The 112,865-nt window shown below is 61.0% G+C and carries 101 protein-coding genes, 4 tRNA genes, 8 pseudogenes and 1 riboswitch (2 of these 114 running past the window's edge); of the genes and pseudogenes, 46 read left to right on the forward strand and 67 right to left on the reverse strand.

Features of this window, described 5'->3' with window-relative positions:
* The 13 genes from nuoG to GGI60_RS08740 form a co-directional block, all read right to left on the reverse strand.
* Nucleotides 1-2,077 carry the 5' portion of an NADH-quinone oxidoreductase subunit NuoG gene (gene nuoG, locus GGI60_RS08680; RefSeq protein WP_183914836.1) on the reverse strand. The gene continues 5 nt to the left of window position 1, outside the view, so the window shows 2,077 of its 2,082 coding nt (coding positions 1-2,077); its start codon is at nt 2,075-2,077; the stop codon falls past the left edge of the window.
* A complete protein-coding gene (locus tag GGI60_RS08685) occupies nt 2,058-2,306 on the reverse strand; it encodes a hypothetical protein (RefSeq protein WP_183914838.1) in 249 nt (82 codons plus the stop codon). The genes nuoG and GGI60_RS08685 overlap by 20 nt, the downstream gene beginning before the upstream one ends.
* Entirely contained in the window at nt 2,303-3,004 is a 702-nt protein-coding gene (locus GGI60_RS08690; RefSeq protein WP_183914840.1) for a 5' DNA nuclease, read from the reverse strand. Before GGI60_RS08690 ends, GGI60_RS08685 begins: the two co-directional genes overlap by 4 nt.
* Before the next feature lie 2 nt (nt 3,005-3,006).
* Nucleotides 3,007-4,311 (reverse strand): NADH-quinone oxidoreductase subunit NuoF, encoded by a 1,305-nt coding sequence (gene nuoF / locus GGI60_RS08695; protein WP_183914842.1) that lies wholly within the window; start codon nt 4,309-4,311, stop codon nt 3,007-3,009.
* Between the two features lie 10 nt (nt 4,312-4,321).
* A complete protein-coding gene (locus GGI60_RS08700; RefSeq protein WP_183914844.1) occupies nt 4,322-5,479 on the reverse strand; it encodes an NADH-quinone oxidoreductase subunit E in 1,158 nt (385 codons plus the stop codon).
* A 16-nt stretch (nt 5,480-5,495) separates the two neighbouring features.
* Entirely contained in the window at nt 5,496-5,768 is a 273-nt protein-coding gene (locus GGI60_RS08705) for a hypothetical protein (RefSeq protein ID WP_183914846.1), read from the reverse strand.
* Nucleotides 5,768-6,958: an NADH-quinone oxidoreductase subunit D gene (locus tag GGI60_RS08710; RefSeq protein ID WP_183914848.1), complete on the reverse strand. Its 1,191-nt coding sequence runs from the start codon at nt 6,956-6,958 to the stop codon at nt 5,768-5,770. Before GGI60_RS08710 ends, GGI60_RS08705 begins: the two co-directional genes overlap by 1 nt.
* A gap of 59 nt (nt 6,959-7,017) precedes the next feature.
* Nucleotides 7,018-7,404, reverse strand: coding sequence for a four helix bundle protein (locus GGI60_RS08715; protein WP_183914850.1), 387 nt, complete (start codon nt 7,402-7,404; stop codon nt 7,018-7,020).
* Between the two features lie 46 nt (nt 7,405-7,450).
* The gene (locus tag GGI60_RS08720; RefSeq protein WP_183914853.1) at nt 7,451-8,053 is read right to left on the reverse strand and encodes an NADH-quinone oxidoreductase subunit C; all 603 of its coding nucleotides are present in this window, start codon (nt 8,051-8,053) and stop codon (nt 7,451-7,453) included.
* An 18-nt stretch (nt 8,054-8,071) separates the two neighbouring features.
* Entirely contained in the window at nt 8,072-8,656 is a 585-nt protein-coding gene (locus GGI60_RS08725) for a NuoB/complex I 20 kDa subunit family protein (RefSeq protein ID WP_183914855.1), read from the reverse strand.
* The gene (locus GGI60_RS08730; RefSeq protein WP_010055493.1) at nt 8,647-9,012 is read right to left on the reverse strand and encodes an NADH-quinone oxidoreductase subunit A; all 366 of its coding nucleotides are present in this window, start codon (nt 9,010-9,012) and stop codon (nt 8,647-8,649) included. Before GGI60_RS08730 ends, GGI60_RS08725 begins: the two co-directional genes overlap by 10 nt.
* A gap of 247 nt (nt 9,013-9,259) precedes the next feature.
* A tRNA-Asp gene (locus GGI60_RS08735) sits at nt 9,260-9,336 on the reverse strand.
* 51 nt (nt 9,337-9,387) lie between these two features.
* A tRNA-Asp gene (locus GGI60_RS08740) sits at nt 9,388-9,464 on the reverse strand.
* A gap of 413 nt (nt 9,465-9,877) precedes the next feature.
* On the opposite strand from GGI60_RS08740, the gene GGI60_RS08745 reads away from it, so the two are divergent.
* A tRNA-Val gene (locus GGI60_RS08745) sits at nt 9,878-9,953 on the forward strand.
* Between the two features lie 551 nt (nt 9,954-10,504).
* On the opposite strand, the gene GGI60_RS08750 is transcribed toward GGI60_RS08745, so the two are convergent.
* Both GGI60_RS08750 and GGI60_RS08755 read right to left on the reverse strand, forming a co-directional pair.
* Nucleotides 10,505-11,053: a glutathione peroxidase gene (locus GGI60_RS08750; protein WP_183914856.1), complete on the reverse strand. Its 549-nt coding sequence runs from the start codon at nt 11,051-11,053 to the stop codon at nt 10,505-10,507.
* Nucleotides 11,054-11,187: 134 nt separating this feature from the next.
* A complete protein-coding gene (locus GGI60_RS08755; RefSeq protein ID WP_183914858.1) occupies nt 11,188-11,547 on the reverse strand; it encodes a hypothetical protein in 360 nt (119 codons plus the stop codon).
* A 164-nt stretch (nt 11,548-11,711) separates the two neighbouring features.
* On the opposite strand from GGI60_RS08755, the gene GGI60_RS08760 reads away from it, so the two are divergent.
* Nucleotides 11,712-12,317: a class I SAM-dependent methyltransferase gene (locus GGI60_RS08760; RefSeq protein ID WP_183914860.1), complete on the forward strand. Its 606-nt coding sequence runs from the start codon at nt 11,712-11,714 to the stop codon at nt 12,315-12,317.
* Here the strand turns inward: GGI60_RS08760 and GGI60_RS08765 are convergent.
* On the reverse strand, nt 12,314-12,724 hold the full coding sequence (locus GGI60_RS08765; protein ID WP_183914862.1) for a cupin domain-containing protein: 411 nt from the start codon (nt 12,722-12,724) through the stop codon (nt 12,314-12,316). The genes GGI60_RS08760 and GGI60_RS08765 overlap by 4 nt on opposite strands.
* A gap of 250 nt (nt 12,725-12,974) precedes the next feature.
* On the opposite strand from GGI60_RS08765, the pseudogene GGI60_RS08770 reads away from it, so the two are divergent.
* Nucleotides 12,975-13,962 (forward strand): annotated as a pseudogene (locus tag GGI60_RS08770) (aldo/keto reductase).
* Nucleotides 13,963-14,550: 588 nt separating this feature from the next.
* On the opposite strand, the gene GGI60_RS08775 reads toward GGI60_RS08770, so the two are convergent.
* The 6 genes from GGI60_RS08775 to clpP all read right to left on the reverse strand — a co-directional run bounded on the left by GGI60_RS08775 (nt 14,551) and on the right by clpP (nt 23,605).
* Entirely contained in the window at nt 14,551-16,749 is a 2,199-nt protein-coding gene (locus tag GGI60_RS08775) for an esterase-like activity of phytase family protein (RefSeq protein WP_246720347.1), read from the reverse strand.
* An 81-nt stretch (nt 16,750-16,830) separates the two neighbouring features.
* The gene (locus GGI60_RS08780; protein ID WP_183914864.1) at nt 16,831-17,736 is read right to left on the reverse strand and encodes a DMT family transporter; all 906 of its coding nucleotides are present in this window, start codon (nt 17,734-17,736) and stop codon (nt 16,831-16,833) included.
* 91 nt (nt 17,737-17,827) lie between these two features.
* Nucleotides 17,828-17,979, reverse strand: a riboswitch (FMN riboswitch).
* Nucleotides 17,980-18,100: 121 nt separating this feature from the next.
* Nucleotides 18,101-18,376 carry a DNA-binding protein HupB gene (gene hupB, locus GGI60_RS08785; protein WP_003547346.1) on the reverse strand — a complete coding sequence of 92 codons (276 nt, stop codon included), beginning with the start codon at nt 18,374-18,376 and terminating at the stop codon, nt 18,101-18,103.
* A 206-nt stretch (nt 18,377-18,582) separates the two neighbouring features.
* Nucleotides 18,583-21,000, reverse strand: coding sequence for an endopeptidase La (gene lon / locus GGI60_RS08790; protein WP_183914866.1), 2,418 nt, complete (start codon nt 20,998-21,000; stop codon nt 18,583-18,585).
* Nucleotides 21,001-21,395: 395 nt separating this feature from the next.
* Complete coding sequence (clpX, locus tag GGI60_RS08795; RefSeq protein WP_004680013.1) at nt 21,396-22,673, reverse strand: ATP-dependent Clp protease ATP-binding subunit ClpX; 1,278 nt, start codon at nt 22,671-22,673, stop codon at nt 21,396-21,398.
* A 302-nt stretch (nt 22,674-22,975) separates the two neighbouring features.
* Nucleotides 22,976-23,605, reverse strand: coding sequence for an ATP-dependent Clp endopeptidase proteolytic subunit ClpP (clpP, locus tag GGI60_RS08800; RefSeq protein ID WP_003573944.1), 630 nt, complete (start codon nt 23,603-23,605; stop codon nt 22,976-22,978).
* A gap of 462 nt (nt 23,606-24,067) precedes the next feature.
* Here clpP and GGI60_RS08805 point away from each other — a divergent pair, with 462 nt between their 5' ends.
* Together GGI60_RS08805 and GGI60_RS08810 are read left to right on the forward strand one after the other, a co-directional pair.
* Complete coding sequence (locus tag GGI60_RS08805; RefSeq protein WP_183914868.1) at nt 24,068-25,321, forward strand: sensor domain-containing diguanylate cyclase; 1,254 nt, start codon at nt 24,068-24,070, stop codon at nt 25,319-25,321.
* Between the two features lie 119 nt (nt 25,322-25,440).
* Nucleotides 25,441-26,685 carry a cytochrome P450 gene (locus GGI60_RS08810; protein WP_183914870.1) on the forward strand — a complete coding sequence of 415 codons (1,245 nt, stop codon included), beginning with the start codon at nt 25,441-25,443 and terminating at the stop codon, nt 26,683-26,685.
* Between the two features lie 103 nt (nt 26,686-26,788).
* Here GGI60_RS08810 and GGI60_RS08815 read toward each other — a convergent pair whose 3' ends face one another.
* Complete coding sequence (locus GGI60_RS08815; RefSeq protein ID WP_183914872.1) at nt 26,789-28,948, reverse strand: bifunctional diguanylate cyclase/phosphodiesterase; 2,160 nt, start codon at nt 28,946-28,948, stop codon at nt 26,789-26,791.
* 232 nt (nt 28,949-29,180) lie between these two features.
* Nucleotides 29,181-29,531 (reverse strand): cupin domain-containing protein, encoded by a 351-nt coding sequence (locus tag GGI60_RS08820; RefSeq protein ID WP_183914873.1) that lies wholly within the window; start codon nt 29,529-29,531, stop codon nt 29,181-29,183.
* Nucleotides 29,532-29,707: 176 nt separating this feature from the next.
* On the opposite strand from GGI60_RS08820, the gene GGI60_RS08825 reads away from it, so the two are divergent.
* Both GGI60_RS08825 and GGI60_RS08830 read left to right on the forward strand, forming a co-directional pair.
* Entirely contained in the window at nt 29,708-30,319 is a 612-nt protein-coding gene (locus GGI60_RS08825) for a L,D-transpeptidase (protein ID WP_183914875.1), read from the forward strand.
* Between the two features lie 237 nt (nt 30,320-30,556).
* Nucleotides 30,557-30,967 (forward strand): annotated as a pseudogene (locus GGI60_RS08830) (LysR substrate-binding domain-containing protein); the annotation flags it as partial.
* An 83-nt stretch (nt 30,968-31,050) separates the two neighbouring features.
* On the opposite strand, the gene GGI60_RS08835 reads toward GGI60_RS08830, so the two are convergent.
* Nucleotides 31,051-31,245, reverse strand: a complete 195-nt coding sequence (locus GGI60_RS08835) for a hypothetical protein (protein WP_003577126.1) — start codon at nt 31,243-31,245, stop codon at nt 31,051-31,053.
* Between the two features lie 1,110 nt (nt 31,246-32,355).
* Between GGI60_RS08835 and GGI60_RS08840 the strand changes: the two genes are divergently transcribed.
* Both GGI60_RS08840 and GGI60_RS32755 read left to right on the forward strand, forming a co-directional pair.
* Complete coding sequence (locus GGI60_RS08840; RefSeq protein ID WP_183914879.1) at nt 32,356-32,799, forward strand: cupin domain-containing protein; 444 nt, start codon at nt 32,356-32,358, stop codon at nt 32,797-32,799.
* Nucleotides 32,800-33,334: 535 nt separating this feature from the next.
* Nucleotides 33,335-33,601 carry a DUF982 domain-containing protein gene (locus tag GGI60_RS32755; protein ID WP_409527253.1) on the forward strand — a complete coding sequence of 89 codons (267 nt, stop codon included), beginning with the start codon at nt 33,335-33,337 and terminating at the stop codon, nt 33,599-33,601.
* A 372-nt stretch (nt 33,602-33,973) separates the two neighbouring features.
* On the opposite strand, the pseudogene GGI60_RS08850 reads toward GGI60_RS32755, so the two are convergent.
* The 3 genes and pseudogenes from GGI60_RS08850 to GGI60_RS08860 form a co-directional block, all read right to left on the reverse strand.
* A pseudogene (locus GGI60_RS08850) lies at nt 33,974-34,221 on the reverse strand (hypothetical protein); the annotation flags it as partial.
* Nucleotides 34,222-34,253: 32 nt separating this feature from the next.
* Nucleotides 34,254-35,537: an O-acetylhomoserine aminocarboxypropyltransferase gene (locus GGI60_RS08855; protein ID WP_183914883.1), complete on the reverse strand. Its 1,284-nt coding sequence runs from the start codon at nt 35,535-35,537 to the stop codon at nt 34,254-34,256.
* A 143-nt stretch (nt 35,538-35,680) separates the two neighbouring features.
* Complete coding sequence (locus GGI60_RS08860) at nt 35,681-36,109, reverse strand: CoA-binding protein (RefSeq protein ID WP_183914885.1); 429 nt, start codon at nt 36,107-36,109, stop codon at nt 35,681-35,683.
* Nucleotides 36,110-36,227: 118 nt separating this feature from the next.
* On the opposite strand from GGI60_RS08860, the gene GGI60_RS08865 reads away from it, so the two are divergent.
* Complete coding sequence (locus tag GGI60_RS08865) at nt 36,228-36,551, forward strand: hypothetical protein (RefSeq protein WP_183914887.1); 324 nt, start codon at nt 36,228-36,230, stop codon at nt 36,549-36,551.
* 459 nt (nt 36,552-37,010) lie between these two features.
* Complete coding sequence (locus GGI60_RS08870) at nt 37,011-37,847, forward strand: EamA family transporter (protein ID WP_183914889.1); 837 nt, start codon at nt 37,011-37,013, stop codon at nt 37,845-37,847.
* Here the strand turns inward: GGI60_RS08870 and GGI60_RS08875 are convergent, their stop codons facing one another.
* A complete protein-coding gene (locus GGI60_RS08875) occupies nt 37,848-38,675 on the reverse strand; it encodes an enoyl-CoA hydratase (protein ID WP_183914891.1) in 828 nt (275 codons plus the stop codon).
* A 93-nt stretch (nt 38,676-38,768) separates the two neighbouring features.
* On the reverse strand, nt 38,769-38,999 hold the full coding sequence (locus GGI60_RS08880) for a DUF1127 domain-containing protein (protein WP_183915464.1): 231 nt from the start codon (nt 38,997-38,999) through the stop codon (nt 38,769-38,771).
* Between the two features lie 91 nt (nt 39,000-39,090).
* Here GGI60_RS08880 and GGI60_RS08885 point away from each other — a divergent pair, with 91 nt between their 5' ends.
* From GGI60_RS08885 to rpsI, 3 genes are all read left to right on the forward strand, one after another.
* Nucleotides 39,091-39,969 (forward strand): LysR family transcriptional regulator, encoded by an 879-nt coding sequence (locus tag GGI60_RS08885; RefSeq protein WP_183914893.1) that lies wholly within the window; start codon nt 39,091-39,093, stop codon nt 39,967-39,969.
* A gap of 303 nt (nt 39,970-40,272) precedes the next feature.
* Nucleotides 40,273-40,737: a 50S ribosomal protein L13 gene (gene rplM, locus GGI60_RS08890; protein ID WP_008521951.1), complete on the forward strand. Its 465-nt coding sequence runs from the start codon at nt 40,273-40,275 to the stop codon at nt 40,735-40,737.
* 2 nt (nt 40,738-40,739) lie between these two features.
* Nucleotides 40,740-41,207 (forward strand): 30S ribosomal protein S9, encoded by a 468-nt coding sequence (gene rpsI / locus GGI60_RS08895; RefSeq protein WP_009995734.1) that lies wholly within the window; start codon nt 40,740-40,742, stop codon nt 41,205-41,207.
* A gap of 226 nt (nt 41,208-41,433) precedes the next feature.
* Here the strand turns inward: rpsI and GGI60_RS32620 are convergent, their stop codons facing one another.
* Nucleotides 41,434-43,401 carry an acyltransferase family protein gene (locus GGI60_RS32620; protein ID WP_183914895.1) on the reverse strand — a complete coding sequence of 656 codons (1,968 nt, stop codon included), beginning with the start codon at nt 43,399-43,401 and terminating at the stop codon, nt 41,434-41,436.
* 366 nt (nt 43,402-43,767) lie between these two features.
* Between GGI60_RS32620 and speB the strand changes: the two genes are divergently transcribed.
* From speB to GGI60_RS08915, 3 genes are read left to right on the forward strand one after another with little or no spacing between them, the layout of a single operon-like run.
* Nucleotides 43,768-44,730 carry an agmatinase gene (gene speB / locus GGI60_RS08905; protein WP_183914898.1) on the forward strand — a complete coding sequence of 321 codons (963 nt, stop codon included), beginning with the start codon at nt 43,768-43,770 and terminating at the stop codon, nt 44,728-44,730.
* A 58-nt stretch (nt 44,731-44,788) separates the two neighbouring features.
* Nucleotides 44,789-45,721, forward strand: a complete 933-nt coding sequence (gene argC, locus GGI60_RS08910; RefSeq protein ID WP_183914900.1) for an N-acetyl-gamma-glutamyl-phosphate reductase — start codon at nt 44,789-44,791, stop codon at nt 45,719-45,721.
* A 4-nt stretch (nt 45,722-45,725) separates the two neighbouring features.
* Nucleotides 45,726-46,517 (forward strand): sulfite exporter TauE/SafE family protein, encoded by a 792-nt coding sequence (locus GGI60_RS08915; protein WP_183914902.1) that lies wholly within the window; start codon nt 45,726-45,728, stop codon nt 46,515-46,517.
* An 82-nt stretch (nt 46,518-46,599) separates the two neighbouring features.
* On the opposite strand, the gene GGI60_RS08920 is transcribed toward GGI60_RS08915, so the two are convergent.
* Together GGI60_RS08920 and GGI60_RS08925 are read right to left on the reverse strand one after the other, a co-directional pair.
* A complete protein-coding gene (locus GGI60_RS08920) occupies nt 46,600-47,772 on the reverse strand; it encodes an endonuclease/exonuclease/phosphatase family protein (protein WP_183914904.1) in 1,173 nt (390 codons plus the stop codon).
* 139 nt (nt 47,773-47,911) lie between these two features.
* Complete coding sequence (locus GGI60_RS08925; protein WP_183914906.1) at nt 47,912-49,015, reverse strand: COX15/CtaA family protein; 1,104 nt, start codon at nt 49,013-49,015, stop codon at nt 47,912-47,914.
* Between the two features lie 114 nt (nt 49,016-49,129).
* Here GGI60_RS08925 and GGI60_RS08930 point away from each other — a divergent pair, with 114 nt between their 5' ends.
* Both GGI60_RS08930 and GGI60_RS08935 read left to right on the forward strand, forming a co-directional pair.
* On the forward strand, nt 49,130-49,339 hold the full coding sequence (locus tag GGI60_RS08930; protein WP_183914908.1) for a DUF2842 domain-containing protein: 210 nt from the start codon (nt 49,130-49,132) through the stop codon (nt 49,337-49,339).
* A 118-nt stretch (nt 49,340-49,457) separates the two neighbouring features.
* The gene (locus GGI60_RS08935; RefSeq protein WP_183914910.1) at nt 49,458-50,699 is read left to right on the forward strand and encodes a GNAT family N-acetyltransferase; all 1,242 of its coding nucleotides are present in this window, start codon (nt 49,458-49,460) and stop codon (nt 50,697-50,699) included.
* 49 nt (nt 50,700-50,748) lie between these two features.
* Here GGI60_RS08935 and GGI60_RS08940 read toward each other — a convergent pair whose 3' ends face one another.
* Nucleotides 50,749-52,920 carry a GumC family protein gene (locus GGI60_RS08940; RefSeq protein ID WP_183914911.1) on the reverse strand — a complete coding sequence of 724 codons (2,172 nt, stop codon included), beginning with the start codon at nt 52,918-52,920 and terminating at the stop codon, nt 50,749-50,751.
* 190 nt (nt 52,921-53,110) lie between these two features.
* Between GGI60_RS08940 and GGI60_RS08945 the strand changes: the two genes are divergently transcribed.
* Genes GGI60_RS08945 through GGI60_RS08960 form a run of 4 tightly spaced genes read left to right on the forward strand, consistent with a single transcriptional unit; the run spans nt 53,111 to nt 57,719 of the window.
* On the forward strand, nt 53,111-53,686 hold the full coding sequence (locus GGI60_RS08945) for a polysaccharide biosynthesis/export family protein (RefSeq protein ID WP_010060356.1): 576 nt from the start codon (nt 53,111-53,113) through the stop codon (nt 53,684-53,686).
* 3 nt (nt 53,687-53,689) lie between these two features.
* On the forward strand, nt 53,690-54,859 hold the full coding sequence (locus GGI60_RS08950; protein ID WP_183914913.1) for a glycosyltransferase family 4 protein: 1,170 nt from the start codon (nt 53,690-53,692) through the stop codon (nt 54,857-54,859).
* A gap of 56 nt (nt 54,860-54,915) precedes the next feature.
* Complete coding sequence (locus GGI60_RS08955; protein ID WP_183914915.1) at nt 54,916-56,478, forward strand: undecaprenyl-phosphate glucose phosphotransferase; 1,563 nt, start codon at nt 54,916-54,918, stop codon at nt 56,476-56,478.
* On the forward strand, nt 56,475-57,719 hold the full coding sequence (locus tag GGI60_RS08960) for an O-antigen ligase family protein (protein WP_183914917.1): 1,245 nt from the start codon (nt 56,475-56,477) through the stop codon (nt 57,717-57,719). Before GGI60_RS08955 ends, GGI60_RS08960 begins: the two co-directional genes overlap by 4 nt.
* A 16-nt stretch (nt 57,720-57,735) precedes the next feature.
* Here the strand turns inward: GGI60_RS08960 and GGI60_RS08965 are convergent, their stop codons facing one another.
* From GGI60_RS08965 to GGI60_RS08975, 3 genes are all read right to left on the reverse strand, one after another.
* Nucleotides 57,736-58,566, reverse strand: coding sequence for a carbohydrate ABC transporter permease (locus GGI60_RS08965; protein WP_183914919.1), 831 nt, complete (start codon nt 58,564-58,566; stop codon nt 57,736-57,738).
* On the reverse strand, nt 58,566-59,459 hold the full coding sequence (locus tag GGI60_RS08970) for a carbohydrate ABC transporter permease (RefSeq protein WP_183915466.1): 894 nt from the start codon (nt 59,457-59,459) through the stop codon (nt 58,566-58,568). The genes GGI60_RS08965 and GGI60_RS08970 overlap by 1 nt, the downstream gene beginning before the upstream one ends.
* A 123-nt stretch (nt 59,460-59,582) precedes the next feature.
* A complete protein-coding gene (locus tag GGI60_RS08975) occupies nt 59,583-60,917 on the reverse strand; it encodes an extracellular solute-binding protein (RefSeq protein ID WP_183914921.1) in 1,335 nt (444 codons plus the stop codon).
* Between the two features lie 177 nt (nt 60,918-61,094).
* On the opposite strand from GGI60_RS08975, the gene GGI60_RS08980 reads away from it, so the two are divergent.
* The gene (locus GGI60_RS08980) at nt 61,095-61,709 is read left to right on the forward strand and encodes a GNAT family N-acetyltransferase (RefSeq protein WP_183915468.1); all 615 of its coding nucleotides are present in this window, start codon (nt 61,095-61,097) and stop codon (nt 61,707-61,709) included.
* Nucleotides 61,710-61,729: 20 nt separating this feature from the next.
* On the opposite strand, the gene GGI60_RS08985 is transcribed toward GGI60_RS08980, so the two are convergent.
* A complete protein-coding gene (locus tag GGI60_RS08985) occupies nt 61,730-63,487 on the reverse strand; it encodes a glycogen debranching protein (RefSeq protein WP_183914922.1) in 1,758 nt (585 codons plus the stop codon).
* A gap of 357 nt (nt 63,488-63,844) precedes the next feature.
* Here GGI60_RS08985 and GGI60_RS08990 point away from each other — a divergent pair, with 357 nt between their 5' ends.
* Together GGI60_RS08990 and GGI60_RS08995 are read left to right on the forward strand one after the other, a co-directional pair.
* The gene (locus GGI60_RS08990; RefSeq protein ID WP_183914924.1) at nt 63,845-65,026 is read left to right on the forward strand and encodes an ROK family transcriptional regulator; all 1,182 of its coding nucleotides are present in this window, start codon (nt 63,845-63,847) and stop codon (nt 65,024-65,026) included.
* A 100-nt stretch (nt 65,027-65,126) separates the two neighbouring features.
* Nucleotides 65,127-65,420: a helix-turn-helix domain-containing protein gene (locus GGI60_RS08995; protein ID WP_183914925.1), complete on the forward strand. Its 294-nt coding sequence runs from the start codon at nt 65,127-65,129 to the stop codon at nt 65,418-65,420.
* A 147-nt stretch (nt 65,421-65,567) separates the two neighbouring features.
* On the opposite strand, the gene GGI60_RS09000 is transcribed toward GGI60_RS08995, so the two are convergent.
* Nucleotides 65,568-65,780: a hypothetical protein gene (locus GGI60_RS09000; protein ID WP_183914926.1), complete on the reverse strand. Its 213-nt coding sequence runs from the start codon at nt 65,778-65,780 to the stop codon at nt 65,568-65,570.
* Nucleotides 65,781-65,924: 144 nt separating this feature from the next.
* On the opposite strand from GGI60_RS09000, the pseudogene GGI60_RS31910 reads away from it, so the two are divergent.
* A pseudogene (locus tag GGI60_RS31910) lies at nt 65,925-66,199 on the forward strand (DUF982 domain-containing protein).
* A 40-nt stretch (nt 66,200-66,239) separates the two neighbouring features.
* Here GGI60_RS31910 and GGI60_RS09010 read toward each other — a convergent pair.
* Nucleotides 66,240-66,458, reverse strand: a complete 219-nt coding sequence (locus GGI60_RS09010; RefSeq protein ID WP_183914927.1) for a hypothetical protein — start codon at nt 66,456-66,458, stop codon at nt 66,240-66,242.
* A gap of 546 nt (nt 66,459-67,004) precedes the next feature.
* Between GGI60_RS09010 and GGI60_RS09015 the strand changes: the two genes are divergently transcribed.
* Entirely contained in the window at nt 67,005-67,637 is a 633-nt protein-coding gene (locus tag GGI60_RS09015) for a class I SAM-dependent methyltransferase (RefSeq protein WP_183914928.1), read from the forward strand.
* 82 nt (nt 67,638-67,719) lie between these two features.
* On the opposite strand, the gene GGI60_RS09020 is transcribed toward GGI60_RS09015, so the two are convergent.
* The 7 genes from GGI60_RS09020 to bcsN all read right to left on the reverse strand — a co-directional run bounded on the left by GGI60_RS09020 (nt 67,720) and on the right by bcsN (nt 77,744).
* Nucleotides 67,720-67,796, reverse strand: a tRNA-Pro gene (locus GGI60_RS09020).
* A 100-nt stretch (nt 67,797-67,896) separates the two neighbouring features.
* Nucleotides 67,897-68,565: an HAD family hydrolase gene (locus tag GGI60_RS09025; RefSeq protein ID WP_183914930.1), complete on the reverse strand. Its 669-nt coding sequence runs from the start codon at nt 68,563-68,565 to the stop codon at nt 67,897-67,899.
* Between the two features lie 66 nt (nt 68,566-68,631).
* Nucleotides 68,632-70,935, reverse strand: a complete 2,304-nt coding sequence (locus GGI60_RS09030; protein ID WP_183914932.1) for a cellulose synthase — start codon at nt 70,933-70,935, stop codon at nt 68,632-68,634.
* A complete protein-coding gene (locus GGI60_RS09035; protein ID WP_183914934.1) occupies nt 70,932-71,978 on the reverse strand; it encodes a glycosyl hydrolase family 8 in 1,047 nt (348 codons plus the stop codon). Before GGI60_RS09035 ends, GGI60_RS09030 begins: the two co-directional genes overlap by 4 nt.
* Nucleotides 71,975-74,413 carry a cellulose biosynthesis cyclic di-GMP-binding regulatory protein BcsB gene (locus GGI60_RS09040; RefSeq protein ID WP_183914936.1) on the reverse strand — a complete coding sequence of 813 codons (2,439 nt, stop codon included), beginning with the start codon at nt 74,411-74,413 and terminating at the stop codon, nt 71,975-71,977. The genes GGI60_RS09035 and GGI60_RS09040 overlap by 4 nt, the downstream gene beginning before the upstream one ends.
* A complete protein-coding gene (gene bcsA, locus GGI60_RS09045; RefSeq protein WP_183914938.1) occupies nt 74,410-76,602 on the reverse strand; it encodes a UDP-forming cellulose synthase catalytic subunit in 2,193 nt (730 codons plus the stop codon). The genes GGI60_RS09040 and bcsA overlap by 4 nt, the downstream gene beginning before the upstream one ends.
* 161 nt (nt 76,603-76,763) lie before the next feature.
* Nucleotides 76,764-77,744 (reverse strand): cellulose biosynthesis protein BcsN, encoded by a 981-nt coding sequence (gene bcsN, locus GGI60_RS09050; protein ID WP_183914940.1) that lies wholly within the window; start codon nt 77,742-77,744, stop codon nt 76,764-76,766.
* A gap of 316 nt (nt 77,745-78,060) precedes the next feature.
* Here bcsN and GGI60_RS09055 point away from each other — a divergent pair, with 316 nt between their 5' ends.
* On the forward strand, nt 78,061-78,375 hold the full coding sequence (locus tag GGI60_RS09055; protein WP_183914942.1) for a DUF1236 domain-containing protein: 315 nt from the start codon (nt 78,061-78,063) through the stop codon (nt 78,373-78,375).
* Between the two features lie 38 nt (nt 78,376-78,413).
* On the opposite strand, the gene GGI60_RS09060 is transcribed toward GGI60_RS09055, so the two are convergent.
* Entirely contained in the window at nt 78,414-80,060 is a 1,647-nt protein-coding gene (locus tag GGI60_RS09060; RefSeq protein ID WP_183914944.1) for an ATP-binding protein, read from the reverse strand.
* Nucleotides 80,061-80,435: 375 nt separating this feature from the next.
* Here GGI60_RS09060 and GGI60_RS09065 point away from each other — a divergent pair, with 375 nt between their 5' ends.
* The gene (locus tag GGI60_RS09065; protein ID WP_183914946.1) at nt 80,436-80,783 is read left to right on the forward strand and encodes a response regulator; all 348 of its coding nucleotides are present in this window, start codon (nt 80,436-80,438) and stop codon (nt 80,781-80,783) included.
* A gap of 11 nt (nt 80,784-80,794) precedes the next feature.
* Here the strand turns inward: GGI60_RS09065 and GGI60_RS09070 are convergent, their stop codons facing one another.
* The 6 genes from GGI60_RS09070 to GGI60_RS09095 form a co-directional block, all read right to left on the reverse strand.
* A complete protein-coding gene (locus tag GGI60_RS09070; protein ID WP_064682169.1) occupies nt 80,795-81,337 on the reverse strand; it encodes a MerR family transcriptional regulator in 543 nt (180 codons plus the stop codon).
* A 151-nt stretch (nt 81,338-81,488) separates the two neighbouring features.
* Nucleotides 81,489-81,827, reverse strand: coding sequence for an integration host factor subunit alpha (locus GGI60_RS09075; RefSeq protein ID WP_064682168.1), 339 nt, complete (start codon nt 81,825-81,827; stop codon nt 81,489-81,491).
* A gap of 104 nt (nt 81,828-81,931) precedes the next feature.
* Entirely contained in the window at nt 81,932-82,903 is a 972-nt protein-coding gene (locus GGI60_RS09080; RefSeq protein ID WP_183915470.1) for a beta-ketoacyl-ACP synthase III, read from the reverse strand.
* A 20-nt stretch (nt 82,904-82,923) separates the two neighbouring features.
* Complete coding sequence (plsX, locus tag GGI60_RS09085) at nt 82,924-83,970, reverse strand: phosphate acyltransferase PlsX (protein WP_183914948.1); 1,047 nt, start codon at nt 83,968-83,970, stop codon at nt 82,924-82,926.
* A 99-nt stretch (nt 83,971-84,069) separates the two neighbouring features.
* Complete coding sequence (locus GGI60_RS09090; protein WP_183914950.1) at nt 84,070-84,624, reverse strand: YceD family protein; 555 nt, start codon at nt 84,622-84,624, stop codon at nt 84,070-84,072.
* An 11-nt stretch (nt 84,625-84,635) separates the two neighbouring features.
* Complete coding sequence (locus GGI60_RS09095; RefSeq protein WP_183914952.1) at nt 84,636-85,241, reverse strand: ubiquinol-cytochrome C chaperone family protein; 606 nt, start codon at nt 85,239-85,241, stop codon at nt 84,636-84,638.
* A 185-nt stretch (nt 85,242-85,426) separates the two neighbouring features.
* On the opposite strand from GGI60_RS09095, the gene GGI60_RS09100 reads away from it, so the two are divergent.
* On the forward strand, nt 85,427-85,960 hold the full coding sequence (locus GGI60_RS09100; RefSeq protein ID WP_183914954.1) for an outer membrane protein assembly factor BamE: 534 nt from the start codon (nt 85,427-85,429) through the stop codon (nt 85,958-85,960).
* 299 nt (nt 85,961-86,259) lie between these two features.
* Here the strand turns inward: GGI60_RS09100 and GGI60_RS09105 are convergent, their stop codons facing one another.
* The 3 genes from GGI60_RS09105 to ribH all read right to left on the reverse strand — a co-directional run bounded on the left by GGI60_RS09105 (nt 86,260) and on the right by ribH (nt 89,538).
* Nucleotides 86,260-88,398 (reverse strand): sodium-translocating pyrophosphatase, encoded by a 2,139-nt coding sequence (locus GGI60_RS09105; RefSeq protein WP_183914956.1) that lies wholly within the window; start codon nt 88,396-88,398, stop codon nt 86,260-86,262.
* A 199-nt stretch (nt 88,399-88,597) separates the two neighbouring features.
* On the reverse strand, nt 88,598-89,080 hold the full coding sequence (nusB, locus tag GGI60_RS09110) for a transcription antitermination factor NusB (RefSeq protein WP_183914958.1): 483 nt from the start codon (nt 89,078-89,080) through the stop codon (nt 88,598-88,600).
* 2 nt (nt 89,081-89,082) lie between these two features.
* The gene (gene ribH, locus GGI60_RS09115) at nt 89,083-89,538 is read right to left on the reverse strand and encodes a 6,7-dimethyl-8-ribityllumazine synthase (protein ID WP_004674116.1); all 456 of its coding nucleotides are present in this window, start codon (nt 89,536-89,538) and stop codon (nt 89,083-89,085) included.
* Nucleotides 89,539-89,871: 333 nt separating this feature from the next.
* On the opposite strand from ribH, the gene GGI60_RS09120 reads away from it, so the two are divergent.
* From GGI60_RS09120 to rfbA, 6 genes and pseudogenes are all read left to right on the forward strand, one after another.
* Nucleotides 89,872-90,231, forward strand: a complete 360-nt coding sequence (locus GGI60_RS09120; protein ID WP_183914959.1) for a hypothetical protein — start codon at nt 89,872-89,874, stop codon at nt 90,229-90,231.
* Between the two features lie 176 nt (nt 90,232-90,407).
* Nucleotides 90,408-90,911: a cupin domain-containing protein gene (locus tag GGI60_RS09125; protein WP_183914960.1), complete on the forward strand. Its 504-nt coding sequence runs from the start codon at nt 90,408-90,410 to the stop codon at nt 90,909-90,911.
* Nucleotides 90,912-90,936: 25 nt separating this feature from the next.
* A complete protein-coding gene (locus tag GGI60_RS09130; protein WP_183914961.1) occupies nt 90,937-91,452 on the forward strand; it encodes a GNAT family N-acetyltransferase in 516 nt (171 codons plus the stop codon).
* Between the two features lie 99 nt (nt 91,453-91,551).
* Nucleotides 91,552-92,127: pseudogene (locus tag GGI60_RS09135) on the forward strand (glycosyltransferase family 1 protein); the annotation flags it as partial.
* A pseudogene (locus GGI60_RS09140) lies at nt 92,103-92,345 on the forward strand (sugar nucleotide-binding protein); the annotation flags it as partial. The pseudogenes GGI60_RS09135 and GGI60_RS09140, both read left to right, overlap by 25 nt.
* A 9-nt stretch (nt 92,346-92,354) precedes the next feature.
* Nucleotides 92,355-93,220 (forward strand): annotated as a pseudogene (rfbA, locus tag GGI60_RS09145) (glucose-1-phosphate thymidylyltransferase RfbA).
* Nucleotides 93,221-93,292: 72 nt separating this feature from the next.
* Here the strand turns inward: rfbA and GGI60_RS09150 are convergent.
* From GGI60_RS09150 to GGI60_RS09180, 7 genes are all read right to left on the reverse strand, one after another.
* A complete protein-coding gene (locus tag GGI60_RS09150) occupies nt 93,293-93,904 on the reverse strand; it encodes a riboflavin synthase (protein WP_183914962.1) in 612 nt (203 codons plus the stop codon).
* Complete coding sequence (gene ribD, locus GGI60_RS09155; protein WP_183914963.1) at nt 93,904-95,214, reverse strand: bifunctional diaminohydroxyphosphoribosylaminopyrimidine deaminase/5-amino-6-(5-phosphoribosylamino)uracil reductase RibD; 1,311 nt, start codon at nt 95,212-95,214, stop codon at nt 93,904-93,906. The genes GGI60_RS09150 and ribD overlap by 1 nt, the downstream gene beginning before the upstream one ends.
* A gap of 3 nt (nt 95,215-95,217) precedes the next feature.
* Nucleotides 95,218-95,694, reverse strand: coding sequence for a transcriptional regulator NrdR (gene nrdR / locus GGI60_RS09160; protein ID WP_003547190.1), 477 nt, complete (start codon nt 95,692-95,694; stop codon nt 95,218-95,220).
* Nucleotides 95,695-95,703: 9 nt separating this feature from the next.
* On the reverse strand, nt 95,704-97,002 hold the full coding sequence (gene glyA / locus GGI60_RS09165; RefSeq protein WP_183914964.1) for a serine hydroxymethyltransferase: 1,299 nt from the start codon (nt 97,000-97,002) through the stop codon (nt 95,704-95,706).
* Between the two features lie 215 nt (nt 97,003-97,217).
* Nucleotides 97,218-98,522: a murein L,D-transpeptidase gene (locus tag GGI60_RS09170; RefSeq protein ID WP_183914965.1), complete on the reverse strand. Its 1,305-nt coding sequence runs from the start codon at nt 98,520-98,522 to the stop codon at nt 97,218-97,220.
* 433 nt (nt 98,523-98,955) lie between these two features.
* A complete protein-coding gene (gene ldtR / locus GGI60_RS09175; RefSeq protein WP_004673822.1) occupies nt 98,956-99,471 on the reverse strand; it encodes a transcriptional regulator LdtR in 516 nt (171 codons plus the stop codon).
* A gap of 129 nt (nt 99,472-99,600) precedes the next feature.
* Nucleotides 99,601-100,038: a DUF6163 family protein gene (locus GGI60_RS09180; protein ID WP_183914966.1), complete on the reverse strand. Its 438-nt coding sequence runs from the start codon at nt 100,036-100,038 to the stop codon at nt 99,601-99,603.
* A 130-nt stretch (nt 100,039-100,168) separates the two neighbouring features.
* On the opposite strand from GGI60_RS09180, the gene hemB reads away from it, so the two are divergent.
* The 6 genes and pseudogenes from hemB to GGI60_RS31915 all read left to right on the forward strand — a co-directional run.
* Nucleotides 100,169-101,182: a porphobilinogen synthase gene (gene hemB / locus GGI60_RS09185; protein ID WP_183914968.1), complete on the forward strand. Its 1,014-nt coding sequence runs from the start codon at nt 100,169-100,171 to the stop codon at nt 101,180-101,182.
* A 72-nt stretch (nt 101,183-101,254) separates the two neighbouring features.
* A complete protein-coding gene (locus tag GGI60_RS09190) occupies nt 101,255-101,713 on the forward strand; it encodes an RDD family protein (protein WP_009994177.1) in 459 nt (152 codons plus the stop codon).
* A gap of 179 nt (nt 101,714-101,892) precedes the next feature.
* Nucleotides 101,893-102,666 carry an arginyltransferase gene (locus GGI60_RS09195; protein ID WP_183914970.1) on the forward strand — a complete coding sequence of 258 codons (774 nt, stop codon included), beginning with the start codon at nt 101,893-101,895 and terminating at the stop codon, nt 102,664-102,666.
* Nucleotides 102,667-103,551, forward strand: coding sequence for a DMT family transporter (locus GGI60_RS09200; RefSeq protein ID WP_183914972.1), 885 nt, complete (start codon nt 102,667-102,669; stop codon nt 103,549-103,551).
* Between the two features lie 10 nt (nt 103,552-103,561).
* The gene (locus GGI60_RS09205) at nt 103,562-103,771 is read left to right on the forward strand and encodes an AbrB/MazE/SpoVT family DNA-binding domain-containing protein (protein WP_183915474.1); all 210 of its coding nucleotides are present in this window, start codon (nt 103,562-103,564) and stop codon (nt 103,769-103,771) included.
* Nucleotides 103,772-103,818: 47 nt separating this feature from the next.
* Nucleotides 103,819-104,058, forward strand: a pseudogene (locus GGI60_RS31915) (type II toxin-antitoxin system death-on-curing family toxin); the annotation flags it as partial.
* 93 nt (nt 104,059-104,151) lie between these two features.
* Here the strand turns inward: GGI60_RS31915 and GGI60_RS31920 are convergent.
* A complete protein-coding gene (locus tag GGI60_RS31920) occupies nt 104,152-104,610 on the reverse strand; it encodes an SRPBCC domain-containing protein (protein ID WP_246720348.1) in 459 nt (152 codons plus the stop codon).
* Between the two features lie 240 nt (nt 104,611-104,850).
* Nucleotides 104,851-107,106 (reverse strand): DNA topoisomerase IV subunit A, encoded by a 2,256-nt coding sequence (parC, locus tag GGI60_RS09215; protein WP_183914976.1) that lies wholly within the window; start codon nt 107,104-107,106, stop codon nt 104,851-104,853.
* 235 nt (nt 107,107-107,341) lie between these two features.
* Here parC and GGI60_RS09220 point away from each other — a divergent pair, with 235 nt between their 5' ends.
* Complete coding sequence (locus GGI60_RS09220; protein ID WP_183914978.1) at nt 107,342-108,529, forward strand: hypothetical protein; 1,188 nt, start codon at nt 107,342-107,344, stop codon at nt 108,527-108,529.
* A gap of 283 nt (nt 108,530-108,812) precedes the next feature.
* Here GGI60_RS09220 and aspS read toward each other — a convergent pair whose 3' ends face one another.
* Nucleotides 108,813-110,603 (reverse strand): aspartate--tRNA ligase, encoded by a 1,791-nt coding sequence (gene aspS / locus GGI60_RS09225; protein WP_183914980.1) that lies wholly within the window; start codon nt 110,601-110,603, stop codon nt 108,813-108,815.
* A 253-nt stretch (nt 110,604-110,856) separates the two neighbouring features.
* Between aspS and GGI60_RS09230 the strand changes: the two genes are divergently transcribed.
* Nucleotides 110,857-112,248 carry a multicopper oxidase family protein gene (locus GGI60_RS09230; RefSeq protein ID WP_183914982.1) on the forward strand — a complete coding sequence of 464 codons (1,392 nt, stop codon included), beginning with the start codon at nt 110,857-110,859 and terminating at the stop codon, nt 112,246-112,248.
* Nucleotides 112,249-112,378: 130 nt separating this feature from the next.
* Nucleotides 112,379-112,865, forward strand: the start of a protein-coding gene (gene rnd, locus GGI60_RS09235; RefSeq protein ID WP_183914984.1) for a ribonuclease D. It continues 659 nt past the right edge of the window; the window shows 487 of its 1,146 coding nt (coding positions 1-487); it begins with the start codon at nt 112,379-112,381; its stop codon lies beyond the right edge, outside the window.

Raw genomic sequence — 112,865 nt, forward strand, 5'->3', positions numbered from 1 at the left:
CTGCCGCGACTTTGAAGTTGTTGCGGGCCAATGCCGAGCACTCGGCCATGACAGCCGAGGCACGCGCAATCGGGTTCGTCAAATAGAAGTCTTTGACCGGCGACGCAAACCCTGACTTGTTCATCTTGCCGGCTTTTTTCGCAACTGCGGCAATTTGGGCGCTATCGGTTTCGGCGATCTCGTCGATGGCGGCGAAATGCGGGAAAGCGGCATAGAGCCGGCCACGCAGTTCACTCAGCGAATCGAAGGGAAGCTTCTTGCCGAGCACGTCGGAAAGGGCACGGATAATTGCCCAGTCCTCGCGGGCATCGCCCGGTGCAAAGCCTGCGCGGCTGCCCATCTGTACCCGGCCTTCGGTGTTGACCCAGGTGCCGGATTTTTCAGTGTAGGCTGCGGCCGGCAGGATGACGTCGGCATGATGCGCGCCGTTATCGCCATGCGAGCCGATATAGACAGTCAGCCCCGCCTTCTTGGCGGTGAAGTCAAGTTCGTCGGCGCCGAGCAGGAAGAGCACGTCCATCGACGTCAGCATTTCGGCGGCATTGACGCCCTTGGCACCCGGCACGAAGCCGAGGTCGAGGCCGCCGACGCGCGAGGCGGCGGTATGAAGGACGGCAAAGCCGTTCCAGCCTTCGACAACCGCGCCGACCGAACCGGCGAGCTTGGCGGCACTGGCGAGAACGCCGGCGCCGTCGCTGCGCGACAGCGCGCCTTGGCCAATGATGATCATCGGCTTGGCAGCGTTCTTCAGGACGTCGGCAAAGGCATGGCCGCCATCGACCACATCCTTCAGCGTGTCGGGACCGGCGCCGAGATAGTCATAGCTGTAGCGCAGTTCGCCCGGCTCGCCGATGACGCCGATCGGGAACTTGCCGCGGCGCCAGCGCTTGCGGATGCGGGCGTTGAGGATCGCCGCCTCGAAGCGCGGATTGGCGCCGATGATCAGCAGCGCGTCGGCCTGGTCGATACCTGCGATGGTCGGGTTGAAGAGGTAGCTGGCGCGGCCGAGCGACGGATCGAGTGCCGCCCCATCCTGGCGACAGTCGAGATTGGCGGAGCCGAGCGACTTCACCAGTTCGGAAAGCGCATACATTTCCTCAACGGAAGCAAGATCGCCGGCGATCGCACCGATCTTGTCGCCCGAAGTGGCGCCAACGGCGGCCTTGATGGCGCCGAAGGCTTCGGCCCAGGTGGCCGGCTGCAGGCGGCCGTCGCGGCGGACATAGGGCCGGTCGAGGCGCTGGGTCTTCAGGCCGTCCCAGATGAAGCGGCTCTTGTCGGAGATCCACTCCTCATTGATCGCCTCGTTGACGCGCGGCAGGATGCGCATAACTTCGCGGCCGCGGGTATCGACGCGGATCGCCGAGCCGACAGCATCCATGACGTCGATCGATTCGGTCTTGTTCAGTTCCCAGGGGCGCGCGGTAAAGGCGAAGGGCTTGGAGGTGAGCGCGCCGACCGGGCAAAGGTCGACGACATTGCCCTGCAGTTCCGAGGTCATCGCCTGTTCGAGATAAGTGGTGATCTCGGCATCCTCGCCGCGGCCGATCAGGCCGAGTTCGGAAATGCCGGCAACCTCGGTGGTGAAGCGGACGCAACGCGTGCAGTGGATGCAGCGGTTCATCACCGTCTTGACCAGCGGGCCGATATATTTGTCTTCGACGGCGCGCTTGTCTTCCTGGTAGCGCGAGGTATCGATGCCAAAGGCCATCGCCTGGTCCTGCAGGTCGCATTCGCCGCCCTGGTCACAGATCGGGCAATCGAGCGGATGGTTGATCAGCAGGAATTCCATCACGCCTTCGCGGGCCTTTTTGACCATCGGCGTGTTGGTGAAGACCTCGGGCAGTTCGCCGTTCGGGCCGCCGCGGATGTCGCGAACGCTCATGGCGCAGGAAGCTTGCGGCTTCGGCGGGCCGCCCTTCACTTCGACAAGGCACATGCGGCAATTGCCGGCAACCGACAGGCGCTCGTGGAAGCAGAAGCGCGGAACTTCGGCCCCGGCATCCTCACACGCCTGCAATAGCGTGAAATGATCCGGAACTTCGATCTCGTTGCCGTCAATCTTCAGTTTTGCCATCGTCGCTCAGTCCTGTTTCCCGTTTGCCTGATGACGGCAAACAAACCCGTTTTTGCAACATTTTCATTGCCGAGCCGGATCTTTCGTCCTGCCGGCAGCCGATGTCGCCCAAATTTTCTGTCGCGCGTTCCAGACCCGGAACCCGCACCGGCATCTGCAGCGTGAGGCCCCCGCCCGTCCGCCGATCTGCCCATGTTTCCGGCCGGTTTTTGACGGCCGGACAGTTCATTTCCTTCTGCGGCTCCGCCCGGCGAGAACCTTCGCCTGACCGATCCAGTCGTCGCGGGCGATGCGGCCGTCGAAGCCAAGCTCAGCGTCGAGCCGGGCGATGTCCTCGTCGGTCCAGGCGGCAATCTCGGCAAAGCTGCGAATGCCCTTGGCATTCAGCACCTGCTCCAGCTTCGGGCCGATGCCGGCGATCAGCTTGAGATCGTTGGCTTTTGCAGCCCGCGCGACCGGTTTTGCCTTCACGACCGGCTTTGGCTGGCTTGGCGGCGCCGGCTCGCTTGCCTGGACCGGTGCGATTGCGGGCTTGACCACCGTCAGTCTCGGCCCGGCCTTTTTCTCGGCCGCAGGCTTCTCCGCAAAGGACTTGGTGAAAACCTTGACGGCCGGACGGATATTTTCCGGCCGGATGTCAACATCGGGCATCGGCTCGTCCGGCGGCGTGTCGTCGAGGGCGGCGGCAAGCTTGCCGGTCGTTTCCAGCGCGCTCTGGAAGGCCCCGAAAAAGGCGCTCGCCATTTGCGTCGAGAAACCGAAGCCGATCGCCGTTGCGGCGGCAAAGGCAGCGGCCGGATGCGCCATCAGTGGATGCACAGGCATCGCCTGTGCGTTTTCCAGCATCTCGGCGGCAAGACGGCCGAAGCCGGCCGCGATATCGGCAGTCTCTTCCTTCTTCCCACTTTTCGATGCCTTGTCCGTCATGATTATTCAGCCGCCTCCAGAACCGCGCCGTGGTCAAGCGCGCTTGCCGTATACTGGTCGATGCGCTTTTCAATCTCGGGGCGGAAGTTACGGATCAGACCCTGCACAGGCCATGCGGCGGCGTCGCCGAGCGCGCAAATGGTATGGCCTTCGATCTGCTTGGTCACCTGGAACAGCATGTCGATTTCGCGCTTCTGGGCATTGCCCTTGGCCATGCGTTCCATCACGCGCCACATCCAGCCCGTGCCTTCGCGGCAGGGCGTGCACTGGCCGCAGCTCTCGTGCTTGAAGAAGGCGGAGATGCGGGCGATCGCCTTGATGACGTCGGTGGACTTGTCCATGACGATCGCGGCGGCCGTGCCGAAGGAGGAACCGACGGCACGAAGGCCGTCGAAATCCATCGGGCAGTCGATGATGTCCTTGGCAGGCACGATCGGGCAGGATGCGCCGCCGGGAATGACGGCGAGCAGATTATCCCAGCCGCCGCGGATGCCGCCGGCGTGGCGGTCGACCAGTTCGCGGAAGGTGATGCCCATTTCCTCTTCGACCGTGCACGGCTTGTTGACGTGGCCGGAGAGCATGAACAGCTTGGTGCCGACATTGTTCGGACGGCCGATGGAAGAGAACCAACCGGCACCGCGGCGCAGGATCGTCGGAGCAACGGCGATCGATTCGACGTTATTAACCGTCGTCGGGCAACCATAGAGGCCCATATTGGCCGGGAATGGCGGCTTCAGGCGCGGCTGGCCCTTCTTGCCTTCGAGGCTTTCGAGCAGCGCGGTTTCCTCGCCGCAGATATAGGCGCCGGCCCCGTGGTGGACGAAGATGTCCATGTCCCAGCCGAGCTTGTTGGTCTTGCCGAGCAGGCCATAGTCATAGCATTCGTCGATTGCCGCCTGCAGCGCTTCGCGCTCGCGGATATATTCGCCGCGCACATAGATGTAGGCCGCATTGGCGCCCATGGCGAAGCTCGCGACGACGCAGCCTTCGATCAGCGTATGCGGATCGTGGCGCATGATATCGCGGTCCTTGCAGGTGCCAGGCTCGGATTCGTCGGCGTTGACGACGAGGTAATGCGGGCGGCCGTCGCTTTCCTTCGGCATGAAGGACCATTTCAAGCCTGTCGGGAAGCCGGCGCCGCCGCGGCCGCGAAGACCGGATGCCTTCATCTCGTTGATGATCCAGTCACGGCCCTTTTCGAGGATCTGCTTGGTGCCATCCCAGTGGCCGCGGCTCATCGCGCCCTTCAGGGACTTGTCCTTGAGGCCGTAGATGTTGGTAAAGATGCGGTCTTTATCTTGTAACATGCTTCACCTCTTACCGCGGCTTCTTGCCGAAGACCTTGATATATTCCGCTTCGCCGCCCTTGGCGAGCGCCTTGGCCTGCTTGACCCAGTCGTCGCGCTCGATGCGGCCGCGGAAGTTCAGGTAGCCGTCGACCCATTCGCGTTCGGCCTTCTTCCAGCTCGCGACCTGCGCGAAGGTGAAGATGCCGATTTCGTTCAGCGTCGCCTCGATCTTCGGACCGACGCCGGAGATCATCTTCAGATCATCCGGGGCGGCGGGCTTTTCGACGCCGGTCGGACGGTTCTTGTCGGTCAGGCTGGGCTTTGCCGCCGGGGCTTCGGCCTTGACGGCCGGGGCCGGCTCGGCAGCCGCCGTGCCGGAAACCGGCTGTTCTTCGGCTGCCTTGGCGTTCTTGGCCGCCGCCTTCGGCGCCGTTGCCGGCGTCTTCAGCGCCGCATTGGTCTCGGCATCGGTGCTCTTCGGGCGGGCGGCTTCCGACGGCGGGACCGGAGCGGCGTCGACCGGAGCCGATACGCTTTCGGCATCGGTCTTCTTGGCGCGTGTCCTTGCCTTCGGCTCTTCCGTCGTCAGCGAGGTCAGGCCGCCTTCTGGTGCGGAGAATATGCGGTCGATCTGGGTACCCGGCTTGATGCTCGCGCCATTGCCGGCGGCAAAGGTATCGATGATCTCTTCGAGCCGGGCGGGCGTCAGATCCTCATAGGTGTCCTTGCCGATCATCACCATCGGGGCGTTGACGCAGGCGCCAAGACATTCGACCTCTTCCCACGACAGCGTGCCTTCGGCATTGCGCTCGAAGGGATGGGCATGGATCTTGCTTTTGCAGACCGACATCAGCGCTTCCGAGCCGCGCAGCATGCAGGGCGTGGTGCCGCAGACCTGGACATGGGCGCGCGTGCCGACGGGATGCAGCTGGAACTGCGTATAGAAGGTCGCGACTTCGAGCACTCTGATATAGGCCATGTCGAGCATGTCGGCGATCTTTTCGATCGCCGCACGCGTTACCCAGCCGTCCTGCTCCTGCGCCCGCATCAACAGCGGAATGACCGCCGACTGCTGGCGGCCGGCGGGGTATTTCTGGATCGTCTTGTCCGCCCAGACCGCATTTTCATCGCTGAAAGCGAATGCGGCAGGCTGAAATTGATCTTCGGCTAATCGACGAACGGACATTCTTCCTCACGCCTTATCAGTTTAGGGTTCCACACCGCGAAGCGGTCAAAGACTGCATTTCGCAGGCATAGGCCGACTGGTCTTTCTGCATAAATACGACGAATTTGCTGCCATTCGGGATGGCAGCCTTGATCTGATAGCCCTTGGACAAAAGCTCGCCCATGGAGGCTTGCGCCGCCGGCGGTGTCACTTCCTTATGGCCCAACGGCGTCCCGAGGGTGTCGGCCTCCTGAGCCGAAGCCCCGGATGCCGCAAGAAGGAGAGCGACGGCAAGCGGCAGACGCTGCATCAGCGGTCCACCTCGCCGAAGACGATGTCGAGCGAACCGAGCACCGCTGCGATGTCGGCAAGCTGGTGGCCGCGGCACATGAAGTCCATCGCCTGCAGATGCGCATAGCCCGGCGCGCGGATTTTGCAGCGATAGGGTTTGTTGGAGCCGTCGGAGACGAGATAGACGCCGAACTCGCCCTTCGGCGCTTCGACGGCGGCATACACTTCTCCGGCCGGCACGTGATAGCCTTCGGTGTAAAGCTTGAAGTGGTGGATCAGCGCTTCCATCGAGCGCTTCATCTCGCCGCGCTTCGGCGGTACGACCTTGCCATCGATCGACGAGAAAGGACCGGTCTTGGCATCCGACAGCAGGCGGTTGACGCACTGCTTCATGATGCGGACAGATTCGCGCATCTCGATCATGCGGATCAGGTAACGGTCATAATTGTCGCCGTTCTTGCCGATCGGGATGTCGAATTCAAGATCGGAATAACATTCGTAAGGCTGGGCGCGACGCAGATCCCAGGCTGCACCCGAACCGCGCACCATGACGCCGGAGAAGCCCCAGGCCCAGCAATCTTCCAGCGAGACTACGCCGATATCGACGTTGCGCTGCTTGAAGATGCGGTTGCCGGTCAACAGGTTGTCGATGTCGTCGAGCGCCTTCAGGAAGGGATCGCACCAGTCGCCAATATCCTGCACCAGCTTTTCCGGTAGATCCTGATGGACGCCACCCGGACGGAAATAGGCGGCGTGCATGCGCGAACCCGAGGCGCGCTCGTAGAACACCATCAGCTTTTCACGCTCTTCGAAGCCCCAGAGCGGCGGCGTCAGCGCGCCGACGTCCATGGCCTGCGTCGTGACGTTCAGGAGATGCGACAGGATGCGGCCGATTTCCGAATAGAGCACGCGGATTAGCTGGCCGCGGATCGGGATCTCGATGCCAAGCAGCCTTTCGACGGCCAGCGCATAGGCATGCTCCTGGTTCATCGGCGCGACGTAATCGAGACGATCGAAATAGGGCACGGCCTGAAGATAGGTCTTGGTCTCGATCAGCTTCTCAGTGCCGCGGTGCAAGAGGCCGATATGTGGATCGACCCGCTCCACAATTTCGCCGTCAAGCTCCAGGACAAGACGAAGAACGCCATGCGCCGCCGGATGCTGCGGTCCGAAATTGATGTTGAAGTTGCGGACGTTATGTTCGGTCATTTGCAAGCGCTCCGCTATTGCAGGCATTAGCCAGTGGGCAATAGGCAATAGTGTCGTTTTCAGTTCTCACGTTCGTCCTGTCCATCTTGCAGGCGGCGAATGAGCGACCGCAGCATCTTTGCTACCTCGGTGATCAAGGAATGCGCCAACTGGGTCTGCGACACCGTGGTCATTCCTACTCGCGCCGAAAGTATCAGATGCGTTTCCAACTCCTTCAGGGACCCTTGGGCAATTTTCAAATGGTGCACATACGCACCCGTTGCCTCGCGTCCGTAACCTTCCGCTATGTTTGCCGCGATGGACGCCGCTGAACGTCTTACCTGGGAGGTGAGGCCATAAATTTCCTCTTTCGGAAATTCTTTGGTCAGGCCGTAACATTCAACCGCAAGATCCATTGAGCGCTGCCACACCGTAAGATCCTGATAGGAATTAATCGCCGTTGCCATTCTCCCTTATCACTACTGCCTGCTGGCTTCTGCCTAATGCCTAAGACTACTGCTTCGCCTTCTCATCCCCCGGCAGCACGTATTCGGTGCCTTCCCAGGGCGACATGAAGTCGAAGTTGCGGAATTCCTGCTTCAGTTCTACCGGCTCGTAGACGACGCGCTTTGCAGCGTCGTCATAGCGGACCTCGACGAATCCGGTGGTCGGGAAGTCCTTGCGTAGTGGGTGACCCTCGAAACCGTAGTCGGTCAGGATGCGGCGCAGGTCCGGATGACCGGTGAACAGGACACCGTACATGTCCCAGGTCTCGCGTTCGAACCAATCGGCGCCCGGATAGACGGCGCAGGCGGAGGGAACCGGCGTATCTTCATCGGTCGCGACCTTGATGCGGATGCGCACATTCTTCTTCGGCGACAGCAGGTGATAAACGACATCGAAGCGCAGCTCGCGCTGCGGCCAGTCGACACCGCAAATATCGATCAGGTTGACGAAACCGCATTTGGCGTCGTCACGCAGGAAGGTCAAAAGCGCGATCAGGTTTTCACCCGTCGTCGTCAGCGTCAGCTCGCCATACTTCAGCTGCGACGCGGCGATCAGGTTGCCGCGCGCTTCGCCAAGGTAGGACGCAAGCTCAGTCAGGGCTTCACTCATATGCCTTGTCCTTAACCCTTAGCGTTCGATCGTGCCGGTGCGCCGGATCTTCTTCTGCAGCAGAAGCACTCCATAGAGCAGCGCTTCTGCCGTGGGGGGACAGCCCGGCACGTAGATATCGATCGGCACGACACGGTCGCAGCCGCGCACAACGGAATAGGAATAGTGGTAGTAGCCGCCGCCATTGGCGCAGGAGCCCATCGAGATGACATAGCGCGGCTCGGGCATCTGGTCGTAGACTTTGCGCAGAGCGGGCGCCATCTTGTTGGTCAGCGTGCCGGCGACGATCATCACGTCGGACTGGCGCGGCGAGGCGCGCGGCGCAAAACCGAAGCGCTCGACGTCATAGCGCGGCATCGACAGCTGCATCATTTCGACAGCGCAGCATGCAAGGCCGAAGGTCATCCACATCAGCGAGCCGGTGCGGGCCCAGTTGATCAACTCGTCGGTCGAGGTGACGAGGAAACCCTTGTCGGCGAGCTCGTTGTTGATCTCGCCGAAGAAGGCGTCATTGCTGCCGATCGGCTTGCCGGTCGCGGGATCGATGATCCCCTTCGGCTGCTGGGCGACGAGCGGCTGATTGCTCACAGGGGTCACTCCCATTCCAGGGCTCCCTTTTTCCATTCATAGATAAAGCCGATGGTCAGCACGAGGAGGAAGACCATCATGGACCAGAAGCCGAACCAGCCGATGGCGCCGAAAGAAACGGCCCAGGGGAAGAGGAACGCGACTTCGAGGTCGAAGATGATGAAGAGGATCGACACGAGATAGAAGCGGATGTCGAACTTCATGCGGGCATCGTCGAAAGCGTTGAAGCCGCATTCGTAAGCCGAGAGCTTCTCCGAATCGGGCGCTTTGAAAGCCACGGCGAACGGCGCAATGAGCAGCGCCAGGCCGATGACAAGCGCGATAGCGATGAAGATAGCGATCGGAATATAGGAACTGAGCAGTTCAGTCATCATGTTCATCCTTGCTTGCCGGAGGCACCAGGCGGCGCATTTGGGCAATTGCCCGGCAAGCGAACGTGCGTTGCAACAAGCCGTGGTTAGCGCAGCCGAAGCCCCGGCGCAAGACTTTTACAGAGGCAATTCGACGCGTCGCGCGCGGACATTATCAAGCAGATGCAACGATGTCGCGACAAATCCGCAGAAGCTGATTCAAGCTGCATGCCTGACCCCTGGAAACTGCATGGCTTTCGGAAGAGAATGGCGCGAGTGACGGGGCTCGAACCCGCGACCTCCGGCGTGACAGGCCGGCACTCTAACCGACTGAGCTACACCCGCGCATGACGGACGGAAGAACCGGACGGCGGCGTTTGGTCGCCTCTTTTGAAATGGCGCGAGTGACGGGGCTCGAACCCGCGACCTCCGGCGTGACAGGCCGGCACTCTAACCGACTGAGCTACACCCGCACTTCATTTCAAGCAATCCGGATGCCTTCGCACCCTCACCAAAACGGCTGCCCGTTTCGATGAGCGGCTAACTACGGGGTTCGTCTTTTAGTGTCAAGCAGGTTTGGAGACAAAACCATGACAGTCGTTGAATTGTTTCGGCAAAGACCATGCGGGAACAATGAAACGCCGGCAATTCCGTTGTCCGCCGCGGCACCAGCGCCCGATCGAAGCCGACGACTCCAGCAATTGCCTATGCCCGCCGCCCTCCCCTCCCCTTTATCCACAGCCAGGCTGCGCCCGACCGCCACGGCAAAGGATAGGACTGTCGCCAAAAAAATCAAAAATTCTTCACAAACACTCTTGCGGTTTTGCCGCGATCCGCATAGATCACGGCCACCAACGCGGCAGGCCGATCCGGCTTCGCTCGCGATGGGCGATTAGCTCAGTTGGTAGAGCGCCTCGTTTACACCGAGGATGTCGGGAGTTCGAGTCTCTCATCGCCCACCATTTTTTCTCCCATTCGCGCCAAGTACCCAAGTGATATCGCGGGCTGGCAGACCGACGCTTGGTGCGCCTCGGTACCTATATTCGAGGCTGCATTCGGGAAGACATTTCGGCACAGCAAGGCGCGACGTCCGGCAGATCCAGATGCGCTCGGGAGTCTGAGACCTCCACCAAAACGGACTACTCCGGCAACCGCGCCACCTCCTATTGGGCGAATGGATGGGAGCCGGCGAACGTGGGAATATTCGCCGCCCGGAAAGTCTCCGCGCTTGAAGGTTTCTCACGCCTGGAGGGGTGCCATGAGAACTCTCTGCTCCGTATTAACGCTGTGCATCGCGATTGCCGTTGGCGCCCCAAGTCCCACCTACGTCAACCTGCCTGGCTATGCATTCAAGACGAAGCCGAACTGCCAGCGCCACAAACCAAAGACGCAATTTGACGCAAGGTGCGACTGGCCAAGATTGGGCTTCAAGGACTTTACGCCGCCGCTTGTGACCGTACTCGGGATCTGAAGACGTTCAGCGCCCGGATGCGCCTGGCAGCCGGAGGGCAAATCATCCCTTCGCCAGTTCCTTGTCCACCGCCGAAACCAGCCGCGAATCATCGGCCGTCACGTCAGGCGCGAAGCGGGCGACGACTTTGCCGTCGCGCCCGATCAAGAATTTTTCAAAGTTCCAGAGAATGTCGTCCTCGTCGCCGCCTGCGATACCGTGGGCTTTCAGGCGTTCGCGCATCGGGCCGTCGCCGGTGGTCTTCACGCCGGATTTGGTCAGTTGCCGGTAAAGCGGGTGCTGGGTCTCGCCCTTCACCGAGATCTTCGAGAAGATCGGGAAGGTGACGTCGTAGGTACTGGTGCAGAAATCGAGGATCTCGGCGTCAGTGCCGGGCTCCTGGCCCTTGAAGTCGTTGGCGGGGAAAGCGGCGATGACGAAACCGCGCTCGCGCTTTTCCCCGTAGAGCTTTTCCAGCCCCTCATATTGCGGCGTGAGCCCGCATTTCGAGGCGACATTGACGATCAAGACCACCCTGCCCTTGTAGTCGTTGAGCGTGGTTTCACGACCATCCATTGATTTTACAGGAATATCCAGCACGTTCGCCGTCACGGGAACCTCCAGTTTAAGAAAATTTCCGCAAACTTAGCGATATCGCCGCGATTGTCATCAGCGTCGGAATCACATCGGCGTCAACAGAATGCGGATGCCGGTGCGGGCTTGCGGCCGGCACCGGCTTGGACATATCAGGCGGGGGAGGTTTCCTTGACGTCGTCGAGCAGGAAATGCACGACGATATAATCCGTCTTGAAATGGCGGCCGCTGTCGGAGACCGATTCGACGCTACCGCCGTCCTTCGGGTGCCAGGCGTGGTAGTGGGGATTGGTGGTGATCAGCGTGACGGCCTTGCCGGCCAGATCCCCTTCGCCCAGCCGGAAACGCATCTCGGCGAGCGGCCAGATCCGCTCGTAATCCTCCATGGTGATGCGCGCCCTCAGCGCCTTCCGGTGCAACGGCGCCTCGCCGGCCTCGGCTAGTGATTCCAACATCACCTCCTCGGCTCCGTTGAAGACGGCGTTGAATTCTTCCGGCCACATGCGTCTCATGAAATCGCTCCTCCCGAGGCTTTTTCGTCGGTCCACGAATGAAACTTAGCGATTTGTCCGAAAGAAGCAAATTCCCCTCATGTGGTTGTCATCGAGGTCCGCTGCTCCTACGTTCCCCGCAGACCGCATCCGGGCCGTCAACCGCCCGCAATTCGAGATCAGAGATGAAGACACGTGAAGAAAGGCAGGCGCTTAGGGCGAGCATGCCGCGCACACCGCTCAGCGCCCACCATTTGGAAAATGCCCGCCTGCTGCCGGATCGCGGCGAGCTGCTCTACCGGATCCCGAATGGCGGCATCGGTGTCGAGGTGGGGGCCGCCTTCGGCGAATATACGGCGGAGATTCTGGAAAAGAACCGCCCGGCGCAGCTCTACCTCATTGATCCCTGGTCGATGGACCGCTACAGCTCCGGCCTCGATTCGATCCATACGCAGTTCGCGACCGAGATCGCGGCCGGACGGCTGTATCTGATGCAGGGCACGTCGCTCGAAAAGCTCGCCGAATTCGAGGACGATTTCCTCGACTGGGCCTATATCGATACAGACCATTCCTTCGAGCTCACATGGCAGGAACTCCTGCTCTGCGAAAAGAAGGTGAAGCGGACGGGGCGCATTGCCGGGCATGATTTCTGCACCGGCAATACCGTCAAACCGATCGTCTATGGCGTCGTCGAGGCGGTCACCAAGTTCTGCAAGGATTACGGCTGGCAATTCGAGTTCCTGACCGTCGAATCACATGCGCATTTTTCCTACTGCCTGAAGCGGCTCTAACCGGCCGACAACGCGCCGGAATATTGCGCGTCGCTGACATGCTCCATCCAGTCGACATGCTTGCCGTCCAGCGCCTCGTGAATGGCGATGTGCGTCATCGCCGTATCCGGGGCAGCACCATGCCAATGTTTTTCGCCCGGCGCGAACCAGACGGTGTCGCCGGCGCGGATTTCGCGGATGTCATCGCCCCAGCTCTGGGCAAGCCCCTTGCCCGAGGTGACGATCAGCGTCTGGCCGAGCGGATGCGTGTGCCAGGCCGTGCGGGCGCCGGGTTCGAAGGTGACGGAGGTTGCCCGCACCCGGGCCGGCGCCGGCGGCTCGATCAGCGGATCCTGGCGAACGGCGCCGGTGAAATAGTCGGCCGGCGGTTTCATCGAGGGGCGAGAGCCGGCGGGTTTGATCTCCATGATCGTTCCTTTTCTATTCCATTGCATTTGAAGCCTTGTAACCTGACGATATTTCATCGAGGCGAGCGATCAAGGCCGGATCGGCAATTGCCGCATAGTCGCCCTGCTGGTAGGCCAATATCTTTCATCACCTAAAGCGCGTCGCATTGAACTTGGTTCATGCGACGCGCTTTGGTTCTTTGTTTTTACGCATGTCGTTATCCCGGAACCGCTGCACACTTCCGGGCAACATACATTGGGAGAATTTCTCATGAAACATCATGCTTTCGGCCGCATGCTCTTCACCGTTACCAATGTCGGCTTCGGCGCCTGGCAGATCGGCGGCTCATGGGGCGATATCAGCGAGGCGGACGGGCGTGCGGCGCTGAATGCCGCGCTCGATGCCGGCATGACCTTCATCGATACGGCCGACGTCTATGGCGACGGCCGCTCGGAAAAAATCATCGCCGACGTGCTGAAAGGCGCGTGGCGGCGAGCGCCCAATGGTCGCCACCAAGGCGGGCCGCCGCCTCAATCCGCATGTCGCCGAAGGCTACAGCAAGGCCAATCTCGAAGGCTTCATCGACCGCAGCCTGAAAAACCTTGCCGTCGATAGTCTCGACCTGGTGCAGCTGCACTGCCCGCCGCGCGAGGTGTTTTACCAGCCCGAGGTCTTCGATGGTCTAGACGCGTTGCAGGCGGCCGGCAAGATCAAGGGTTACGGCGTCAGCGTCGAAAAGGTCGAGGACGGGCTGAAGGCGATCGAGTATCCCGGCGTCGTCAGCATCCAGATCATCTACAACATCTTCCGCCAGCGCCCCGACCACCTGTTCTTTGCCGAGGCCAGGCGCAAGAACGTGGCGATCATCGCCCGTGTGCCGCTGGCAAGCGGCCTGCTCTCCGGCAAGATCACCCGCGAGACGCATTTTGCCAGCGACGACCACCGCAATTTCAATCGCCATGGCGAAGCCTTCGATGTCGGCGAGACCTTTGCCGGCGTGCCGTTCGAGGTCGGCCTGCAGGCGGTGGAAGAGGTGCGCAAGCTGGTGCCCGCCGGCGCGACCATGGCCGCTTTTGCGCTGCGTTGGATCCTGATGAGCGACGCAGTCACCGTCGTCATTCCCGGCGCCCGCAATGGCGAACAGGCCAAGGCCAATGCGGCGGCTGCCGATCTGGCGCCGCTTGCGGGCGATGTCATGGCGGCGACACGCGAGATCTACGCTCGGCTGATCGCGCCGCATGTGCATCAGCGCTGGTAGGGTTGGAGCTGCTTCTTTGTGAGGGCTGCGGGAAGCATTAATGAACCACCTTTGTTGAAGGCCTCAGCCCTCTCCTCCTCCATGCTCGGCCTTGAGCCGAGCATGCACCCGCACGCGTGAGAGGTCGCAGCATGGATCCTCGGCTCAAGGCAGCTCAAGGCCGAGGATGACGGAGGGTGGGGCGCGTCCATGCCAAACTCCAACCTCACTGCGCCGCAAGCCGTTGTAATTGCTCCAGCATCTCGCCTCCTGCCCATCCCGTCCGCCAATCTCCGTTATGCTCGGACTTGACCCCAGCATCCGCACGCGTGAGAGGCAGGGGCATGGATCCGCGGCTCAAGGCCGAGGATGACGGAGTGTGGGGAGGCGCCCATGCCAAACTCCAACCTCCCTGCACCCGCAAGCTGTTGTAATTGCTTCAGCATCTCGCCTCCTGCCAGTCGCGTCCCGCCGAAGCCCTCTGCTTTGCAAATGTTCTTCAGTCGGATGCCCTCGCCTTCCCACCGTGAATGCGGACACCTCTTGGATGCTCGGCATCAAGAGAGGCCGGACTTTCGCCCGGCCTCTCCCTTATCCCTCTATGACGCCTCAGTTCGTGGCGCTGAGATCAACCGGGAAGAACAGCGTCTCGCCGGAGGAGTCGCTGACGCCGTCATTGTCGGTGACGGCATAGGGCTTGCCCGATGCATCGAAGGTGAAGCCTTCGAGCTTGTCGAGCACGTAGCCGTTGGTCGCGCTCTTGAGTTCGCCGAGGAAATCGTGGGCTTCGGTCTTCTTGACGACGGGCAGTTCGCCGCCGAGCTTGGCGGGCTTCAGCTCCGAGATCGCCACCTTGTAGAGTTTTTTCAGCTTGGCGGCATCGCCGACGAGGTTGTCGCGCTCGATTATGTAGACGCTGTCGCCCTGAGCCGAAATTTCCGACAGGCCGACCCAGCCGCTTTCCGTCTTGTCGAGCGGATAGCGCACGGCGCCCCATTCCTTCTTCTTCGGATTGTAGGAGACGAGCTTGACGAAGCCCTTCTCGTCGTCGCCCCACTCGCGCTGGACCGCCATCCAGAGCGTGGCATCGTCGCCGGTGCCGATAATGGTCACACCTTCGAAACCGAAGCGGATTTCATTGGCGGCGAGTTCCTTCGGCAGGGCAATCTCGGCCTTGATGTCTCCCTTGGCATTGACGTTATAGAGGGCATGCGGCACGAGACGCTCGCTATAGCCTTCCGAGGCGAGCCAGAAGGAGCCGTCGGCGGCAACCGCGATGCCTTCGATGTCGAGCTTCTGGGCCGGGGCGCCGTCACGCTTGACGACGAGTGCATCGGTGATGACCGCTGGCTTCTTGCTGGCATCGATCGTGTAGATCGTCGGCTGCGAGCCGAGAACGCTGTCGCTGACGGCATAGAGCATGCCCGGCTTGCCGGGAACGGCGGCGAGACCCGAAAGTGCTGCGAAGCCGATCGGATTGCCGTCCTTGTCGGCAGAGACGATCTTCGGATAGGCTTTCTCGCCTTCCGAGCGCTCGTAGATCATCACATGCGAGCGCGCGCCGCCATCCTTGCCGAGGTCGAGCTCGTTGGCGGTGGCAAAGAGATTGCGCTGGGGAATAGCGACGCCACCCTCCGGCGAAATGCCGGACGGCAGCAGTTGGATGAGTTCGGGGTCGGCGCCGGTGTCCTTATAGACGCCGACGACCGAGGCGCGCTCGGCGAGCAGGAAGAAATATTGGTCATCGCCGAACTTGGCAGCTTCGAGGCCTTCCGGCTCGACGCCCTTCGATCCCGAGCGGCTTTCCGGATAGTGGCCGAGATGGGTGACGGCGCGTTCGAAGGATGCGCCCGATTCGTAGAGAAGCTTGCCCGTCTTGTCGAAGATGGTGAAACCGCGCGAGCCGCCCTGGTAATCGCCCTCATTGGCGACAACGAGGCGGTTGTCGTCCAGCCACTTCACGGCGTCGGGCTCGCGCAGTACTCCCTTGGATTCGCCAGTGAACTTCAGCCCGCCGTCACGCTTGGTGTCGATGCCGGTCAGATCGACGCTGCCGGCGGAGAAATGCGTCTTCACCTCAGCCTTATTGGCGTCGATGATGACGATCTCGTTGTTTTCCTGCAGCGTCAGGGCAATCTCGTTCAGCCCGTTGAAGGCGACGAATTCCGGCTCCGGATCCTCAGGGGCAACGCCGGCGAGACCGGTCAGCGTCACATGCTTTATGCTGCTGCAATCAACAGTCCCGTTCTTGACCTGGAAGACGACGAGGTCGCCGGCCGGCATCTGCGGGATCTTGCCGTCATTGACGTCTTCGTCGCGTTCGTTTTCGATCGCAATAGTGCCGAGCGTCTTGTCCCTGTTGAGGGCGATCGAATCCGGCTGGCCGCCGAGATCGCAGCTGTTTTCGATCTTCTTCGTCGCCACGTCGACGATCGCCAGGCGGCCTGAGGGCTTCGCCTTGCTCTCGGAGGTGTTGACGGCCACGAGCGCCTTGCCGGCGCTCGAGGTGACCGATGTCGGCTCGCCGTCCATCATCAGCGCGCCGCCTGATTTCGGCGCCTTGGCGTCGCTGATGTCGATGAAGCCGATCGCGCGGAGCGGGCTGTCGCTGTAGATCAGCGTATTGCCATCGTCGGTCGCGGTGATGATTTCGGCCGATGTCGGCGACAGCTTGTCTTTGTCATCAGGCAGGTTCTGAGCGACCGGGAAAGAGGCGATGCGGTTGAAGGCCGGCTCGGCGGCGGCCGGAAAGGCAACGGATACGAGAAGCACGGCAGCAAGCGCTGCATGGCGCGATGAAATCGTCATGAAATCCCCCATGTGGCGAATAGTCGAAACACGGGTTTTCTGCGGGACTGCCATGACAGAGACATGACAGTCCGTGACATTTCATGCGGAGGCCGTCTGCCTTTCCCGACGCATCTCGTTGCGCATGATGAAGAGCGATGCGGCGAGGATGAGTCCGGCTCCCAGCCAGAGATAACCGGCCGGTGCATAACCGAAGAACAGCCAGCCGGCGAGCACGTTGAGCGGCAGCTTCAGATCGTCGAACGGCTGCACATAGGCAGCGTCGGCGCTGGCATAGGCAAGGGTCAGCAGATATTGCGCCACGACCGTCAGGAGGCCCGCCAGAAGGGAGAGAGCCAGCGTCGCACCCGTCGGCACGGCGAGGCCCGCCGCAAGTGCCAGCCCGCCGTTGATCGGCGTCAGCAGCACCAGCAGCCAGAGGGTGATCGTCTCCGGCTTCTCAATGCCGGTCAGGCTCTTGGTGATCAGCGACGATGCACCCCAGAGCAGCGCGGAGAGCACCGGCAGCAACGCTGCCCAGGTGAAACTGTCGGACCAAGGCTGCAGGATAATCATCGCGCCGGAAAAGCCGACAGCCGTTGCCGCCCAGCGGGCGGCGCCGACGCGTTCGCCGAGGAACAGCCGGGCGCCGAGGACGATGAAGAAGGGCGAGGTCATGACGAGCGCAATCGCCTGCCAGATCGGCACCGAAGCAAGGCTGGCAACCCATGCCGCGACGCCGAGCGCGGCAAAGACCACGCGCACGACATGCCGCCAGGGATAGCTGGTGCGCATGGCCGAAAGGCCTGCCTTGCGCAGGAAGGGCAAGGAGAAAAGGAAGGCGAAGGCGTATTGCCAGAAGGCCGCCGAGGCCGGGGGAAAGGCGAGCTTCATGGTCAGCCACTGGGTGACGACGTTGAGGAGCGAAAAGGCCACGCCTCCAAGCACCATGAAGGTTGCGCCGGCAAAGGCGCGGGATTGAGAGACTGCAAGGGAATTCTGATTCATGTCTTCTATCCAGAATAGGGACCAACATAAATCAGGACGCATGAAGCGATGACACGCTGACGCTGGCAGTCCCCTGCCCGCACGCGGCCATGCTCATTCTCTTTCATCCGGACTATACCGTCGGCTCCGGAATCGCACCGGATCTGCTGACCCTTCCCGCGCGACAGCTTGGGAACGCGCTCGCGGGCTCGGACCGAAGCCCTTACCGCCGGTGGGGAGTTTCACCCCGCCCTGAGAACAGCTCCGTGGTAAAACAAAGTCCCGCATGCGGCAAGCGGACAAGCCAAAAAGGGGCCCGGCAAAGCCGAACCCCTCTCAAAACCCTGCACAGCCGGTCTCGTTCACGGCTGGCGGATAATCTTAATCAGCCGTTGACGGCGTCCTTCAGGCCCTTGCCGGGCGTGAACTTCGGCACGTTGCGAGCCGGAATGTCGACTTCAGCGCCGGTGGACGGGTTGCGGCCCTTCGATGCTGCACGATGAGAAACGGTGAAGCTGCCGAACCCTGCGAGGCGGATGTCGCCCTTGTTCTTGAGTTCAGCCTGGACAACGTCGAAAACCGCGTCGACAGCGGAAGCCGCGTCAGACTTCGTCAGTCCCGCCTTTTCGGCCACTGCGGACACGAGTTCATTCTTGTTCATGTTTCCACCCCTTTCTAAATGGTATGAAACGACTCAAATGTAAGCTAGGCGCAGAATAGGTTTCATCAGGCCCGCCGGGAACCCAGAAGCCCTGCAAATCAAGGAAAAGCAAGCGTCTCCATGACGTTTTCACAAAAAAGGCTGGCGTTTCCGCCAGCCTTTTTGCGTCTTTTGCGCCAAATGGGCATAAATGTGGCAAGCGCCACTCAATGCGCTATGGTTGCGCCCGTCTCATCAAGGCCTTCGACCGATGTGATCACAGGCGTTTCCACCGTGCCATCCCACTCGATCGGCTCGGGCCGGCGGATCAGCGCGTGCTTGATCACCTCGCCCATGCGGGAGACTGGGATGATCTCCATGTTGTTCTTCACGTTGTCAGGAATCTCCGCCAGGTCCTTGGCGTTTTCCTCCGGAATCAGCACCTTCTTGATGCCGCCGCGAAGCGCTGCGAGCAGCTTTTCCTTGAGACCACCGATCGGCAGCACACGGCCGCGAAGGGTGATTTCACCGGTCATGGCCACATGCTTGTTCACTGGGATGCCGGTCATGATCGAGACGATGGCGGTCGCCATGGCGACACCGGCCGAGGGGCCATCCTTCGGTGTGGCGCCTTCCGGCACGTGCACGTGGATGTCGTTCTTTTCGAACATCGGCGGTTCGATGCCGAAATCGACGGCGCGCGAGCGGACATAGGAGGCCGCTGCCGAAATCGATTCCTTCATGACGTCCTTCAGATTGCCGGTGACCGTCATGCGGCCCTTGCCCGGCATCATCACGCCTTCGATCGTCAGCAGCTCGCCGCCGACTTCCGTCCACGCCAGACCGGTGACGACGCCGACCTGATCCTCGCCCTCGGCTTCGCCGTGACGGAAGCGCGGGACGCCCAGGTAATCGGCGATGTTGGCGGCCGTCACGTGAACCGACTTCGTCTTGCCCTTGATAATCTCGGTCACCGCCTTGCGGGCGAGCTTCATCAATTCGCGTTCGAAGCTGCGGACACCGGCTTCACGGGTATACTGCTGGCTGATCGCCATCAGGGCGTCGTCGCTGACCGAGAATTCCTCGGGTTGCAGCGCATGCTCCTTGATGGCCTTCGGCAGCAGGTGCCGCTTGGCGATCTCGCGCTTTTCATCTTCGGTGTAGCCGGCGATACGGATGATCTCCATGCGATCCATCAGCGGCGCCGGGATGTTGAGCGTATTCGCCGTCGTGATGAACATCACGTCCGACAGGTCGTATTCGACTTCCAGGTAATGGTCCATGAAGGTCGAATTCTGCGCCGGATCGAGCACTTCGAGCAAGGCCGAAGACGGATCACCGCGATAGTCCTGGCCGAGCTTGTCGATTTCGTCGAGCAGGAAGAGCGGGTTCGACTTCTTTGCCTTCTTCATCGACTGGATAACCTTGCCGGGCATCGAGCCGATGTAGGTGCGGCGGTGACCGCGGATTTCGGCTTCGTCGCGAACGCCGCCGAGCGCCATGCGGACATACTCACGGCCGGTCGCCTTGGCGATCGACTGGGCGAGCGAGGTCTTGCCGACGCCGGGAGGGCCCACGAGGCAGAGGATCGGACCCTTGATCTTGGTGGCGCGGGCCTGTACGGCCAGATATTCGACGATGCGCTCCTTGACCTTGTCGAGACCGAAGTGATCGGCTTCGAGGATCTTCTCGGCATTGTTGAGATCGGCCTTGATCTTCGACTTCTTGCCCCACGGGATGCCGAGCAGCCAGTCCAGATAGTTGCGCACGACGGTGGCTTCGGCCGACATCGGGCTCATCTGGCGCAGCTTCTTCAGCTCCGCATCGGCCTTTTCACGGGCCTCCTTGGACAGCTTGGTCTTGGAGATGCGCTCTTCCAGTTCGCTCATCTCGTCGCGGCCTTCCTCGCCGTCGCCGAGTTCCTTCTGGATCGCCTTCATCTGCTCATTAAGATAGTATTCGCGCTGGGTCTTCTCCATCTGGCGCTTGACACGCGAGCGGATGCGCTTTTCGACCTGCAGCACCGAGATCTCGCCTTCCATGAAGCCGAGGGCCTTTTCCAGGCGCTGCTTGACGCTGGTCGTCTCCAGCATCTCCTGCTTCTCGGTGATCTTGATCGACAGGTGCGAGGCGACCGTATCGGCGAGCTTGGAATAGTCGTCGATCTGGCTGGCGGCGCCGACCACTTCAGGCGAAATCTTCTTGTTGAGCTTCACATAGCTTTCGAATTCGGAAACGACCGAGCGCGACAATGCTTCCAGCTCGACCGGATCGTCATGCGGCTCCTCGAGCACATGGCCGAGCGCCTCGTAGAAATCTTCGCGGCTGGTATAGGTGTCGATCTCAGCGCGGGCGCGGCCTTCGACCAGAACCTTGACGGTGCCGTCGGGCAGCTTGAGCAGTTGCAGTACATTGGCGACCGTGCCCACATTGTGAATTGCCGAAGGGTCCGGATCGTCGTCACTGGCGTTGATCTGCGTCACCAGCATGATCTGCTTGTCAGACCCCATGACCTCTTCGAGCGCACGGATCGACTTTTCCCGTCCGACGAACAGCGGCACGATCATGTGCGGGAATACCACGATGTCGCGCAAAGGCAGAACTGGGTAGGCAGTGCTGCTCGCTACAGACGTTTTCTTCGTCATTTTTTGTCCTTTCCATCGTCCCGTTACCGGGCTCTCTGCACGGCCGCTTGGGACCGGCCGGCTCTCACTTGGTTCTACAAGTGGAGGTTCTGACTACGCTTTTCAAGCCACGCTAACCCCCGCGTTCCCCGGATGTGACAGCTTTGTTACAACGGAACGCCAACACTATGAAGCGCGTGGCTGGACCGGCGCTTACCATTTCCGGCCAGGCTCAATACAACGCCAGCAACAGGCTTCGAGATCATCCCACCATTGCCAAGCATCACCCCTGCGCAACATCGGCAAAGGCAATTCCGGCCCCACCGGCAAATACTAACAGCGCCTCGGATGATTTTTCAAATAGAAAGGGGCCTGCTGATGGCAAGCCCCCAAAATAATGGTGCGAAAGCGCAAGGTCACGCCGAAGCGTTGGCCTTTTCTTCCTGACGGTCGGCATAGATATAAAGCGGACGGGCCGAACCGCGCACCACTTCCTCCGAGATGACGACCTCGCGCACACCTTCCAGCGTCGGCAGTTCGAACATCGTGTCGAGCAGGATCTTCTCCATGATCGAGCGGAGGCCGCGGGCGCCGGTCTTGCGCACGATCGCCTTGCGGGCGATTTCGCGCAGTGCGTCTTCGTGGAAGGTCAGCTCGACGTCTTCCATCTCGAACAGGCGCTGGTACTGCTTGATCAGCGCGTTCTTCGGCTCGGACAGTATCTGGATCAGCGCGTCCTCGTCGAGATCCTCGAGCGTCGCCAGAACCGGCAGACGGCCGATGAATTCGGGGATGAGGCCGAACTTGACCAGGTCTTCGGGCTCGAGTTCGCGCAGGACTTCGCCGACGCGGCGGTCGTCCTGGGCCTTGACGGTCGCGCCGAAGCCGATCGAGGTCTTCTCGCCGCGGGCGGAGATGATCTTGTCGAGGCCGGCGAAGGCGCCGCCGCAGATGAACAGGATGTTCGTCGTGTCGACCTGCAGAAATTCCTGCTGCGGGTGCTTTCGGCCGCCCTGCGGCGGAACGGAAGCGACCGTGCCTTCCATGATCTTCAGAAGCGCCTGCTGCACGCCTTCGCCCGAGACGTCACGGGTGATCGACGGATTGTCGGACTTGCGCGAAATCTTGTCGACTTCGTCGATGTAGACGATGCCGCGCTGGGCGCGCTCGACATTGTAGTCGGCTGCCTGCAGGAGCTTCAGGATGATGTTTTCGACATCCTCGCCGACATAGCCGGCTTCCGTCAGCGTCGTCGCATCGGCCATGGTGAAGGGAACGTCGATGATGCGGGCAAGCGTCTGGGCAAGATAGGTCTTGCCGCAGCCGGTCGGGCCGACGAGCATGATGTTCGACTTCGCCAATTCGACTTCGCCGTTCTTGGAGGCGTGGGCCAGGCGTTTGTAATGGTTGTGAACGGCGACCGACAGGATCTTCTTCGCCTGCCGCTGGCCGATGACATATTCGTCGAGGACCTTGATGATGTCCTGGGGCGTCGGAACGCCGTCGCGGGACTTGACCATCGAGGACTTGTTTTCCTCGCGGATGATGTCCATGCACAATTCGACGCATTCATCGCAGATGAAGACGGTCGGTCCGGCAATCAGTTTCCGGACTTCGTGCTGGCTCTTTCCGCAGAACGAACAATAGAGGGTGTTCTTGGAGTCGCCGCCGTTGCTGCCGCTGACCTTGCTCATATCATTTTCCTTCCAGCACGCCGCATTTCAAGGCGAAATCGCGGTCCACTCTATCAGCTCCTGGCGGCACTCCGTTTCCGGAGCCTTTGCCGAGAAGGGCTTCAGGGGCTACGAACCGGTTCCAGTCAACCATGTCCAGGTTCCGGCGGCAACGAATCCCCTTCGAATGCCAAATGCTATGCCACAAAAATTCAACATAGCATTAATAGTTACTATTAGTGTCTTCACCGCCGGATGAAAGCCCTTGTTCGATCACAAATGAGATAGAACTGTGGCGGCAAAAACACCATCCCAATTAATTACTAGGCCTGCTCGCCTTCCATCTCGAGGCGCGAGGTCAGAACCTTGTCGATCACGCCCCAGCCCTGGGCCTCGTCCGCATCCATGAAATGGTCACGATCGAGGGTCTTTTCAACTTCCTCGTAGGTGCGGCCGGTGTGCTTGACGTAGACTTCGTTGAGGCGGCGCTTCATCTTGAGGATATCGCGGGCGTGGCGCTCGATATCCGAGGCCTGGCCCTGGAAGCCGCCCGAAGGCTGGTGCACCATGATGCGGGAGTTCGGCGTGGCGAAGCGCATGTCCTTGTGGCCGGCGGCCAGCAGCAGCGAGCCCATGGACGCAGCCTGGCCGATGCAAAGCGTCGAAACCGCCGGTTTGATGAACTGCATCGTATCGTAGATCGCCATGCCGGCGGTGACGACGCCACCAGGCGAATTGATGTAGAGGGCGATTTCCTTCTTCGGGTTTTCGGCCTCGAGGAAGAGCAGCTGCGCGCAGACGAGCGTCGCCATGTGATCCTCGACGGCGCCGGTCAGGAAGATGATGCGTTCCTTCAACAGGCGGGAATAGATGTCGTAGGAGCGTTCACCGCGGTTGGTCTGTTCCACGACCATCGGCACGAGGGCCATTGCGGTATCAACTGGGTTTCTCATGTGCGTCCTTTGTCAACGTCATGCCGGCGGCCGCCGGGAATCAAAGAAAATGCCATATCCCTACATAGAGTGTCCCTGCCCTCCTCTTCAAGACACGCATGAGGATAACGTTAAGAAGGCGGGGCAAGGCGGCTTCAGGTCCTCTTTCATGCATGTGGTCATCCCGGAACCGCTACACACTTCCAGGCGACGTGCATCGAGCTTCGGCGCCGGCAGCCTCTTTCTCGTAAATGGCTGATGACCGCGAGCCCCCGGCGGCGTCTCCCCCCGCTTTTCTCCATGACAGGATAAAGGAAAGCTTACTCCATCCAGCAGCGCTCACATACGTTTACCCAACGGAAAGCCTACCGCCAGATACCGGCCGAAAATCATGCCGCACCGCAACAGCATTAAGGAAGTGGCGAGCTTCCTCAGCAAGGATGCGGCCAACAGACAACGTCGACGGGCAAGGGGTTTGCTGCCGTGTTCAATATCGCTACAGGTCTCGCCATCTGGTGTTCGGAGGCCATGACGCTCGCTCTGGTGCTTTTCGTCGCGTGGCGCCACAACATCAAGAACGAAGCCTACCTCTATTGGGGCCTCGGCTTTCTTCTGACCGGCATCGGCTTTGCGATGATCGCGCTACGCGGCCAAGTCCCCAGCCTCGTGTCCGTCGAGATCGGCAATGCCATTGCGCTGCTCGGCCAGAGCGCCTGGGTGGCGGGTTTTCTCGCGCTCGACCGCAAGAAGATCGAATGGTGGGTGCTGCTGCCGCCGGCAATCTGGATGGCCGGGGTGTTTCTGCCCTGGGTCAACACCGATTATTCCAACCGCGTCGTGCTCTACAATCTCGCTTCGGCGACCGGCGCCACGGCCCTCGCCATGGCGGTCGCCGCCGGCGACATGCGCCGCGAGCGCACCCGCATTAAGCTAATGGGCGTGTTCGTCATGCAGGGCTGCCTGTGCTTCGGCTCGGCGCTGACGATGGCGGTAACGCTGCCCAGCGATATCGACGCGACCAATCTCGGCGGCGTCTCGGCAATGGCGAGCGCCTTCCTACTCACGATCGCCTTTGCGCTTACCTGCCGGCTGGTCATGGAACGCTCCGAACGGCATCTGCGGACGATGACACTGACCGATTCACTCACGGGCGTGCTCAACCGCCGCGGCCTGCTCGGCTATTTCGAGGCCATTCAGGAAAGAGCCCACAGTGAACAGCGGCAGGTCGCGGTGATGCTATTCGACCTGGATCATTTCAAGCGCGTCAACGACCGCTTCGGCCACCAGGCCGGCGACGCGGTGCTCACCGCCTTCGCGCTCATGGCGCGGCAGTATATTCCAAACCACATCTTCGGCCGCATGGGCGGCGAGGAATTCGCCGCCTTTGCCGCCGTCTCGGACCAGATGGAAGCCGAGGCGATCGCCGAAGCGATCCGCACCGAATTCTGCCGCCTTCCCGTCGCCACCGGCGAAGCGATCGTTCCGGTTACGGTCAGTATCGGCATTGCGCTCGCCGCCTCGATCGAAGCCAATATCGACAAGCTGATTTCGGCCGCCGACCGGGCGCTCTATGCCGCCAAGGCCGCCGGCCGCAACTGCACGGTCACCTTTGGCGAAGCGGAAGCGGCGGCCCCGGCGTCGGCAACGCCGAGCCCGACTGCCGGCGAACTCGTGCCAACGGTCGATGATCAGGTCGAGGCGCTGCGACGGATGGGCACGCTGTCGCGGGCCGGCTAGCCGCAGCTGAAAATAGAATCAATCCCCTAGTTTAACTCCCGTCGGGCATGCTTCGTTTACGGCCGGCTCTCCTCATCCGCATCTTTTCGAGGCCTGGCAAATCCGCTAAGCCTCGGGGCATGACGACACCGCCCTTTCTCTCGATCGACCCTGCCCTCCGCCATGTCTCGCTGGATGCCCGCAACCCGGCCTTCTACGGCAATCCGAATGACGTCTATGCCGCGCTCCACGCCCATTGCCCGACCTTCTACTGGACCGAGCAGAAACAGTGGTTCTTCACGGGCTACGACCATGTGAACGGGCTGTTACGCGACCGCCGCTTCGGCCGGCAGATCCTGCATATCGCCAGCCGTGAGGAGCTCGGCCTTGCCGAACCGATGCCGCATCTTGCAAGTTTCGATCTCTCCGAACGTTATTCCCTGCTCGAACTCGAACCGCCGGAGCACACGCGGCTGCGCACCCTCGTCAACCGCGCCTTCGTCTCGCGCCATGTCGAGAAGATGAAGCCGGAGCTTGCCGAACTCGCCAACCGGCTGATCGACGGCTTCGCCGATAAGGGCGAGGTCGAGCTGCTCTCGGCCTTTGCCGATATCATTCCGGTGACGATGATCGCCCGCATGATCGGCATCCCGGAGGAGATGGGGCCGCAGCTGCTCGCCTGGTCGCACGCCTATGTCCGCATGTACATGTTCGGCCGCACGCGCGAGCAGGAAGACGCGGCCGAACGGGCAGCCAAGGAATTTTCCCACTATGTCAGGACAGTGATCGCCGAGCGCCGCGCCGAGCCGCGCGACGACCTGCTGACCCACATGATCCATACCGAGCACAAGGGCCAGTATCTCACGGAGGAAGAGCTGATCTCGACGACCATCGTGCTGCTTAACGCCGGGCACGAAGCGACCGTGCACCAGATCGGCAATTCCGTGCGTACGATCCTCGACAGCGGCTCAGATCCGGCGACGCTCTTCCGTGACGAGGCGACGACGGAGCGCACGGTCGAGGAGACGCTACGCATCTGCGCGCCGGTCCATATCTTCCAGCGCTGGGCACTCGAGCCCGCCGAAATCGACGGCGTCTCGTTAAAGCGCGGCGACAAGGTCAGCCTCATCCTTGCCGCCGCCAATCTCGACCCTGCGAAATTCACCGATCCGCTGAGCTTCCGGCCCGATCGCAACGAGGCGCCCAATCTCTCTTTCGGCGCCGGCATCCATTTCTGCATCGGCGCGCCGCTGGCGCGGCTGGAGCTCAACGTCGTGCTGCCGATCCTGTTCGAGCGGCTTGCCGGTCTCAGGCTCGCGAAGACAACTATGGTCAAGGACGTCTACCATTTCCACGGACTGGAGCGGCTGGATTTGCAGTGGTGATCCCGAGGCTTGATTTTCGGCGGCTGGAGGATCCCGTGCGGCGTGCCGGCTGAATCCAACGCCTGACAATCTTTGTTTTTACGCATGTCTTTACCGCAAACCGCTAAACGCTTTTTGCGAGACCTCCTCTAGTCTCGGCGGCGGCCTCTTCCTGCAGCTTGCCGGTGATGTCGCGGGCCGACATGGGTTTTCCCATCAGATAGCCTTGAAGCTGATCACAGCCGGCGTCCCGCAAGATCGCCGCCTGGCGCGAATTCTCGACGCCTTCGGCGGTAACGGGGATCTGCAGGGCACTCGCCAGCGAGATGGTCGCCCGAAGGACGTCGGCGCCCTTTGCGCCTTCGTCGAGCGCCGAGACGAGCGAGCGGTCGATCTTCATGCGATCGAAGCCGAATTGCCGCAGTGCGCCGATGCTGGCGTAGCCGCAGCCGAAGTCGTCGAGCGCGAACTTGATGCCGACGCGCTTGAGCTGGTCGATCGAGCGCCGGGCCTGATCCGGATTTGTCATCAGGACGCCTTCGGTGATCTCCAATGTCAGGCGTTTCGGGTCGAAATCGAGCTCCTGCAGGACCGAGATCACTTCGGTCGCAAATTCCGGATTGCACAGCTGGACCGGCGAGACATTCACCGACAATGCCAGATCTGGCCAGGTCATGGCATGCGCGATCGATGTTTTGAGCATGTGAACGCCGAGCGCATCGATGAGACCGCATCTTTCGGCAAGGGGGATGAAGACCTCCGGACTGACGTTGCCTGCGGCCGTTCGCCAACGCGCCAGGGCTTCAAGCCCGGTCATCGTGCCGGTCGAGGCAGAGACGAGAGGCTGGAAGACAGCTTCGATGGCGCCGGAGCCGATGGCGCTCTTCAGCAGAGCCTCCAGCTCGGCGACCCGCTGGCGCTCCTGGTCCAGTTCGGGATCGTATTCGATCGCCTGGCCTCTGCCATTTGCCTTGGCGCTATAAAGCGCCATGTCCGCCCTGCGCAGCAGCTCCAAGGGCTCGATGTCTTCGTCGCGCGCAGCAGCTCCGATGCTTGCTCCGACCTCGATTGTCCGCCCGTCGATCTTGAAGGGCTCGGCAAACAGCGCCAGAACGGCCCTCTCCATCTCTTCGCAGGTGGCGGAGCCAACATGCACCAGTGCAAATTCGTCGCCCCCCAGCCGGGCGGCGGCGACGACTTCCGGATGGCAGGCCGTCAGCGCCGTCGAGACCAGGCGGATCAGATCGTCGCCGACGGCATGCCCCCAGGCATCATTGACGGCCTTGAAGCCATCGAGGTCGACCAGATAGAGCCGGGGCGGCGCTGAGGCCGTATCTTCCAGCTCTTCGAGCAGGCTGAGCAGCCCCTGCCTATTCAACAGGCCGCTCAGACTATCGTGGCCCGCTTCGTAAAGCGCTGCCTGCGCCAGTTGACGCAGACGCCGCGCCTCGGACGCGCCGACCATCAGAACACCGACCAGGAACAGAACGAGGATAACGATGGCGGCGGCGATGTAAGGTGTCACCTGATGAAACACCGTGCTTCCAGGCGCCTTGCTGGGCCAGGCGAGATAGCCGATCACCGCACCCTTCATGTCGGTGATGGGTGTGTTCAGGAAATCCGGCTTGGGCGTCGCCTCAAGGCGCAGACCCTCGAGTTCATGTTCGTTCGAGAGGGTGTCCAGCACCTCCGGGGTGAATTCCTTATAAAAGCTCAGCGTGCTGAATTTCGCAGTGTCGGCAACGTCGTCGAAAGGTTGGATTGCCTGCGATGCGATCAGCGCGACACCATTTTCAGTCTTGACGAAATTAACCAGCGGCGCTTTCGCAGGATCGGCGGCCACATTGATCTGCTGATAAAAGGCCCTGCCGAAGAACGCGGCGGGCTCGAAGGGCTTGCCCTTTGCATAGGCCGACACGATCGACGTCCGATCGGGTCCAATTACGATTGCACCGTCGTAAAGCGGGTAATCCTCGCTGGTCTTTCCCCAATTCTCATAGGCCCAGTCCGCGGCATTCGGAGAGGAAGCCGCACGATAGGCATCGTCCCAGACGGCGTTATCCGTCGTTGTCGCACCGAGGCGGGCGACAAAGGCTGCGATCGCGGCGCGGGCGGCGCGAGTGGCGCGGGCATCGTCGATCTCGTTCCCCGACCGGGTCATCGTCACGACGACATGGGCCATGAGGCCCGTGAGCACGAGGGCTACCAGAAGGAAGCACACCGTTGTCGCAATGATGGAAGAGGGTTGAGTGCGAACGTGCCTACCCGCAAGATTCGACGACATGCCAATCCCGAAAGATGAATTGCAAGGCCATGTCTGTTGTGACGGCAGGAGACATCATGTCCGCAATGCGCTGCAGATAAGGTCTAGCATTTGACGATGTAGGTCCCATTAATGGGAAAGATCAAATGCCTACTATCGGCAAAAGAGAAGCGACTTCTTCAGGAGAAACGGCGCATAATCGCCGCAAACCGGGACAGGCCCGGCATCATCAGAGCCGATCTGCAGCGGCTGTTCAAACCTTGATCACATAGTCCTTGCGAGTCGTTTCAACGACTTCCCAGGTTCCCTTGAAGCCGGGTCTGAGGATCATCCGGTCACCCGCCTTCAGATGAACCGGTTCGCCGCCGTCTTCCGTCACGATCGAATGGCCGGACAGCAGGCTGAAATATTCCCATTCCTCGTAAAAGATTCGCCATTTGCCGGGCGTCGCCTCCCAGATGCCGGAATAGAGGCCGCCTTCGGCCTCCTCCAGGTTCCAGGTCCGGAACTGCGGATCGCCGGAGATGATCCGGCCGCGTTCAGGCGCGCCGACCTCCGGCTCGACGCCATCGATGCCGAAGGTGATGAAATTGGTCACAGTCATTCTGATCTCTTCTATTTCAGTGTTCTTCGCAGCATACGTTTGCATACGGCGCGCTCGTAATTATTGGTTTTTCATGCGCTTTTGCAGCATGCGTTCAATATCTTCGCAGCGGTCCGCCATAGTGACGCCATAGAGTTGGGACCAATACCGCATGTATAACAAGCGGATGGCGAAAAATGAGATTGCTGGCTCTCCTTGCAGTGGCCGTTTTGCTAACGGTGGTTCAAGCCCGGGCCCAAGTCTATGAACCGTACGATGGATACGACGAAGACAGAGGCTACGGCTATGATGACCCTTACAGCCCGTATCCACCTCCGCCTTATTACGACCCCTCCCCTCGCTATCAGGAACCCCTGTATGATCGCCGGGCACCGTCGACGCGAAGCGCTAGAGGAAACATCGTGATCGCCACGCGCGAACACACACTTATTTACACGACAGCTAGCGGAGAGCAGTTCGTTTACCCCATAGCCGTTGGCCGCGAAGGCAAGCAATGGTACGGAACGACGCGGGTGGTGTCGAAGCGATTGTATCCCGAATGGCGGCCAACGCCCAGCATGCGTCAGAAAAATCCGAGGCTTCCAGCGGTCGTGAAGCCGGGCCCCAACAATCCGCTGGGAACCCGAGCGATATACCTTGCCGATGGGCTGCTGCGCATACACGGTACCAACGACCCGTCCTCCATCGGAACCAATGCGTCGAGTGGGTGTTTTCGAATGTACCTCGAGGACGTCGAGGAGCTTTACGATATGGTCCAGCCGGGGACCCGGGTGATTGTCCAACGGTAATCGGATCGGGAAAGCCCCCAGCGGTCCCCTCGCCAGCCTTACTTCCCGGCTGGGCTGTTTCAGTGTTCTTCGCAGCATACAACCAAGAGATGCTCGTGAACTTCGACCACTATGACCTCCCCTGCTGGAGCCAGGCTGGCGACATGAGGTGATTGTCGGGATCGTTGAGATCGCCGCGCCTATCGCGGGCTCAACAGCCGAGCTGCCGTCAACTTCCGGCACCAGAGCACTGGCCAGCCGTTGCGTTGGCCGTTCAAAGTCGGGGACCGGTTGCTCGAAATCGTTCCGAACGCCGCGATCGTGGTCGACAATAGTGACGCTGTAGCCGCTATTGTTATTGCGGGCGGTGGTATCGGCATGTCGCCGACGTACATCGCTGCCCCTTTCCTCGAGCACGGCGAGTTGATGCCCGTTCTCAAAGACTACGCGATCGACCGCTTCAACATTACCGCCCTCTGGCCCGAGAGCCGCCGAGGCAACCCCGCTGTCAAGGCGTTCGTCGCGTTTCTCGGAGAGGTTTTCCCTGCCGAGGCCGCGTGGGACCGCATCTTCGCCGCGAGTGTCGTTGCGGAGGGTATTATGTTGAATTGCGAGGACTGCCGTCGGCTCGCCTTGAAATATGGCGACAAGCTTGAAGTCCGTGAGTAGGAAGCAAGAGCCCTGAGCACTGGCCGATCAGCTTCTGGGCCCAAGGAACCTCAATCGGACATCAGAAGAATATCTCCTGCCACTCAGTGCGAGGTGATCGCACGACCGCTGGACGCGAGATGCTCTGTAATGGCGCGCCGGATTTCGGTAACCGTGTCAAAGAGCCTGTTGTCCAAGTCGATGACATTGAAGCGGACAGCGATGAATTTGAGGCGGTTTTCGACAGGGACCGCGATCCCGACTTCCTGACCGTTGAATACGACAGCTTGCTTTTGCATAACAAACCTCGGGCGCGCCACACGGGAGCACCATCTTAGAAAAGTGGAACAAGGGATTTACGACGCCTCAGATTGACGCCGTAGGTCGGTGTCGGATCGAGATGAGATCACGCATTCGCTACACCATTGCGAACAAATGAAGTCGGACAAAACAACGTCATCATCCTCCTCAAGCGAGGCCAAACGACCGCTGGGTGTCGCCGGCGAGGGCCGGTTATTTCGGAATTCTTCTGTAAAAAACGTAGTCGAGAAATTTCGCAACTGATTTTTGTTATTATTTAGCGCTTTGAATCGTATGATAATTACCGCAAGTGCGAAGTAACAAATGATGTACGTTCGTCTGACACCCCTCGTCGAAGGCCCGCCGATGGCTTTACTGGCGATAGTGCGGATCGCCACTGTCGCAGGTGCCAGGTCGGCTGGACACGAGTGATCCTCCAGCGGTAATCGGATCGGGCGGAGCCCCCAGCTGCCCCCTTGCCAAGCTGCGGCTGCCATCGCATGGCTGAATCGACTCCTCCAACTCCCAGCGTTATCCCGGTAACTCATGTCCGGACAGCAAACGCTGGCAGGCCGAGGTAAGAATTTCGTTTCACTGGTGGAGCATCGTTCTTGGCGACGCCACTGCCGTCAGTGGATCGCGCGCTGAAGAGAACAGCCGACGATCTGCCATGGCGCTAACGCTCAACTCCGACGGTGCAACAGTCGCATCATACCGGCCAGTGATCGCTTACACCGTGCCCCGTTACAACTGCTATCTGTTCAGAGTGAACAACGACGGTCCCGAAGCTCCCCGGCGATTCATTGCAATTTACATAGGAGTCGCCGGCGGCGACCGCCAAGCTTCCCGCCGGCCGGCCCTCCGGCTTCCGACGAGCGTGGCCGACTGCCGCCACGAAATTTCATGTTCGCAATACTGGCGAGTGGCCGGTCGGATTAGCATTACGCAAGGTATAGCCGGTCGTTACATGCATATGTTACGTTACTCGCTGTGATCGTCTTGAGGTCTTGTATTGTGACGAGGTAGGCTGGGGCAAGTTTTGAGGTAAACCATGACAAAAAAATAGGCCAGGCCCATACTCAGCTCATTACTCGCAACCGGGGAAGACGATGGACAACACGGCTATTCGCACCACACAATGGCTCGGCACTACGTATACGCTTTTGTTGACCAAGCCAGAAACCGGCGGCGCTTTCGCGCTCGTTGATAGCGTCACCGAACCCGGGTATGGTCCGCCACGACACGTTCATAAAAACGAAGACGAAGCCTTCTTTATACTCTCAGGCGATGTCGAGTTCTGGACAAAGGACGGAACGGTGGTCAAGGGACCTGGGGAAGCCGTCTTCATGCCGCGCGGCGTGGAGCACACCTTCAGGGTTGCAGGCGATCAGCCGGCAAGAATGCTGACAATGCTCACTCCTGGGGGTTTCGAAGCCTATTTTTTGGAGATGGGCCGCAACAAATACCGTATCCCCGAAGACATGGGCGTAATAGCCGGCTCGGCGGCCACTTATGGTATCACTTTTACAGGCCCGCCGCTCGACGCAAATTGAACTTGTTAAGGCGTCCGTCAGTGCGGATGTAGGGGCGAAATGTACACCTGACCCGTCGGCGGGACGCATCGCGGCTTAGGTTCAGATCGAAGCGGCCTCAAGGCGACGCGGAGATCAGCTGTGAAAAGCTCGGCATGGGCGGGGACCGCCATATCATCGCGCCATATTTAGCGTATAGTACTCCAGTCGGCGATCTTACCAGGGCGACGCCGATTGGGCGATAAGACGTGCTCTTGCCTTTGGTGGGGCCACAATAATGTCTCTAAACCTCTTAAATCTTCCGGAACTGTCCGAACGGCACATAGAGATGCTCGCCAAGGTAATAGCCGACTGGTGCGATGCGAACTCCATCGATGCAGGCGGGAATTGCGCAGAAGCCGCATATGCTGCCGCCATTGATCTTTTAAGTGCAGACCCGGACCTGTCAGCGGGTCAGTTGCGACAGGCACTGGACCTCAGTATGGCTGAGAATAAGCGTGCGGAACCTTCCTCGTAGGCTCAAGTTGTGATGTAGCGGCCTCTCCGTTTTGCGGGTGTGCCCGCTGGCGATGGAGCATGTGTCTTGTGGACGAGTGTCGTTATTCTACATCTGCGAAAGCCGATCACCGTGAGATCGGCAAAACAGGCGTTCGATCTCCTGTCGGCCCGTTGGCCAGTCTCTGACGGAAGGGCTTACATCGCGGCCCTTGAAGCCTGTGAAGGCGTCAATGACGGACATGTTTCAGACGAAAGCGCTCGGGAGTCGTTCTTGTTGGCGTTGGAGGAAGCCGAAATCCCCTACTCGACCGATATAGAACGGTAGGCACGCCGGACTTTAAGTTGACGCCTGCTCAACGAAGAACGGGCATGTTCCTGCACGTAGCAAGGCGTGATCTCGAACAATGCTCTTCCAGATACAAGCTGAGTTCGTTCAGCCTCTTCACCAGTGCCGGATGCTCACTTCAGGCCACAGTGTTTTCGCCCTCGCAGCGTTCTCCTCGTGAGTGTGCCGGTTATCAAGAAATCAGGATCGACGGGAACGGTGCAGGCATATCATTCGCGAAGAAAAGTGCCTGGCGGATCGATCGGGTCGTGAAGTGATCATATCACCCGCGAGATCGAACTCTCGCTGCCGAAATCGGGTTTCGCTCTCTTGAAAAAGAGGGACGCCGAGCGTTTTCTTGAGTACTGCCTACAGTTCAAGTGTGGGGTAGACAACCTCCTCCTTGCCTTCGCGTCGACGAAGATAGGGATGCACCCATGTCGCCCTGGATCGGGCCGGGGCGCACGATCGCCACCTGGATCACCAGGTCGTAGAAGGTCCTCAGTTTCAGACGGGGGCAGCATTGCCATCTGCGCAGGGGATTCGACCTGGAATGTCCCGAGAGTATCGGCTTTGCGGATCATCGCGTAGGTCTGCGCCTCCTCCTGCGGGATGTCTGCAAGTCCCATCGCAAGAGACTTGTATTCGGCATTCAGATCTTCGAAAGCGCCTGTTCGAGGTCGGCAATGATGTCCTTGACGTCCTCGATGCCGATCGAAAGGCGCACCACGTCGGGGCCGGCCCCGGCGGCGATCTTCTGTTCGTCGCTCAACTGCCGGTGCGTCGTCGAGGCAGGATGGATGACGAGCGAGCGGGTGTCGCCGATATTGGCAAGGTGGGAGAAGAGTTCCAGGCCCTCGACCAGCGTTTTTCCCGCGTCATAACCGCCATTGACGCCGAAGGTGAAGACGGAGCCGGCGCCCTTCGGCGAATAGCGCTGCTGCAGGGCGTGGTTCGGGTCGTCTTCGAGGCCAGCATAATTGACCCAGGCGATCTTGCTGTGCGCCTTCAGCCACCTCGCCACCGCAATCGCATTGTCGCTGTGGCGCTGCATCCTCAGCGGCAGCGTTTCGATGCCGGTCAGGATCAGGAAAGCGTTGAAGGGCGAGATCGCCGGCCCGAGGTCGCGCAGACCAAGAACGCGGGCGGCGATCGCAAAGGCGAAATTGCCGAAGGTCGCGTGCAGGACCATGCCGTTGTATTCCGGCCGCGGGCTCGACAGCATCGGGTAGTTTCCGGATTTCGACCAGTCGAAGGTACCGCCGTCGACGATGAGGCCACCCATGGAATTGCCGTGGCCCCCGAGAAACTTGGTCAGCGAATGCACGACGATATCGGCGCCGTGTTCGATCGGACGGATGAGATAGGGTGTTGCCATCGTATTGTCGACGATGAGCGGCAGGCCATGGCGATGCGCCACGTCGGCGATCGCGGCGATATCGACGAAGGTGCCGCCGGGATTGGCAAGGCTCTCGATGAAGATGCCGCGCGTCTTTTCGTCGATCTGGCTTTCGAAGCTTGCCGGATCGGCGCAATCGGCCCAGCGCACCTGCCAGCCGAAATTCTCGAAGGCATGGCCGAACTGGTTGATCGAGCCCCCGTAGAGCTCGCGGGCGGCGATGAAATTCTCGCCGGGGCGCATGATGGTGTGGAAGACGATCATCTGTGCGGCATGGCCGGAGGCGACGGCAAGGGCCGCCGTGCCGCCCTCGAGCGCTGCGACGCGCTCCTCCAGCACGGCCTGCGTCGGGTTCATGATGCGGGTGTAGATATTGCCAAAAGCCTGCAGGCCGAAGAGCGCGGCGGCATGATCGGAATCGTTGAAGACGTAGGCGGTCGTCTGGTAGATCGGCGTCACCCGCGCGCCGGTCGCCGGGTCGGGCTGCGCACCGGCATGGATCGCCAACGTGTTGAATCCCGGATCATTCTTGGCCATGTCGTCCTCCCGTTGTTGCTGACGGCCGGGATCATAGCCTCTCCCGGACGAAAGTTAATCGCGATCCGTTTCAACCCGCGGGCGTTCGGTGGAAAATCCGTCTCTCCAGAGCGCAGCTCAAGCAATGAGATCGGGCAATGAGATTAAGCAATGAGCCGGGGATACTCGATCGCCGGACAGCGGTTCATCACCACCTTTATGCCGGCGGCCTCCGCCTTTGCCGCAGCCGCATCGTCGCGGACGCCGAGCTGCGCCCAGATGACCTTCGGCAAAGGCTTCAGCGCTAAGGCCTCCTCGACGACGCCGTCCAGATATTCGGCAGCGCGAAAGACGTCGACCATGTCGATCGGCACCGGAATGTCGGCGAGCCGCGCAAAGACGGTGCGGCCGTGGATTTGTTTACCCGCCTGCCCCGGGTTGACCGGAATGACCTCATAGCCGCGCGACAGCAGATAGCCCATGACGCCGTTGCTCGGCCGCGCCGGATTGGGCGAAGCGCCGGTCAGGGCGATGGTCTTCACCGAATGCAGGATTTGGGCGAGGAAATCATCCGTGTAGCTGTCGTGATTCATGTCCGCTTCTCCACTTGCGAAAGTCTTTCGCCACGGCGCGCGTAATTTTGCGTTTGCGTGAAACCAGTTGCGCGCCTTTCCCGTATATATGAATTGGACACTCTCTGAGGATGATTCGATGAAAAAAATCGCTCTTGCCCTCATGCTCGTGCTCGCCGCATCGCCGGCGCTGGCGATCTCGCGCTACAACCCGCTCGCCATGAGCTGCGACAGCGTGCGCGCCGCCATCCACAATCAGGGCGCCGTCATTTTCCGCTATCAGTCGCCCCGCGGTCTGCCCCTCTATGATCGCTACGTCCGCAACAGCAATTATTGCGACGCGACCGACTATGCGGAGTGGACGCACATTCCCTCGAAAGACAATCCCCGGTGTCCCGTTCTGAACTGTCAGAACATAGACAACCTAGACGGGATGCTGTTCGTTCCGCATTATCAGCTCTGAGGTTTTTGTTGCCGTGACCGTCGCAACGCCCTACGCCCGTCGCGTTTGGGAACGTCCGCCGCCTCACGATTTTTCTGAGAATATGCAATCACCAGCTTTATTTTCCAAGTATGTCAAAGTTATAGAATAATATCTGTATTTCAGCAACATAGAAAGATCCACACAGGAATCCCTCCAACCGTTTTCTGCTTTCGTTCTTCGAAAATTCGCCCTATGTTCTGGTGTCCATTAGCGGCATCTCATAGTTGAGAAGATCGCTTGGATTGAACGCATATCGAGCGCACGCAAAAATTGCCGGCTGCACCGGCCATTGTTGGGACATTGGAAGGGTGATATTGCGGACATGAAGACATCCGCGACTGCGGCAACGCATTTTCGTGCAAATCGCAGTTGTCTTACCAGAAGTTTGCCCCGTCGGGGCGAAGCGCTTGTCTTTCCCCCGTAGTCCAGGATTTATCCTTGCCCCTCGATGTCATCCTGCTCGTTCTGTTCGGTGCATTGCTTCATGCGACATGGAACGCGATCGTCAAAGCGGGGAGCGATAAATCCCTTGATGCGGCGCTGATTTCGGCCGGCGGCGCCGTATCGGCCTTGCCGTTTTTGGCATTTCTGCCATTGCCGCAAAGTGCGGCCTGGCCGTTTATCGGCGCGTCGGCCATCCTGCAGTTCGTCTATTTCCAGCTGGTTGCCGCCGCCTACCGGGCCGGCGATATCGGCCTGGTCTATCCGCTGATGCGTGGTTGCGCGCCGTTGCTGATCGCCGCAACAAGCGGTGTCATCCTCAGGGAAGATCTTTCCGGCGCCGCGCTCGCCGGCATCATGACGATCTCGGCCGGCGTCCTGACGCTCGCTCTGGAGGCGCGTCGCGGCAGCGGCCGCGCCGTCGTCCTCTCCATTGCCAATGCCTTCGTCATCGCCAGCTACACTTATGTCGACGGCATCGGCGCCCGCCTTTCAGGCAACGCGGTTTCCTATACGCTTTGGATGTCGCTGCTGCCGCCCATACTGCTGTTTGCCTGGGCGGCGTCCCGGCGCGGCAGCCTGACGGTGGTGCGCCACGTCCGCCGCAACTGGTGGCGCGGCCTTATCGGCGGCGCGGGCTCGATTGCATCTTACGGACTGGCGCTCTGGGCGATGACGAAGGCTCCGGTCGCGACCGTTGCCGCGTTGCGGGAAACCGCGATCGTCTTCGCTCTGGTGATCTCGGTCGCCGTGTTCAAGGAAAAAGCCGGGATCTGGCGTTACCTCGCCGGCGTCGTCATTGCGGCCGGCGTGCTGGTTCTGAAGCTGGCGTGATCATTCGCCCTTCCATTCCGGCTTGCGCTTGCCGAGGAAGGCGCCGATGCCCTCCTGCGCATCCTGCGTCAGCATGGTCTCCACCATCACCTTGGCGGCATAGTCATAGGCTGCCTCCACCGGCAGTTCGAGCTGCCGATAAAATGCTTGCTTGCCGATTTTCAGGATCAATGGCGATTTGCCAGCGATCACGGCCGCATATTTGGAAACGACCTGCGCCAGATACTGCTTCGGCACGATGCGGTTGACGAGGCCGAAATCCTTGGCGGTCGAAGCGTCGATCGTCTCGCCGGTCAGAAGCATTTCCATCGCCTGTTTGCGATGGGCGGCACGGGTAACCGCCACCATCGGCGTCGAACAGAACAGGCCGATATTGACGCCCGGCGTACAGAACGTCGACGTGTCCGTGCAGATCGCCAGATCACAGGAGGCAACGAGCTGACAGCCGGCAGCCGTTGCAAGCCCGTCGACCTCGGCGATAACAGGTTTTGGCAGATGCGCGATCTTCAGCATCAGATCGGCGCAGAGGCGGAAGCTTTTCTCGAAGAACGCAGCGCCCCGGTCTTCGTCGACGCGATGGGCCGTGAGTTCCTTGAGGTCATGGCCGGCGGAAAAGATGGAGCCGGTCGAGGCGATGACGACGACGCGCACATCCAAATCCGCCTCCGCCTTTTCGAGCTCGGCCATCAGCGCCTCCAGAAGCGCAATCGAAAGCGCATTGGCCGGCAAATCGTTGATCACGAGCCGCAGCACGCCGTCGCGCAGCGAGCGGAGCAACAATCCGTCTACCCTGTCCGCGTCCTTTCGGAAGGATACTATTTCGGCCATGATGCTGCTCCCTGCGCTCGATTTCCACACACCTGTTCTGCCACAAGGCGCCGGCAATTTCGAGCAGGATCCGCCCTCCCCGCTGCGGCGTGGTCAAAACCAGAACCACGATTTCGATGTCTCGGCCGTCGCCTGCGCACGGGTCAGACCGATATCGCGAAGCTCATCATCGGTGAGGTCCGAAAGCTTGCGGCGGCTGCGTCGCTTTTCGAGCCGACACTCGATGGCCGCCAGCAGCCGCCGGCCCCGGCGTGCCGTCTCGCGAAGTTTCAAACAAAGGGCGTTGCGCGGTGTCGCTAATATCTCGCCGAATTCCAGGGTCATCTTTTGTCCTTTCTCAACGGAGATAAGATGCGCTGGAAGATGCCGCGAAAGAAGCTTATGGATATTATAATATGCATAAGGATTTCTTTGGGTGCCGCTCAATCTCGATCAGCTCGCAACCTTCGTCAACGTCGCCGATCTTGGAAGCTTTACGGCGGCCGCCGACAAGGAAGGTGTGACGCAACCGGCCGTCAGCCTGCAGATCAAAGGCCTCGAACAGCGGCTCGGCGTCAGGCTGATCGAGCGCGTCGGGCGGCGGGCGCAACCAACGGCGGCCGGCCTCGACCTGCTTTCGCACGCGAGACGTCTGCTGCAGGAAGCAGCCGCGGCGGAAGAAGCAATGATGCCCCACAGGGATGGCGCCAGCGGCCGGGTGCGCATCGGCAGCGGTGGCACGGCCTCGATTCATCTCCTGCCGCGCGCCATCGCCGCCGCCAGGCAGGCGATGCCCGGCCTCGAAATCACCGTCAATATCGGCAATGCCGATGATATTCTGCGCGATCTGGAGGCCAATAGCCTAGACATCGCCGTCGTGGCCTTGCCGGCATCGGGACGAAACTTCGAGATTGAACCGTTTTACGAGGAGGAATTGCTGGCTGTCGCGCCCGCAGGCAGCCTGCTGCCCGAAGGCGGACCGGATGCCGCCTTCATGCGCGACAGGACGCTGCTGCTTTACGAGGGCGGCAATACCAGGCGGGCAATCGACGCGTGGCTCGCCGCCCCTGATGGCAGGACCCGTCCGGCGATGGAATTCGGCAGCGTCGAGGCGATCAAGGAGCTGGTGGCCGTCGGGCTCGGCTGGTCGATCCTGCCGGGGTTGGCGCTCAAGCGCGACCGTGCCGGCCTGGTGACGACGTCGTCGCTGAAGCCGAAGCTCATGCGCCGGCTCGGCATGGTTCTGCGCCGGGACAAACATCTGACACGCGGCCTTCGGGAAATGATGAAATGTCTGCGCGAGTGCAAGGATTAAACACCGCTTCGACCCCACAAGTCCCGACGCGACGGGGGAAAAACCTTCAATATGGCAGCTTCCCGCCTCACCCAATTTGAGGCAACATAATACCACATAGCTAAGCGGCTGTTTTTGCTTATGTTTCTTTTGAGGCCGCCGGGCGTGTCGATATTGACCCGATAACACATTCCCTTTATACACCGCGCCAGAACGCAGCCTTCCCGGCTGCTTTCTTTTTGGCACGCCTCGCGCCTGCCAATCCAAGCAACAAGAAACGCCCTTCCAGCCTTCGGGCAAGGGTCCCAAAAGAGAGTATTCATCATGGCTACCTTCTCCCAGAAGCCTGCAGAGGTGGAGAAGAAGTGGGTGATCATCGACGCCGAAGGGCTGGTCGTTGGTCGTCTCGCTTCCATCATCGCTATGCGCCTGCGCGGCAAGCACAAGGCAACCTTCACGCCCCACGTTGACGACGGCGACAACGTCATCGTCATCAATGCCGACAAGGTCGTTTTCACCGGCAAGAAGTATTCCGACAAGGTCTACTACTGGCACACCGGTTACGCCGGCGGAATCAAGGAACGCACTGCACGCCAGATCATCGAAGGCCGCTTCCCGGAGCGCGTCCTTGAAAAGGCCGTCGAGCGCATGGTTCCGCGCGGCCCGCTCGGCCGTCGCCAGATGAAGAACCTGCGCGTCTATGCCGGCGCCAACCATCCCCATGAAGCCCAGCAGCCGGTCGCCCTCGACGTTGCCGCGCTCAACAAAAAGAACGTAAGGAGCGCCTGATCATGGCTGACCTCTCCTCCCTGAAGGATCTCGGCACGGCTTCCGAAGCTGCTGCTCCGGCCCACGTCCGCAAGGTCGATTCGCTCGGCCGCTCCTATGCGACCGGCAAGCGCAAGAACGCCGTCGCCCGCGTCTGGGTCAAGCCGGGCTCCGGCAAGATCATCGTCAACGGCAAGGAATTTGCGGAGTATTTCGCCCGTCCGGTGCTGCAGATGATCCTGCGCCAGCCGATCGTCGCGGCTGCCCGTGACGGCCAGTTCGACATCGTCGCAACCGTTGCCGGCGGCGGCCTCTCCGGCCAGGCCGGTGCCGTTCGCCACGGCCTGTCAAAGGCGCTCACCTACTTCGAACCGGGCCTGCGCTCGGTGCTGAAGAAGGGCGGGTTCCTGACCCGCGACAGCCGCGTCGTCGAACGTAAGAAGTACGGCAAGGCAAAGGCCCGCCGCTCCTTCCAGTTCTCGAAGCGCTAATCGCTTCCGACAGACGGAATTACTAAGGCCGGGGCAACCCGGCCTTTTTTATTGTGCAATCGTCCGAAAAGGGCAGAATCACTGCCGCGCTGCGCAATTCAGGACGCCAAAAACATCTCGCGCAAAACCGCACCGCGGTTCTGCGGTAGCGGTATGAGTCAAACAAAAGCACAAGCAGCGCGTCTGAAAGATAGCTATGCGCTTTGGTTCGTCAGAGCGACGTGCATCAGTCGGAGGAAAGGGCGGCCACATTTCCATCCACGATGTCGTCTTGCCTGAGAGCGGACAGGATTTCGTCGGCGACGGCATCCGCACCCGCCGGGGTGAAATGCACCTTGTCGGAAATAAACGTCTTGCCGTCCCGCGCCAGATCGCACCGGCCCGCCTCTCTTCCGCAGAAGATCCTGGCCGGATCGACGCGTAGGACATGCCTGTCTTTGGGGTCGTCGAGATAGGCGTAGGAAGGCGCCGATTGCTGGAGAAATTCATCCTGGGCGATCGTGATCGTCGGCGCCGGCGTGCCCTTGTGCATCAGCTTCGCGACCTTGGCGGCGATCTCCGTGTCGCCGCGCGGATGAGGATAGATGATGACGACGCGGATGCCGGCCGATGTCAGCTCGCCGACGGTTTTGTCGAAAGCATCCCTCAAACTCTGCCCTACGTCTGATGTCGCGACTTCCTCGCCGCTGAACCTGTAGCGCGACTGCTCGAAAAAGATCTTCCAAGAGGCAGCGAGAAAGACCGTTTTCACCTTGCTCTTGACGAGATAGTCGATCGCCGCAGCGTTGAAGGCACCGCAGTCGCGCGCCTGGTGGGGGACCATCGAGACGTCGGCGACCGGCGCACAGAAGCTGTGCGTAATCTGTTGCAGGCCGATATTCATGCCGTCCAGACGCTTGGCCAGCGCCGGCGTCAGCGACGACGCCAGGGAATCTCCAAGGATGGCGTATGTCTGTTCGTGGCTGCCGTTGAATACGCAGCCCTGGATCGGCATCGTATCCCAGCCCGACGAGCCCTCGAGAAGGCAGGTCTTGCTCCAATCATTGTTCGCCATGAATTCCTTGATCGGCGCCGGCAGACGCCATGGAATGCCGCGCGTATCGTGGCCGTAAATGCCGAAGGCGATAAAGGCGGCCAACACCAGGGATACCGACGCGGCCAGGCTGCGGGTCGACGGCAGCAATCGGCGCTCGCGCCTGCGGAACGGCTGCTCGACGAAACGCCACGAGACATAGGCAAGCACAAGCGAAAGGCAGGTAAGAACGCCCATCACGGTCAACGGGGGCGGATCGATGCTGCGGATCCGCGCAAAGGCAAAAAGCGGCTGGTGCCAGAGATAGGCGCTGTAGCTGATCTGCCCGATCATGGTGAAGACACGGGTCGACAGCAGTGCCGCCACCCAGGTTCCCTGTCGCGCATAGAGCAGCACGAGCATCGCGCCGACCACGGGAATCAGGGCGAGCGTCGAGGGAATGGGCGAGGTTTCGTCGAAATAGAAGATGGAGAAGGCGATCATGCCGAAACCGAGGAACGACAGCGGATCGCTGCCGCGCTTTTGCCCCTTCAACTGCATGAAGCTGCAGGTCGATCCGGCCAGAAATTCCCAGGCCCGCGACGGCAGGAAATAGAAATTGGCCGAGGGATGGACCCGTGACGCCCACTCGCTATAGGCAAGGCTGGCAAGGGCGAGCGCAACCAGGACGGCAAAGAGCCAGTTCCGCTTGCGCTTCCACATGAACATGACGAGCAGCGGAAAGAACATGTAATATTGTTCTTCGACGGCCAGGCTCCAGATGTGGAGCAGCGGCACCTCTGCGGCCTCCGGCGCAAAATAGCCGCTTTTGAACCAGAACAGGAAATTGGCACCGGAGAGGCTGGTGGCAATAAGACTGTCGGAGAACGCGCGAAATTCCTCCGGCATGACCCAGAGCCAGGCAAAGGGCAGACAGCACAGGACGACGAGAAACAGGGCCGGCAGGATACGACGGGCGCGGCGCTCGTAGAATGCCGCCAGCGAGAAGGTACCGTTGCGTATCTCCTCAAGGATGATCGACGTTATCAGAAAGCCGCTGATGACGAAGAAAACATCGACGCCGATGAAGCCGCCACTGAAGAAACTAAAACCCGCATGAAATAGAATAACGGGCATCACCGCGGCCGCCCGCAGGCCGTCAATCTCTCGTCGGTAAATCACTTAAAATATTCCCAAAATATCGTATTCTTACCGACTTCGAGCACCGAATCTGCAACCCCGCATTGCATAGGGAAATGCGAATTTTTCTGCAAGCGGGAATTTCAGTAAAACTTTGAATAAACCACAGCTTTTGCCAAAATCGTCGGTGCAGGAGGAGGACAGCGCCTTGTTGCCGAGTCTCGGCAACGCGGTCATCCGAACGATTGCTTGAAATCCGTAGACAGCTCGCCTACCCCATTCGCCGCGAATGGATGAAGCCAACTCCTTCGCGTGGATCAACGCCGACGCTCTGACGTCGAACATCCTGCAATGCAGCGTCCGCATTGAACGCGACTATGGTTCTGCGACCGAAAAAAGGAGCATGACTTGGCGAACAGATCGATTGACCACGCCTTCACGGCGACCAGCCTCACTTCAGCCGCCAGCGATCCGACCTTTGCCGGCGCGCTGTCCTTCATGCGCCGCCGCTTCACCAAGGAACTCGCCGGTGTCGACGTCGCCGTCTGGGGTATTCCCTTCGATGCCGCAACCTCGAACAGGCCGGGCACCCGCTTCGGGCCGCAGGCCATTCGGCGCGCCTCAGCCATCTTCGACAATGATGCGCAATATCCCTTCAAACGTGATCTTTTCGCCGACATGGCGGTGATCGACTACGGCGATTGCCTGCTCGATTACGGCAATCACCAGGATACGCCCGCGGCCATCGAACGCCAGGCGAACGCGATCCTCGATAGCGGCGCCTTCCTGCTGACGCTCGGCGGCGATCATTACGTCACCTGGCCACTGCTGAAAGCGCATGCGGCGAAACACGGGCCGCTTGCGCTCGTGCAGTTCGACGCGCATCAGGACACTTGGTTCGACGAAGAGCGGCGCATCGACCACGGCTCCTTTGTCGCGCGGGCCACCCGTGAAGGCATCATCGACCCCGATCGCTCGATCCAGATCGGCATCCGCACCCATGCGCCGGAAGATTGCGGCATCAATATTCTCTATGGTCATCAGGTCGAGGATATGACTGCCGGCGATATCGCTTCGGCGATCATTTCCCACACGCGCGGCGCGCCGGCCTATCTCACCTTCGACATCGATTGCCTCGATCCGGCCTTTGCGCCCGGCACCGGCACGCCGGTCGCCGGCGGACCGTCGAGCGCCAAAATCCTCTCAGTGCTGCAGCGCCTGCACCAGCTCGATATCCGCGGAGCCGATATCGTCGAGGTTTCGCCGCCCTACGACCATGCCGATATCACCGCCATTGCGGGGGCAACGGTGGCGATGTATATGCTGGGGCTTCATGCGGAGCGACGCGCCATCGCCGTGTCACAAGGCTGACTTATTATCCCAAAATGAATCCGGAAACCTTCTGAACCCATTGAAAGCGCAGGTTAACATGGCACCGAAAATCTTCATCGACGGCGAACACGGCACAACGGGTCTGCAGATCCGCACGCGCATGGCCGGCCGCCGCGATGTCGAGCTTCTGTCCATTCCCGAGGCCGAGCGGCGCAACGCCGCCCTGCGCGAGGACATGCTGAACAGCGCTGATATCGCCATTCTCTGTCTGCCCGACGAGGCATCGAAGGAAGCGGTTCAGATGGTCTCGGCCAACAACAACGTGCGCGTCATCGACACGTCGACCGCCTTCCGCGTCAATCCCGGCTGGGCCTACGGCTTTGCCGAAATGGACGGCGCGCAGGCCGACAAGATCAAGGCCGCCCGTTTCGTCGCCAACCCCGGCTGCTATCCGACAGGCGCAATCGGCCTGATCCGGCCGCTGCGTGCCGCCGGCCTCCTGCCGGATGGTTATCCGGTGACGGTCAATGCGGTTTCCGGCTATACCGGTGGCGGCAAGCAGATGATCGCCCAGATGGAAAATCCGGATCACCCGGATGCGATCACCGCGCCGCACTTCCTCTACGGTCTGCCCCTCACCCACAAGCACGTGCCCGAAATGACCGTGCACGGCCTGCTCGATCGGGCGCCGATCTTCTCGCCATCGGTCGGCAAATTCGCGCAGGGCATGATCGTGCAGGTGCCGCTGCATCTCGACGATCTCGCCGAGGGCACGACGATGGAAAGCATCCACGCGGCTCTCGTCGCTCACTATGCTGGCCAGAACATCGTCACTGTCGTGCCGCTCGCCGAAAGCAAGGCGCTCCCCCGAGTCAACGCCGTCGAGCTCGAAGGCAAGGACACGATGAAGCTGTTCGTCTTCGGCACGCCGGGCGGGTCGCATGTTAATCTTGTTGCGCTGCTCGACAATCTCGGCAAGGGCGCCTCGGGTGCTGCAGTGCAGAACATGGACCTGATGCTCGCTTCCTGACGTCATGACGCTGGATGCGCTTATCACCGACGGGCGGGCCTGGTTTGCCGCCGTCCTGCCCGATCACGGCATCTATGCGCTGATGGCCTTTGCCTTCATCGCCGGGCTCGCCCGCGGCTTTTCCGGTTTCGGGGCAGCGCTGATCTTCATTCCGCTCGGCGGGGCCATCATCGGGCCGAAGCTTGTCTCGCCGATCCTGCTCGTCGTCGACGGCATTGCCACGCTCGGGATGATTCCACCCGCCTGGCGCAACGCCAACCGGCCCGAGGTCTTCGTTATGGCCGCGGGTGCGGCACTCGGGGTGCCGGCCGGCACGGCGATGCTGGCGCTGCTCGACCCGACGCTGTTGCGCTGGAGCATCACAATCATCGCCATCTCACTGCTCGCACTTCTCGTCTCCGGATGGCGTTATCACGGGGCGCCTTCGGCACCGCTCAGCAGCGGCGTCGGCCTGATTGCCGGTCTCTTCAGCGGCGCCGCACAGCTCGGCGGACCGCCTGTCGTCGCCTATTGGCTTGGCGGCAAGAGCGATTTCACGCGCGTCAGAGCCAATGTCGTGCTCTATTTCTCCATTTCCACCGTCTTCAGCGCCATCAGCTATTATGTGGGCGGACTGTTCGTCCCCGCCGTGTTTGCGCTGACGGCCGTGGTTCTGCCGAGTTATGCGCTGGGGCTTTACGGCGGCTCGAAACTGTTCGGACTGGCCAAGGAACGGACCTTCCGGATCGCCTGCTACGTGCTGATCGCCGCCGCGGCGATCATCGGCATGCCGCTGCTCGATGGGGCGCTGCGCTAATGCATTTCACCCGGAAGTGTGCAGCGGTTCCGGGGTAGCTGTATAAAGCACGTCGCATGAATCAAGTTTGTTGCGATGCGCTTTAGGACGGCTTCGGGCCGGGCGGTCCGCCGGCCGCAATCGTCTGAAGGTAACTCTCGGTGAAATCGGTATCGATCTCCAGCCACAGCGGGGCATGATCCGACATCTGCCATGTCCGCCATTTCTCGTAGAGTGCCTCAGGCGTCTTTGCCTTGAATTTCGGATCGCCTTCCGGATCGCTCTTCGGCAGAAATCCGGCATAGAGCGCCCGGTCTTCGTCGGTGGAGCGGAAGACGTCGGTATAAAGGTCGATCAGTCCGCCGGTCATCACTTTGAAACGCTTGTCCTTCACGCGCACGGCGATCTGGTCGTAGAAATGGTCGCCCAGCTTTCGCACCTTCTTGCCGTCGATCTCTGCGGGAACCACGAAGCCATGGCTCTTCAGGGCCTTCATCGTCTCATGTTCGGGGCTAACGACGTTGAAATCGCCAAGCAGGATATAGTTTTCGACGGCGCCGCTGAAGTCGAGTTCCTGGCTGCTGGCTTCATCCTGCCGGGCGGCGAAAAACTCGACGAGGTGCTGGATCTCCCCGATCCGCCGTTTCAACTGCTCGCCCGAATCCGCGCCATAGTAGATATGCACCGTGCAAAGGCTGAACCGGAACCAGCCGGACTGGAACGCCACGAGAAACCTGCTGCGGGCGAATTGCTGCTCCATCTCGACGGTCTTCGGTTCGACATCGGGCTGGCCTTTCGGCGCCTTAACCTTTGTGCTTGAAACGACGAGGTGACCTTCCGGCAGCACGACTTCGCCGGCTATCTTGCGGAACCAGACCTTCTCGGTATTGTAGACGAAGGCCATGCGCTCGGAATTTCCACCGGAACCGGCCGTCGTATCCGTTGCGATATAATCCCATTCCCGGCCGAGAATCTTCATCACCTTTTCCAGGGCGGAAAGGTCGCGGTTGACTTCCTGGATGGCCACCAGATCGAAGCATGCGATCATCTCGGCGATATAGGAAAAAGTTTCCGGAAGGCGTGGCCCAAAGCCAAACTTGTTGGAATCGAAATCGCGGATGTTCCAGGTCGCCAGCAACAGCGAGCTGTCTTTCTTCTGGGTGCGCAATGGCGTCAGCGTCTTGCGAATATCGAGAAGGCGCTGCGCGCAGCGCTCGATCGTTCCCTTCGGCTGCCCCGCCAAGGCCCTGCGCATCCCGGCGTAATTATTCGACATCGCCCCCTCCGTGCTGCCGTCGGTTCATCGAACCTAACCCAGCTGCATATAGGGAGGAAATATTACACGTTTAAGTCAGCAATTGCCGTTGATTCTGAATGACTCTCATCCGTGGGCCGGCCCGCGTCGAGGCCCAGCTTCAATCGCGCTCCGCGATTGCCGTGGCGTGCGGGTATTCGCCGTAAAAGCCGCGCCAGTTGGCGACGGCGAAACCGAAGACCACCAGGGCGCCGGCCTGATGCAGCAGGCCCCAGTGGAGCGGCACCTGCAGCAGCAGCGTGGCGATGCCGATCGCCGCCTGTAGCGTCACCAGCGAGAAAAGCACGACGGCGCGGCGGGCATGGGTGGTCCAGGGTGCGGTGCGCAGGGAAATGACCATGTTGATCAAGGTCAACGCGAAGAGCGCATAGGCGCCGACGCGGTGGATGAACTGCACGGTCTTCGGGTTCTCGAAAGCGTTGATCCAGAAGGGCTGCTGGATCAAGAGATCCGAGGGGATGACGGCCCCATCCATCAGCGGCCAGGTATTGTAGGAGAAACCGGCATCGAGCCCGGCCACCAGCGCGCCGAGATAGATCTGGAACAGCGCGAAAATGGCGATGACGGCGGCAAAACCGCGCGAACTGCGCGCCGGCGCCGGATCGTTCGAATGCGGCGAGAGACCGCGCATAATCCACATGCAGCCGGCAAAGATCAGACAGGCCATGACGAGATGTGTCGCAAGCCGGTACTGGCTGACGTCGGTGCGGACGGAAAGACCCGAGGACACCATCCACCAGCCGATAAAACCCTGCAGGCCGCCGAGCGCCAGAATGCCGACGAGCGGCCAGCGCAGGCGCCTTTCGATGCGCCTGGTCACCCAAAAAAAGGTGAGCGGCACCGCGAAGATCACGCCGATGCCGCGGGCGATGAGCCGGTGGGCCCATTCCCACCAGAAAATGCCTTTGAACTCGTCGACGGTCATAGAGCTGTTCAATTGCTGAAACTCGGGAATGCGCTGGTAGAGGCGGAACTCCTCCTCCCATTCGGCAGCCGACAGCGGCGGAATGACGCCATGGATCGGCTTCCATTCGGTGATCGACAGGCCGGAATTGGTCAGCCGCGTGGCACCGCCGACGAGCACGAGACAGAAGAGTGCTAAAAGCACGAAGCCGAGCCACAGCCGCAAGGCGCGGCGATTGCGGTTCTGCTTGCGTACTTCGCTCAGGATCGCCTGTTCCGTGGTGAGGTTCGCGACGGCCATGATGTCTCCTTCTATCCGGCAGTTGATTTGCCCCACCGGCTCATGCAAAACAAGCCCCGAACCTTTGCGGCATGCCGTCGCGCCGGTTCGCGCCACCCCAGACAAGAGATCAAAATGCCCGTCCGCCTCCGCAAATTCATCGGCACGATCCTCATCATCGTGCTCGTGCTCGTCTATGCGCTGGTGGCGAATACGATCGCAGTGGCGACGCTCGGCAACGCGCCCTGGTGGGGGCACCTGCTCTACTTCCTGCTCACCGGCCTGCTTTGGGTCTTGCCGGCGATGGTGGTCATCAAATGGATGGCCGGACCGCGGCAGCAGTAAGCCATTAACGGCCGGATAACCGTGATCGCCGGAAAACCTCGCTGATGGTCGACGATTAAACCAAATATACGTCCTGCATCCCTACCTTCCCGCTCAGCATTTTGACCGGAGAGTTTCAGTGCAGACGCAAAAGCTCGACGTCCGTGAACAGCCGTCAGACGATGGCGCGCTGGCCGCCACGGCGATTTCACGCTTACGCCAGGTGAGCATGCAACTTGCCATGGCCAAGATCGACATCGCGGTTTTCGACGCGATGCAGCCGTTGGAGGATGATTGGCGGGCTCTGGAGGCCGACAATCTCCAGTCGCTCCATCAGAGCTACGATTGGTGCGCCGCCTGGGTAAACGCCTTTCAACGGCCGCTCGCCATCCTCAAAGGCACCTATGCCGGCGAGACGGCCTTCATTCTGCCGGTCGAGATCGTCAGGTCGCGTGGGCTTGCCGTCGCGAAATTCATCGCTGCCGATCACAGCAATATCAATACCGGTCTATTCTCCAGGAATTTCGCCGAAAGCGGCGGGAGCATCGACGCCGAAAAATTCGCGCGTCAGCTTCAGCATGCGTTGAAGGGGCGAGCCGATCTGCTGTTGCTGCAAAACATTCCGTTGGAGTGGCGCGGACGGCAGACGCCGCTCACCGGGCTGCCGATGGTGCAAAACCAGAACCACGCCTATCAACTGCCGCTCCTTGCCGTTTTCGAGGAAACGCTGAAACAGATCAATGCCAAGAGCCGTCGTAAGAAATTCCGCGTTCAATCGCGGCGTCTCGAGGCCGCCGGCGGCGTCGAATACGTTATCCCCGAAACATCGGAAGAACAGCATCGCCTGCTCGATATCTTCTTCCGCCTGAAGAGCGCCCGCTTTGCCAGCCTTGGCTTGCCCGACGTCTTTGCCGACCGGGAAACACAGGCCTTCCTGCACGGCCTCATCGACAAGCAGGATGAAACAGGGCAGTCCTTCGGCCTGAAGATGCATGTCCTGCGGCTGAAGGGCGGAGATGAGGAGCGGATCGCTGCGATCTCAGGCATCTCGCGCAAGGGCGATCACGTCATCTGCCAATTCGGGGCGATCGACGAAGACCTCGTGCCGGATACGAGCCCCGGCGAATTCCTCTATTGGCAGACCATCTCGGGATTGCACGGTAAAGGGGTCGCGCTGTTCGATTTCGGCTTAGGCGATCAGACCTACAAACGATCCTGGGCGCCGGTCGAGACCGCGCATTACGACGTGGTGCTGCCGGTTTCGCCGATCGGCGTCGCCGCCGGCGCGGCGCACAGGATCGTCACGCGCAGCAAGGCGCATATCAAGGCGCGCCCGAAGCTCTATAAATTCGCCCAGGGGATCCGGGCAAGGATCGGCTGAACGGTCCTTGTCCGACAGATGTGCTTGCCGCAGAACCGCGTGCCATGCCTCAGGCCGCCTGGCCGAGCATCTGCCCCGCCTCTTCGCCTTCCGACATCAGCACGACGCGCTCGTAGCCCGCAGCCTGGAATTCCGTCATCAGTGTTACGAAAACGGTCTCCTCGAGCTGCGGCAGGGAGAGGATGATCTCGACATCCCGGCTGCGCGTCAGGCGCGAGACGCCGGCGACATCGGCAGCGCCGCATTCGACGACCACGAGGTCGTAGGCAGCGGCCAGCGCATCGAGCAGCAGCGACAGCCGATCGACACCGCGCATGGCGCGGCGTACGTCGCTCCGGCCCTGCGGGATCAGATGGGCATCGGAAAGCCGATCGCTGTGGATCGTGTCGCCGAAAGCGGCCTCGCCGCACAGCAGGTCCGTGACACCAGGAGCGGCCTGGTCTTCGGCCATCAGTTCCGTGGGATGGCCGGACCCGGTCATATCAATCAGGACGACGCGACGGCCGGCATCGGCGAGAATGCGGGTCAGCAAAACCGTCGCTGCCGAACCATCGTCACCGGTCGGAGATATCGCAAATGCCAGCGGCGCACGGCTACCGGTGAGATAATCGGCAACCGAGACGACGGAGAATTCATTGTCATCCTCCGGTACCTCAGCGGCAGTCTCCGCGTCCTCGTCGATCGCATCCTCTTCGTCGGCGACCACGGCGAGCATGCTCGGCCGGGCGGGCTTTCTGACGGCGGCGGCGACCGGAGCTTCCTGCGGCGCAATCTTCTCTTCGGCGCCCGCTTCCGTCTCGATTGTCTCAGGCGACGCATCGATCGGGCGAAGCGCCCGGCCGCTGAAGAGTTCGGCCAGCATGGTGACGATGGCGCTGAGGATCAGAATGGCGACGGCTGCGACGACGACGATCGGCACCACCTTGGGGAAATAGGGATCGACCGGCTCGATGGCCTTGGAAACGATACGGGCGTCGGCCGGGCTCGAATTGCTGTCGGCGCGGGAGGCGGCCTCGCGATAGCGCACCAAATAGGTTTCGAGCAGCTGGCGCTGGGCGGTCGCCTCGCGCTCGAGCGCATTGAGGCCGACTTCGTCCTCGCCGGCGCGGGCACTGTTGGCCTGTACCGTGTCCTTCTGCCGCTCGAGCTCGCTTGCGCGGAGGTCCGCGACCTTGGCTTCGTTTTCGATGCTCGCCAGAATCTTCTGCGTTTCCTGGCGCATCTGTCCGCGGATGTCGGCAAGCTGGGCACGCAGGCTTTTCAGCCGCGGGTGGCTATTGAGAAGGCTGGTCTGCAGATCCGATATTTGCGACTGCAGGCCCGATTCCGTTGCTTTCAACCGCTGAATCGCCTGCGAGGCCATGATGTCAGGCAGCGTGTCGGAAGCTTCGCCTGACGACAGCGCATTGCGCACCGCCTGCGCCCTTGCTTCGGCATTGGCCTTGTCGCCGCGCACGCGGGTGAGCTCGGCGGAGACGTCGTTCAGCTGCTGGGCGGGAAAAGTGGTCGTGCCGTTCGTCTGTAAAAGCCCGTGGCTGGTACGGTATTCGGCGACCTTCTTCTCGGCCTCGCTGACCTTAAGGCGCAGGCTTTCGATCTCCGGCTCCAGCCAGCGCGTCGCTTCGGAGTTAGAATCGAGCTTGGCGCCGCTCTGGGTGGAAAGATAGACATTCGCCATGGCGTTCGGAATGGCGGCGGCGAGTTTCGGGTCCTTGGAGGTGAAATTGATGCCGATGACGCGGGAGCCCGGCACCTGATAGACCTGCAGCCGCTCGACGAAAGCGTCGATCACCCGCTCTTCCGGTGGGTTCTCCATCGGGTTCTTCTTCAGATGCAGCTTCACCAGGATGCTGCTCATTGCCGAGCCGTTGGCGGCATCGTCGAATTCCGGCAGATTGTAGAGTTTCAGGTCGTTGATCACCTTTTTCAAGAGATCGGCGGATTGCAACAGCTGCACCTGGCTGGCGATATTCAGCTCGTCCATCAGCGGACCGGCGCCTGCGTCGTTTACCTGCTGGGTGCTGGCGAAGGCTGGCGCGCGCGGTTCGATGAGGATGCGAGTTTCGCTGCGATATTGCGGCGACATGATCTTGGCGCCGGTAAAGGCGAAGCCCGCCCCCACGAGCGTGATCGTTAAAATCCTCAGCCGGCGCGCCCAGACGGCGCGAACCAGCTGACTGAGGTCGATGTCCACATCCTGATCACGCGCTACGCCGGACATGCTCTTACTCCACAACAAAGGTGCCGCAAGCGTAAACGACCGTGGTAACTCAACGGTTAATGGTGAACTTGCGAAGAAAAGAGCGGGATCAGCAAAGAACGCCGGAAATTGTCGGCCGTCTTTTACCGGGCATTAACCCTAACGGATCGATAACGACCTCACCAAGTTCATTTTCTGTGAGCACCAGCGGATGTCTGTCGCCCCGCCCAAAATCCTTTTGGCCCTGAGCCTTGCAGCCATGACGGCAGCATTAGGCGGCTGCACGACGTACAAGCCGGCGCCGAAAGCCTTCAACGAGGCAACCATCCAGCCCTATACGCTTGATAGCGGCGACCGGCTACGCATCACCGTCTTCGACCAGCAAAGCCTGACAAATACCTATACGGTGGATCAGGCCGGCTATATCGCCTTCCCGCTCATCGGTCAGGTCCCTGCCCGCGGCCGAACCCTGCAGCAACTCTCGGGGCAGATCGCTCAGAAACTGCAGCAAGGCTATCTTCGCGACCCCGACGTCACTATCGACGTCGACCGCTACCGTTCGATCTTCATCATGGGCGAAGTCGGCCAGCCCGGCCAGTATGCCTATGTTCCCGGCATGACCGTGCAGAACGCCATTGCCGTTGCCGGCGGCTTCACCAGCCGCGCCAACCAGAGCATGGTCGACGTCACCCGCAAGATCAACGGACAGGTGCTGACCGGCCGCATCAACATATCGGGGCCGATCATCGCCGGCGACACGATCTACGTCCGCGAACGGCTCTTCTGAGTTATGGCAAAACAGAAGCCGCTCCGCATCCTCCACTGCTTCAGGTCGCCGGTCGGCGGAATTTTCCGCCATGTCCGCGATCTGGTCGAGGAGCACGCCAAGGCCGGTCATGACATCGGCATCCTCTGCGACAGCTCGACCGGCGGCGAGCACGAGGACAGCCTGTTCGACGATATTCGTCCCTATCTCTCGCTCGGCCTGACACGCGTGCCGATCCGACGCTCAGTCAGCCCGTCGGACATTGCGACGATGTGGGATACGTATAAGAAAATCAAAAGTTTGCGGCCGGATGTGCTGCACGGGCACGGCGCCAAGGGCGGCGTGCTCGCGCGACTTGCCGGCTCAGCCCTGCGGGTGAACAGGTATCGCGTAGCCCGCCTCTATACCGCGCATGGCGGAAGCCTGCATTATTCGCGCTCCTCGCTCAGCGGACAGTTCGTCCTCAGGATGGAGCGCCTGCAGGAATATTTCACCGATGCGCTGGTCTTCATCTGCGAATATGAGCGCGACACCTATATGCACAAGGTGGGCAAGCCACGGACGAAGACGAGACTGATTTACAACGGCATCAGCGAGCGTGATTTCGAACCGATCCCCACCCGCTCGGACGCCGTCCATTTCATCTATGTCGGAATGCTCCGGGACCTCAAGGGTCCCGATCTGTTTGTCGATGCCTTTGCCAAAACCGAGCGGCTGCTCGGCCGGCCGCTGTCGGCGCTGATGATCGGCGACGGGCCCGACCGGGACCGTTACCGCGAGATGATGGTCGAACGCGGCCTCGGCAAGCGCATCGGCATGCTACCGGCAATGCGCGTCCACGAAGCTTTTTCGATGGCGCAGAACCTTGTCGTTCCCTCGCGCGCCGAAGCCATGCCCTATATCGTCCTCGAGGGCCTTGGCGCCGGCAAGACGGTCATCGCCAGCCGCGTCGGCGGCATTCCCGAGGTGCTCGGCGCCGACAGCGCAGCGCTGGTGGAACCCGGCAATGCCGACGACCTCGCCCGCGTGATGGCGGAAACGCTGACCATGCCCGGCTGGCATGGCAGGACGATGCCGAAGCCGGAGGCGGTAAAGGCGGTATTTTCCTCCGCCGTCATGGCGCGTGATGTGCTGAAATTGTACCTTGAGCTGGTCGATCCCGCCGCAGGCGAAGCAATGTCCGCCGCCTCGTAAATGTTTCTTAGGGGCTTTCTGGTATTTCGCTTGCTGACAACGAGCGACAAAACCCCATGAACAAGCTGGAAAAAAGCGATCCGTTCGACGTGGAAGCGCTGCGCAAGCGGGTCTCCGACATCGAGGCGCGACGCAATGCAAGTCGGGAGCAGGCCTCCGAGCCGACCGAAATCAATGCCTATGCCCGGCAGATCGCCGAACAATTCCGCGACGGAACCCGTTCGCCTGTCATCATCATCGGGCAATTACGGCTGCTGGAATTCCTGGCCCTCTTTTCGATTGCTCTGATCGTCTACTACTTCGTAGCCGGCGACGGCAGCGATCCCCTGCTGGTACGGGCGGGCATGGCGGTGATCGCTTCGGCCCTGACCGTGGCCTGCCTGCAGCTTGCCGACACCTACACCATCCCGGCACTTCGGGCGAAGCTGCGGCTGATGCCGCGCATCCTCGCCGCATGGACGATCGCCCTCATGGTCACCATCGGCCTGTTCGCGCTCGTCCGCGGCACCACATCGGCAATGCCCGAGGCCTATCTCCCCTGGTTTGCCGCCGGCGCGCTTTTTCTTGCCGGCGAGCGTTTCCTCGTCGCCTACGGCATTCGCAACTGGGCGCGCAACGGCATCATGGAGCGGCGCGCCGTCATCGTCGGCGGCGGCGAACCCGCCAAGGAGCTGATCCGAGTCCTCGAACAGCAGGCCGACAACGACATTCGCATCTGCGGTATCTTCGACGACCGCGGCGAGAAACGCTCGCCGATCATGGTCGCCGGTTATCCGAAGCTCGGCACGGTGCCCGAGCTCGTCGAATTCGTGCGACTGACGCGCATCGACATGCTGATCATCGCCCTGCCGCTGTCGGCAGAGGCACGCATCTTCGACCTTCTGAAAAAGCTCTGGATTCTGCCGGTGGATATCCGCCTTGCCGCGCATGCCAACCGGCTGCGCTTCCGGCCGCGCGCCTATTCGCATGTCGGCTCAGTGCCGATGCTCGACATTTTCAAGAAGCCGATCCGCGACTGGGATTCCGTCGCCAAACGCGGCTTCGACATCTTCTTCACCCTGGTCGCTCTTGCCCTGCTGTGGCCGCTGATGCTGGTGACGGCCATCGCCATTAAGGCAACCTCCGAAGGCCCGGTTTTCTTCACGCAGAAGCGCCACGGCTTCAACAACGAGATCATCAACATCTTCAAGTTCCGGTCGATGTACACCAACATGGCCGACCCGACGGGCAAGGCCGCGGTGACCAAGGGGGATCCGCGCGTCACCCGTGTCGGCCGCATCATCCGCAAGAGTTCGATCGACGAGTTGCCGCAGCTTTTCAACGTGCTGAGAGGCGAGCTTTCGCTGGTCGGCCCGCGCCCGCACGCCGTTCTCGCCCAGGCTCGCGATCGCGCCTTCGGCGATGTCGTCGAGGGTTATTTCGCCCGCCACCGCGTCAAGCCCGGGGTCACCGGCTGGGCGCAGATCAACGGCTGGCGCGGAGAGGTCGACAATGACGAGAAGATCAAGTTCCGTACGGCCTACGACCTCTATTACATCGAAAACTGGTCGCTCTGGTTCGATCTGAAGATCCTGTTCCTGACGCCGATCCGGCTGCTCAACACGGAAAACGCCTATTGAGCACGGTCGAGGCGACATATCCGCGTGTCGCCCAGCCGCAGCGGATGACACTGCGCCTAATCGGCTCGGCCTTCGTCGCCTTCGGCGTCTTCCTCTCCGGTTTCGTCATCGACGAGCCAGCCCCCTACGAACTCTGGATGGCCGGGCTGATCGGCCTCTGGTTCATCCTGGGATTGAGGATTTCACGCGGCGTCGCGCCCCTGCTTGCCCTGCTGCTCACCTTCAATATCGGCGGCATGTTATCGCTGACGCAGATGAAGGACCTGGCGACGGCGCCGATGTATATCGCCGTGTCGACTTTCCTGGCGCTGACCGCAGTCTTCTACGCGGCGATCATCGAGGACAGCCACAAGCGGCTGCCGCTGATCTTCAACGCCTGGACCTTCGCCGCCGTCGCCACATCGGCACTCGGCGTGCTCGGCTATTTCCACGCCTTTTCCGGTGCGGAAATCTTCACCCTCTATGACCGAGCCAAGGGCGCGTTTCAGGATCCGAACGTCTTCGGCCCCTTCCTGGTGCCGCCGTCGCTCCATCTCGTCCACGGTATTCTGGTGGGCGACCTGAAGAAATCGCCGCTGAAGGCCGCCGCTCTGCTCGTGCTGGCGCTCGGCATCTTTCTCTCCTTTTCCCGCGCCGCCTGGGGCCTCTTTGGGCTCGGCGTCCTGCTCCTGATCTTCATCATGCTGCTGAAGGAGCGCAGCGGCGCCTTTCGCTTGAGAGTCCTGGCGCTGTCGCTGGCGGCGATCATCATGCTGGTCGCCTCGCTGCTGGTGGCGCTGCAGGTCCCGAAGGTCGCCGAATTGTTTTCCGCCCGCGCCCAGTTGGTGCAGCAATATGACGGCGAACATCTCGGCCGTTTCGAGCGTCACCGGATCGGCTTCACCATGATGATGGAGCGCCCGCTCGGCATCGGCCCGCTGGTGTTCGGCACGATGTTTCCCGAGGACGAGCACAATATCTGGCTGAAATCACTCACCTCCTATGGCTGGATCGGCTTCGTCAGCTATGTCGGCATGCTCGTCTGGACGCTGGCGATCGGCTTCCGAAACCTGCTGCTCGACCGGCCGTGGCAACCCTTTTTGATGGTCGCCTGGATCTCGGTTCTCGGCCACGCCACCATCGGCAACGTGATCGACATCGACCACTGGCGCCATGTCTACCTGCTGCTTGGCACGGTCTGGGGATGCGCGGCGCTCGAGGTGCGCCACAAGCGTCAGCGACGGCTTGGACGCACGCCGTAAGGCTCCGTCGTCGTACCTACTTCGTCGCGCCTGCCGTCAAGCCGGCGATAAACCGCCGCTGGAATACCAGATAGGTCAGAATGAGCGGGAAAATGACGATCACCGCGCCGGCGGTCAGAACCGGCGTGTTGACGGTGTAACGCCCCTGGAAGAACAGCATCCCGAGCGGCAGCGTCCGATAGGCGTCGTCGTTGACCAGGATGAACGGAATGAGAAATTCGTTCCAGGTCCAGATGAACAAGAATAGTGCCAGTGTCGACATTGCCGGAATCATCAGCGGGATAACGATCTTGCGCAGGATATAGAAGCGTCCGGCGCCATCGAGGACCGCCGCTTCGAGAACCTCCTCCGGCAATTGCTGCATCGCACTGGCGAGGAAGATCGTCGAGAACGGGATCGACATGGCGATCTGCGGGATGATGAGAGCCGCATAGGTATTGATCAGCCCAAGATAGCGCATTTCATAATAAAGCGGGATGATGAAGGCCTCCGCCGGCACCATCATGCCGAGCGTCAGGATCGCGAACAGCGTGCGCCGCAGCGGAAATGACAGGTAGGCGAAGGCAAAACCGGTCAGTAGGCCCAAGAAGACGCTTGCGGCAACGACGGGTATGACGACGATAATCGAATTCCAGAAGTAAATGTTGAAGTGCCCAGCATTCCAGGCATCGACGTAGTTTTCGAAATGCGGATAGGCCGGAAGGGCGAATGCGCCTTTCAGGACGTCAGCCTTGCTCTTTATCGAGGTCAGCAACAGAAGCAGGAACGGGGTGATCGTTACGAAAGCCAGGAGCCAGAGGACAATGCGAAGGAAAAGCGCGGCGGGAATGTTGGACGAACGGCTCATCAAGCCAATCCTTTGCTTCTGGAGCCCACCAGCCGGTGAATTGCGAAATTGATTGCGAATGTCAGCAAGGCGCCGACAATGGCGATGGCGGCTGCGGCGCCGAAGCGATTGAGTTCGAAGCCGAGCTGATACATGTAGATATTCGGCACGAGCGTGGCGTTGGCGGGTCCACCGCGGGTCATCGTGAAGATCAGGTCGAAGCTTTTGATCGAGGCAATAACCGTCAGAAGCAAAACCACCCTAATCTCAGGCATGAGAAGCGGCAGCGTTATCCAGAAAAAGGTCTTTCGCGGCGACGCGCCGTCGACTTTGGCGGCGTCGAAAAGAGACGGGTCGATACGCTGGATTCCGGTGAGGACGATGACCATGCAAAAACCGAAGAAATACCAGGTAGCAACGATCCCGACCGCGGGAAGCACAAAATTGAAATCTCCGAGCCAGGGCAATGCGAACCTGCCCAATCCCACCGCTCGCAGAAACTGATTGAACGGGCCGAATGCCGGATTGTAGAGCCATGCCCAGATGATGCCCAGCACGGCAGTCGGCATGATGTAAGGCAGGAACAGGAACGTCCTGAGGGCGAGCTGTTCGCGCTGTTTCAGATTCCACACACAGGCGGCAAGCGTTATACCGAGCACGAGCGGCAGCACGCAGTAGAAGATCATCAGCTCGGCATTGTTGCGCAAGGCGATGTAGAAACGGCTGTCGGAAAACAGATCGGCGTAATTGCCAAGACCAACCCATCTGGGCATGGTCAGGCCGTCCCAGCTGGTCAGGCTCAAACCCAAAGCCGCGACAATCGGCCCAAACACAAACGCTGCGTAGAGCAGTAATCCAGGCAATAAATAGATGAAATTGGTCTGTCGCGTTCCATCCAGTGCGGAGCGTTTCATCCAGGACTCCCTGCCAAAGCTCTGGTCATCGCGCAACAAGCCGTGAACTCGTCGCACTTATTTTAACGTGATGAACGGGACGCCGGTCGGACAGCCCAGGGGGCGCGACCGGCGTCCGCACACTTATTTCTTATCTTTCAAATAAGCCTGATAGTCCTTGTCCATCGCATCGACAAAGGCTTCGGGCGTGATCTTGCCGGACAAGAGAAGCGGCGTGTTGTCGTCGATTGTCTTCAGCATTGTCGGGCTCGACCAATCGGGGTAGTGACCGAGCGCATCGTTGGCATTGAGTGTCTTCCACATCTCGATGCCGGAGGTCAGAAGCGGCGTGAGCTTCGGTTTTGCATCCGCCGGGAGCGATGTCGCAGGAAGATAGCCTGCAGCGGCCCAGCTTTCAGCGGCCTTTTCAGATACCATATAGTCGATGTACTCGCCGGCCAGGTCCTGCTTTGCCTTGTCTTTGGCCAGGCTGGTTATCGCCCAGGCAAGATCCACGCCACCGACGCTCATCGGCTTGGAAATGCCCTTCGGGGCGGGAATGGCCATAAAGCCGATATCCGGATTGTTTTGCATGTCGCCGAAGTACCACGTGCCGGAGATCAGGAATGCGCCCTGCCCTGATATGAACAGTTGGACGGCGTCATCACCCGAGATGCCCTCGAAGCCGGGATAAAAGTAGCCGCCCTGTGCCCATTGCTGCACGAGTTTGGCCGATTCGATATTCCCCTTGGTGTTCCAGGAACCGCCTTTGCCGTAGATCAGGTCGTCAAGCTCGGCCCGGTTGGCCGCGTCGATATGCGCTTGATCGATGGCGCCGATCATGTGCAGGGCGAGATGCTGTTTTGCCGAGCCCATCATGAAGGGCGCGACGCCTTTTTCCTTGAGCTTGTCGAGAGCGGCCAACAGCTCTTCGAAGGTCTGCGGCAGCGCCACGCCCGCATCGTCGAGGATTTTCTTATTGTAATAAAGGCCGACGATCTCGGCGAGACCTGAAATGCCGTAGGTCTTGCCGACCCCGAATTTCGTCCCCTCCCAGCGGTCTCTGGCAAGCACGGAATCCGACTGCCGCTTATCCCAGCCATATTTCTTGATGTACTCGTCGACCGGTAGCAGCAAGCCTTCCTTGACCATCGCACCCATGTCGCCGGCGCCCTGGTTGACCTTGGTGACGACAGGCCCGTCGCCGGCCGAGACCGCAAGCTTCAGCGTCAGCTTCATGTCATCGAAGGTGCGGGCGGTGCGTTTGATCGTGATACCGGGATGCGCGGCTTCGAAGTCCTTGTTCAGTTGCTCTATGACCGCGCTCTGACCTTCAAAGGTCTGGTCGTCCCACACGGCCAGATCGTCGGCGCGGGCGGCGGAAAGGCCAAAACTCACAAGCGCAGCGCCGGCAAACGCGACAGCTGCTTTCAATCGGTATGCCGGCAGTATGCTGATCGATTTCACGGTTCTGTTCATCTGCTCCACCTCATTTGGTTTATTCTCCACTCCCCGTTCCGGCTTCGCGCCTGGCGCCGGCCGAACGTTTTCTCCCCCCAGAGCTTTGCCTGGTTGGCGAATCTGAGGTAATCGTCAGTGCTTCAGCTCCTCTCGCGACCTCAAATGACAAAGCGCCACGCAGGAGGTGGCAAAGTGATGGACACCAGTTGCTTCATCCGTCCCGCCATTGAAGCGGATACTGAAGCCTTTTTTGACATCTGCCTGAGGACCGCGAATGGTGGTCATGATGCCAGCGCCCTTTACAGCGACCCGCGTCTGCCCGGCTACATCTGGTCGGTACCCTATCTCAAATTCGCCAAAGATTTTGCCTTTGTTCTCGTTCAGGACGGCCGGCCGGCCGGCTATGTCATCGGCGTCCCGGATACCAGCCTGTTCGACCGGAACCTGGCGGCAAACTGGTGGCCGTCCGTGCGCCGAGAGATCGCCGGACTGGCGCCCAGCCGTCCGCGCGACGGTGACGTGCTGGAGCGAATCCAAAATCCGCGCAGCGGAACACCCTGGCTCCAGGACCAGTACCCGGCGCATCTTCACATCAACATTCTTCCCGGACTTCAGGCAAGCGGCTGGGGACGGCGGATGATCGACACCGAGCTTCAGGCACTTCGCAATCATGGGGTCACGGCCGTGCATCTCGGGGTCGATCCAAACAATGAACGCGCCAGGGGCTTCTACCGTCATCTTGGCTTTTCCGAATTCGAGCGGGATGGCTCCGTCGCCTTTGCAATGCGGATCGATGAGAGATCCCGCTAGAACCGACGGAGCCAGACCACTCATGAGATTGGCTCCGCATTTGCGGCGTCAAGCCCATACTTCAAAACGACCGCCGCCGGCATGGCACTCCAGCCCTGAAGCAGGGAGCCGCGCCCATAGGGCGGCGAGAAATATTCGACCGCCCCGATCCAGCCATTGTCGAGGCAGGTTTCCCACCAGCGGGTCAGCGCATAGCGCGCGCCCCCAAGTCCGTGGCGCAGGCGTTCTTCGGCATAGGCGCCATCCCAATAGGGCCAGTCCGAGCCATTATGATAGCGGTAGGGAAAAGCGGTCTTGGATCGCAGATCACTGGGCCGCTTGAAGGGCGGATAGGCGCACATGACACCCCAGCTGCCATAGGGCTGTTCCTGATTATTGCGCGTTTCCAGTCTGGTTTCGAACGCTCTCAGCATGCCAACAGCCTTCGGCCGCGAAATCGCACCGAACCGCGACAAAGTCAGGCTGTCGAGAGCCAGATGATCCTCGACGAATACATCAGGCGTTCCATAGTCGAAATATCCTCCCGTTGCCGGGACGAAGAGTTTGGCCTCGATTTCCTGGCGGGCCAGATTTGCAGCCTTGCCCGCCCGTTCGGCAAGAGCCGGATCGTGCCCCTCGCCAAGCCTCGCCACCGCATCCATTGCGCCGACGAAAAGGCCGAGATCATAGGAGACAAGGCCCTCGCGATAGACGTTGTCGGCCCAGTCCCGATCGTTACGCGGCTTTACCGGCAGAACGCTGTCGGGGCCGGCCAGGCTGAGATAGCGGTCGGTGATCGCCCGAACGATCGGCCAGTGCAGCTGCACCTCGGCCAGGTCGTTCGTTGCATCCACATAGTCATCGATGAACAGGATGAAAAAAAGCGGACTGTCGAAGTGGTCGCTCCACCAGTCCTGCGGACGGTTGTGATATTCCGGGACTGCCCTTTTGTGGGTTTTCGGATTGGCCTTGCTGTCCGCGACAAAGCGCTGCCAGGCCTCCCGTTGCGCAGGCCCGGTCAAGATCACGCCGCTCGGGGCTTCTCCATCCGGCTGCACCCCCTTGGCGAGCAGCCGGATTTCGTCGCGCACCGCCTCCGGTGCGAGCGTCAAAAGCGGCTGCATCGTCCAATAGCCGTCGCGGTAATAGGTCCGCGCCGGAGCGCTATAGGCCTGTCCGGCAGCAAGACCGGCGAAGGCACCGTTTTCGTCGCGCCTGATGCTTGAAAGGGCGGCGTGGATGCCCTGGCTGACCATGCCGCGCATCAGCGGGTCGGCGGCGGGCATCAGGTCGCAACGCGTGACATATTCCGCCGCCTGCGCGATGATGGCTTCGCTGGCAATATCGAGAGCCTTTTCGGCTTCGTCTCTGGAGGCGCCGACGGCAATTCTCAGATCGGAGCCAACGGCCTCCACGATGAGCACCCCCCATCCCATTTCAAAAGTCTGGCGATGATGGTTCCGAGAGCCCCTCGCCCGTGCGCTTTGCCCATCCGGCTCGTGCCACCAGGCACAACGACGGGCCGGATATATGCCCAGAAGGCGCACGCCGCTGATCAACATCACCGGCAGCGACTGCGCAACAAAGACGCCGCCATGTTCTGCGACAATTCGGTTCGGGCCGTAGGTAAAGGGCCCGCTGATTGCAGAAAATCTCACCCGCCCCAAGTTGCCGGCGCCCCACAGGGCAAGATCAGCATATCCATCCGGGTGGACATCGGCCTGAAGACGCGGCGCCATGACAGGCAGCAGAACTGGTTTTTCGCAGGACAGCTGTCCGTCAGCCAAGGGCTTTAACATGGCAAAATCCCCAACAGGCGGGTTGAGGCGCCAGCAGAAAGCAAAATGGAAAAATAGCGAAACCGGCGAGCACCAGTTCCTCTTCGGGCGATCTTGGCGCGTAGGCAGCTGCCCAGACAATATGCATGATCCATGCTTGTCCTCGACCCTTATTTCGTCGCGCATTTGAATGCATTGACCTCAGCCTACAGGCGACTTCCCATTTGTCAATGACGTGGACAAATTGCCTACTTCCATGTATTAAATTTTGAGTCAGCTGATCAGGTTGAGCGTCAGACGTTATCTTTCGTGATGGTTGGGAGCCAATACCGTTGCTGATTAGGTATACGCTCCGAACTAATTGGAACGAGCAGCCGTATGGCAATGACACCCCGTGCCGCACAGACTCCAATCGCACGGAAAATTTCGACCAACGCCGTCATCCGGACCGTGCTGGCGAACCGTTCGATTTCCCGCGCCGACATCGCCAAACTGACCGGCTTATCGAAACAGACGATTTCCGAGGTCGTGCGCGATCTTGAAGATGAAGGGTGGCTGAAACCCGTCGGCCGGACCGATGGTCGACCTGGCCGGAATGCGATCATCTACGAAATCAACGCCAGAGCAGGACTGGCTGTCTCAATCGATCTCGGCGGCACCAAGATTGCTGCAGCTATCTGCGATCTGCTGGGAAACGTGGTTACCGAAACCAAAGTGGCTACCGACCGGCGCGGCGGAATGCATCTCGTCAATCAATTCAGTGATCTGATCGTCGAGCTCGCATCGGCGGCGGGGACGACCGCCGACAAGCTTCGTCTCGTCGTTCTCGGCACTCCCGGTGTACTCGATCCAGTCACCGGACATATCAATGTCGCGCCGAACATTCCCGGCGTCGACGCCATGGACCTGCGGCAGGTTTTCAGCAGCAGAATGGGTCTACCCGTCATCGTCGAAAACGACGTCAATCTCGCCGCGCAAGGGGAGCGCTGGCGGGGACACGGCGTCGAGATCGACAATTTTGCTTTCGTCGCGCTTGGAACAGGCGTCGGCATGGGCATCATGGCCAACGGGGCGCTGCTGCGCGGGGCGCGGGGCGCTGCCGGCGAGATCGCCTATCTCCCGATCGGCGGCGATGCCTTTGATCCCGGCGGGTTTAAGCTTGGCACTCTTGAAAGCGCCGTCGGCAGCGTTGCGATGCTTCGCCGTTACATCGGCTTCGGCGGGCGCAATGCATCCACCGTGGCCGATCTCTTCGCCGCATTCAACGCAGGAGAAGCGAGCGCCGTCGCCGCAATTGAAGAGACCGCAAGGCTGGCGGCGGTTGCCATTGCGGCAATCGGCGCAACCCTCGATCCCGAACTGGTGATTACCGGCGGCAGCATCGGCGCGAGGCCTGAGCTCGTAAACGCCATCCGGCGTTTCCTGCCGCGCTGCACACCTTATCCGCCGCGCATCGAGATCAGCCGCTTCGGCAACCGCGCCGCCCTCATGGGCGGCATGGGGATCGCAGTCGAGCGCATGCATGACGACCTGTTCGGGGTAAAATTGCGGGAAGCTTGATCCTTGGTGATCCAGAAGCGTGGCTATGTACGCCCTGCACGCTTCGCCATCGACCGCCGCGCCACTTGCGAAGCGCTGCAAATGCGCTAGATTTTCCATCATGATAAATGCAACGCAGATACGCGGCGCGCGCGCCATGATCGGAATGAGCATCGAAGAGCTCGCCGCCGCAAGCGGCCTGCCGGTTGAAACGGTGGCTGCGTTGGAAAAGGGCGAATTTGCGGGCGAGCCGCATGCGCTGTTCGACGTGCGCAGCACGCTCGAGGCGCACGGCATCATCTTCCTTTCGAGCGGCAATCAGGATGAAGGCGGCCCGGGCATTCGGCTGCGGGCACGCACGTCAAGCGATGACGGCATCCGGCCGGAAAATCTAAACGCCGCCAATGACGATTGACGGAACGGAACCGTCGCCTGTTCTAAAACGCGCGATCTTTCAGATTCGCTTCTTGCGCTTTAGCTCTTTGTCTTACGCATGTCGTTGGCGCAAAAGCGCAGCACACTTTTGCGCGACATGCTTTAAATCAAGAACGGAACCCGAGTGTCACAGATAGGTCTTGGCAAGATCGGCCAGTTTGCCCCCGTCTCTCACGCCCTGTCTGTAAAGCTGAATGATGACCGCACCGATCCGCTCGGCCTTCGGCGCCGTTCTGACAAGTCCGCGTTCGACACAAACCTTGTCCAGCACTTGCGAAAGCAGATCGAGATCTTCCGAAAAGAGCGGTAAATCATGCGGATGAATCGATGACCGTAACATCACGCCGCACTTCCCTCCGAGGGCAAACGCCTTCACGCTTGCATCGCCGGACGCCCTCCGCAACCGGCAATAAATTGATTATGCGCGAGGGTCATAACTTTAGCAACTGCGCAAATTCCTGTGGGACAAAATATTGTTCGAAGCATTAGCGCCGCGGCCTACAGAAGGAATGAGCGAGTACAAACGTGGAGTGAAGAACGCTTCCCCTCCCCCGTCCCAAGTCCATTCTCCAACCACAACCTCATCGTTTTCACTGCCTAGGACGCCGTCGAATATCTGAAGCGTTGGCCCGGCAAGCTCGGACGCGACCACCACTTGCGCTCCAGCACTGCCTGAGGGCACTGGACGGGCTGCGCAGCTCAAGCGCAGCACAGGCCTCCTTCGTCATGGCAGCAAAGACGGCAGGATTGCTGGTGTGAGGTCAGCGAAAACGGAGCAACCGCTCCGGAGCGTTTGCGCTCAACTGCGGCGGTGGCCGGCGGCCACGATCTGCGGGTGCATGGAGCCTTCCATGATCACCTTGGCGGTCATCTCGATCACCCGCTCCTCGGCCAGTTCGGCAAGCGCGAGGGCAACGTCGCCCTCCGGCCAGCCGGCCCTGACCGCCTCGTCCGACAGAGCCTGGAACGCGCTGGCAAGAGCCTGCCTGCAAGCTAGATTCTGATCCATATCGGGCATGCGTTCGCACCAGGCTGTCGGTAACAAGGGTATTTTCAATCTACACCTATTTGCGGGAACGCGAAGCGTTTTGAGATGTTTTCAGGCCGACTGCAAACTTCTTACCACAAAATCGCGTATAGCCTTAACAAAAACCAAATGGTATCGGCCATTTGCGAATGAATTCCCAAAATGAACCGGAAGAATTATCTCCATCTCGCCATTTAACAGGCATTTTTTCGGATTGTTTACTTTAAGTAGTTAAATTTTAAACCTATAAATTGGACTTTGTTCCGTCTGATGCAAAGCGTTGGGAGTTGATCGTTTCCATAACCTTCCCCGTCCCCTGTCAATCGGCTTTGGGAACTCTCTGGCCCGCGCCTCCATCCATCACATTGTGATGATGAGGCCGTTAAGAACGCCGGTTGGCCGCCTGGGACAGAAGGGCGCTCGAGTAGCGGCGCGAACGCCTGAGGCGTTAATCACCTTAATACCACAACGGCACCACACTCCCGTCAAACTCCGCCGTACCATTGTCTGGGCGGGACCACTTTTTCAGGAGGTGAAATGTCTATCGAACTGGACGCGACTACCTATATTCACGCCAAGCCGGCGACTGCTCATTCCTATATCTTGCCGGCCGTCGTCGATGTTCTTGAAAACAGTTTCCACCAAGCAAACGAAACAGCGGTCTTCGACCTCGGTTGCGGCACCGGCGGTGCTGCCTCCGTGCTGGCGGAAAAGGGCTACGATGTCGTCGGCGTCGATCCGTCGGAGGACGGCATCGCGAAGGCGAAAGCGGTCCATCCCGATCTTCCGCTGGAAATCGGCTCCGGATACGAAGATCTTTCCAGCCGCTACGGGACCTTCGATGCGGTCATCAGCCTGGAGGTCGTGGAGCATGTATACGACCCCAAAGCTTTCACGGCGACCATGTACGATCTGGTAAAACCGGGCGGCATCGCCGTCGTCTCAACGCCTTTTCACGGTTACTGGAAAAATCTGGCGCTCGCCGTGAGCGGAAAAATGGATGACCATTTCATGCCGCTGAAGGACCATGGCCATATCAAATTCTGGTCGCCGGAAACGCTCGGCACGCTGCTGCATGAAACAGGTTTCGAAGACGTCGACTTCGAATATGTCGGCAGGATTCCGCTCCTGGCGAAGTCAATGATCGCAATCGCACAGAAACCGCACTGACGGCCGACGTTCTCTCGTGCGGCCACGCCCGCGGCGCTCACCTCTAAAACTGATATTCTGACTGGGATTTCAAGGGGATAAATGGTCGGGGCGACTGGACTCGAACCAGCGACCCCTTGACCCCCAGTCAAGTGCGCTACCGGGCTGCGCTACGCCCCGACCTGCCGAAACGGCTTGCTTCGTTTAGTTTTTCGGCGCGTGCAATGCAAGCGGAAAAAACCTGCCTCCCATAAAAAGGAAGCAGATCGCCTGGCAACAATCAGATCGCGGCGATCTTCAGCGGGCCTTCGGCGGTCTGGCGGGGCTGCCAAGCCTGATAGTTGGCGATCGAGAAATGCGGCGTTTCGAACGGCGTGGTGTGTGTTTCGGTGATCACGGTGACATCGGCGCCAGCCGCCTCACCGGCAAGAATGCCGGCAACGGCGTCTTCGAAAACCAGACATCTCGTCGGATCGACGCCGAGACGGCTTGCGCCGAGCAGATAGCCTTCCGGGCTGGGCTTGCCCGATTTGACCTCTCCACCGCTGACAATGACCTTCGGCATCGGGATACCGGCGGCGGCCATGCGGCGTCTGGCGAGCTCGATCGGCGCCGAAGTGACGATCGCCCATCGGCCGTCGGGGATGGCGTTCAGGAAGCGGACGGCATCGGGGATCTCGACGATGCCGGAGACATCCTCCATCTCCTCGGCGAGCAGCAGATCCGCCTCGTGGGCCGGATCGACGCCCGGCAGGCCGAGCCCGCGGATCACATCGGAGGCGCGGATACCGTGGATCGTCTTCAGGAAGACCTCCGGCTCGAAGCCATGGCGTCTTGCCCATTCGCTCCAGACACGCTCGACGACGGCGATGGAATTCAGGAGCGTTCCGTCCATATCGAAGAGAAAGGCGTCATAAGACCTGTCGAGGATGTCGTGGAGAGCGGACACGGGTGTTTCCTTGCGAGCGCGAGGTGGTAGGCAGGCGAGTAGCGGAGAGTGGCGGCGGCGTCAACGTCAGTCGTTGACGTCGGGATGGGTGATCCTACGCAGATCGGCGAGGCCGCGGGTGGCGTCCCGGTTGCCAGTCGCAGCGGCAGCTTCAAAGATGCGGCCCGCATCATCGTACATTTTCAGATTGAGATAGCTGTAGCCGCGCAGAACCATCAGATCGATGCGCTCCTGCTGCAGTTGGGCGCGCTGATCGAGATAGATGAGGGTTTCGCGATAACGGCCGGCGTCGAAGGCCTGCAGCGCCCGATCAGCGAGGATCGCCACCTGCAGTTCGGCAGCGCGCTGGCGGCTTTGCGGTGCCTTGGTTGCCGCGACGGCGGCATTGCTGGAAAGACCGGCGCGCAGATAGGCAAGGCTCTGGCCATAGGCTGCATCTTCGCGGATCTTGCGGACCGGGCTCTGCAAAGCCGTCTCGAAAGCCGGCACCGCCTCCATCGGCCGGTTGATCTCCATCAGGCACCAACCGCGCGACAACGCCTCGGACGGCCCGAGTTGCTCCGCGTCGATGGTCGTCGAGCAGCCCAGCGCCCGGCGCGGACCGCGCTCGACCGCCAGCGTCTGCATCGCCGGCTTTGCGACTCGAACGGAGACTTCCGGCTCCGGCTGCGCTGCTGCCGGCTGAACCGGCTGCTGCGGGGCAAGCGGCGGCTTTGCCGGCTGCGCGCCGGCATTCGACACCGGCGTGCCTTCGAGATTGGCGATGCGCGCCGAACGGCCGGCCCAGGCGCGCTGGAGGTCGAGCACGCCCTTGCGGTCGTTCAGCTGCTCCCGGGTGACAGCAAGGCCATAGGCGGATGGTTCGTCGTCCGGTTTCCAGGCAAGCGCGGTTTCGAACCAGCGCGCGGCGGTCTGGAACTGGTTGAGAGAGCGTGCATACCAGCCGAACTGCTGCGCCGTCGGCACATATTTGCGGGCGATCACCTCGGCGGCGACGCGGTGCAACACCTCTTCGGTGAGGTCGGCGGGCGGCTGCAGCGCCATCAGATTGGCTGTTGCGGCAAGATAGGTTGATGTCGCATTGTCGGAATCGGCGCGCCAGCGGAACATCACGTCCTCGGCCTCCTGAGGCGCCCTGCGTGCGATCAGCGCCAGCGCCAGGCCTTGCGAAGCGACTGCCGTATCCTCCTTGGCTCGGGCCGCGCGGAACCACTTCTCGGCATCGGCAGGGTTGTTGCGGCGAAGCTGGTACCAGCCGAGCAGCAGCGCATCGGAGGCGAGACCTTCGCTTTCGGCCAGCCTTTCGAGCCGGGCGATGTAACCAGGCGCGATGGCAAGCTTCGGATCCTCATTGCTCTCGGCCACGAAGCGTCGGGCGAGGTTGTCGCGGATCGCGTCAAATTCCTTGCCGCCGTCGGCAGCGGGTTTCTCCAGCGCCAGCAGCGCCTGCATGGGCTGATAGTCCAGCAGCGTCGAGGCCTTTTCGACCGTCGCCCGCCGTTCGGCCGGATCGCCGCAGTTCTTCAGTATATAGGCGTAGGCATCCTGGCCGCGCTGCGATCGCTCCGTGCGAACGAAGGCTTCGGCGACACGCCAGAGAACATCGACCTCGCTGCAGGTCAGCAGGCTTGGCGTCGCAGCGCCAATATCAACCACAGTCGCATATTGCTTGAGATCCGACGCATTGATGAGACGGGCGCGAGCTTCGGCGACATCAAGCCGATCGAGCAGATCGGTCGGCGGCTGCCAGCCGGCATCGGCGGCCTGCCGATCGGCGATCGCCTTGCGTAGCTCCGCATAGCGTCCATCGGAATAGAGCTTCCACATGGCTTCGAGCTGTTTGTCGCGGTTTTGCGGCACGGCGAGCGGATCAGCCGGCGGAACCCAATTCGGATACAATGCCTGCAGGCGGGAGATTTCAGCCTGAAGGCGCACTTTGTCGCCGCGGCTGGCAAAATAGCGAAGCGCGCTTTCATCGACGTCAGGCTGCGGCGACGCTGCCGCCTGTTGCCGCGCCGGCGGCGGGGTGACGATCGCCGGGGGGGCCGGCGCCGGTTCACCGGCTGTCTGAGGCGCCTCAGTTTGCGGTGCTGCAGGCGACTCTTTTGCGGCGTTCGGCTCAGGCGTGTCGGGTGCGGGTGGTTGCGGAGAGGTGATCGCCTCGATCTTGTCGGCGACGGCCTCGGCATTGAAGTCGGGATTGCCGGCAGGAGCGTCGGACGGCTTGATGCGGCCCATCATCATCAGCTCCGGCGCCGGCTTGACGGCGGGGATGCCGAATCTTTCCTGCAGGGCGGCGCGATCCTTCAGCCCGGTGACGAGGGTCGCCACCACGGCTGCCGCTGAAATCGCCACGAGAGAAGATTTCACAGACACTCCGGATGCTTCTCCCCAATATAGGCCAGCCCCAGCAGTTGAAGCGTGGACGGATAATAGAGTGCGGGCGCAAATTGCAGGGCGGAGACCGGCAGCTTGGTCCCGTCGACTACACAGGCCACAACATCGTTAACAATTCTATAACCGGGATCGGACAAAACGGTCTTCGGCCGGCCGGTGGTCAGATCTATGGTGACTGGAATGCCATCCTGCAACATGCCCTTTCGCAGGCGGGTCAGCAGCGCCTTGTCTGTGATGCCGCCGCGCGCCAGATAGAGCGGAATGCGAAGGGAATTATAGGCGAATTCGGCGTCGAAACCCTCTGCCGGCCGCGGCGGGCCGCTAAGGCTGACCCATTCGGCAGGAAGCTTGCGCGGACCGAACTGCATCGTCTTCAACAATGCCACACCGTCATCCGACAATTCTTTCCAGGCATCCGACGGGGCAAGCGCCGCCATCACCGGAATTGCCTCATAGATCCAGTAGGAGGGGTTGACGACAGGGCCGTCCTTGCGGTCAGCGGCGGTAAAACCCTCGCTGCCCGGCAGCAGCAGCATTTGGCCGGCCGAGCGCGCGACTGTTTTGGCGAGCAGCGCCTGGGCCATGCGGGAGGCCGCCAGGATGTAGTCGTTGCGGTTCCACGCAGTGCCGGCAAGCGCCAGAGCATAGGCGATCAGCATGTCGCCATCCGTGGCATTATTGGTGTCCGTCACGTGCGGCTTGACGTTCGGATCCCATTTCCACACGGCCAGGCCATCGTCGCGCAACAAAAGTTCGGTGCGGGTAAAATACCAGATCTGCTCGAAATCGGCGGGGCTTGCCGAGAGATAGGCGAGCAGCATGCCATACCCCTGCCCCTCGCTGTGGCTGATATTGCCGTTGCCGTTATCGATGATGCGACCGCTCGTATCGAGAAACTTCGCCTTATAGGCGGACCACGCATCGGCATTGATCATCGCCTGCTGCGCGACGGCCGGCGGGCGTGCGGGGGCGAACATGGCCGTCGCCGCAACGAGGAGCACGCGCCACAACCTCATTTCGACCGGCCCAGATTTTTCAGCACGCGCGATGTGCTGATGCCGATCAGCAGCACGAAGGCGACGAGCAGGAAGGCATAGGAGAGAATGTTCGTCGACAGCCAATTGGCGGCGATCAAACGATAGTTGGAAATCGACCAGGGTGTAGAGGGCACGAAATCGAATCGGGTGACGGGTACCGTCTCGATCTTGGCCGTCTTGCTCGAATAGGTGGTGATGTGGCCCGATATTTGTGGCCAGTTCATCTGCGCGGTCAGGACCTCCAGTCCCTCGCGCAGATCTTTCGCCGAGGGCGCCGTCACCACGGTCCATGCGCCGGCGCCCGCGGGGCTGGACCCTTGGGCAAGCAGCAGCGTGGCCATATTTGGCGGGGTGAAGATCTCTTCGGCGCCGGGGATGAATTGCAGCGAGCTGCGGGTAATGTCGAAATTGCGCCCCACCCATTCGCGGAAGGCGGTGATCTGTCCGCGCAACAGGCCGCCGCTGACCTTGGAGTTCCATTCCTCGAAGGCCGTACCGGTATCGACGACGCCGGGCTGCGCGTCGACCACGGGACGCCACGAGGCCTGGCTCGCCGTGGAGACGTTGGCCTGCGACAGCGCGGTCGTCGGCATCTGCGAGATAGAACCGATGAAGATGGCGTCGCGATCGCCGATCGTATTCGGCGAGGCCACGCTCTCGACGGCGATCGGATGGCCAGCCATGATTGCCATCTGCCCAAGCAGGGTGGCGGCGGCCGACAGCGTGTCGGCGTCGATACGGTCGATGAAGAGCGGTGTCGGCTCGGTGGCCCGACCATAGGGATAGGCAGTGCCGGCCATGGCAGCCAGATTCGGAAGCTGACCGACGCGGGCAAAATCCGGGATGTGCAATTCGGAGGTATCGAACAGGGCAAAGCGCGCATTGGCATCGGCACTGCTGCCCGGCGCGCAGGCGGCGTCGTCCTTCGTCATCAGGATCGCCTCGATCGCCACCGTGTTCAAACCGGGCTTGAAGTGACGCATCGTCACCCGGATCGGCAGATGGCGGAGAATCCCGCCTGTCGTCGAGGTGAGCGGTACTGTGGAGGCGATGTTGTCGTTGACGTAGATATCGATGTGGCTGCCCGGCAGAACCTTATCGGTATAGGCGGCGTCGAGCAGCACCTTGGCCTCGCCATAGGCATTGGCATAAAAATCCGCCGGCACGGCGACATTGAAGCTGGTCCGGAACCGGCGGCCGGAGAATTCGGTGGTTTTTACGCCGAGCTGGGACAGCGCAGTGCTGGTATCGGAAAAGATCAGCGGCGCGTTCGGTGCGCTCCAGCGTTCGGTAGTCAGCACGTCGCGGCGGACATCGGCGGGCCTGTCCACCGGCGAGACGATCGTATCGATCGCCGAGGAGACCGCCTGCCAGGAAGGACCGCTGATCAGAAGCACGGGCGAGCCGCTGCGCGGATCGGTCACGAAAGCGGCGAGCGGCGCACTTTCGGCGCCGGGCGGCAGGTCGGGAAAGAGTGGCCGCAGCTCGGCGGCGGTGCCGACGAGCACGCCGAGCTTGCCTGGACCGGCGGCCGGAAGCGAAGCGGTGTTGAAGGCAAAGATCTGGTTCGGCATGCTGCTCAGCACCGACAGGCCCTGCGTCAGCCGCAGCAGCGGCCCGGTGGTTCCCGGCTGCTCCAGCGCCGGGACGACGATATCGAACTCTGTCCTGCCGGTGCCGTCGACGCCGATGGCGCGGATTGCGTCCGCGCTCGAGAGCTCCGCGGCATTCCCGCCGGCGAAGCTCAGATAGGTTCCGGCCGGATCGATGTTCGACCATAGCTCATAGGTGGATTGAATGCTGCAATCGGTGCGATGGCGCTGATCGGCTTGGAAGGTGACGAGGTTGGCGCCCGGCTGCAGCAGACCGGGGGGAACCTCGAACGTGACAGCCGATGGACCGTCCGGCGAGCCGACGCGCTGCTGGCCGATCGGGCGATTGTTGAGATAGACGGTCAGCGCCGAGGCCTCTGGCGCGACGACGACCGAATTCTGATAGGCGAAGGTGAAACTTGCCCTGGCCGCCGCCTGCTCGGGCGTCAGATAGACGGACCATGAGCGGCGGTCGTATTCGCCGCCGAGGCTGAATTTCGAAAAGGGCACCAGATAATGCCTGATATCGCTGGGCTTTGGCGAAGCGGCATTTGCTGCCGCGCCAGGCTGGGGCGCCGGCTGTGGCTGGACAGTGATCGGCGCGGGAACGGGCGCTGCCGGTGTCGCCGGTGCAGGCCTTACGGACACAGGAGGCGTGACGGGCACCGGTGCCGTCGCCGCGGGCGGAGCGGGCGGCATCGGTCTCGGGGCAACGGATGCACCGGGCGGGCGTTCGCCGGACATGTCGAAGGGTGCGGTCTGCGCCTGGGCGAAGGCGGAAGCGTTTAGTAGGAGTAGCGAGGCAGCGACGATGCTTTTCATCCGGCATTGACCTTTGCCGCCTGCTGCTGTGCCTCCCGTTCCGGCCGCATGCTGCGGAAGAGGTAAACGAGGCCGCGGCTGGTCTGATAGAGCGCCGTGCCGACGAACCAGATGGTGCCGCGGATGAGGCCCGGATTGCGGCGGCGCGAGGCCTGGAATTCGGTCCACTGGCCGGAATTGGCGAACATCAGGTCGGCGATCAGGCGGTGGTCGAGGGCACTTTTCGGCACATACTGGCAACCGACATTGCTGATATCGCCCGACGGCTCGATGTTGCGGACAATCAGCGGCAGGGTTTCCAGCTCGGCGCCGCTATAGGGCCGGAAGCGGATTTCGCCGGGGGCGCCGACCATCATCTCATCCAGCTGTTTATTGAAGATGTGAAGTCTCGCGCCATGGACGGAAACATCCTCGATCGAGGCCGCGTACCATTTGCCGTTGGCGCCGAATTCGCAGCGCCGGTTGACGCGAACGCGGCGGGACAGGGCGCGCTCGCCGCGTTCCGACACGACGCCCAGCGCGCAGCCGGCCATGATCAGGTTGATGACATTCCACCCGCCGACGACGAGCGTGACGTCGGCCTTATAGGGTTCGGCATAAATTCTGTAGAAGGTGATGACGAGCGCAATGATCTGCACCGCAAAGATGACGAAGAACGGACGGCTGATCTCCGACAGGCGGCTGACGGCAATCGATTCGTCCTTGGCGGTGACCTTGAAGGTCGGCTTCCTCGGATTGAGCATGACGGAGACGACCGCCGGCAGCAGATGCACCGTCTGGACATATTCGTAGAGTTCGGAAATCCACGGCCAGCGGAACGACCCGTAGAGGTAGTTCTGCATCATCAGGTTCACCAGCATATAGGCAAACGTGTAGGCCAGGAACTCGCCGCCGGAGGCGGTGAAGATCTCCAGATCGAAGAACAGGTAGAAGAGCGGTGCAAACAGAAAGATCGTGCGCGGGAACGGGAAGAGCCAGAAAAGCGTCGAAGACATGTAGCAAAGGCGTTGCGGGATCGACAGTCCGCGTTTGAGCAGCGGGAATCGGAAACGCAGGATCTGCATCATGCCTTGCGCCCAGCGGCTGCGCTGGCCGATGAAGCTTGCGAAGGTGGCCGGCTGCAGGCCGGCGATCAGCGGCTTGTCGACATAGATGCTGTTCCAGCCGCTGCCATGCAGCGCTAAGGCCGTCTCGCAATCCTCGGTGATGCTGATGCCGGAAAAGCCGTTCTGCGATTCGAGCGCCCTGCGGCTCAGCACAGCGGCCGAACCGCAGAAGAAGGCGGCATTCCATTTGTCCAGGCCGCGCTGGATGATGCCGTAGAACATCTCGTTCTCGCTCGGCATCTTGTCAAAGGTGCGCAGGTTGCGCTCCAACGGATCCGGATTGATGAAGAAGTGCGGGGTCTGGACGAGGAAGAGCTTCGGATCGTCTTCGAAATAACCGACGGTCTCGAGCAGGAAGTCGCGGGCCGGCGCGTGGTCCGCATCGAAGACGGCGATGAGTTCGCCGGTCGAATGTTTCATGCCGTTGTTGAGATTGCCCGCCTTGGCATGCTCGTTGCGGTCACGCGTGAGATAGGTGACGTCAAGATCCTGGCAAAGCTGCTTTAGTTCGACGTGGCGGGCCGCCGCCGCCTGGGCCTCGAGCAACTTGCCGGAATTGCGTTTTTGCAAGGTGCCGCCATCGTCGAGCAGCCAGACATGCAGCTTATCGGCCGGATAGTCCATGGCCTTGGCGGCAGCCAGCGTGTTTCCGAGAAGGCCGGAATCCTCATTGTAGGAGGGCACGAAGACATCGACATGGGGCAAACGCCCGGGATTGGCGGCACGCGAAGGGCGCGGCGGCAACGGCGTGGCGACGATGAAAAGGCTAAGCGCCAGCATCGCGACGCTATACATTTCGGCAAGGTAGAGCAGCAGGCCGGGAATGAAATTCTCAGGCTGGTTCACCGGCGGCAAGGTGTTGGTGGTGCGCCAATAGACGTAGCGCAGCACGATCGACGTGCCGAAAGCGAGTGCCACCAGGCGCCACGTCCCCTCGCCCTTCAGGATCTTGATCAGCGCCATTACCGTGACGACAGTGATGCTGGTGATCAGCTGGGTCTGCAGGTTAACCGGCAGGGTGATCAGCACGATCATGCAGAGCGAAACCAGGGCCCATATGAAGACGCTGCGGGCTTTGCGCATCGACGTTCCTTCGAAATTGCTCGCCGAGGCATCGTCCGACACCCGGGCACTCTCGCTGGAACAGGATGATTTCGGCCAGCTCGCCAAAATCTGAATCCTGTTCTAATTAAAGAGTTAGCATGATGCCGCCCGAAAACCGCTCCCGCTTTCGGCATCATGCTCTATCTCCGGCAGACGGCCGTCATGGCCGCGTCGCCTATGCAGTCCGGTGAGGGCACGGTGACACCGATCGCCCTTGCCGATTGTACCAACGGTGCGTCGGCCGCCTCCGGCGCCGCGCTCGACTGTGGCGCTTCGCCCGGCAGTGGCACCCGCGGGCCGATGGGCGCCGGCAGCGATGCGGCGCCTTGCGCCGGCTGCCCGCTCGGGGCGCTGCGAAGTGGAGCTGTCCGCGGCAGGCGGACGACGGCAGGCGCCGGCTCATAACCGATCGGCATCGGGCTGGCGCGATATCCGCCCACGTCGGGATAGATCGGATCGCCGGTACGCCCGAGCGCCGCATCGGCGGGCGGCGGGGCGCCATAGGGATTCCAGATCACGCCGTCGAAGGTGCCTGATATGGTGTAGCCGTAGACAATGCCGAGTAGCTGGCGCTCGGATGCGCGCGCGTCGCATAGGCGCAGACGCAGCTGGATCATGCCAAAATTGCGGGCCTGCGTATTGGCGGCCGCGGTCGAGCGTATCTGTTGCCAGGCAAAGATGCAGGCGTCGCCGGCGCGGCTTCGGCCGGAGGCATAGCCGAATGGGCCGTAAGCGTTCTGCAGGAAGGTTGCCGAGGTCCCCATCAGCACGCCGGGGGCCGCATGGGCCATTTCGCGGGCAATAGCGCTCTCGTTGATCATGCTGAAACTGGCATTGCCTGTTCCGGGATTGGCGCCGGACGCGCCGAAGAACTGGATCTTCAGAAAATTCTGGCCGGGCACCGAGGAGGACGTAAACAAGGAGACCGTCTGCTCGACACCATTGCCACGCTTGCGCTCGACGACGCTGACGATCGACGGGCCACCTGGCGGCGGCAGAACCAGCGCCTTTTCAGGCGCCACCGTCTCCGGCCCGGAAGGCTGCCGCACACCGCCTGTCGACGTGCAGCCGGCCATCAAGCCCGCCACTGCCACCAGCGATATCGTCTTCCGCAAGCGCATGTCTTAAGCCGCCGCAATCGTCTTTCCAGATATCCATTCGCAAACCGGAGCGCGACGGACCTTCGAATCAACGACCATCCGGCCGCTCACCCGACATAAGCCGCCGACATGGTTAATGAAGAGTAAAGAGCCCGCCCCTGATGCCGCGGGAAGATTCGCACTGAACAATGTTCGGACTGCTCAACCCTATGGTGCACAAAGTCGTTTAGCAACAAACAATCGGCATGCCCGACCCCCGCCAAGGCGGGCCAGGGCGGAACTATGCTGCATGGCCGACGTTGCCTCGATGTCCAGGGTTTAAAAAGGAGATCATCCCATGCGCAAGATCATGTTGGCTACGGCCGCCATGCTGACCATCTGCTCGGCCGCCTTCGCACAGAGCACCGTCATCGTCACCGATCCCGCGCCAACCGGCTCCGTCGTCCTACCCGGCGAGGTGCGCACTTATGTCATGGAGCAAAACACACCATCGGTGGTCTATGATGGTGAGATCACGGTCGGCGCGACCCTACCGGATACCGTCGAGGTCCATACCGTGCCTAATGTCGACGGCTATGGCTACACGGTCATCAACGAGCGGCGCGTCATCGTCGAGCCAAAGACGCACCGCGTAATCCAGGTTCTTGAATAAGGTAAAGGTGAAACTGAAGACGTGCGTCGCGCGCGACCTCAGGTCCCCTCGTCTCCCACCCGCACCGGCATATTCAAGAGTTCGCGGATCTTATGGGCGAGCTGCTCCAGGCTGAAAGGCTTGGCGAGCAGCGAAACGCCGTGATCCAGCACGCCATTGTGGACGATCGCATTGCGAGTGTAACCCGTGGTGTAGAGGATCCGGATTCTTGGCCATTTTTCCTGAACGGCGTCGGCAAGCTGACGCCCGCTCATCTGCGGCATCACAATATCGGTGAAGATCAGGTCGATATCGGAATTCTCCTCGAGAAGGAGAAGTGCCTCTATGCCGCTTCCCGCTTGCAATACGGTGTAACCGAGCTCATGCAGGCTTTCGGCGGTCATGGTGCGGACGTGTTCATCGTCCTCCACCACCAAAATCGTATCGTTGACGCTGCCCTGGGGGATCGGCTGTGCGCCGGCGGCAGCGAGACGCGCATCTGCCTTGCCGACATGGCGTGGCAGATAGATCTTCACCGTCGTTCCGCGGTCGATCTCCGAATAGATCTTGATATGGCCGCCGCTCTGCTTGATATAGCCGTAGACCTGACTTAGGCCGAGGCCGGTCCCCTTGCCGGGTCCCTTGGTAGTGTAAAACGGATCGAAGGCGCGGTCGATCACATCAGGCGACATGCCGGTGCCGGTGTCGGTCATGCTAATCATCACATACTGGCCTGCTTCGACTTCCGAATGCATCCGCGCATAACGCTCATCCAGTTCGGTATTGGCAGTTTCGATTGTAAGATGACCGCCGCCAGGCATGGCGTCGCGTGCATTGACGGCCACATTCAACATGGCGTTTTCAAGTTGGCTCAAATCGGCAAAGCTCGGCCAGAGGCCGCCGGCGAGCACCGTCTCAATCCGGATATGTTCGCCGAGCGTGCGTCGCAGTAACTCCGACATTCCGCCGACCAGCTTGTTGACGTCGATCACCTCCGGGGCGAGCGGCTGCTGGCGCGAGAAAGCGAGAAGACGCGCGGTCAGCAGCGCGGCCCGCTGAGCCCCGTCTCTGGCATTCTGAAGAGAGTTCAGCAGGCGCGGATCCTCATGTCCGGTCATGCGCCGCTGGGCAAGATCGAGATTACCGATGATGATTGCCAGCATGTTGTTGAAATCGTGGGCGACGCCGCCTGTGAGCTGACCGATCGTCTCCATCTTCTGCAACTGCCGGACCTGCGCCTGGGCGGCGGCATTCTCTTCCATCTCGTGCCTGAGTGCGGCAGTGCGCTCGGCCACCGTCTCCTCCAGGCGCGCATTGAAACCGTTGAGCTCGGAGCGGAGGCGGCTCTGCCTGCCATGGGCGATGATGATCATCTCCATCAGTCCGATGATGATCGCGGCATTGACCAGATAGGTCGAAAGCCCAACCCATTGGCCGGCGCTGACCGGCCAGAATGCGTCATGCGGCTCGACGAAAAACTGCTGAACGACGAAGACCGCGACCATGGCCGCGACAAAGCCCGGTCCTGCGCCGCCGATGAAACTGGCGAGCAAGATCGCCGGGAGGAAACTCAGGAAGGGAAAACCGGAGAGATAATCGCTGGCGGCGAGTCGCAGAAGAAACGTCAGACCAACGAAGGCAACCGCCAGCGGATAGGTATAGCCCGGCCTGTGACGCAGCCAATCCGTGGCACTCAGCAAATCCATTCCTTACCCCTTCTCACAGCGCCGCGCGTCCTTTCAGACGCGCGCAAAGGACGCTGCAACGCTTTGAATTACTGCATAATTTTTTCCGTAAAGCGATTCCGATTTCGGGAATTATGCTGTAGCCGTCGCTGAAACTGCATCCCAGCTTTTGCACAACGAATTTCGCCGGGCAATATGCTGTTTCGAAAGCGCGGCGCGATCTTTCAGATTCGCTTGCCGGGCCTTAGGCTTTTATGTTTACACATATCGTGCCGTAGACCGCGGCGCGGCTTTTGCACAACAGGTCTTACCACCGCTGCGTGCGGCATCTTGACGAGCTGCACAAGCGGTCCACATAAACTTCGTGCCCAGCAAGGGGAATGGGTGGACGGGATCATGAAAGATATATTCATCGTCGAAGACGATGCGCTGATCGCTATGCTGCTTGAGGATATGCTGAGCGATCTCGGCTATCGGGTTTGCGCGACTGCGCCCGATCTGGAACGGGCGCTCGCAGCTGCCAAGGACACGGAATTCGACGCCGCCATCCTCGACGTCTCACTTGCCGGCCGAAGTTCGCTGCCGGTCGCAAAGCTGCTCGACGAGCGCGGCAAACCCTATCTCTATGCGACGGGCTATGGCAGTGCACCAGAAGGCAGCACCCCAAGCACGCTGCCGGTGCTGCGCAAACCTTTCCAGCTCAGCGAGCTCGAACAGGCGATGAAACTGCTTGTTGAAGCCTGAGGAGTGTTTCCTCAACGCACCTGATCGAGCAGACGCTTGCATTCGAGGAGGTCGTAAAGCGCCTCCTGCAGCAGCGCCCTGTCTTCCTTGCCGATGCTCGACTTGCCGATCGAGACTTCCGGCTGATCGTCGTCTCCGGCGACGAAGTTGAAGAACCGGCGGGTGATGGGCGGCTTTGCGCGGCCGACAATCTGGTCCTCCTCGGCCATGCCGACGCGCGGCTCGCCCGATCCCGTCTCCTGCACGCCCGAGGCAAGCGCCTCGACGCTGGCGAGATCGCCATGGCCGACCGATATGACGAACTTGTTACCGTTGGTCTTCAGAAGCTTCTGCACGCCTTTGATCGTATAGCCGTGATCATAGAGCAAATGCCGGATGCCCTTTAGAAGGTCGACATCCTCCGGCCGGTAGTAGCGACGGCCGCCGCCGCGTTTCATCGGCTTTATCTGAGGAAACCGCGTTTCCCAGAAGCGCAGCACATGCTGCGGCAGATCAAGATCGTCTGCAACTTCGCTGATGGTGCGAAAGGCATCGGGGCTCTTGTCCAACGTCATACTGCTACGCAACCTCGCAGGCTCGATCCAACGGCGACTCACCATATTTCAAAGGTTTGGCGCCGACAATTCAAGTCATGTGTCGACGTTGCGCACAGGCGATGGATGATGCGGGAGAAAAAAGCCGTTCCGAGCAGGCGGAAGACCGATATCAGAGAGCCGGATTCTGCGGCTTCAGCTTGACCTTGCGAGCGACATGCGCCTTGAGGATGCGCGTCTTCAGCACGTTCGATGCCTTGAAGGTCATGACCCGGCGGGGAGAGATCGGAACCTCCTCGCCGGTCTTCGGGTTGCGGCCGATCCGCTCGTTCTTGTCGCGAACCTGAAAGGTGGCGAAGGAAGAAAGCTTGACGGTCTCACCACGCACGATGGCGTTGCAGATTTCGTCGATGACGGTTTCGACAAGTTCGGCGGATTCTGTCCGGGAAAGGCCAACCTTTCGGAAAACGGATTCCGCCAGGTCTGCTCGCGTCACTGTTTTTCCGGTCATGGTCCCCGCCCATTACAAATTATTTTGTGAAAGCGATCGAAGAGTATTTGTCTTGCGCCTCACGGTCAAGCTCTTGTTCGCCGCCAGTTTTTTAGGATTTGCGCTTACCAGCGCAGCAGCACGGCGCCCCAGGTGAAGCCGCCGCCCATCGCTTCGAGCATCACCAGGTCACCTTTCTTAATGCGGCCGTCGCCGGCAGCGGTCGCAAGCGCGAGCGGGATCGAGGCGGCCGACGTATTGCCGTGCAGATCGACCGTGACGACGACCTTTTCCGCATCGATGTTCAGCTTCTTCGCCGAACCGTCGATGATGCGTCGATTGGCCTGGTGCGGCACCAGCCAGTCAAGATCTTCGGCGGTGGTGCCGGTCGAATCGAACGCTGCCTGGATGACATCGGTGATCATGCCGACGGCGTATTTGAAGACCTCGCGGCCTTCCATGCGCAGCTTGCCGACGCTGCCCGTCGTCGACGGTCCGCCGTCGACATAAAGCTTGTCCTTGTGCGAACCGTCGGAGCGCAGATGCGCGGTCAGCACGCCGCGGTCGGAAGACGTCCCCTCGCCTTCGGCCGCCTCCAGCACGATCGCGCCGGCGCCGTCGCCGAAGAGGACGCAGGTTGTGCGGTCGTTCCAGTCGAGAATACGCGAAAAAGTCTCCGCACCGATCACCAGAACGCGTTTTGCAAGGCCGCCGCGGATATAGGCGTCCGCAGTCGTCACCGCGTAAACGAAACCGGTACAGACCGCCTGAACGTCGAAGGCGAAGCCGTGGCGCATGCCGAGACGGTTCTGGATGTTGACCGAGGTCGCCGGAAACGTGTTGTCGGGCGTCGAGGTGGCGCAGATGATGAGATCGATGTCGGCGGGCGTCAGGCCGCCGTTTTCGAGCGCCGCACGCGCGGCCGCCTCGCCGAGCGAGGCCGTCGTCTCGTCGTCACCGGCCACGTAACGCTGGCGGATGCCGGTGCGCTGGACGATCCATTCGTCCGACGTATCGACAATGGCTTCCATATCTCGATTGGTCATCACGCGCTTCGGAAGTGCGGCTCCGAATCCGCGAACCACTGAACGGATCATATTCGATTGAACCCCATCGCTCATGCCGCTTCCGGGCCCATCGGGGGCAGGCGCTTGGCATGATATTTCTTAAGATCGTTTTCTATTTTCTGATTGAGGCCGTTCTTGGCCATGTCGTAGCCGACCTCGATCGCGGCGGCGATGCCTTCGGCATTGGCGCCGCCATGGCTCTTGATGACGATGCCGTTCAGGCCGAGAAACACGCCGCCGTTGACTTTGCTCGGATCGAGTTTCTCGCGAAGCATGTCGAAGGCGCCTTTGGCGAAGAGGTAGCCGATGCGGGCGAGCAGCGTGCGCGACATGGCCGCACGCAGATATTCGGCGATCTGCTTGGCCGTGCCTTCGGCGGTCTTGAGCGCGATATTGCCGGAGAAGCCTTCGGTGACGACGACGTCGACCGTCCCCTTGCCGAGATCGTTACCCTCGACGAAGCCGGAATATTCGAGCGAATCGATATTGGCCTCGCGCAACAGCCGACCGGCCTCCTTGACCTCTTCCTGGCCTTTCACCTCTTCGACCCCGACGTTCAGAAGGCCGATCGTCGGGCGTTCGATCTCGAAAAGCGCGCGCGCCATGGCGCCGCCCATCAGGGCGAAATCCATCAGCTGCTGCGAATCGGCGCCGATCGTCGCGCCGACATCGAGCACGATGCTCTCACCCTTCAGCGTCGGCCAGATCGCTGCGATCGCCGGGCGTTCGATATTGGCCATGGTGCGAAGACAGAACTTCGCCATCGCCATCAGTGCCCCGGTATTGCCGGCGGAGACCGCCACATCGGCATCTCCCGTCTTCACCGCTTCGATCGAACGCCACATGGTGGAGACATAGCGGCCGCGGCGCAGCGCCTGACTCGGCTTCTCTTCCATGCTGACCGCAAGCTCGCAATCGTGAAAGACCGATTTTTCCCTAAGTTTCGGAAATTTGGCGAGAACAGGATCGCACTGTTCCTTAAGACCGTAAAAAACGAAGGAAATATCCGGATGCCGATCCAGCGCCTTGGCAGCGCCGGGGATGACAACCTGGGGACCAAAGTCGCCACCCATGAGGTCGAGAGATATTCTGATCACGCGTCCCTGATCCTTCTTTCCGCCGAGGGGCGAAATTTCGGCCAAAATACCGGTTTTGGCGTCGCATACAACTGAATTGTGCCAAACGCCAGAGTGGCTTCAGTCCTTTTTCCAGTCCTTGAGAACCGCGAAAGCGGAGGGCTTTTTATCGTTCTCGCCGCTATCCTCGATATGACCTCCGAACTCGACGCCCTCTTTGCGCGGATAGGGATCGATCGCAAGAGCGGCGAATTCCGCGACCACCTCGCCGGCATCGATCGTATCGCCGACAAAGGTCTCGGGCAGATCAGGACCGTCCGGATCGAGCAGCATTTCGCCGGCGTCATTGCCGGGCTGGCGGGCAAGCTTGGAGCCCTCCGGCACGAAAATCTGCTCGAAGTTTTCGTCGATGGCGGCTTCGACCGGCTCCAGCGTCACGACGCAGGACTGGACGATCTTCGCCTGCACGCTGCCCTTGACGCGCACGCCGTCGCGCTTCCAGCGCGCAATCTGCAGATCGGCGCTCAGATCCTCGACGGAGACGACGTTCCAGGCCTCGGCGAGCGCCTTCAATTCGTTGGCGTCGGCCTCGATATGGACCTCGACGGGGTTGGCGGAGATATGGCCGACCTTCACGCGATAGGAGAAGGGAACATCGTCCCGATCGTTTTTCATCGTCTCCTCCTTTAGGCGGCCGGTGGGCAGGCGACCGGTGGCAGCGTTGCCGAGCCGCTGGCAATCATCTCTTCCGAAATGGCGGACAGATGGGCTTCTGCCGCCACCATCCAGCCGGCAAGACCGGACATGTCAGCCGGCGCCGGGCTTTCGGGGTAGATATTGCGCTGCAGCGCCAGCGCAAGCGCTTCGCCCTCGCCGGCATCCATCGCCTTTGAATAGGTTTCGAGCCGGCCGTAGAACATGCCGGCGAGCTTCTTCATCCGTTTCGGCACGCTGTTGTCACCGATGCCGAGTTCGCGGATAGAATAGTCGATGTCCTGGAAAAAGGCGTCAACGATCTCCTGGGCGATCTCCTGGCCGCTGACTGCAGAGGCGCGCGTACGGCGAAAAAACAGAATCATCACGATCGACAGCATTTCGAAACGGCCCATGACCGTATCCGGCACATTGAGCCGCTCATAGAGTTCGGGCATGCGCGCGGCGGCCGTCAGCGCCGCGTATTGCCTGTCGACGATCGCCTGATTGTTGTTTTTCTTGCGGAAGAGCCCGAAGATCATTGTTTTTTCCGGAAATGCCTCATTCTTCACGCCGGTCGGCCTCTGGCCTTGTTGCATGATTTCCAAAGCTGGTTTACCGAAGCAGGCGCGAATTGCAATGCCGATCGTGGCCAGTTTCGGGCCGACGCCTTCGAGGCGTTGGTGAAACAAATTCGGGACATTCGACCCGGAATGGCCACAATGGTTTTGCAGGAGGAAGCGTGCAAGGCCCAAACGGCTGATATCGACACTCAAGGGAGTAGATGTCGTTGAAGAAACGGTATTTCAAGTCTGACATGAAGTTCTTCAGCAGCGCGGCCATTGCCTTCATAATCGCCTCCACATCAGCTCTTTCGGGCTGCCAGACCAGCACCGTGCTCAACGGCGGCTATGTCGTCGATCAGCAGTCGCTCAATCTCGTTCCGGAAGGCTCCAGCCGCGAACAGGTGCTGCTGTCGCTCGGCACGCCGTCGACGACGGCGACCTTCGACGGCGAAGTCTTCTATTATATCTCGCAGCGGCGCACGCGCGCCGTCGCCTTCCAGAAGCTGAAGGTCGTCGACCAGACCGTTCTGGCCATCTATTTCGACAAGGACGGCGTCGTCAGCCGCCGCGCCAATTATACGCTTCAGGACGGCAAGGTGTTCGACACGATCGGACGTGTCACGCCGACCGGCGGCAAGGAACTCACCTTCCTGCAGCAGATGCTTTCCGGCGGCAGCGCCGCGAGCGCTGCCCGCAGCCTGTTCGGCGGCGGCGCCGGCGGCACACCGCAGAATCCGAGCAGCCTGCGCTGATCGGACATGGCTTCAACGAAAAACCCGCCGGAGCGATCCGGCGGTTTTTTTTAGTGGATGTCATCTCGGCCGGGGCACGCATCTCGGCCCTGTAAATTGTCGAGGCCTGCCCCTCATCCGCCTGCCGGCACCTTCTCACCGTTTTGACGGGGAGAAGGGGATATGCCGCACCCTCTCGATCCCACGCAAACCTCTCGCATGGCACGTCCCCTCTCCCCGCTTTTACGGGGAGAGGGTTAGGGTGAGGGGCAGTGGTTTGGTCAACTATCTAGCCGGTTGCACACATCGCCGTTGCGGCATCAACCCGCGAGAACAGCGAGCAGCAGCAGCGCGACGATGTTGGTGATCTTGATCGCCGGGTTGACGGCGGGGCCGGCGGTGTCCTTGTAGGGATCACCGACGGTATCGCCGGTGACGGAGGCCTTGTGCGCCTCCGAGCCCTTCATGTGACGCACGCCGTCCTTATCGACGAAACCATCCTCGAAGCTCTTCTTGGCATTGTCCCAGGCGCCGCCGCCAGAGGTCATCGAGATGGCGACGAAGAGGCCGTTGATGATGACGCCGAGCAGCGATGCGCCAAGCGCGGCAAAGGCTGAGGCCTTGGAGCCGGAGATCAGAAGCACGCCGAAATAGACGACGATGGGCGCCAGCACCGGCAGCAGCGACGGCACTATCATCTCGCGGATCGCCGCCTTGGTCAGAAGGTCGACAGCCTTGCCGTAATCCGGCTTTTCCGTGCCCTGCATGATGCCCGGCTTCGCCTTGAACTGACGGCGCACCTCCTCGACGATCGAGCCGGCGGCGCGGCCGACGGCTGTCATGGCGATGCCGCCGAAGAGATAGGGGATCAGACCGCCGAACAGCAGGCCGGCGACCACATAGGGGTTCGACAGCTCGAAGGAGATCGTGCCGATATTGGCGAAGTATGGATATTGGTCGCCATGGGCGGCAAAATATTGCAGGTCGTTGGCGTAGGCGGCAAAGAGCACCAGGGCACCGAGACCCGCCGAGCCAATGGCGTAGCCCTTGGTGACGGCCTTGGTGGTGTTGCCGACAGCATCGAGCGCATCGGTCGACTTGCGCACCTCCGGCGGCAGGTGCGACATTTCGGCGATGCCGCCGGCATTGTCGGTGACCGGGCCGAAGGCATCGAGCGCAACGATCATGCCGGCAAGACCGAGCATGGCGGTGACCGCGATGCCGGTGCCGAAAAGGCCGCCGAGCTGATAGGTGGCGAGAATGCCGCCGACGATGACGATGGCCGGCAGGGCGGTCGATTCCAGAGAGACCGCCAGACCCTGGATGACGTTGGTGCCGTGACCGGTCACCGACGACTGGGCTATCGAAACGACCGGACGCTTGCCGGTGCCGGTATAATATTCAGTGATGACGACGATCAGCGCGGTGACGACGAGGCCCGCAAGGCCGCAGACGAAGAGGTTGGTGCCCGTCACGTCGGCGCCGGCAACGGTGCCGAGCGAGCCCCAGCCGACCGTCAGCGACGTGGCGGCGCCAAGACCGACGATCGACAGCAGCCCAGTGACGATGAGGCCCTTGTAGAGGGCGCCCATGATCGAGCCGTTCGAACCGAGCTTGACGAAGAAGGTGCCGATGATCGAGGTGATGATGCAGGCGCCGCAGATCGCCAGCGGATAGACCATCGCGGACTCGAGGATCGGCGCGCCGGCAAAAAAGATCGCGGCGAGAACCATGGTGGCAACGACGGAGACCGCATAGGTCTCGAAAAGGTCGGCGGCCATGCCGGCGCAGTCGCCGACATTGTCGCCGACGTTATCGGCAATCGTCGCCGGGTTGCGCGGATCGTCCTCAGGTATGCCGGCTTCCACCTTGCCGACGAGGTCGCCGCCGACATCGGCGCCCTTGGTGAAGATGCCGCCGCCGAGACGGGCGAAGATCGAGATCAGCGAAGCGCCGAAGCCGAGCGCCACCAGCGAATCGATGACTTCGCGCGAGCCGCTCTCATGGCCGAGACCGACGGTCAGAATAGTGTAGTAGATGGAGACGCCGAGCAGCGCGAGACCCGCCACCAGCATACCGGTGATCGCACCCGACTTGAAGGCGATGTCGAGGCCGGCGGAGAGGCTTGCGGACGCGGCTTGCGCGGTGCGCACATTGGCGCGAACGGAGACATGCATGCCGATGAAACCGGCAGCGCCGGACAAGACGGCGCCGATCAAGAAACCGATGGCGGCCGTGGCGGAAAGAAGCAGCCAGGCTGCGATGAAGACAACGACACCGACGAGGGCAATGGTGCGATACTGGCGCGTCAGATAGGCCTGGGCGCCTTCGCGGATATAGCCCGCGATCTCCTGCATCCGGCTATTGCCCTGATCGGCGGCAAGCACCGACCGGGTTGCCCAGGCGGCATAGACCACCGAGAGCAGACCGCATGCAATTACGCATAAAAGAATGGTCATTTCGCTCTTTCCTCCCATAGGCCGGAGTTCACTCCTCCTCCGGCAGATACGCCGCCGACTCGCCTTCCTCTCCACAGAAATGCCACAGCTAAGCGGTCCGGAGATTGCGTGGTCGATCACGTGGCGTCAAGACCGCAGCGGGCGAAAACCACTACGGTACGAAGAAAGACGCAGGGAGATTATTCGGTCGGCTAAGGACTTACTTCTTCGCTTCGCCGCGAACCTGCTTGGCGATGCGGTCGAGCACGGCATTGACGAGCTTCGGCTCGTCGTCATCGAAAAACGCCTGCGCGATCTCGACATATTCGGTGACGATGACCGCCACCGGAACGTCCTTGCGGTCAAGGAGTTCGAAGACGCCGGCGCGGAGGATGGCGCGCACGGTGCTGTCAAGCCGCGACAGGGCCCAATCATCCTGCAGCGCTGCAGCGATAAGCGGATCGAGGCGGACCTGATCGCGCACCACGCCGGAGACGATGGAGCGGAACCAGCCGGCATCGGCCTTCAGATAGGTCGCGCCGTCGAGTTCCTGCCCGAGGCGGTGCGCCTCGTATTCGGCGACGATTTCCAGAACGCCCGTGCCGCCGACATCCATCTGATAGAGCGCCTGAACGGCAGCAAGACGGGCAGCGCCCCGCTGGTTCGCAATCTTGACCGGCCGTTCCGTCTTGTCGTCACTCATTCTCATGCACCCAGTTTCTGCTTCAGCTCGATCATCGTCAGAGCTGCGCGAGCGGCAAATCCGCCTTTGTCCTTGTCCGAGCGGCGCGCGCGCGCCCAGGCCTGTTCGTCATTTTCCACGGTCAGGATGCCGTTGCCGATGGCAAGGGACTCGCTGACCGCGAGATCCATCAATGCGCGCGAGGATTCGTTCGATACAATATCGAAGTGATAGGTCTCGCCGCGGATGACCATGCCGAGGGCGACATAGCCGTCATAATGCGTGCCGCCATTGTCGTCTCCATCGAGCGACATGGCAATCGCCGCCGGAATTTCCAGCGCGCCGGGAACGGTGACGACCTCAAAGGTGGCGCCGGCCTCCTGCAATGCGAAGGTCGCGCCTTCGAGCAGGGCATCGGCCATGTCGTCGTAGAAGCGGGCCTCAACGATCAAAATATGGGGAGCGGTCTCTCTCGGCATGGTTCACCTTCGGTTTATCGGGCGTTTTCCACTCGGCAGGCCGCGGTCAAAACATGCCTTCATCAGAATGGCAAGCACTTTCGCCCGATGCCGCAACGCCAAAGACGAAATATCGGCAAAGGGATAGCTGCACAGCTGAGCGGGCCTTTCAAACCAGTTTCCCAGGTCGCCTGGAAAACGGCAATTCGAAGGCAATTTTCATGAAGAATTTTTAATGGATTCTCAGTGACTTAATCCATTGAATCGCGAATAGGGCAACGCCAATTCCATGTCGTGACGAGACGATCTCCTGCAAAGACAGCCGACCGTCAAAGCAGATGAAAGGATACAATCATGAACCGCGTTGTCACAATCACCTTCGCCACCGCCCTCTCCTCGCTTGCATTTGCCGGCGCCAGCCGGGCCGAAAGCCTTGGAATGAACACCGCCCACGGCATCGAGCAGACGCTCAGAACCTACCAGGGCAATGACTTCAACGTCGAGCAGGTCCATAACTGGCGCAATCTCGACGACGAGACGACGGGCCCGCGCTCGGCACCGGAACGCTCCAGCCAGGCCATTCGCGGCATCCAGGCCTCGATCGACGCCAACAGGTCGCTTGCCCATCGGCTCAACAATGAAGGCGTCGACGTCCGCAACATCGTCAATGCCGAACAGGCCGCTGACGGAAGCCTGACCTTCTACGTTCGCTGAGGTTCCAGCGCATTGCCAACGCAGAGCGTCCCGGCGCGTTCCGCCGGAAGCGCGGCGCTCGAAGCATGGGCGGCGGTCTCCTCTCCGCCCATGCCGGGGATATCCCGGATCAACGCAGACGGGCATTGAATTCTCCGCCAAAATGATAGCTTCTCTTTCTGCAACAGGAGGACATCATGGCGACGGAATCCAAAGCGGTGATCAATATCGCCGATCTCGCGCTCGACCACTGGAAACAGGGCGAGTTCTACGAAGGCGCCGACGCCTCGTTCGGCGCACGTCTTGGTCTGGCGGGCCTCGGCATCAGCTATAATGAAGTGCCGTCGGGCAAATCGAGCTGCCCGTTCCACAATCACCATGTCGAAGACGAACTCTTCTACGTGATCGCGGGCACCGGCGAATACCGCTTTGGCGACGAGCGCCATGCGATCAAAGCCGGCGACGTGCTCGGCGCGCCGGCCGGCGGGCCTGAAACAGCGCACCAGATCATCAATACCGGCATGGCGACCCTCGTCTATCTCGGCATCTCGACGATGGCGAAGACCGAGATCGTCGAATATCCCGATTCCGGAAAGTTTCTTGCCAAGACCAATAGAGATGGAGCAAGGCCCGGGCGATTCCGCCATATGGGACGCGCGGAAAATCCGCTCGATTATTGGGACGGCGAAGCCGGCGCCTGACCGTACAGCTTCCAAGGGAACCGATGTGACCAACATTCCGACGCTCGAAACGCAGCGATTGATACTTCGCCCTCACCACCTCGACGATTTCGAAGCGCATGCGACGTTGTGGGCGAACGAGGATGTTGTCCGCCTCATCAGCGGCGCGCCGTCAACACGCGAGCAGAGCTGGGCTCGTATGCTGCGCATTGCCGGCATGTGGCATCATATGGGCTTCGGTTTTCTTGCGATCGAGGAAAAGGCCAGCCGTCGATTTGTCGGCGAAGCCGGATTTCTCGAAGCCCGCCGCGAAATGGAACCGTCAATCGAGGGAACGATGGAGGTCGGCTGGGCGCTGATGCCTGCGTCCCAGGGCCGCGGTTATGCTACCGAGGCGCTGACAGCCCTGATCGGCTGGGCGGAAGCGCGTTTTCCGGGAAAGGCAATGAGCTGCATCATCAGCCCCGAGAATGCGGCGTCACTCAGGGTCGCAGCCAAGCTCGGCTTCCGCGAGACGGCGCGGGCGCGGTATAATGGCGAAGTCATTCAGTTTTCGCGTTAGGGAATTTCGTCAAGCGGGTTGCCCAGCCCGTCGATATGGGTGGAGACCATTGCGGTCTTGTTGACACCTGCCGATATCACGGGTGGCGACGGCAGGCTTAAGGCGATCGGCCTCGGCGAAGACGTGTTCTGGGGACTGCTGTCCAGCAAATTCGAGGTAAAATCCGTCACAGACTTCCCATCGTTCGTCACCGAGGCGGAAAAGGCCAGGGCGGAAGGTGCGGATGCGTATCTCTACAATCCGCTGATCGGCCACGCCGCCATTTACAGCAACGTCTGGGAGCATTCGCTGCTTGGCGGCCATCCAGGCATGGAGCCGATCTTCCTGCATATCCAGCAGCTTGGCTACCCCATCGCGCCGCCGCAAGACAAAACCGCCTTCATGTTCTGCAACTATTTCTGCGGCAATAGAAAGTTCTGGTCTGGGTATTTCGCCTTCTGCGAACGCATTCTGGAATCGCAGGAAAATGAAGCGCGCCGCGGCACGCCGGCGGGCATTGCCTATGCCGGTTCAGCGCAATATTCACGCGACGCCAACGCGACGATGCGCCCCTTCGTGATCGAGCGCCTGCTCGGACTCTATGTCCAGCAGGCTACTGCCACAGGATTGAAGATCGCCGCCTTCGTGCCGGCGCCTGCCGATTTCGAGTCGGCAGCGGCGAAGCAAGCTGGGCGGACTTCGCCGAAGAGAAATTCGCGGCGCTTCTTAAATCCGGCGGCAGAAACGTCAGCGTCGAGCGCATCCTGACGGCGGACTATCCGACACCGGCGAAGCGCCCCGCCAATTCACGCCTCAACGGCGACAAGCTCGCCAGAACCTATGGAATCCGGCTCCCGGAATGGAAGCAGTCCATGACGATCGTGATGCAAGACCTTTTGAGTAAAGGTCTTTAAGGAGAAAGCATGAAGGGGATTATTCTGGCCGGCGGCACGGGCACGCGTCTGATCCAATCACGCAGGCCGTCTCGAAACAGTTGATGCCAGTCTGCGACAAGCCGATGATCTACTATCCGATGACGACGCTTATGCTCGCCGGCATCAGGGAGCTGCTGATCATCACCACGCCCCACGACGTCGAAGCCTTCAAGCGCCTTCTCGGCCACGGCTCGCAATGGGGAATTTCGCTGAGCTATGCCGTACAGTCTAGCCCGGACGGCCTCGCCCAGGCCTTCATTGGCGCCGACTTCGTGCATGGCGACAACTCGGCTCTCGTTCTCGGCGACAACATCTTCTACGGGCACGGACTGCCGGAAATCATGAAATCCGGCACGAGTCGGCGGGAGGGCGCGACGGTGTTCGCCTATCACGTCACCGATCCGGAACGCTATGGCGTCGTCGGCTTTGACGAAAAGATGAGTGCGCTGTCAATCGAGGAGAAGCCGAAGGAACCAAAATCGAACTGGGCGGTGACCGGCCTCTATTTCTACGACCAGCAGGTGGTCGATATCGCCGCCAACCTGAAGCCGTCCCCGCGCGGCGAATTGGAAATCACCGATGTCAACCGCACCTATCTCGAGCGCGGCCAGCTTTTCGTGGAGCTGATGGGCCGGGGCTATGCCTGGCCCGACACCGGCACGCCGGACAGCCTGCACGATGCCGCAGGTTTCGTCAGCACGCTGGAGAAACGCCAGGGCTTCAAGATCGCCTGCCCCGAGGAAGTCGCCTGGCGCATGGGTTACATCTCGCAGGACGACCTCGCCAGACTTGCGGAGAAGCACGGCAAGAGTGCCTACGGCCAGTATCTGACGAAGCTATCGCCGGTTTGGTGAGCTGTCTGGACGGCCAGACGCGCTGTCACTTTCAACCCGCGGATCATACGGGAAATCGACAGCAATTTCGTGTTATGCGCTGGGAAATTCCGCCAGCCGGGCGGCGTAGCGCGCCATAGTGTCGACTTCGAAATTGACGAAATCACCGGCCTGGCGCTCGCCCCAGGTGGTGACCTCAAGCGTGTGGCGGATGAGCAGGACGTCGAAATCCGTGCCGTCGACCGCGTTGACCGTCAGCGAGGTGCCATCGAGCGCGATCGACCCCTTTGGGGCGACGAATTTCGCCAGATGTTCGGGTGCGCGCAGGCGGTAACGCGTGGCGTCGCCCTCCGATGTCACCGAGAGGATTTCCGCCTTGCCATCGACATGGCCGGAAACGATATGGCCGCCGAGCTCGTCGCCGATCTTCAGCGACCGCTCAAGGTTGATGCGGCTGCCTTCCCGCCAGGTGCCGATCGTCGTCAGCCGCAGCGCCTCCTCCCAGGCCTCGACCTCAAACCAGCGGTCGTTGCTGCCTTCCTGCGGCAGGCCAGTCACCGTGAGGCAGATGCCGGAATGGGAGATGGAGGCGCCCATATCGATGGTGGCGGGATCGTAACTCGTCGCAACGCGGAGCTTGATGCCCTCCTTTAGCGATGAAACGGACTCGATCATGCCGATATCAGTGACAATTCCGGTGAACATCAACTCTCTCTTTCATATTCATCCAGGCGATCTGCGCCGAAGATACGCGTGCCCATATGGGCGAAACCGGATGGTATGTCGGTTGCATCAAGCGGCGATTCAATACCGTCCGCGCCGATGATGACGGGCGCCTGGTAAAGCTGGATGCGGTCGACGAGACCGGCTTCCAGGAAAAGCCGCGCCGTCTTGGCGCCCCCCTCGACCAGAAGCGAAGAAATGCCGCGTGTCGCAAGCGCCGGCAGCAGGATTTCCGGATGATAGGGATTGCAGTAGACGATCTCGACGCCGGCGGCTTCCAGTGCGGCGCGGCGGGAGTCCATGTCGGTGGCGTTGGTGGGTGCGGTACCCCCCTCTGCCCTGCCGGGCATCTCCCCAACAAGGGGGGAGATCGGCTGGGGGCTGGCGCCCGGCCCTACATCTGCTGTTGATCGTGATGACGAGACATCTTTGGAATTCGGATCCCGCTCCTTGCTGATCTCCCCCGTTGTTGGGGAGATGTCCGCCAGGACAGAGGGGGGTAAACCCTCCGCATCCGCCGACAAGGGCCACACCTGCTCGCTCGCCACCAAGATCACCGGCACGTCCCGCGCCGTCGCAACCAACTTGCTCGTCAGCGGCAACGCCAAAGACGGATCGAGTACGATGCGGATCGGCGACTGCGCCTCCATGCCGAGTGTGCGCACCGTCAGCAGCGGATCGTCCGATATCGCCGTGCCGATGCCGACCAGGATCGCGTCGGTTTCGGCGCGCAGCGCCTGCACCTCGGCGCGGGCCTCCGCGCCGGTGATCGCCACCTGTCCCTCCCCCGCACGGCCGATCATGCCATCGGCAGAAACGGCAAGCTTGAGAGTCACATAGGGCCGGGACTTCGTCTGGCGGGTGAGATAACCGGCCAGCGAACGCCGGCCCTCGGCTTCCAGCACACCTGCATCGACCTCGATGCCTGCGTCACGCAGCATGGAAATGCCGCGGCCGGAGACCCGCGGATCGGGATCGGTGACGCTGATGACGACGCGGGCGACGCCATAGGCGATCAGCGCCTCGGCACAGGGCGGCGTCTTGCCGTGATGCGAGCAGGGTTCGAGGGTGACATAGGCGGTGGCGCCGCGGGCAGCCTCGCCGGCTTCGGCAAGCGCCTGCGGCTCGGCATGCGGCCGGCCGCCAAGGGCGGTGACCGCCTGGCCGACGATGATGCCATTCTTGACGATCAGGCAGCCAACAGAAGGGTTGGTGGCGGTGCGGCCGAGATGCCGGCGCGACAGCCGGATCGCCGCCGCCATGAAACCTTCGTCATCCGGCTTGACGTTCATGGCTCATCTGTCCAGCGGGTCGCGGGCGATCTTGGCGTTGATTTCGGAAATGACCTTCTCGAAATCCTCGGCAAGCGAAAAATCCCGATAGACGGAGGCGTAGCGCACGAAGCCGACATCGTCGAGGCTCTTCATGGCTTCCAGCACCTGCAGGCCGATCTGCTCGGAGGAGATTTCGGTCTCGCCGGAACTTTCCAGCCGGCGGACGATGCCGGAGACGGCGCGCTCGATACGGTCACGCTCGACCGGGCGTTTGCGCAGCGCCACTTCGAAGGAGCGCACCAGCTTGTCGCGGTCGAAGGGCACCTTGCGGCCGGTCTTCTTGATGACCATCAGCTCGCGCAGCTGCACGCGCTCGAAGGTGGTGAAGCGGCCGCCGCAATCCGGACAAATACGCCGCCGGCGGATGGACGTATTGTCCTCCGCCGGGCGCGAATCCTTGACCTGAGTATCTTCCGAACCGCAATAGGGGCAGCGCATCGCTACTCCTTACCCCATGTAGTCATACATTGGGAAGCGGTCTGTGAGGTTGACCACCTTGCCGCGCACGGCGGCTTCGACGGCGGCATTGCCTTCGTCGGAATTGGCAACCTTCAGGCCGTCGAGAACCTCGACAATCAGGTTGCCGATTTCGCGGAATTCGGCTTCCTTGAAGCCGCGCGTCGTGCCGGCCGGTGCGCCCAAGCGCACGCCCGAGGTGACGAAGGGCTTTTCCGGGTCGAAGGGAATGCCGTTCTTGTTGCAGGTAACGTAGGCGCGGCCGAGCGCTGCCTCGGCGCGCTTGCCGGTGGCATTCTTCTTGCGCAGGTCGACGAGCATCAGGTGGTTGTCGGTACCGCCGGAGACGACATCGAGACCGCCTGAGATCAGCGTTTCGGCAAGCGCCCGGGCGTTTTTGACGACCTGGGCGGCGTATTCCTTGAACTCCGGCTGCAGCGCCTCGCCGAAGGCGACCGCCTTGGCGGCGATGATGTGCATCAGCGGGCCACCCTGCAGACCGGGGAAGACGGCCGAATTGAACTTCTTGGCGAGATCCTCTTCATTGGTGAGGATGACGCCGCCGCGCGGGCCGCGCAGCGACTTGTGCGTCGTCGTCGTCGCGACATGGCAGTGCGGGAACGGCGACGGATGCTGGCCGCCGGCGACAAGACCGGCGATGTGGGCCATATCGACCATCAGATAGGCGCCGACCGAGTCGGCGATCTCGCGGAAGCGCTTCCAGTCCCAGATGCGGGAATAGGCGGTGCCGCCGGCGATGATGAGCTTCGGCTTGTGCTGTTCGGCCTTGCGGGCGACGTCATCCATGTCGAGCAGGTTGTCGCCTTCGCGCACGCCGTAGGAGACGACGTTGAACCACTTGCCGGACATGTTGACCGGCGAACCATGCGTCAGGTGGCCGCCCGAATTGAGATCGAGGCCCATGAAGGTATCGCCGGGCTGCAGCAGCGCCAGGAACACGGCCTGGTTCATCTGCGAGCCGGAATTCGGCTGGACGTTGGCGAAATTGACGCCGAACAGCTTCTTGGCGCGCTCGATCGCCAGTTCCTCGGCAATATCGACGAACTGGCAGCCGCCGTAATACCGCTTGCCCGGATAACCCTCGGCATATTTGTTGGTCATGATGGAGCCCTGAGCTTCAAGCACGGCGCGGGAGACGATGTTCTCGGAAGCGATCAGTTCGATCTCGTGCCGTTGGCGACCGAGTTCCTTTCCGATCGCGCCGAAAATCTCGGGATCGATGTCCGCAAGCGAGCGATTGAAGAAGGATTCGGTGGAAGCATTGGTCATGGGCGGGCTCCTCAACTGGAATGCGCGAAGGTATTATCCTTCCCCTTTGGCAAGGGCAATACGAAGAACGACATTTGCTGAGCAAAGCGCGCGCTCCAGTCATTTTGCGACGCGCGGCGCCGATGAATCGCAGCTCCGGTATAATGCGCCCTCGCCGGAATAAAAAAACCGCGCCGGGAAGGCGCGGTTCGAGGGCGCGAGGCAGAGGTCGCCGCTTATTGCACCGGCTGTTCCATGCCAGCCGTGGTATCGAGCGCCAATTCGGCATTGCCGTCCATCTGATAGATGTCGTCACGGAACTGGACGATGCCGTCGGGCATGCCCCAGGCAGAGATATAGACGAAATAGACCGGAACTTCCGCCGCGAGCTTGATCGGCGTGTTGACGCCGCTTGCGATCACCTGCTCCATCTGCTGGCGGCTCCAGCCGGGAGTTTCGCGCAGCAGCCAGTTCGTCAGGTCGCGCACGTTCTGGACACGAACGCAGCCCGAAGATTCGAAGCGCATCAGCTTGTTAAACAGGCCCTGCTGCGGCGTGTCGTGCATGTACTCGCCGTTCTTGTTGTAGAAGTTGATCTTGGTCGACGCCATGGCGTTGATCTTGCCCGGGTCCTGGCGGAACATCAGGTTCGGCGCCTCGCCGTTCCAGTCGACGGTTTCCGGGGCGACTTCGTTGCCCTTGCCGTCGATCAGGCGGATGGCGTTCTTTTCGAGATAGGTCGGATCCTTGCGCATCAGCGGCATGATGTCCTTCTCGACGATCGAGCGCGGCGCGGTCCAATAGGGGTTAAGGATGACCTCGTAGATCTTCGAATTGACGAGGTGCGTCGGGCGGCTCAAGCGGCCGACGACCGCAGTGTGACGGGTCGCGACGCTGCCGTCTTCAACAGCCTCGACATAGGCGGCCGGAATATTGACCATCACGTGGCGGCGGCCGAGATCTTCCGGGAAGGTCTGCAGGCGGACAAGATTGGTGTTCAGTTGCTGCAGACGGACGTCGGCTGGGATGTTCATCGCCTTCAGCGTGAATTCGCCGAGGACGCCATCGGACGGCAGGCCGTGACGCGCCTGGAAGCGCTTGACGGCGCCGTCGACATAAGAATCGAAGGCGCTCGACATGCCGGCTTCGCGCGGCAGGTCGCCGGTGATCGCCAGACGCTGGCGCAGCGCCTGAACGGCGGGATGGCTGACGCCCAGTTGCAGGCGCTGGTCGCCGGGATTGACTTCAGGCCAGCCGCCGGCAGCCGCGATCTGCTGGTACTGCATGATCGCCTGCTGGGCGCTCGCGACTGACTGGGGCCCAAGGATCGGGGTGTTGGAAACGACGGCGCTTGCCGTGCGCGAAGCCGCCTTGGCGTCGAACTGGTCGTCCCAGTTGCCGCGGCGCGGCGCGTTCAGGAGCCCATCGAGCGCCGATTGCGCCAATGCAGGCCCGGCAGCAAGCGCGCCGGCGCCAACCGTTGCTGCCGACGCCAGGAAAGCGCGGCGCGAAAGAGCTTCAATTCCGTTTTTCTTCGACATAGTCCCAACCACTGAATGCCGCGACGAGGAAAGCCGCGGCTCTTTGCGATATCACTGCGCCTTAACGCAGATCTCTGTGCATTCGTCGTCCCGGCGCATCAAAAAATTCCGCTAGCCCCATCACAGAAGCGCGATGCAACAGCCTGAATATTCCGATCAGTTCAAGCGCCGGTTGTTAAACCTTCCGCTGCCACACCAATATGGCCAATTCGTGTTACCGGCTCGGAAGACAGACCGCCGCCTGCCGGAGACACGACGCAACGAACCATGACGGGCTAAACGGTGCCGGTTAATAACGGCTAAAAAACGGCTTGAATACAGGCGACAACGCTTGCTTGCCCTGCGTTGCAAAGATGCCACGCGGGCAAACGGCAAAACCGGACGCGCAGGGACACGTCCGGTTTTCTGCAACCCTGAAAGGAGGTCAGGGATTTTAGAGACGATACATGATCGAGTCGTTCCAGAAGCGGTCGAGGCGCTGGAGCAGCTTGTTCATCTGGGTGAACTCGTCGGTGCCGATGCCGCCGACTTTGTCGATCGAGGCGATATGGCGCTCGTAGAGCTTGGCGACCGTCTCGGCGATGTCCTGGCCGGTTTCGGTCAGGCTGATGCGGACCGAGCGGCGGTCGATGCGCGAGCGCTGATGGTTGATGAAACCGAGATCGACCAGCTTCTTGACGTTGTAGGAAACGTTGGAGCCGAGATAGTAGCCGCGGGAGCGCAGCTCGCCGGCGGTCAGCTCGGAATTGCCGATGTTGAAAAGGAGCAGCGCCTGGATGGCGTTGACGTCGCTGCGGCCCTGCCGGTCGAACTCATCTTTGATGACATCGAGAAGACGACGGTGAAGACGTTCAACAAGATGAAGGGATTCCATGTAAAGATCACGGATGCCCTGATCCTGCTGGTCACGGAAGTTCGATACCGCCTGCGGCTTGATTTTCGTGTTCATATTGACTGCCTCACTGTTTGATTGGCGGTGTCGTTTTCTTCCCGCCTTGAGTGAGACCCTATCGAATACATATAAAATTCGACTTAAACCGCAGGCTTAACGGAGCCTTACTGGAAACCCCACGTTGTCTCAGGGTAAATCAACGCTTACCTGGCGGCGCTGCCGGCGCTTTTCCAGCCACAGCAGCAGGCGGAAAATGCAGTAGACGGCGGCGACCATGAGATGCAGCAGGATGATCAGCTTGTTGGGGCCGAAAATATCCGGCAGCAGGCCATACATCAGGACCTGGCCGCCGGCGGCGAGCACCCAGATGACCGGCCCCCAGGAGACGGTGAGCCATAGGCCGAGGGACGCGACGGGGAAAAGCACGGCAAGACTGGTGCTTGCCACCTTCCACGGCAGGCTCAACAGATCGAAGCGGCCGGCGCCGACCAGCGAATAGCCGACGAGCATCGCCCAGTATTGCAGGCCGAACCAGAAGCAGGATACGGCGACCAGCCGCAGGAAGAGAATGAAGAGGAGATCCGCCAGTGTGCGTTTCGGGATCGTCGGACTATCGGTTTCCATGGCGCAGACATCGGTTCCGGTTGTATCGTCATAAGGGTGTTTTCCGCCGCGGCCAATCGTCCGGTTTGGATTTCCCGGGCGCCATGATAATGAGCGCTCCGATAAATGGAATGGGCTGGGGACAGATATCATGCAGGACAGAACGCATCTCGTCGACGACATCACCGGCCATCGCCGCATGCGGCGCAACCGCAAGGCGGATTGGACGCGCCGGCTGGTGCAGGAGAACCGGCTGACGGTCGACGACCTGATCTGGCCGATCTTCATCGTGCCGGGTTCCGGCATCGTCGATCCGATCGCGGCCATGCCGGGCGTCAACCGCATGAGCATCGACAAAGCCGTCGAAGCCGCACGCGAAGCGGCCGGCCTCGGTATTCCGGCGCTCGCCACATTTCCGAACATCGAAATGGAACTGCGCGACGAGACCGGCTCGAACAGCCTGGAAGCCAATAACCTGATCAACCAGACGACGGCGGCGATCAAGAAGGCGGTCCCCAATATCGGCGTCATCACCGACGTGGCGCTCGACCCCTTCACCAGCCATGGCCATGACGGGATCCTGAGAGACGGCGAGATCGTCAATGACGAGACGGTCGACCAAGTGGCGCGCGCCGCGGTGATGCAGGCGGATGCCGGCGCCGACATCATCGCGCCGTCGGAGATGATGGATGGGCGCATCGGCGCGATCCGCATGGCGCTCGACGCGGCCGGCCACCAGAACGTCGGCATCATGAGCTATGCGACGAAATTCGCTTCCGCCTTCTATGGCCCCTATCGGGAGGCGATCTCGACCGGCGGACTGCTGAAGGGCGACAAGAAGACCTATTATATCGACCCCGCCAACGGCACCGAGGCGATCCGCGACGCTGCCCTCGACGTCGAGGAAGGCGCCGACATGCTGATGGTCAAGCCGGGCCTGCCCTATCTCGACATCTGCTGGCGGATGAAGGAGGCTTTCGGCCTGCCGACCTTCGCCTACCAGGTCTCCGGCGAATATACGCAGATCAAGGCGGCGGCGATGAATGGCTGGATCGACGGCGAGCGAGCGATGCTGGAAACGCTCTTGTCGTTCAAGCGGGCGGGATGTGACGGCATCCTCACCTATTTCGCGGTCGAGGTGGCGAAAATTCTCGGAAAACGGTGAGTGTAGGGCGATTATTGTATTTCGCCCTACCGACACCATATCAGCGGCATCGCTTTTTCGCAGGAGATCGAGATGAGCTACAACCCCAATCCGCTTTTTGCCGCACCGGAGGACTGGCGCGCCTATAGCGGCGTGTTGAGCCGCCGTGTCCTTGCCTTCATCCTCGACTACCTCATCGTGGCGCTGCTGTGGATCCCCGCAGCGATCGTGCTTTTCTTCCTGTCGATCATCACGCTCGGGCTAGGCTTCCTTCTCTACCCTGCCCTCTTCGTCATCGTCGCCGGGATTTACTTCGGCCTGACCGTCGGCGGACCGAGCCAGGCCTCGCTCGGCATGCGGGCAATGGGGATCGCGATCGTGCGCGTCGATGGGCGGCCGATGGATTTCCTGACGGCGATCGTCCATCTGGCGCTGTTCTGGATCCTCAACTCGGTGCTGACGCCGCTCATCCTGCTTGCCGGCCTGTTTATCGAACGCAGCCGCCTCATCCACGACCTCTTGGTCGGCACGGTGACGGTGCGCACCGCTTGAAACGCGGCGGAGACGAAATAAAGTCTCCGCCTTCCCTTTGCCGCCTGTTGCAGACGCTCCATATTTAACTTTAGAAGACTGAAATGAAGGACGGGAATCGTCCGGCTGTTGACGTTTTCTATTCTTAGGTCATGCTGTCAGAAAACGGCACTGTCTCGACAAGGAAACTTCCGCGACAAATGAATACGCAGACAACGCCATCCCCGCAGTTTTATCTGACGGCTCCGGCTGCGTGTCCGTATCTGCCGCATGAGATGGAGCGCAAGGTCTTCACCCATTTGGTCGGCCCGCGTGCGGCCGAGATGAACGACATCCTGACACAAGGCGGTTTCCGCCGCTCGCAGAACATCGCCTACCGTCCGGCCTGCGAATCCTGTCGCGCCTGTGTTTCCGTGCGGATTCTTGCCCAGGAATTCAAGCCGACGAAATCGATGAAGCGGGTGCTTGCCGCCAATTCCGATGTCATCGCCACCGAATTCACCGCCCAGCCTTCCAGCGAACAATATTCGCTCTTCCGACGCTATCTCGATTACCGCCACCAGCAAGGCGGCATGTCCGATATGACCGTGCTCGACTATGCGATCATGGTGGAAGACACGCATGTGAATACGCGAATCGTCGAATACCGCCGGCGCGAGGAAGGTTCCGGACTGGAAGAGCGGCCGAAGGGCGAGCTGCTTGCCGCTGCTCTGACCGATACGATGAGCGACGGGTTGTCGATGGTCTATTCCTATTTCAATCCGGGGCTCGAGCGGCGTTCGCTCGGCACCTTCATGATTCTCGACCATATCAGGCGCACCAGGGCGCTCGGCCTACCGCATGTCTACCTCGGCTACTGGGTGCAAGGGTCGCGGAAAATGGACTACAAGACGCGCTTTCAACCGCAAGAACATCTTACCCCGCGCGGCTGGGAACGTTTCGATCCCTCCCTGCGCGAAAGCAACCAGGACTGAATGTCCCCCACCGCTCGTTCCGACCATCGGAAGGGTCTGCTGCTAACGGCGATCGGCGGGCTGGCGCTTTCCATGGATATCCCGCTCGTCCGTCTTGGCGATGGCGATATCTGGTCAATCCTGGGCGTGCGAAGCGCAGCCACGGTTCTCGCCACGTTCCTCATCCTTGGCGCAATGCGCCTTACCTCGGGCAGATGGCCGGTGCTCGTTCCGGGGCGGGCCGGCGTGCTCGCCGGTCTGCTCTATGGCCTCTCCTCCCTCAACTTCGTGCTCGCCGTCTTCAATACGGCCACAGCCAATGTCGTCTTCATCGTCGCCTTCAACCCGATGTTCGGGGCACTTCTTTCCTGGACTTTTCTCAAGGAGAAGCCACAGGCCGCAACGCTGGTCGCCATGCTGTTCATGGTCGTCGGCGTCGGACTGATCGTGAGTGATGGGCTTTCCAGCGGCCATTTCTTTGGCGACGCCATGGCCGTTATCAGCGCGCTTATACTTGCGGCGGCCATCACAATCGGGCGCGCCTCACGCCGGGACATGGGCTTCGTACCGCTGCTTGCCGCCATACTGCCGGCCGCGCTCGGGCTTGCGCAAGCTCTGCCCTTGGGGCTTTCCATCGCCCATCCCGGATGGATCCTGCTCAACGGCGCCATCGTAATGCCGGTCGCCTTTTGGTGCCTGGCGACCGGGCCGCGGTACCTCTCTGCCCCAGAGGTCGGCATGTTCTACCTGCTCGAAACCGTACTCGCCCCGATCTGGGTCTGGCTGATCTTTGCGGAAACGCCGGCGACGATGACGCTCCTTGGCGGCGGCATTTTGGTGGCGGCGATCACCGGGCATTGCTTCTGGATGGTGCAGAGAAGGCGCGTTAGGCCATTGGCGGATTAGACGTTGCCGCCTGGTCTATCCCTCATGTTATAACTGCGTTACCATCCCGAAAGAAGTTCTCGACCGTCTTGGATTGAAGACGGGCGACTCGCTGGAATTGGAGATTGAAAGCGGCGGCATCAAAACAAAGCCCGTCGATGAGGATCTGTTTCGTCAACTTGAGGCGGCGCATTATTTCATGGACAAGTATAAGGTTGCCGTGAAAAAGCTGGCCGAATAATGGCCTTCAAATTCCTGACGAGACCCTTGGTGGAAACTCTGCAGAAAATGCAGATCGAGCGCTTCGGTGGTCTCGCCGGCCTGCGTGACGAAGGCGCGCTGGAATCCGCTCTCGGGCGGCCGATGCACAAGGCGCACTATCGCTGCTGCGACGACGCTGGCGAACTCGCCGCCGCCTATCTTTTTAGCCTTGCCCGCAACCACGCTTTTGTCGATACCAATAAGCGGATCGCCATCGTCGCCGCAGGCGTTTTCCTTCTCGAAAACGGCTACGAGATCGAACCGACCGATGCCAATCTCTACGCCTTCGTTCTTGCCGTCGCCGCCGGCGAGATCGATGAAGAAGGTGCGACCCGCTTCCTCAGGGATTCAGCGTGCCGCTCAACCCGTAGCCTTCATCTGCTGCTGTTCCAGTTCCCTGCTGAGTCCTTCGAGCACATGCGCCCAGCCTTTCCGGGTCTTTTCCTCGTGTTCGGCCCATTCGGCGCACATTTCGTGGGTCAGCGTCAGACGGCTGCCGCCGCCGAGCGGCTCGATGTCGATTTCGACGCGGTCGCAATTGTGGTCGTGGTCCTCGACGGAAAAGCTGAAGACCATGCGCCGCGGACGCTTCAACTCCAGGAACACCCCCTGGTGAAAGGCGTCGCCGGTCGGGCGGCGGTCGACGATGAAAAAACGGCCGCCGACATGCGGATCGATGTCGGCGCGGATGACGTGACCGTCATCGGTGGCAAACAGGAAGCGGCGGGCGATTTCAGGGTTGAGCCAGGCGTCATAGACGACAGCGGGCGGCGCTCTGTAGGTATGGCTGACATGCAATTTGATGGTGCTGGCGGGCATCGATTTTCCTCCGGTAGGGCACGCGCGTCTTTCCCAGGCGCACAGGCCACAGCCGTTCCATCCGCCCACAGAACTGGCCTTCTCTTCTGTTGGGTAACAGCGGTGAAATAGAGAAGTTCCGGCGCCCGCCAAGAGCCGGGCGCGGAATTTTTATGGCTCAGAGCATTTCCGTTGTGTGCGAATCAAGAAAATGCTGCGTCTCTTCGTTTTCATGCAATTCCAGACACAAAAGGAATTGCTCTACCCGGCGAATTTGCCGCTGCGCGGAAAACCCTTCGGCACCGTGCGGCCGGCGCTGGCCCGGTCGCCCAGCCATTCGGCAAGCTCGTCCCTGTTCTTCGTGAAGGTGCGGCCGGCACTGTCTTCCCAGACGAGGCCGTCCGATATCGCAAAGCAGCGGACGTCGGAAATGCCGCCATCCTTGTAACGCTGCAGGCGAACGCCCTTGCCGCGCGACATTTCCGGCACCTGCGCTAAGGGAAAGACCAGCAGCTTGCGGTTTTCGCCGACGACGGCGACATGGTCGCCGCTGACGGGCACCAGCAGCTGCGTCTCCTCAGGCAGCGCGACATTCATGATCTGCTTGCCCTTGCGCGTATTGGCGACCAGCTCGGCCTCGGCAACGACGAAGCCGTTGCCGGCTGTGGAAACGATCAGCTGCTTGCGCGCAGGGTCGTGTACGAAAGCGGTCAGCACGGCCTGGTCGTTGTCCATGTCGACCATGATGCGCAGCGGCTCGCCGTGGCCGCGACCACCCGGCAGCTTGTCGCCGCCGAGCGTGAAGGCCTTGCCGCCTGTCGTGACGATCAGGATCTTGTCCGTCGTCTGCGCCGGGAAGGCTACCTTCAGGCCGTCGCCCTCCTTGAAAGTCAGCGTCGCCGTGTCGGCGATATGGCCTTTCAGCGCGCGGATCCAGCCCTTTTCGGATATGACGACGGTGATCGGTTCCTTCTCGATCATCGCCTGCTGAATGGCTTCCTCGTCGGCTTCGGGCGCGTCGGCGAACTGAGTGCGGCGGCGGCCGACTTCGGTCGCCTTGGCGAACTTCTTCTTCACCTCGCCGATTTCCCAGGCGACCGTCTGCCACTGCTTGTCGTCGGAGGCAAGCAGTGCTTCGATCTCGCCCTTTTCCTTGGTGAGTTCGTCGAACTCCTTGCGGATCTCGAACTCTTCAAGCTTGCGCAGAGAGCGCAGCCGCATATTGAGGATCGCCTCGACCTGATTGTCGGTGAGATCCCAACGCGCCACCATGACCGGCTTCGGCTCATCCTCCTCGCGGATGATCCTGATCACCTCATCGATGTTGAGATAGGCGATCAGCAGGCCGCCAAGGATTTCGAGACGTTTTTCGATCGCCGCCAGACGGAAGCGCGAGCGGCGCTGCAGCACCTCGCGGCGGTGATCCAGCCACTCTTTCAGCACCTCGTTCAGCGCCATGACCTTGGGGATGCGGCCCATCGACAGAACGTTCATGTTGAGCGGGAAGCGGCTTTCGAGCTCCGTCAGCTTGAACATCGATTCCATCAGGATCGTCGGATCGACGCTCCTGGATTTCGGCACCAGGACGACGCGGATGTCCTCGGCCGATTCGTCGCGAATATCTTCGAGCAGCGGCAGCTTTCGCGCGATCAGCAGTTCGGCGATCTTCTCGATCAGCCGCGATTTTTGCACCTGGAAGGGAATTTCGGTGACGACGATCTGGTAGCCGCCGCGGCCGAGATCCTCGGTTTGCCATTTCGCCCGGACACGGAAACCGCCGCGGCCGGTGCGATAGCTCTCGATGATGCTGTCGCGGCTGTCGATAATGATGCCGCCTGTCGGAAAATCCGGGCCGGGAATGAATTCGACGAGCTTTTCGACGGTGGCATCGGGATGCTTGATCAGATGCAGGGCGGCATCGCAAAGCTCATGGGCATTGTGTGACGGGATCGAGGTCGCCATGCCGACGGCGATGCCGGAGGAGCCGTTGGCAAGCAGGTTCGGGAAGGCGCCGGGAAGGACGACCGGCTCGGAATTCGACTCGTCATAGGTATCGCGGAAGTCGACGGCATCCTGGTCGATGCCCTCGAGCAGCAATTCGGAAACTGCCGTCATCTTCGATTCGGTGTAACGCATGGCGGCGGGGCTGTCGCCGTCGATATTGCCGAAATTGCCCTGGCCATTGACCAGCGTGTAGCGCTGCGAAAAATCCTGGGCGAGACGAGCGAGCGCATCGTAGATCGACTGGTCGCCGTGCGGATGGTAATTACCCATCACTTCACCGACGATCTTGGCGCATTTCCTGAAGGCCGACGTCGGCCTCAGCCCCATCTCGTTCATCGCATAGACAATGCGGCGATGAACGGGCTTCAACCCGTCGCGCACGTCGGGCAAAGCGCGATGCATAATGGTCGACAGCGCATAGGCGAGATAACGCTGCTCGAGCGCCGCCTTGAGGTCGACCGGTTGGATATTGTCGTCGTCTCCGCCGGAAGGCGGCAAAATCTCTTGTCCCATGGGTCTTGACTAGCCCAGAAGCGGCCTGCGGGCAAGGAATCCGGGGTATTGCAGCTGTGGATGAAGTCTTGGCACCGACATCAAAGGATGAGACAAACGTTCGGCCGCAAATTTGGACTTCGTTTGCCGTTCCTTTCAACGGAAATTTAGAAGTCCGCAAATACAAAGCGGGCCCAATCCGTAGTAGCGTAACTGCAGATTTCCAACCGCCACCACGCCACCAGAGGAATCACCCATGAAAATTTACCGGACAACGCGGCTGATGCTGTCGGGCGCAGCCTTTTTCTCGCTCGCCGGCTCGGCCTTCGCTCTCGACGGCGCCGATCTGTTGAAGAAGATCAATGCCGCCTATGAAGCGCAGGGCGGAACGATTTCGGCTGACGGCATCAATATCGACGGCACAACCGTTACATTGAAGAATGTTACGGTTAAGCCGACCGGCGGCGAAAGTCTGCCCATCGGCGAAGTCACCCTTTCCGGCGTCGAAGAAGACGAGGATGGCGGCTATTACATCGAAGAAGCGGCCTTCCCCGACATCAACAAGACGGGAGACGGCGTAACCGTGACGGCGCAGGAGCTGACACTGGGTGGCATTTCCGTCCCGGCAACGCCGGGGGGCGACACACTCGATGGCATGATGCTTTACGAGACTGCCCATACCGGCCCGCTGAAAGTGGTCAAGGACGGCACGGAAGTCTTCTCAGTGCTTCAAAGCGATATGAATTTGACGCTGCGCGAGGACGAATCCGGCTTCGATTTCGACGGCGCCTTCAAGAGCATGAAGGCCGATCTCACCAAGACTGACGATCCCAAGAGCAAGGATGCGATCGAGAAGCTCGCCCTGCAGCACGTCCAGGGCGACATCACCATGAAGGGCGCCTGGGAGCTCGGGCCCGGCACGATCGACGTATCGGAAATCGGCTTCGACTTGACCAATATCGGCAAGCTCAACCTCGGCTTCAAGATCTCCGGCTATACGATGCCGTTTGTGAAGTCGATGCAGGATGCGATGAAGGAGTCCGAAGCCAATCCGAACAAGGAACAGGCGCAGCAGGCACTCGGCCTTGCCATGCTGGGTCTGATGCAGCAGCTGTCCTTCGAAGGCGCACAGGTGCGCTTCGAAGATGCCTCGATCACTAAGCGCGCGCTCGATTATGCCGGTTCGCAACAGAACATGTCGGGCAAGCAGATGGCGGATTCGCTCAAGGCGATGACGCCGATCATGCTGGCGCAGCTCAACATCCCGGAACTGCAGAACGCCGTTTCGGCTGCGGTCAACACCTTCCTCGACGACCCGAAGAGCCTGACCGTCAAGGCCACCCCTGAAAAGCCGGTGCCGTTCCCGATGATCGTCGGCGCTGCCATGGGCGCTCCGAACACGCTGCCGCAGGTGCTCGGCGTCAAGGTTTCTGCCAACGACTGATCGCTTTGATCTGACGACGAAAGGCCCGGCCGTTCGCACCGCCGGGCCTTTTATCTTTCTGAAGGCGACCCTCTCTCCGGCCTCATCCTGAGGTGCCCTGCAGCGACCTTGAAGGACGAGGCTGGCCACCGAGGTTCATCTTCCAGCGTGGATATTGGCGTAGCGTTCAGCCACCCGCCCCCATCCTTCAAGGCTCCGGCCGTTGGCCTGCATATCTCAGGATGAAGGCTGATCGAGTTGCCGTGCCCTAAGGAGGCCGATCGGCGCCTTGCAGCCTGTTATATCAGTCCTTCTTGACCGGCGGGATCGGCCGAATTGAGAGCTCGCGCAGCTGCGTCGGGGTTGCCGGGGTCGGCGCGCCCATAAGCAGGTCCTGGGCCTGCTGGTTCATCGGGAACAGCGAGATCTCACGCAGGTTCTTGGCGCCGACCAGCAGCATGACGATGCGGTCGATGCCGAAGGCCGCACCGCCATGCGGCGGGGCGCCATACTGGAAGGCGCGGTAGAGGCCGCCGAAACGGTCTTCGACGTCCTGCTGGCTGAGGCCGACCTTCTCGAAGGCCGCGACCATGGTTTCCGGCGACTGGTTGCGGATCGAGCCCGAGGCGATTTCGAAGCCGTTGCAGACGGCATCGTACTGGAAAGCCTTGATCGTTAGCGGATCCTGGTTCTGCAGCGCGTCGAGGCCACCCTGCGGCATCGAGAACGGGTTGTGGGCGAAATCGACCTTCTTCTCCTCGTCGTTCCATTCGAAGAAGGGGAAATCGACGATCCAGCAGAGTTCGAAGCGATCGCGGTCGACGAGGTTCAGTTCTTCGCCGGCCTTGGTGCGGGCCTCACCGGCAAACTTGTAGAACTTTTCCGGCTCGCCGGCGACGAAGAAGCAGGCGTCACCATCGCCGAGGCCGAGCTGGGTGCGGATCGCTTCGGTGCGCTCCTCGCCGATATTCTTGGCGAGAGGACCGGCACCTTCGAGCTTGTCGTTTTCGCTGCGCCAGAAGATATAGCCGAGGCCGGGCTGGCCCTGGCTCTGCGCCCAGGCGTTCATCCGGTCGCAGAAGGCACGTGAGCCGCCGGTCTTTGCCGGGATCGCCCATATCTGAACCTTCGGGTTGGAAGCGATCATGCCGGCGAAGACCTTGAAGCCGGAGCCGGCGAAATGCTCGGTCACCGCTTCCATGACGATCGGGTTGCGCAGATCCGGCTTGTCCGTACCATATTTGCGGATCGCCTCGTCATAGGGGATGCGCGGCCATTCCTTGGTGACCGGCTTGCCTTCGGCGAACTCCTCAAAAATCTGGGTCATCAGCGGACCCATGGTGTTCCAGACGTCTTCCTGGGTCACGAAGCTCATTTCGAGGTCGAGCTGGTAGAATTCGCCGGGCAGGCGGTCGGCGCGCGGATCCTCATCGCGGAAGCACGGCGCGATCTGGAAGTAGCGGTCGAAACCGGCAACCATCAGCAGCTGCTTGTACTGCTGCGGCGCCTGCGGCAACGCATAGAAGGTGCCAGGATGAATGCGCGAGGGCACGAGGAAGTCGCGCGCGCCTTCCGGCGAGGAGGCCGTCAGGATCGGCGTCGTATATTCAGTGAAGCCGACAGCGCCCATTTCGCGGCGCATCGCCGATATCACCTGGGTGCGCTTGACGATGTTCCGGTGCAGCGTTTCGCGGCGAAGATCGAGGAAGCGGTATTTGAGGCGGACGTCTTCAGGATATTCAGGCTCGCCGAAAACCGGCAGCGGCAATTCCTTGGCGGCAGAGAGCACCTCGATCTCCTGCGCGTAGAGCTCGATCTCACCGGTCGCCATCGTCTTGTTGACGGTGTCTTCGGTGCGGGCTTTGACGAGGCCGTCGATGCGGATGACCCATTCCCCACGGACGGTCTCGGCCAGCTTGAAGCCCGGGCTGTCGGGATCGGCGACGACCTGGGTGATGCCATAATGGTCGCGAAGGTCGATGAACAGAACGCCGCCATGGTCGCGAACGCGATGGACCCAGCCGGAGATACGGACGGTCGAGCCGACATCCGTCTTGCGGAGGGCGGCGCATGTGTGGCTGCGATAGCGATGCATGATCTCAATTCCTGGCATGTGGCTTAAGACGGCAGCAAGGGTCCAAAGCCATCAAGCGCCGACAAGAAAATCGGGCGGAAAAGCGCATGGACGCTCCGATTTGTCAAGGCTTGGCGCGTGCCCGCCGCGCGATTGGCGCGCGTTTATGGCGAAGCAGCTGCCCGCATGCTGCGGCAGTTTGGCCGCGCCTGCGGTATTGATGAAGATGTCGGTCAACTTTAAAAGGAGGTGCATTTTCATCGTGGAGCCATGCATGCCTTTGCTGACCCGCCGCAACCTTCTCAAGGCATCCGCCGTCGCGGGCGCCTACGGCGTCGGCATGGGCATTGCCGGCAAATTCGGGCTTGCTGCGGCCGCACCGGCGCCGCAGCTGCTGACCGCTGTGAAGATCGAGGCCATGCTGACCGGGGGGGTACCGACCCGGGATGTCATGAGCTGGGGCCATGACGGCATGCCGCCGGTTCTGAGGATGACTAAAGGACGGCCCTACGCGGCACGGCTGAACAACCAGCTGGACGAGCCGACGACGATCCACTGGCATGGGCTGCGGATCGACAACCGCATGGACGGCGTGCCCTTCGTGACGCAACCCTATATCTACACCGGCGACAGTTTCGATTATGCTTTTACGCCACCCGATGCCGGCACCTTCTGGTATCACCCGCACTGCAACACGCTGACGCAGTTGGGACACGGCATGACCGGCATGCTCGTGGTCGAGGACCCGGCCGATCCCGATTTCGATGCCGAGGTGCTGCTGAACCTGCGCGACTGGCGGCTTGGCGGCGACGGACAGTTCATCGCCCCCTTCCGGCCGCGCGACGCCGCCAAGGGCGGCACCTACGGCACGGTGCGCACCGCCAACTGGCTTCAGGAGCCGCAATATGATGCGCCGGCCGGGGGACTGGTGCGGCTGCGCATCGCCATCACCGACGTGACGCGCATTTTCTCGCTGAAAATGGCGGGCGCCGATGCGAGCGTCATCGCCATCGACGGCAATCCGGTGCCGAAACGCTTTCCCCTCGAGCTCCTGCAGATCGGGCCCGGACAGCGGCTCGACCTTGCCGTGCGCATGCCGGACGGCGAAGGCGCCGTCGCGACGCTCGAGGACATCCGCGGCACGACGCCGAAGACGATCGCCAGTCTCCGCGCCGTCGGACAATCGCTCAAACGCAATGTCGGCGATCTCGGCCCGCTTGTCGAAAACCCTGTCCCGAAGGCCGATCTTTCCGCTGCCGAAGAGATCCCACTGGTGCTGAGCGCCACTGCGGAAAATGCCTCTGTCGAGAGTATCTGCGGCACGCTCGGCTACAGTTTCTGGGCAATCAACAAGGTGCCTTGGGCCGGCGACACCCCCGACCCGACGGCGCCGCTAGCGGAACTGAAGCTCGGCAAGAGCTATGTCTTCAATCTGGAGAACACCACGCCGCACGCCCATCCGATCCATCTGCACGGAATGAGCTTCACGGTAATCTCTTCCTCGACGCGGGAGGTGATGCCGCTCGTCTCCGACACCTACCTCGTCCAGCCGGACGAGAAGGTGCAACTGGCCCTCGTCGCCGACAATCCCGGCGACTGGGTGCTGCATTGCCACATCATCGAACATCAGAAGACCGGCATGACCAGCTATGTCAGAGTGAGCTGAAGCATTTGCTTGCCTCAGTTTGGACGTGATTCTTCGCCAGCAATGCGCGAAGCTTATGCTGTTGTATTGACATATCGAAGCGAAAGGAGAAGGAAGGTTCAACCGACCTTTTCCTTGCGAATGAATTGATATGATCGAAACCACCGCCGATTTGGCGGCCGCCTGCAAAGAGCTGGCCAAGTCCGACTTCATTACCATCGACACCGAATTCCTGCGTGAGACGACCTTCTGGCCGGAACTCTGCCTGATCCAGATGGCAAGCCCGACACTGGAGGTTCTCGTCGATCCGCTGGCCAAGGGCATCGACCTCGCCCCCTTCTTCGAGCTGATGGCCGATACGAAGGTGCTGAAGGTCTTTCATGCGGCACGCCAGGACATCGAAATCATCTTCAATCGCGGCAATCTCATTCCACATCCGATCTTCGACACTCAGGTCGCCGCCATGGTCTGCGGCTTCGGCGACAGCGTCTCCTACGATCAGCTGGTCAGCCGCATCAAGAACGTCCACATCGACAAGTCGTCGCGCTTCACCGACTGGAGCCGCCGGCCACTTTCCGAAAAGCAGCTGGAATATGCGCTGGCCGACGTCACCCACCTGCGCGACGTCTATCTGTCGC

Origin of the sequence: Rhizobium lentis (assembly GCF_014200175.1) — a bacterium.
GTDB lineage: Bacteria > Pseudomonadota > Alphaproteobacteria > Rhizobiales > Rhizobiaceae > Rhizobium > Rhizobium mulingense.

What these genes read in the sequence shown, in the direction of transcription:
- GGI60_RS08685 (WP_183914838.1), bottom strand. Translation starts at nt 2,306, where the DNA reads ATGAACTGTCCGGCCGTCAAAAACCGGCCGGAAACATGGGCAGATCGG.
- GGI60_RS08690 (WP_183914840.1), bottom strand. Translation starts at nt 3,004, where the DNA reads ATGACGGACAAGGCATCGAAAAGTGGGAAGAAGGAAGAGACTGCCGAT.
- nuoF (WP_183914842.1), bottom strand. Translation starts at nt 4,311, where the DNA reads ATGTTACAAGATAAAGACCGCATCTTTACCAACATCTACGGCCTCAAG.
- GGI60_RS08700 (WP_183914844.1), bottom strand. Translation starts at nt 5,479, where the DNA reads ATGTCCGTTCGTCGATTAGCCGAAGATCAATTTCAGCCTGCCGCATTC.
- GGI60_RS08705 (WP_183914846.1), bottom strand. Translation starts at nt 5,768, where the DNA reads ATGCAGCGTCTGCCGCTTGCCGTCGCTCTCCTTCTTGCGGCATCCGGG.
- GGI60_RS08710 (WP_183914848.1), bottom strand. Translation starts at nt 6,958, where the DNA reads ATGACCGAACATAACGTCCGCAACTTCAACATCAATTTCGGACCGCAG.
- GGI60_RS08715 (WP_183914850.1), bottom strand. Translation starts at nt 7,404, where the DNA reads ATGGCAACGGCGATTAATTCCTATCAGGATCTTACGGTGTGGCAGCGC.
- GGI60_RS08720 (WP_183914853.1), bottom strand. Translation starts at nt 8,053, where the DNA reads ATGAGTGAAGCCCTGACTGAGCTTGCGTCCTACCTTGGCGAAGCGCGC.
- GGI60_RS08725 (WP_183914855.1), bottom strand. Translation starts at nt 8,656, where the DNA reads ATGGGAGTGACCCCTGTGAGCAATCAGCCGCTCGTCGCCCAGCAGCCG.
- GGI60_RS08730 (WP_010055493.1), bottom strand. Translation starts at nt 9,012, where the DNA reads ATGACTGAACTGCTCAGTTCCTATATTCCGATCGCTATCTTCATCGCT.
- GGI60_RS08755 (WP_183914858.1), bottom strand. Translation starts at nt 11,547, where the DNA reads ATGAGACGCATGTGGCCGGAAGAATTCAACGCCGTCTTCAACGGAGCC.
- GGI60_RS08760 (WP_183914860.1), top strand. Translation starts at nt 11,712, where the DNA reads ATGAAGACACGTGAAGAAAGGCAGGCGCTTAGGGCGAGCATGCCGCGC.
- GGI60_RS08765 (WP_183914862.1), bottom strand. Translation starts at nt 12,724, where the DNA reads ATGGAGATCAAACCCGCCGGCTCTCGCCCCTCGATGAAACCGCCGGCC.
- GGI60_RS08775 (WP_246720347.1), bottom strand. Translation starts at nt 16,749, where the DNA reads ATGACGATTTCATCGCGCCATGCAGCGCTTGCTGCCGTGCTTCTCGTA.
- GGI60_RS08780 (WP_183914864.1), bottom strand. Translation starts at nt 17,736, where the DNA reads ATGAATCAGAATTCCCTTGCAGTCTCTCAATCCCGCGCCTTTGCCGGC.
- hupB (WP_003547346.1), bottom strand. Translation starts at nt 18,376, where the DNA reads ATGAACAAGAATGAACTCGTGTCCGCAGTGGCCGAAAAGGCGGGACTG.
- lon (WP_183914866.1), bottom strand. Translation starts at nt 21,000, where the DNA reads ATGACGAAGAAAACGTCTGTAGCGAGCAGCACTGCCTACCCAGTTCTG.
- clpX (WP_004680013.1), bottom strand. Translation starts at nt 22,673, where the DNA reads ATGAGCAAGGTCAGCGGCAGCAACGGCGGCGACTCCAAGAACACCCTC.
- clpP (WP_003573944.1), bottom strand. Translation starts at nt 23,605, where the DNA reads ATGAGAAACCCAGTTGATACCGCAATGGCCCTCGTGCCGATGGTCGTG.
- GGI60_RS08810 (WP_183914870.1), top strand. Translation starts at nt 25,441, where the DNA reads ATGACGACACCGCCCTTTCTCTCGATCGACCCTGCCCTCCGCCATGTC.
- GGI60_RS08815 (WP_183914872.1), bottom strand. Translation starts at nt 28,948, where the DNA reads ATGTCGTCGAATCTTGCGGGTAGGCACGTTCGCACTCAACCCTCTTCC.
- GGI60_RS08820 (WP_183914873.1), bottom strand. Translation starts at nt 29,531, where the DNA reads ATGACTGTGACCAATTTCATCACCTTCGGCATCGATGGCGTCGAGCCG.
- GGI60_RS08825 (WP_183914875.1), top strand. Translation starts at nt 29,708, where the DNA reads ATGAGATTGCTGGCTCTCCTTGCAGTGGCCGTTTTGCTAACGGTGGTT.
- GGI60_RS08835 (WP_003577126.1), bottom strand. Translation starts at nt 31,245, where the DNA reads ATGCAAAAGCAAGCTGTCGTATTCAACGGTCAGGAAGTCGGGATCGCG.
- GGI60_RS08840 (WP_183914879.1), top strand. Translation starts at nt 32,356, where the DNA reads ATGGACAACACGGCTATTCGCACCACACAATGGCTCGGCACTACGTAT.
- GGI60_RS08855 (WP_183914883.1), bottom strand. Translation starts at nt 35,537, where the DNA reads ATGGCCAAGAATGATCCGGGATTCAACACGTTGGCGATCCATGCCGGT.
- GGI60_RS08860 (WP_183914885.1), bottom strand. Translation starts at nt 36,109, where the DNA reads ATGAATCACGACAGCTACACGGATGATTTCCTCGCCCAAATCCTGCAT.
- GGI60_RS08865 (WP_183914887.1), top strand. Translation starts at nt 36,228, where the DNA reads ATGAAAAAAATCGCTCTTGCCCTCATGCTCGTGCTCGCCGCATCGCCG.
- GGI60_RS08875 (WP_183914891.1), bottom strand. Translation starts at nt 38,675, where the DNA reads ATGGCCGAAATAGTATCCTTCCGAAAGGACGCGGACAGGGTAGACGGA.
- GGI60_RS08880 (WP_183915464.1), bottom strand. Translation starts at nt 38,999, where the DNA reads ATGACCCTGGAATTCGGCGAGATATTAGCGACACCGCGCAACGCCCTT.
- rplM (WP_008521951.1), top strand. Translation starts at nt 40,273, where the DNA reads ATGGCTACCTTCTCCCAGAAGCCTGCAGAGGTGGAGAAGAAGTGGGTG.
- rpsI (WP_009995734.1), top strand. Translation starts at nt 40,740, where the DNA reads ATGGCTGACCTCTCCTCCCTGAAGGATCTCGGCACGGCTTCCGAAGCT.
- argC (WP_183914900.1), top strand. Translation starts at nt 44,789, where the DNA reads ATGGCACCGAAAATCTTCATCGACGGCGAACACGGCACAACGGGTCTG.
- GGI60_RS08915 (WP_183914902.1), top strand. Translation starts at nt 45,726, where the DNA reads ATGACGCTGGATGCGCTTATCACCGACGGGCGGGCCTGGTTTGCCGCC.
- GGI60_RS08920 (WP_183914904.1), bottom strand. Translation starts at nt 47,772, where the DNA reads ATGTCGAATAATTACGCCGGGATGCGCAGGGCCTTGGCGGGGCAGCCG.
- GGI60_RS08925 (WP_183914906.1), bottom strand. Translation starts at nt 49,015, where the DNA reads ATGGCCGTCGCGAACCTCACCACGGAACAGGCGATCCTGAGCGAAGTA.
- GGI60_RS08930 (WP_183914908.1), top strand. Translation starts at nt 49,130, where the DNA reads ATGCCCGTCCGCCTCCGCAAATTCATCGGCACGATCCTCATCATCGTG.
- GGI60_RS08940 (WP_183914911.1), bottom strand. Translation starts at nt 52,920, where the DNA reads ATGTCCGGCGTAGCGCGTGATCAGGATGTGGACATCGACCTCAGTCAG.
- GGI60_RS08945 (WP_010060356.1), top strand. Translation starts at nt 53,111, where the DNA reads ATGTCTGTCGCCCCGCCCAAAATCCTTTTGGCCCTGAGCCTTGCAGCC.
- GGI60_RS08950 (WP_183914913.1), top strand. Translation starts at nt 53,690, where the DNA reads ATGGCAAAACAGAAGCCGCTCCGCATCCTCCACTGCTTCAGGTCGCCG.
- GGI60_RS08955 (WP_183914915.1), top strand. Translation starts at nt 54,916, where the DNA reads ATGAACAAGCTGGAAAAAAGCGATCCGTTCGACGTGGAAGCGCTGCGC.
- GGI60_RS08965 (WP_183914919.1), bottom strand. Translation starts at nt 58,566, where the DNA reads ATGAGCCGTTCGTCCAACATTCCCGCCGCGCTTTTCCTTCGCATTGTC.
- GGI60_RS08970 (WP_183915466.1), bottom strand. Translation starts at nt 59,459, where the DNA reads ATGAAACGCTCCGCACTGGATGGAACGCGACAGACCAATTTCATCTAT.
- GGI60_RS08975 (WP_183914921.1), bottom strand. Translation starts at nt 60,917, where the DNA reads ATGAACAGAACCGTGAAATCGATCAGCATACTGCCGGCATACCGATTG.
- GGI60_RS08980 (WP_183915468.1), top strand. Translation starts at nt 61,095, where the DNA reads ATGGACACCAGTTGCTTCATCCGTCCCGCCATTGAAGCGGATACTGAA.
- GGI60_RS08985 (WP_183914922.1), bottom strand. Translation starts at nt 63,487, where the DNA reads ATGTTAAAGCCCTTGGCTGACGGACAGCTGTCCTGCGAAAAACCAGTT.
- GGI60_RS08990 (WP_183914924.1), top strand. Translation starts at nt 63,845, where the DNA reads ATGGCAATGACACCCCGTGCCGCACAGACTCCAATCGCACGGAAAATT.
- GGI60_RS08995 (WP_183914925.1), top strand. Translation starts at nt 65,127, where the DNA reads ATGATAAATGCAACGCAGATACGCGGCGCGCGCGCCATGATCGGAATG.
- GGI60_RS09000 (WP_183914926.1), bottom strand. Translation starts at nt 65,780, where the DNA reads ATGTTACGGTCATCGATTCATCCGCATGATTTACCGCTCTTTTCGGAA.
- GGI60_RS09010 (WP_183914927.1), bottom strand. Translation starts at nt 66,458, where the DNA reads ATGCCCGATATGGATCAGAATCTAGCTTGCAGGCAGGCTCTTGCCAGC.
- GGI60_RS09015 (WP_183914928.1), top strand. Translation starts at nt 67,005, where the DNA reads ATGTCTATCGAACTGGACGCGACTACCTATATTCACGCCAAGCCGGCG.
- GGI60_RS09035 (WP_183914934.1), bottom strand. Translation starts at nt 71,978, where the DNA reads ATGAGGTTGTGGCGCGTGCTCCTCGTTGCGGCGACGGCCATGTTCGCC.
- GGI60_RS09040 (WP_183914936.1), bottom strand. Translation starts at nt 74,413, where the DNA reads ATGAAAAGCATCGTCGCTGCCTCGCTACTCCTACTAAACGCTTCCGCC.
- bcsA (WP_183914938.1), bottom strand. Translation starts at nt 76,602, where the DNA reads ATGCGCAAAGCCCGCAGCGTCTTCATATGGGCCCTGGTTTCGCTCTGC.
- bcsN (WP_183914940.1), bottom strand. Translation starts at nt 77,744, where the DNA reads ATGCGCTTGCGGAAGACGATATCGCTGGTGGCAGTGGCGGGCTTGATG.
- GGI60_RS09055 (WP_183914942.1), top strand. Translation starts at nt 78,061, where the DNA reads ATGCGCAAGATCATGTTGGCTACGGCCGCCATGCTGACCATCTGCTCG.
- GGI60_RS09060 (WP_183914944.1), bottom strand. Translation starts at nt 80,060, where the DNA reads ATGGATTTGCTGAGTGCCACGGATTGGCTGCGTCACAGGCCGGGCTAT.
- GGI60_RS09065 (WP_183914946.1), top strand. Translation starts at nt 80,436, where the DNA reads ATGAAAGATATATTCATCGTCGAAGACGATGCGCTGATCGCTATGCTG.
- GGI60_RS09070 (WP_064682169.1), bottom strand. Translation starts at nt 81,337, where the DNA reads ATGACGTTGGACAAGAGCCCCGATGCCTTTCGCACCATCAGCGAAGTT.
- GGI60_RS09075 (WP_064682168.1), bottom strand. Translation starts at nt 81,827, where the DNA reads ATGACCGGAAAAACAGTGACGCGAGCAGACCTGGCGGAATCCGTTTTC.
- GGI60_RS09080 (WP_183915470.1), bottom strand. Translation starts at nt 82,903, where the DNA reads ATGATCCGTTCAGTGGTTCGCGGATTCGGAGCCGCACTTCCGAAGCGC.
- GGI60_RS09090 (WP_183914950.1), bottom strand. Translation starts at nt 84,624, where the DNA reads ATGAAAAACGATCGGGACGATGTTCCCTTCTCCTATCGCGTGAAGGTC.
- GGI60_RS09095 (WP_183914952.1), bottom strand. Translation starts at nt 85,241, where the DNA reads ATGCAACAAGGCCAGAGGCCGACCGGCGTGAAGAATGAGGCATTTCCG.
- GGI60_RS09100 (WP_183914954.1), top strand. Translation starts at nt 85,427, where the DNA reads ATGTCGTTGAAGAAACGGTATTTCAAGTCTGACATGAAGTTCTTCAGC.
- GGI60_RS09105 (WP_183914956.1), bottom strand. Translation starts at nt 88,398, where the DNA reads ATGACCATTCTTTTATGCGTAATTGCATGCGGTCTGCTCTCGGTGGTC.
- nusB (WP_183914958.1), bottom strand. Translation starts at nt 89,080, where the DNA reads ATGAGTGACGACAAGACGGAACGGCCGGTCAAGATTGCGAACCAGCGG.
- ribH (WP_004674116.1), bottom strand. Translation starts at nt 89,538, where the DNA reads ATGCCGAGAGAGACCGCTCCCCATATTTTGATCGTTGAGGCCCGCTTC.
- GGI60_RS09120 (WP_183914959.1), top strand. Translation starts at nt 89,872, where the DNA reads ATGAACCGCGTTGTCACAATCACCTTCGCCACCGCCCTCTCCTCGCTT.
- GGI60_RS09125 (WP_183914960.1), top strand. Translation starts at nt 90,408, where the DNA reads ATGGCGACGGAATCCAAAGCGGTGATCAATATCGCCGATCTCGCGCTC.
- GGI60_RS09150 (WP_183914962.1), bottom strand. Translation starts at nt 93,904, where the DNA reads ATGTTCACCGGAATTGTCACTGATATCGGCATGATCGAGTCCGTTTCA.
- ribD (WP_183914963.1), bottom strand. Translation starts at nt 95,214, where the DNA reads ATGAACGTCAAGCCGGATGACGAAGGTTTCATGGCGGCGGCGATCCGG.
- nrdR (WP_003547190.1), bottom strand. Translation starts at nt 95,694, where the DNA reads ATGCGCTGCCCCTATTGCGGTTCGGAAGATACTCAGGTCAAGGATTCG.
- glyA (WP_183914964.1), bottom strand. Translation starts at nt 97,002, where the DNA reads ATGACCAATGCTTCCACCGAATCCTTCTTCAATCGCTCGCTTGCGGAC.
- GGI60_RS09170 (WP_183914965.1), bottom strand. Translation starts at nt 98,522, where the DNA reads ATGTCGAAGAAAAACGGAATTGAAGCTCTTTCGCGCCGCGCTTTCCTG.
- ldtR (WP_004673822.1), bottom strand. Translation starts at nt 99,471, where the DNA reads ATGAACACGAAAATCAAGCCGCAGGCGGTATCGAACTTCCGTGACCAG.
- GGI60_RS09180 (WP_183914966.1), bottom strand. Translation starts at nt 100,038, where the DNA reads ATGGAAACCGATAGTCCGACGATCCCGAAACGCACACTGGCGGATCTC.
- hemB (WP_183914968.1), top strand. Translation starts at nt 100,169, where the DNA reads ATGCAGGACAGAACGCATCTCGTCGACGACATCACCGGCCATCGCCGC.
- GGI60_RS09190 (WP_009994177.1), top strand. Translation starts at nt 101,255, where the DNA reads ATGAGCTACAACCCCAATCCGCTTTTTGCCGCACCGGAGGACTGGCGC.
- GGI60_RS09195 (WP_183914970.1), top strand. Translation starts at nt 101,893, where the DNA reads ATGAATACGCAGACAACGCCATCCCCGCAGTTTTATCTGACGGCTCCG.
- GGI60_RS09200 (WP_183914972.1), top strand. Translation starts at nt 102,667, where the DNA reads ATGTCCCCCACCGCTCGTTCCGACCATCGGAAGGGTCTGCTGCTAACG.
- GGI60_RS31920 (WP_246720348.1), bottom strand. Translation starts at nt 104,610, where the DNA reads ATGCCCGCCAGCACCATCAAATTGCATGTCAGCCATACCTACAGAGCG.
- parC (WP_183914976.1), bottom strand. Translation starts at nt 107,106, where the DNA reads ATGGGACAAGAGATTTTGCCGCCTTCCGGCGGAGACGACGACAATATC.
- GGI60_RS09220 (WP_183914978.1), top strand. Translation starts at nt 107,342, where the DNA reads ATGAAAATTTACCGGACAACGCGGCTGATGCTGTCGGGCGCAGCCTTT.
- aspS (WP_183914980.1), bottom strand. Translation starts at nt 110,603, where the DNA reads ATGCATCGCTATCGCAGCCACACATGCGCCGCCCTCCGCAAGACGGAT.
- GGI60_RS09230 (WP_183914982.1), top strand. Translation starts at nt 110,857, where the DNA reads ATGCCTTTGCTGACCCGCCGCAACCTTCTCAAGGCATCCGCCGTCGCG.